95 protein-coding genes and 1 riboswitch (2 of these 96 cut by a window edge) are annotated in these 114,844 nt (G+C 67.4%); of the genes, 42 read left to right on the top strand and 53 right to left on the bottom strand.

Annotated features, from left to right (window positions below; all coding sequences use genetic code 11):
• Together AC1DYU_RS14710 and AC1DYU_RS14715 are read right to left on the bottom strand one after the other, a co-directional pair.
• Positions 1-182 carry the start of an ABC transporter substrate-binding protein gene (locus AC1DYU_RS14710; protein ID WP_476792272.1) on the bottom strand. 1,426 nt of this gene lie to the left of the window's left edge, so 182 of the gene's 1,608 nt are visible here — the first part of the coding sequence; its start codon is at positions 180-182; its stop codon lies beyond the left edge, outside the window.
• Positions 183-219: 37 nt separating this feature from the next.
• A complete protein-coding gene (locus AC1DYU_RS14715; RefSeq protein WP_158484432.1) occupies positions 220-774 on the bottom strand; it encodes a MarR family winged helix-turn-helix transcriptional regulator in 555 nt (184 codons plus the stop codon).
• Positions 775-974: 200 nt separating this feature from the next.
• Here AC1DYU_RS14715 and AC1DYU_RS14720 point away from each other — a divergent pair, with 200 nt between their 5' ends.
• The 5 genes from AC1DYU_RS14720 to AC1DYU_RS14740 all read left to right on the top strand — a co-directional run bounded on the left by AC1DYU_RS14720 (position 975) and on the right by AC1DYU_RS14740 (position 6,312).
• Positions 975-1,676: a creatininase family protein gene (locus AC1DYU_RS14720; protein ID WP_476792273.1), complete on the top strand. Its 702-nt coding sequence runs from the start codon at positions 975-977 to the stop codon at positions 1,674-1,676.
• Positions 1,677-1,824: 148 nt separating this feature from the next.
• Entirely contained in the window at positions 1,825-2,799 is a 975-nt protein-coding gene (locus tag AC1DYU_RS14725) for an ABC transporter permease (RefSeq protein ID WP_476792274.1), read from the top strand.
• Positions 2,800-2,804: 5 nt separating this feature from the next.
• Positions 2,805-3,692: an ABC transporter permease gene (locus AC1DYU_RS14730; RefSeq protein ID WP_476792275.1), complete on the top strand. Its 888-nt coding sequence runs from the start codon at positions 2,805-2,807 to the stop codon at positions 3,690-3,692.
• Positions 3,689-5,398: a dipeptide ABC transporter ATP-binding protein gene (locus AC1DYU_RS14735; RefSeq protein WP_476792276.1), complete on the top strand. Its 1,710-nt coding sequence runs from the start codon at positions 3,689-3,691 to the stop codon at positions 5,396-5,398. The genes AC1DYU_RS14730 and AC1DYU_RS14735 overlap by 4 nt, the downstream gene beginning before the upstream one ends.
• Positions 5,399-5,412: 14 nt before the next feature.
• Positions 5,413-6,312 (top strand): polysaccharide deacetylase family protein, encoded by a 900-nt coding sequence (locus AC1DYU_RS14740; protein ID WP_158484428.1) that lies wholly within the window; start codon positions 5,413-5,415, stop codon positions 6,310-6,312.
• A gap of 153 nt (positions 6,313-6,465) precedes the next feature.
• Here AC1DYU_RS14740 and AC1DYU_RS14745 read toward each other — a convergent pair whose 3' ends face one another.
• The gene (locus AC1DYU_RS14745) at positions 6,466-7,806 is read right to left on the bottom strand and encodes a tetratricopeptide repeat protein (RefSeq protein WP_476792277.1); all 1,341 of its coding nucleotides are present in this window, start codon (positions 7,804-7,806) and stop codon (positions 6,466-6,468) included.
• A gap of 49 nt (positions 7,807-7,855) precedes the next feature.
• Positions 7,856-8,140, bottom strand: coding sequence for a DUF1127 domain-containing protein (locus AC1DYU_RS14750; protein WP_476792278.1), 285 nt, complete (start codon positions 8,138-8,140; stop codon positions 7,856-7,858).
• 1,267 nt (positions 8,141-9,407) lie between these two features.
• Here AC1DYU_RS14750 and AC1DYU_RS14755 point away from each other — a divergent pair.
• The 7 genes from AC1DYU_RS14755 (at position 9,408) to AC1DYU_RS14785 (ending at position 16,156) form a co-directional block, all read left to right on the top strand.
• Positions 9,408-10,493 (top strand): OmpA family protein, encoded by a 1,086-nt coding sequence (locus AC1DYU_RS14755; protein WP_476792279.1) that lies wholly within the window; start codon positions 9,408-9,410, stop codon positions 10,491-10,493.
• Between the two features lie 147 nt (positions 10,494-10,640).
• Complete coding sequence (locus AC1DYU_RS14760; protein WP_476792280.1) at positions 10,641-10,937, top strand: hypothetical protein; 297 nt, start codon at positions 10,641-10,643, stop codon at positions 10,935-10,937.
• An 88-nt stretch (positions 10,938-11,025) separates the two neighbouring features.
• On the top strand, positions 11,026-11,223 hold the full coding sequence (locus AC1DYU_RS14765) for a hypothetical protein (RefSeq protein WP_476792281.1): 198 nt from the start codon (positions 11,026-11,028) through the stop codon (positions 11,221-11,223).
• A 37-nt stretch (positions 11,224-11,260) separates the two neighbouring features.
• A riboswitch (TPP riboswitch) is annotated at positions 11,261-11,364 on the top strand.
• Between the two features lie 77 nt (positions 11,365-11,441).
• A complete protein-coding gene (thiC, locus tag AC1DYU_RS14770) occupies positions 11,442-13,334 on the top strand; it encodes a phosphomethylpyrimidine synthase ThiC (protein WP_476792282.1) in 1,893 nt (630 codons plus the stop codon).
• The gene (locus tag AC1DYU_RS14775) at positions 13,331-14,077 is read left to right on the top strand and encodes a hydroxyethylthiazole kinase (protein WP_476792283.1); all 747 of its coding nucleotides are present in this window, start codon (positions 13,331-13,333) and stop codon (positions 14,075-14,077) included. Before thiC ends, AC1DYU_RS14775 begins: the two co-directional genes overlap by 4 nt.
• A gap of 65 nt (positions 14,078-14,142) precedes the next feature.
• Positions 14,143-14,883, top strand: coding sequence for a M48 family metallopeptidase (locus AC1DYU_RS14780; RefSeq protein WP_476792284.1), 741 nt, complete (start codon positions 14,143-14,145; stop codon positions 14,881-14,883).
• A gap of 76 nt (positions 14,884-14,959) precedes the next feature.
• Positions 14,960-16,156: a multidrug effflux MFS transporter gene (locus tag AC1DYU_RS14785; RefSeq protein ID WP_476792285.1), complete on the top strand. Its 1,197-nt coding sequence runs from the start codon at positions 14,960-14,962 to the stop codon at positions 16,154-16,156.
• Between the two features lie 4 nt (positions 16,157-16,160).
• On the opposite strand, the gene AC1DYU_RS14790 is transcribed toward AC1DYU_RS14785, so the two are convergent.
• Positions 16,161-18,308, bottom strand: a complete 2,148-nt coding sequence (locus tag AC1DYU_RS14790) for a transglycosylase domain-containing protein (protein ID WP_476792286.1) — start codon at positions 18,306-18,308, stop codon at positions 16,161-16,163.
• A gap of 308 nt (positions 18,309-18,616) precedes the next feature.
• Between AC1DYU_RS14790 and AC1DYU_RS14795 the strand changes: the two genes are divergently transcribed.
• The gene (locus tag AC1DYU_RS14795) at positions 18,617-19,015 is read left to right on the top strand and encodes a DoxX family protein (RefSeq protein ID WP_158484417.1); all 399 of its coding nucleotides are present in this window, start codon (positions 18,617-18,619) and stop codon (positions 19,013-19,015) included.
• A 139-nt stretch (positions 19,016-19,154) separates the two neighbouring features.
• Here AC1DYU_RS14795 and trxA read toward each other — a convergent pair whose 3' ends face one another.
• The 13 genes from trxA to AC1DYU_RS14860 form a co-directional block, all read right to left on the bottom strand.
• Entirely contained in the window at positions 19,155-19,475 is a 321-nt protein-coding gene (gene trxA / locus AC1DYU_RS14800; protein ID WP_158484416.1) for a thioredoxin, read from the bottom strand.
• A 130-nt stretch (positions 19,476-19,605) separates the two neighbouring features.
• Positions 19,606-20,268: a DUF1345 domain-containing protein gene (locus AC1DYU_RS14805; protein WP_476792287.1), complete on the bottom strand. Its 663-nt coding sequence runs from the start codon at positions 20,266-20,268 to the stop codon at positions 19,606-19,608.
• Positions 20,268-23,756 (bottom strand): double-strand break repair helicase AddA, encoded by a 3,489-nt coding sequence (addA, locus tag AC1DYU_RS14810; RefSeq protein WP_476792288.1) that lies wholly within the window; start codon positions 23,754-23,756, stop codon positions 20,268-20,270. Before addA ends, AC1DYU_RS14805 begins: the two co-directional genes overlap by 1 nt.
• Entirely contained in the window at positions 23,753-26,860 is a 3,108-nt protein-coding gene (gene addB, locus AC1DYU_RS14815; protein ID WP_476792289.1) for a double-strand break repair protein AddB, read from the bottom strand. The genes addA and addB overlap by 4 nt, the downstream gene beginning before the upstream one ends.
• Positions 26,853-27,575 (bottom strand): nucleotidyltransferase family protein, encoded by a 723-nt coding sequence (locus tag AC1DYU_RS14820; RefSeq protein WP_476792409.1) that lies wholly within the window; start codon positions 27,573-27,575, stop codon positions 26,853-26,855. Before AC1DYU_RS14820 ends, addB begins: the two co-directional genes overlap by 8 nt.
• Positions 27,576-27,804: 229 nt before the next feature.
• Entirely contained in the window at positions 27,805-29,349 is a 1,545-nt protein-coding gene (gene tsaE, locus AC1DYU_RS14825; RefSeq protein WP_476792290.1) for a tRNA (adenosine(37)-N6)-threonylcarbamoyltransferase complex ATPase subunit type 1 TsaE, read from the bottom strand.
• Positions 29,346-31,736 carry a sensor histidine kinase gene (locus AC1DYU_RS14830; RefSeq protein WP_476792291.1) on the bottom strand — a complete coding sequence of 797 codons (2,391 nt, stop codon included), beginning with the start codon at positions 31,734-31,736 and terminating at the stop codon, positions 29,346-29,348. Before AC1DYU_RS14830 ends, tsaE begins: the two co-directional genes overlap by 4 nt.
• Before the next feature lie 536 nt (positions 31,737-32,272).
• Positions 32,273-33,673 carry an adenosylhomocysteinase gene (gene ahcY, locus AC1DYU_RS14835; RefSeq protein WP_476792292.1) on the bottom strand — a complete coding sequence of 467 codons (1,401 nt, stop codon included), beginning with the start codon at positions 33,671-33,673 and terminating at the stop codon, positions 32,273-32,275.
• A 258-nt stretch (positions 33,674-33,931) separates the two neighbouring features.
• Positions 33,932-34,288: an HPr family phosphocarrier protein gene (locus AC1DYU_RS14840; protein ID WP_476792293.1), complete on the bottom strand. Its 357-nt coding sequence runs from the start codon at positions 34,286-34,288 to the stop codon at positions 33,932-33,934.
• On the bottom strand, positions 34,285-34,686 hold the full coding sequence (locus tag AC1DYU_RS14845) for a PTS sugar transporter subunit IIA (protein WP_158484410.1): 402 nt from the start codon (positions 34,684-34,686) through the stop codon (positions 34,285-34,287). The genes AC1DYU_RS14840 and AC1DYU_RS14845 overlap by 4 nt, the downstream gene beginning before the upstream one ends.
• 111 nt (positions 34,687-34,797) lie before the next feature.
• Positions 34,798-35,280, bottom strand: a complete 483-nt coding sequence (locus AC1DYU_RS14850) for an HPr kinase/phosphorylase (protein WP_476792294.1) — start codon at positions 35,278-35,280, stop codon at positions 34,798-34,800.
• Positions 35,281-35,284: 4 nt separating this feature from the next.
• Positions 35,285-37,084, bottom strand: a complete 1,800-nt coding sequence (locus AC1DYU_RS14855) for a sensor histidine kinase (protein ID WP_158484408.1) — start codon at positions 37,082-37,084, stop codon at positions 35,285-35,287.
• A 113-nt stretch (positions 37,085-37,197) separates the two neighbouring features.
• Positions 37,198-37,899: a response regulator transcription factor gene (locus AC1DYU_RS14860; protein ID WP_158484407.1), complete on the bottom strand. Its 702-nt coding sequence runs from the start codon at positions 37,897-37,899 to the stop codon at positions 37,198-37,200.
• 142 nt (positions 37,900-38,041) lie between these two features.
• Here AC1DYU_RS14860 and AC1DYU_RS14865 point away from each other — a divergent pair, with 142 nt between their 5' ends.
• From AC1DYU_RS14865 to AC1DYU_RS14875, 3 genes are all read left to right on the top strand, one after another.
• Positions 38,042-38,818, top strand: coding sequence for a HugZ family pyridoxamine 5'-phosphate oxidase (locus AC1DYU_RS14865; protein ID WP_476792295.1), 777 nt, complete (start codon positions 38,042-38,044; stop codon positions 38,816-38,818).
• Positions 38,819-39,026: 208 nt separating this feature from the next.
• Entirely contained in the window at positions 39,027-40,637 is a 1,611-nt protein-coding gene (locus AC1DYU_RS14870; protein WP_476792296.1) for a phosphoenolpyruvate carboxykinase, read from the top strand.
• 88 nt (positions 40,638-40,725) lie between these two features.
• On the top strand, positions 40,726-41,733 hold the full coding sequence (locus AC1DYU_RS14875; protein ID WP_476792297.1) for an Lnb N-terminal periplasmic domain-containing protein: 1,008 nt from the start codon (positions 40,726-40,728) through the stop codon (positions 41,731-41,733).
• Between the two features lie 9 nt (positions 41,734-41,742).
• On the opposite strand, the gene AC1DYU_RS14880 is transcribed toward AC1DYU_RS14875, so the two are convergent.
• The 3 genes from AC1DYU_RS14880 to AC1DYU_RS14890 all read right to left on the bottom strand — a co-directional run bounded on the left by AC1DYU_RS14880 (position 41,743) and on the right by AC1DYU_RS14890 (position 44,484).
• Complete coding sequence (locus AC1DYU_RS14880) at positions 41,743-42,522, bottom strand: ABC transporter ATP-binding protein (RefSeq protein ID WP_476792298.1); 780 nt, start codon at positions 42,520-42,522, stop codon at positions 41,743-41,745.
• Entirely contained in the window at positions 42,510-43,262 is a 753-nt protein-coding gene (locus AC1DYU_RS14885; protein ID WP_476792410.1) for an ABC transporter permease, read from the bottom strand. The genes AC1DYU_RS14880 and AC1DYU_RS14885 overlap by 13 nt, the downstream gene beginning before the upstream one ends.
• Positions 43,263-43,458: 196 nt before the next feature.
• On the bottom strand, positions 43,459-44,484 hold the full coding sequence (locus tag AC1DYU_RS14890; protein WP_476792299.1) for an ABC transporter substrate-binding protein: 1,026 nt from the start codon (positions 44,482-44,484) through the stop codon (positions 43,459-43,461).
• 161 nt (positions 44,485-44,645) lie between these two features.
• Between AC1DYU_RS14890 and AC1DYU_RS14895 the strand changes: the two genes are divergently transcribed.
• Positions 44,646-45,113 (top strand): Lrp/AsnC family transcriptional regulator, encoded by a 468-nt coding sequence (locus AC1DYU_RS14895; protein WP_158484401.1) that lies wholly within the window; start codon positions 44,646-44,648, stop codon positions 45,111-45,113.
• Between the two features lie 47 nt (positions 45,114-45,160).
• Here the strand turns inward: AC1DYU_RS14895 and AC1DYU_RS14900 are convergent, their stop codons facing one another.
• The 9 genes from AC1DYU_RS14900 to AC1DYU_RS14940 all read right to left on the bottom strand — a co-directional run bounded on the left by AC1DYU_RS14900 (position 45,161) and on the right by AC1DYU_RS14940 (position 57,182).
• Positions 45,161-47,011, bottom strand: a complete 1,851-nt coding sequence (locus AC1DYU_RS14900) for an ABC transporter ATP-binding protein (protein ID WP_158484400.1) — start codon at positions 47,009-47,011, stop codon at positions 45,161-45,163.
• A gap of 42 nt (positions 47,012-47,053) precedes the next feature.
• Positions 47,054-47,995, bottom strand: coding sequence for an ABC transporter permease (locus AC1DYU_RS14905; RefSeq protein ID WP_476792300.1), 942 nt, complete (start codon positions 47,993-47,995; stop codon positions 47,054-47,056).
• Positions 47,961-48,920 (bottom strand): ABC transporter permease, encoded by a 960-nt coding sequence (locus AC1DYU_RS14910; protein ID WP_476792301.1) that lies wholly within the window; start codon positions 48,918-48,920, stop codon positions 47,961-47,963. Before AC1DYU_RS14910 ends, AC1DYU_RS14905 begins: the two co-directional genes overlap by 35 nt.
• Positions 48,921-49,077: 157 nt before the next feature.
• A complete protein-coding gene (locus tag AC1DYU_RS14915) occupies positions 49,078-50,865 on the bottom strand; it encodes a peptide ABC transporter substrate-binding protein (protein WP_476792302.1) in 1,788 nt (595 codons plus the stop codon).
• A 213-nt stretch (positions 50,866-51,078) separates the two neighbouring features.
• Positions 51,079-51,942, bottom strand: a complete 864-nt coding sequence (purU, locus tag AC1DYU_RS14920; RefSeq protein ID WP_158484396.1) for a formyltetrahydrofolate deformylase — start codon at positions 51,940-51,942, stop codon at positions 51,079-51,081.
• A gap of 88 nt (positions 51,943-52,030) precedes the next feature.
• Positions 52,031-52,672 (bottom strand): sarcosine oxidase subunit gamma, encoded by a 642-nt coding sequence (locus AC1DYU_RS14925; RefSeq protein ID WP_476792303.1) that lies wholly within the window; start codon positions 52,670-52,672, stop codon positions 52,031-52,033.
• Positions 52,665-55,646 (bottom strand): sarcosine oxidase subunit alpha family protein, encoded by a 2,982-nt coding sequence (locus AC1DYU_RS14930; protein WP_476792304.1) that lies wholly within the window; start codon positions 55,644-55,646, stop codon positions 52,665-52,667. The genes AC1DYU_RS14925 and AC1DYU_RS14930 overlap by 8 nt, the downstream gene beginning before the upstream one ends.
• Positions 55,643-55,918 (bottom strand): sarcosine oxidase subunit delta, encoded by a 276-nt coding sequence (locus AC1DYU_RS14935; RefSeq protein ID WP_476792305.1) that lies wholly within the window; start codon positions 55,916-55,918, stop codon positions 55,643-55,645. The genes AC1DYU_RS14930 and AC1DYU_RS14935 overlap by 4 nt, the downstream gene beginning before the upstream one ends.
• Positions 55,919-55,931: 13 nt before the next feature.
• Positions 55,932-57,182: a sarcosine oxidase subunit beta family protein gene (locus AC1DYU_RS14940; RefSeq protein ID WP_476792306.1), complete on the bottom strand. Its 1,251-nt coding sequence runs from the start codon at positions 57,180-57,182 to the stop codon at positions 55,932-55,934.
• Between the two features lie 120 nt (positions 57,183-57,302).
• Between AC1DYU_RS14940 and AC1DYU_RS14945 the strand changes: the two genes are divergently transcribed.
• The 8 genes from AC1DYU_RS14945 (at position 57,303) to AC1DYU_RS14980 (ending at position 67,414) form a co-directional block, all read left to right on the top strand.
• Entirely contained in the window at positions 57,303-58,313 is a 1,011-nt protein-coding gene (locus AC1DYU_RS14945; protein WP_476792307.1) for a GlxA family transcriptional regulator, read from the top strand.
• A 121-nt stretch (positions 58,314-58,434) separates the two neighbouring features.
• The gene (locus AC1DYU_RS14950; protein ID WP_476792308.1) at positions 58,435-59,235 is read left to right on the top strand and encodes an SDR family oxidoreductase; all 801 of its coding nucleotides are present in this window, start codon (positions 58,435-58,437) and stop codon (positions 59,233-59,235) included.
• A 43-nt stretch (positions 59,236-59,278) separates the two neighbouring features.
• Positions 59,279-60,298: an inositol 2-dehydrogenase gene (gene iolG, locus AC1DYU_RS14955; protein ID WP_476792309.1), complete on the top strand. Its 1,020-nt coding sequence runs from the start codon at positions 59,279-59,281 to the stop codon at positions 60,296-60,298.
• Between the two features lie 2 nt (positions 60,299-60,300).
• Entirely contained in the window at positions 60,301-61,098 is a 798-nt protein-coding gene (locus tag AC1DYU_RS14960) for an inositol monophosphatase family protein (protein ID WP_476792310.1), read from the top strand.
• 91 nt (positions 61,099-61,189) lie between these two features.
• The gene (locus AC1DYU_RS14965) at positions 61,190-62,233 is read left to right on the top strand and encodes an ABC transporter substrate-binding protein (protein WP_476792311.1); all 1,044 of its coding nucleotides are present in this window, start codon (positions 61,190-61,192) and stop codon (positions 62,231-62,233) included.
• A gap of 28 nt (positions 62,234-62,261) precedes the next feature.
• Positions 62,262-64,478: an ABC transporter permease gene (locus tag AC1DYU_RS14970; RefSeq protein WP_476792312.1), complete on the top strand. Its 2,217-nt coding sequence runs from the start codon at positions 62,262-62,264 to the stop codon at positions 64,476-64,478.
• Entirely contained in the window at positions 64,475-65,542 is a 1,068-nt protein-coding gene (locus AC1DYU_RS14975; RefSeq protein ID WP_476792313.1) for an ABC transporter ATP-binding protein, read from the top strand. Before AC1DYU_RS14970 ends, AC1DYU_RS14975 begins: the two co-directional genes overlap by 4 nt.
• A 147-nt stretch (positions 65,543-65,689) precedes the next feature.
• A complete protein-coding gene (locus AC1DYU_RS14980) occupies positions 65,690-67,414 on the top strand; it encodes a Na/Pi cotransporter family protein (protein WP_476792314.1) in 1,725 nt (574 codons plus the stop codon).
• Between the two features lie 36 nt (positions 67,415-67,450).
• Here AC1DYU_RS14980 and AC1DYU_RS14985 read toward each other — a convergent pair whose 3' ends face one another.
• The 8 genes from AC1DYU_RS14985 to AC1DYU_RS15020 all read right to left on the bottom strand — a co-directional run bounded on the left by AC1DYU_RS14985 (position 67,451) and on the right by AC1DYU_RS15020 (position 76,519).
• Complete coding sequence (locus tag AC1DYU_RS14985; RefSeq protein ID WP_476792315.1) at positions 67,451-67,885, bottom strand: NUDIX hydrolase; 435 nt, start codon at positions 67,883-67,885, stop codon at positions 67,451-67,453.
• 197 nt (positions 67,886-68,082) lie between these two features.
• Positions 68,083-69,372, bottom strand: coding sequence for an ArgE/DapE family deacylase (locus AC1DYU_RS14990; protein WP_476792316.1), 1,290 nt, complete (start codon positions 69,370-69,372; stop codon positions 68,083-68,085).
• Between the two features lie 129 nt (positions 69,373-69,501).
• A complete protein-coding gene (locus AC1DYU_RS14995) occupies positions 69,502-71,142 on the bottom strand; it encodes an ABC transporter ATP-binding protein (protein ID WP_476792317.1) in 1,641 nt (546 codons plus the stop codon).
• Positions 71,139-71,975, bottom strand: coding sequence for an ABC transporter permease (locus AC1DYU_RS15000; RefSeq protein ID WP_476792318.1), 837 nt, complete (start codon positions 71,973-71,975; stop codon positions 71,139-71,141). The genes AC1DYU_RS14995 and AC1DYU_RS15000 overlap by 4 nt, the downstream gene beginning before the upstream one ends.
• Before the next feature lie 121 nt (positions 71,976-72,096).
• Positions 72,097-73,074: an ABC transporter permease gene (locus AC1DYU_RS15005; RefSeq protein WP_476792319.1), complete on the bottom strand. Its 978-nt coding sequence runs from the start codon at positions 73,072-73,074 to the stop codon at positions 72,097-72,099.
• A gap of 206 nt (positions 73,075-73,280) precedes the next feature.
• The gene (locus AC1DYU_RS15010) at positions 73,281-74,867 is read right to left on the bottom strand and encodes an ABC transporter substrate-binding protein (protein ID WP_476792320.1); all 1,587 of its coding nucleotides are present in this window, start codon (positions 74,865-74,867) and stop codon (positions 73,281-73,283) included.
• 307 nt (positions 74,868-75,174) lie between these two features.
• Positions 75,175-75,573 (bottom strand): c-type cytochrome, encoded by a 399-nt coding sequence (locus tag AC1DYU_RS15015; protein ID WP_476792321.1) that lies wholly within the window; start codon positions 75,571-75,573, stop codon positions 75,175-75,177.
• 115 nt (positions 75,574-75,688) lie between these two features.
• A complete protein-coding gene (locus AC1DYU_RS15020; protein ID WP_476792322.1) occupies positions 75,689-76,519 on the bottom strand; it encodes an alpha/beta fold hydrolase in 831 nt (276 codons plus the stop codon).
• Positions 76,520-76,774: 255 nt separating this feature from the next.
• Here AC1DYU_RS15020 and AC1DYU_RS15025 point away from each other — a divergent pair, with 255 nt between their 5' ends.
• From AC1DYU_RS15025 to AC1DYU_RS15045, 5 genes are all read left to right on the top strand, one after another.
• Positions 76,775-77,464 carry a FecR family protein gene (locus tag AC1DYU_RS15025; RefSeq protein WP_476792323.1) on the top strand — a complete coding sequence of 230 codons (690 nt, stop codon included), beginning with the start codon at positions 76,775-76,777 and terminating at the stop codon, positions 77,462-77,464.
• A gap of 3 nt (positions 77,465-77,467) precedes the next feature.
• Positions 77,468-78,166 (top strand): Crp/Fnr family transcriptional regulator, encoded by a 699-nt coding sequence (locus AC1DYU_RS15030; RefSeq protein ID WP_158487069.1) that lies wholly within the window; start codon positions 77,468-77,470, stop codon positions 78,164-78,166.
• The gene (locus tag AC1DYU_RS15035) at positions 78,159-80,093 is read left to right on the top strand and encodes a CHASE2 domain-containing protein (RefSeq protein ID WP_476792324.1); all 1,935 of its coding nucleotides are present in this window, start codon (positions 78,159-78,161) and stop codon (positions 80,091-80,093) included. The genes AC1DYU_RS15030 and AC1DYU_RS15035 overlap by 8 nt, the downstream gene beginning before the upstream one ends.
• A 204-nt stretch (positions 80,094-80,297) precedes the next feature.
• Complete coding sequence (locus AC1DYU_RS15040) at positions 80,298-81,506, top strand: OmpA family protein (RefSeq protein WP_476792325.1); 1,209 nt, start codon at positions 80,298-80,300, stop codon at positions 81,504-81,506.
• Positions 81,503-82,693 (top strand): formylglycine-generating enzyme family protein, encoded by a 1,191-nt coding sequence (locus AC1DYU_RS15045; RefSeq protein WP_476792326.1) that lies wholly within the window; start codon positions 81,503-81,505, stop codon positions 82,691-82,693. The genes AC1DYU_RS15040 and AC1DYU_RS15045 overlap by 4 nt, the downstream gene beginning before the upstream one ends.
• Positions 82,694-82,711: 18 nt before the next feature.
• Here AC1DYU_RS15045 and AC1DYU_RS15050 read toward each other — a convergent pair whose 3' ends face one another.
• Entirely contained in the window at positions 82,712-84,628 is a 1,917-nt protein-coding gene (locus tag AC1DYU_RS15050; protein ID WP_476792327.1) for a TRAP transporter permease, read from the bottom strand.
• A gap of 46 nt (positions 84,629-84,674) precedes the next feature.
• Positions 84,675-85,658, bottom strand: a complete 984-nt coding sequence (locus AC1DYU_RS15055) for a TAXI family TRAP transporter solute-binding subunit (RefSeq protein ID WP_476792328.1) — start codon at positions 85,656-85,658, stop codon at positions 84,675-84,677.
• Between the two features lie 478 nt (positions 85,659-86,136).
• Between AC1DYU_RS15055 and nadC the strand changes: the two genes are divergently transcribed.
• Together nadC and phnN are read left to right on the top strand one after the other, a co-directional pair.
• Entirely contained in the window at positions 86,137-86,970 is an 834-nt protein-coding gene (nadC, locus tag AC1DYU_RS15060; protein ID WP_476792329.1) for a carboxylating nicotinate-nucleotide diphosphorylase, read from the top strand.
• Positions 86,971-86,985: 15 nt separating this feature from the next.
• A complete protein-coding gene (gene phnN / locus AC1DYU_RS15065; protein ID WP_476792330.1) occupies positions 86,986-89,067 on the top strand; it encodes a phosphonate metabolism protein/1,5-bisphosphokinase (PRPP-forming) PhnN in 2,082 nt (693 codons plus the stop codon).
• A 164-nt stretch (positions 89,068-89,231) separates the two neighbouring features.
• On the opposite strand, the gene AC1DYU_RS15070 is transcribed toward phnN, so the two are convergent.
• A complete protein-coding gene (locus AC1DYU_RS15070) occupies positions 89,232-89,732 on the bottom strand; it encodes an Lrp/AsnC family transcriptional regulator (RefSeq protein WP_476792331.1) in 501 nt (166 codons plus the stop codon).
• A 247-nt stretch (positions 89,733-89,979) separates the two neighbouring features.
• On the opposite strand from AC1DYU_RS15070, the gene AC1DYU_RS15075 reads away from it, so the two are divergent.
• From AC1DYU_RS15075 to AC1DYU_RS15095, 5 genes are all read left to right on the top strand, one after another.
• Positions 89,980-91,242, top strand: coding sequence for a thiamine pyrophosphate-dependent enzyme (locus AC1DYU_RS15075; protein WP_476792332.1), 1,263 nt, complete (start codon positions 89,980-89,982; stop codon positions 91,240-91,242).
• Between the two features lie 4 nt (positions 91,243-91,246).
• Positions 91,247-92,263, top strand: a complete 1,017-nt coding sequence (locus tag AC1DYU_RS15080; RefSeq protein ID WP_476792333.1) for an alpha-ketoacid dehydrogenase subunit beta — start codon at positions 91,247-91,249, stop codon at positions 92,261-92,263.
• Positions 92,263-93,573, top strand: coding sequence for a dihydrolipoamide acetyltransferase family protein (locus AC1DYU_RS15085; RefSeq protein WP_476792334.1), 1,311 nt, complete (start codon positions 92,263-92,265; stop codon positions 93,571-93,573). The genes AC1DYU_RS15080 and AC1DYU_RS15085 overlap by 1 nt, the downstream gene beginning before the upstream one ends.
• 15 nt (positions 93,574-93,588) lie before the next feature.
• The gene (gene lpdA / locus AC1DYU_RS15090; RefSeq protein WP_476792335.1) at positions 93,589-94,986 is read left to right on the top strand and encodes a dihydrolipoyl dehydrogenase; all 1,398 of its coding nucleotides are present in this window, start codon (positions 93,589-93,591) and stop codon (positions 94,984-94,986) included.
• A gap of 137 nt (positions 94,987-95,123) precedes the next feature.
• Positions 95,124-95,525, top strand: a complete 402-nt coding sequence (locus AC1DYU_RS15095; protein ID WP_158487050.1) for a DUF983 domain-containing protein — start codon at positions 95,124-95,126, stop codon at positions 95,523-95,525.
• Between the two features lie 7 nt (positions 95,526-95,532).
• Here the strand turns inward: AC1DYU_RS15095 and AC1DYU_RS15100 are convergent, their stop codons facing one another.
• From AC1DYU_RS15100 to AC1DYU_RS15115, 4 genes are all read right to left on the bottom strand, one after another.
• Positions 95,533-96,912 carry an aminotransferase-like domain-containing protein gene (locus AC1DYU_RS15100; RefSeq protein ID WP_476792336.1) on the bottom strand — a complete coding sequence of 460 codons (1,380 nt, stop codon included), beginning with the start codon at positions 96,910-96,912 and terminating at the stop codon, positions 95,533-95,535.
• Between the two features lie 83 nt (positions 96,913-96,995).
• Complete coding sequence (locus AC1DYU_RS15105; protein ID WP_476792337.1) at positions 96,996-98,657, bottom strand: hydantoinase B/oxoprolinase family protein; 1,662 nt, start codon at positions 98,655-98,657, stop codon at positions 96,996-96,998.
• Entirely contained in the window at positions 98,654-100,783 is a 2,130-nt protein-coding gene (locus AC1DYU_RS15110) for a hydantoinase/oxoprolinase family protein (RefSeq protein WP_476792338.1), read from the bottom strand. Before AC1DYU_RS15110 ends, AC1DYU_RS15105 begins: the two co-directional genes overlap by 4 nt.
• Before the next feature lie 207 nt (positions 100,784-100,990).
• Positions 100,991-101,896 (bottom strand): LysR family transcriptional regulator, encoded by a 906-nt coding sequence (locus AC1DYU_RS15115; RefSeq protein ID WP_476792339.1) that lies wholly within the window; start codon positions 101,894-101,896, stop codon positions 100,991-100,993.
• A gap of 132 nt (positions 101,897-102,028) precedes the next feature.
• Here AC1DYU_RS15115 and AC1DYU_RS15120 point away from each other — a divergent pair, with 132 nt between their 5' ends.
• Together AC1DYU_RS15120 and AC1DYU_RS15125 are read left to right on the top strand one after the other, a co-directional pair.
• The gene (locus AC1DYU_RS15120; RefSeq protein WP_476792340.1) at positions 102,029-102,994 is read left to right on the top strand and encodes a tripartite tricarboxylate transporter substrate-binding protein; all 966 of its coding nucleotides are present in this window, start codon (positions 102,029-102,031) and stop codon (positions 102,992-102,994) included.
• A 45-nt stretch (positions 102,995-103,039) separates the two neighbouring features.
• The gene (locus AC1DYU_RS15125) at positions 103,040-104,203 is read left to right on the top strand and encodes a mandelate racemase/muconate lactonizing enzyme family protein (RefSeq protein ID WP_476792341.1); all 1,164 of its coding nucleotides are present in this window, start codon (positions 103,040-103,042) and stop codon (positions 104,201-104,203) included.
• A gap of 10 nt (positions 104,204-104,213) precedes the next feature.
• Here AC1DYU_RS15125 and AC1DYU_RS15130 read toward each other — a convergent pair whose 3' ends face one another.
• Genes AC1DYU_RS15130 through AC1DYU_RS15140 form a run of 3 tightly spaced genes read right to left on the bottom strand, consistent with a single transcriptional unit; the run spans position 104,214 to position 107,213 of the window.
• Positions 104,214-104,990 carry an ABC transporter ATP-binding protein gene (locus AC1DYU_RS15130; RefSeq protein WP_476792342.1) on the bottom strand — a complete coding sequence of 259 codons (777 nt, stop codon included), beginning with the start codon at positions 104,988-104,990 and terminating at the stop codon, positions 104,214-104,216.
• A complete protein-coding gene (locus AC1DYU_RS15135; RefSeq protein ID WP_476792343.1) occupies positions 104,984-106,048 on the bottom strand; it encodes a FecCD family ABC transporter permease in 1,065 nt (354 codons plus the stop codon). The genes AC1DYU_RS15130 and AC1DYU_RS15135 overlap by 7 nt, the downstream gene beginning before the upstream one ends.
• Before the next feature lie 25 nt (positions 106,049-106,073).
• Entirely contained in the window at positions 106,074-107,213 is a 1,140-nt protein-coding gene (locus AC1DYU_RS15140) for an ABC transporter substrate-binding protein (protein ID WP_476792344.1), read from the bottom strand.
• A 200-nt stretch (positions 107,214-107,413) separates the two neighbouring features.
• Between AC1DYU_RS15140 and AC1DYU_RS15145 the strand changes: the two genes are divergently transcribed.
• On the top strand, positions 107,414-108,202 hold the full coding sequence (locus tag AC1DYU_RS15145) for a class I SAM-dependent methyltransferase (protein ID WP_476792345.1): 789 nt from the start codon (positions 107,414-107,416) through the stop codon (positions 108,200-108,202).
• Between the two features lie 53 nt (positions 108,203-108,255).
• Here AC1DYU_RS15145 and AC1DYU_RS15150 read toward each other — a convergent pair whose 3' ends face one another.
• From AC1DYU_RS15150 to AC1DYU_RS15170, 5 genes are all read right to left on the bottom strand, one after another.
• Positions 108,256-108,957 (bottom strand): SDR family oxidoreductase, encoded by a 702-nt coding sequence (locus AC1DYU_RS15150; protein ID WP_158487028.1) that lies wholly within the window; start codon positions 108,955-108,957, stop codon positions 108,256-108,258.
• Between the two features lie 75 nt (positions 108,958-109,032).
• Complete coding sequence (locus tag AC1DYU_RS15155) at positions 109,033-109,857, bottom strand: NAD-dependent epimerase/dehydratase family protein (RefSeq protein WP_476792346.1); 825 nt, start codon at positions 109,855-109,857, stop codon at positions 109,033-109,035.
• Between the two features lie 146 nt (positions 109,858-110,003).
• Complete coding sequence (locus AC1DYU_RS15160) at positions 110,004-110,681, bottom strand: alpha/beta hydrolase (RefSeq protein ID WP_476792411.1); 678 nt, start codon at positions 110,679-110,681, stop codon at positions 110,004-110,006.
• A gap of 203 nt (positions 110,682-110,884) precedes the next feature.
• On the bottom strand, positions 110,885-112,135 hold the full coding sequence (gene frc / locus AC1DYU_RS15165) for a formyl-CoA transferase (protein ID WP_158487024.1): 1,251 nt from the start codon (positions 112,133-112,135) through the stop codon (positions 110,885-110,887).
• Positions 112,136-112,198: 63 nt separating this feature from the next.
• Positions 112,199-112,678, bottom strand: coding sequence for a PAS domain-containing protein (locus AC1DYU_RS15170; RefSeq protein WP_476792347.1), 480 nt, complete (start codon positions 112,676-112,678; stop codon positions 112,199-112,201).
• Positions 112,679-112,966: 288 nt separating this feature from the next.
• Here AC1DYU_RS15170 and sucC point away from each other — a divergent pair, with 288 nt between their 5' ends.
• Both sucC and sucD read left to right on the top strand, forming a co-directional pair.
• Entirely contained in the window at positions 112,967-114,139 is a 1,173-nt protein-coding gene (gene sucC / locus AC1DYU_RS15175; RefSeq protein WP_476792348.1) for an ADP-forming succinate--CoA ligase subunit beta, read from the top strand.
• A gap of 3 nt (positions 114,140-114,142) precedes the next feature.
• Positions 114,143-114,844: the 5' portion of a succinate--CoA ligase subunit alpha gene (sucD, locus tag AC1DYU_RS15180; protein ID WP_476792349.1), read on the top strand. The gene runs 180 nt beyond the window's last position; only the first 702 of its 882 coding nucleotides appear in the window; its start codon is at positions 114,143-114,145; the stop codon falls past the right edge of the window.

A 114,844-nucleotide genomic window follows, 5' to 3' on the forward strand; every position in this document is an offset into this window, starting at 1 on the left:
TGCTTCAGCGCTTCGGCATGGGTGCCGGTCGCGGTGAAGTGCGGGTCGATCGAGTCCGGACCGGCGCGCACGCCGATGGTCAGGTTCTGGGCGAGCGCAATCGTGGGGATCGAGGCGCCGAGCAGGAGCGCGAGAGCGAGCGGGCGGCAAGCGGGCATACGGAAAGAGGAGGTGAGGTTCATCGGCGGGGTTCCTTCGTGTCTCGGGTGTCGATCAGGTTCAGGCTTTATCGGAGGGCTGGCCGTCGAGATCGGTCGGCCAGGCCGGGGAGGCGATGACGAGCTTGTCCATCAGTTCGCAGAGCTGGCGCTGCTCGGCCTCGCTGAGGGCCGACAGCATGGCCGTCTGCTGCTGGAGCATCAGCGGCATGGTTTCGTCGAAGATCGCCCGGCCGGGCGCGGTCAGGTACAAGACGAAGCTGCGCAGATCGTCGCGGTCGGTCTCGCGCCGGAGCAGCCGGCGCTGCAGCAGCCTCTGGATCGAGCGGCTGAGCGTGTTCTTCGGCAGGCCCGACGAGGCGACGATGTTCTTGGCGGCGACGCCGTCACGCAGGCCGACTGCATAGAGCGCGACGAATTCGGGCCGCACAAGGCCGTAGCGTGTCTCGATCCAGCGATAGACCGGGTCGTTGAAGCGGAAGGCGATGAAGTTCAGCCGGAATGACAGCCAGCAGGGATTGTCCCAGAGCTTGGTGACGGTCAGCGGGTCGAGGTCGCGCAGCGCCTGCTCGCGCTCCGGACTGACACGCGAAAGGGCTGTCGGAGCGCGCCGCATGCCCAGGCTCTCCCTGTTGCCGATTTAGTTCCAAATGGAACTTGACGCTGTCAAAGGCCAGAGTCAAGGATGCTGGGATTGAGGATGATGGAGCATTGGCGGTCCCGCAAACCGTTTCTCTGCCAATGGCCCTGCGATCGTCGCAAATCGTCCGAAATGTCGAAACTGTTTCAAGCCAAGTTGCTAGCAAGGATCAGGCCGTGCGTGTCGCGCAGATGAACTGGATGCAGATCGAGGCGCAGGCGAAGCGCGACGATCGCTGCGTCCTGCCGTTGGGTTGCGTCGAGCAGCATGCCTATCTCAGCCTCGCGACCGATGCGATCCTGGCCGAGAAGGTGGCGAATGACGCCGCCGAGCCACTCGGCCTGCCGGTGTTCCCGGTCCTCGCCTATGGCATGACGCCGAGCTTTGCCGCCTATCCCGGCACGATCTCGCTGCGCATGAGCACCTACGTCGCCGTCATGGAGGACCTCCTTGAGGCCTTCTATCGCTCCGGCTTCCGCCGCATCGTGCTGGTCAACGGCCATGGCGGAAATTCGCCGATCATGACGCTGGCGACCGAATGGCTGGGCCGCCGCGCCGATGCCAGCGTCCGGCTGCACAACTGGTGGGCCGGTCCGCGCTTTCAGGCGGCGGTGCAGGCGGTCGATCCGGCGGCGTCCCATGCCTCCTGGATGGAGAACTTTCCCTGGACCCGGCTGGAGGGCGTCGTCATGCCGGACGGGTTCAAGCCGCCCTTCAATGCGCCACTCTATCAGGCCTCGCCCCCGGCCAAGCGCCGTGAAATCCTCGGCGACGGCAATTTCCATGGCCGTTACGAGCGCTCCGACAACGAGATGCTCAGCCTCTGGCAGGTCGGCGTCGAGGAGACGCAGGCCGCGATGACGGAGAACTGGCCGTGACAGGCCTTCCTTCCACCAGCCCTCATCCTGAGGAGCCGCGTCAGCGGCGTCTCGAAGGATGCTCCAGTGGACTCTGGACCATCGTTCGAGACGCGCCTGTGGCGCTCCTCAGGATGAGGGCTGTGGGATCTGGCCTGCGGGCAGTACCATGCTAGGCCACATCCTCGGCCGGCTGGGGCAGGCGCTCGTCGTCATGCTGGTCATGTCGGCGCTGGTCTTCGTCGGCGTTTATGCCATCGGCAACCCGATCGACGTGCTGATCGGCCCCGATGTCAGCCAGGACATCCGGCTCGACACGATCGCGCGCTACGGGCTCGACCAGCCGCTCTACCGCCAGTACTTCACCTTTCTCGGGCGCATCCTGCACGGCGATTTCGGCCGTTCTTTCGTCTTCGGCATGCCGGTTCTGGAGCTGATCCTGTCGCGGTTGCCGGCGACGCTGGAGCTGACGCTGGCGGCGGTCTTCGGCGCGGCGATCATCGGCATCCCTGCCGGCATCTATGCCGGCTACCGGCCAGACGGCCTTGCGGCCAAGGCGATCATGACGATCTCGATCCTCGGCTTTTCCGTGCCGACCTTCTGGATCGGTCTCGTGCTGATCATCGCCTTCGCGGTCGAACTGCAATGGCTGCCGGCCGGCGGGCGCGGCGACACCTTTGCCATCTTTGGCGTCGGATGGAGCTTCCTGACCGCCAACGGCCTCACCCATCTCCTGCTGCCGGCGGCGAACCTCGCCTTCTTCAAGCTCGCCTTGATGACGCGGCTGGCGCGCGCCGGCACCCGCGAGGCGATGCTGTCGGACACCGTCAAATTCGCCCGCGCGGCGGGCCTGTCGGAATGGACCGTGCTGCGCCGGCATGTGCTGCGGCTGATCGCGATCCCGCTCGTCACCGTGTTCGGCCTCGAATTCGCCTCGACGCTGGCCTTCGCTGTCGTCACCGAGACGATCTTCTCCTGGCCCGGCATCGGCAAGCTGATCATCGATTCCATCACCTCGCTCGATCGTCCGGTGATGGTCGCCTATCTGATGCTGGTCTCCTTCGTTTTCATCATGATCAATTTCCTCGTCGATCTCGCCTATGTCGGGCTCGATCCGCGCCTGCGCCGGGCGGGCTCGCGATGAGCCAGATGTCGACTGTCAGGGAAGTGTCGCCTGCCGCCCGCTTCTGGGCCGAATTCCGCGAGAGCAAGGTCGCGGTCGCGGCGCTCGTCGTGGTCGTTCTGATGCTCGGCGTCGCGATCTTCGCGCCGCTGGTCGCGCCGCAGAACCCTTATGATCTCGCCAATCTCGTCCTGATGGATGCCCGCCGCCCGCCGGGCTATGTCGGCACGGCCGGCTACACCCATATCCTCGGCACGGACGCGCAGGGGCGCGACCTGTTCTCCGCCATCCTCTACGGCCTGCGGATTTCACTGCAGATGGGGCTGATCGCCGGCTCGCTCGCCTTTGCCGTCGGCGTCACGCTGGGTATCGGCGCGGCCTATGTCGGCGGCCGCTGGGAAGCTTTCATCATGCGGGTGATCGATCTCCAGCTCGCCTTCCCGGCGATCCTGCTGGCGCTCGTGCTCTCGGCGTTGCTCGGCCAGGGCAAGGTCCAGCTCATCGCCGCGCTGGCGGCGGCGCAATATGCCTATTTCGCCCGCACCGCCCATGGCGCGGCCTCGGCCGAGCGCGGCAAGGACTATGTCGAGGCCGTGCTCTCGACGCCGCTGCCGGCCTGGCGCGTGGTGGTGAAGCACATCTTCCCCAACTGCCTGCCGCCGCTGATCGTGGTCGCGACGGTGCAGGTCGCGAGCGCCATCGCGCTGGAGGCAACCTTGTCCTTCCTCGGCGTCGGCCTGCCGGTCACCGAGCCCTCGCTCGGCATGCTGATCTCGAACGGCTTCCAGTACATGCTCTCGGGCCGCTACTGGATCTCGATCTATCCCGGCATCGCGCTGATCGTGCTGATCGTCGCGATCAACCTCGTCGGCGACCGCATCCGCGACCAGGTCAATCCGAGGCTGAAGCGATGAGCGGCTCGACCCAACCGCTGCTGGAGGTCAGCGACCTCGCCACATACTTCCACGCCCGCGCCGGCGTGGTGAAGGCCGTCGACGGCGTCTCCTTCAGCCTGAAGCGCGGCGAGGTCATGGGCCTTGTCGGCGAGTCCGGCTCGGGCAAGAGCATCACCGGCTTCTCGATCATCGGGCTGATCGACCAGCCCGGCCACATCGAGCATGGCTCGATCAAGCTGGAGGGTCGCGAACTCGTCGGCCTGCCGCCGGCGGAGCTGCGCGCCATTCGCGGCAAGGCGATCTCGATGGTCTTCCAGGACCCGATGATGACGCTGAACCCGATGCTGACCATCGGCGCGCAGATCGGCCTGGCCTTGGAGGCCCATGAGAACGTCTCGGGCGCGGAACGCCGGCAGCGTTCGATCGCGGCGCTGGCCCAGGTCCGCATCCCCGATCCCGAGACCAAGATCGACTTCTATCCGCACCAGTTCTCCGGCGGCATGCGCCAGCGCGTCGCGATCGCGATCGCGCTTTTGCACCGGCCGAGGCTGATCATCTGCGACGAGCCGACCACCGCGCTCGACGTCTCGATCCAGGCCGAGATCCTCGCCGAAATGAAGGAGCTTGTGGCCGAACTCGGCACCGCCCTGATCTGGATCAGCCACGACCTCGCCACCGTCGCCTCGATCGCCGACCATGTCTGCGTCATGCGCTACGGCAAGATCGTCGAGGCCGGCCCTGTGCTTGATGTGCTGACCAGGCCGCAGCACCCCTACACGCAGGGGCTGCTCGACTCGCTGCCCTCGCGGGCCAAGCCCGGCGCCTTGCTGGCGCGCGGCGCCGGCACGGATGCGGCCCCGCCGCCACGCTTGCCGCGTCAGGCGGAATCGGGCAAGCGCAGCGCCGATCTGCCCTATGTCGTCATCGAGAATGTTGGCAAGCGTTTCCAGCGCAAATCCGGCGTGCTGCGCCTGCTCGGGCAGAAGCTTGGAGTCGCCGGCCCGCTGCCGCTGGTGCAGGCGGTCGATGCGGTCAGCCTGTCGATCGCGCGCGGCGAGGCGCTGGGGCTGGTCGGCGAATCCGGCAGCGGCAAGTCGACGCTCGGCCGCATGGTCGCCGGCATCTACGCGCCCGACAGCGGCCATGTCCTGCTCGACGGCGAGCATGTGATGAGCGAGGGGGATCGGCCCCACAAGATCACGACGCGCATCCAGACGATCTTCCAGGACCCTTTCGCCTCGCTCAACCCGCGCATGCGCATCGGCGACAGCATCAGTGAAGGCCCGCTCGCCCATGGACTCGTCAGCCGCGCGGAAGCCGGAACCTATGTCGCGCAATGGCTCGCCGCCGTCGGGCTCGATCCCGCCTTCGCCGGGCGCTACCCGCACCAGTTCTCCGGCGGCCAGCGCCAGCGCGTCGCGATCGCGCGCGCGCTCGCCATGCAGCCCGATGTCGTGGTCTGCGACGAGCCCGTGGCCTCGCTCGACGTCTCCATCCAGGCGCAGATCATCAACCTGCTGATCCGCCTGCGCCAGGAGCTCGGCCTGACGCTGCTCTTCATCTCCCACGACCTCTCGGTGGTGCGCCATCTTTGCGATCGCGTTGCGATCATGCACCGTGGCCGCATCGTCGAGAGCGGCCCGGCCGGCGAGGTCTACGACAACCCGCGCGACGCCTACACGAAGCGCCTGCTGGCGGCGGTGCCGGTGCTGCCGGTCGCCTGACAAGGAGAGCCATGATGTCCGAACCCGAACTCCTGCCCTGGCAGTGGCCCGAAGAGACCTGGCGCGCCAAGGTCGACCGCGTCCGCGCCGGCCGCAATCTCAAGCCGGCCAAGTGGAAGAATGGCGCGCGCTGCGCGGTGGCGCTCTCCTTCGACGTCGACCATGAGACCAACGAATTGCGCGATGGCGGAAAGTCGGTCGGGCGGCTGTCCTGGGGCCAGTACGGCAACCGCGTCGGCATGCCCCGCATCCTCGACCTGATGAAGAAGGAGGACATCCAGGCGACCTTCTTCGTGCCGGCCGTCACCGCCTTGCTCTATCCCGACGAACAGCGCCGCGTCATCGCCGAGGGCCACGAGATCGGCCTGCATGGCTGGATCCACGAGGTCAACACTGCAGTTCCTCCCGATGCCGAGCGCGAATTGCATCTGCGCTCCGCCGACACGCTGGAGAAGATCACCGGCGTCCGCCCGGTCGGCATGCGCACGCCATCCTGGGATTTCTCGGAGGTGACCCTGGCGATCGAGCGCGAACTCGGCCTGCTCTACGATTCATCGCTGTTTGCCGACGACGATCCCTACGAGATCGTCGAGAAGGGCGAGCCGACCGGCATGGTCGAATTGCCGGTCGAATGGATTCGCGACGACGCGGTCTATTTCAACATGAACCGCTTCCAGGCGCTGCGGCCCTACACGGCGCCTGAGGTCGTGTTCGACATCTTCCGCCGCGAGTTCGACCGCGCCTATGAGGAGGGCGGGCTGTTCCTTCTGACCATGCACCCGCATGTCATCACCTATCGCTCGCGCATCTGGATCCTCGAGAAGCTGATCGCGCATATCAAGGAAATGCCGGATGTCTGGTTCGCCAGCCACGCCGAGATCGCTGCCTTCGTGAAGGCGGAATCCGGCATTTAGAATTGTTGCGCCGGCTCTGAGATGCGCTGTCATCCCGGACAAGCGGCGAAGCCGCGCCGATCCGGGATCCATTCCTAAACGGTTCAGGCATGGATCCCGGATCTCCGCTTCGCTGCGTCCGGGATGACGGCGCGTGTGGGTCGCTGGGGAAGGCTACGCCACCAGCGGCGCCTCCGCGATGGTCAGCCCGGCGCGCTTGGCGAAGAGCCGCGCCAGCGGGCTTTCATGCTTGGCAGCCAGCCGCTCTCCGGCCAGCGCGCGGGCCAGCGGCTCGTCGCGCGCCCGTAGCGCGGCCTCGATCAGCGTCAGCTCGATCACGTCGCGCTGGGCGTTGCTGCCGCCGAAGCGCGCCGCGATATGGCGCACCGGCCGGATCAGCCGAACCGCCTCGGCATAGCGCCTCTCGCCGAAGGCCGTGAAGGCCCGCATCAGCGGATAGCCGACATCGCCGCTGAAGCCGGCATTGTCGCTAGCCGAGAGCGCCGCGACAGGCTGCTGCGCCAGCACCGCCTCGACGAGGTCGCGCCGACCGGCGCCGATGAAGGCCATCAGCGCATGCAGATCGTTGAAGGCGTAGAGCCCCGCCGACCAGCGCGCCTGATACTGCTCCGCGAGCCGGGTCCAGCGCTCGCCGACATCGATCCCGCGCAGATGCAGCCGCCACAGCATCGCAGAGGCGTCGATCAGCTCCAGCATCTGCACCGGCATGCCGCCGAAGATCGGCCCATCGACCAGAGCCAGGACCTCGTCGATCTGGCCGAGTTCGAGGTGATACAGCGCCAGATGCCACCAGTTGTGGACCGCGAGGAAGCTTCCTTGCGTCCAGGTCGCGATGTCGTCGCGCATGAAGGCGATGCCCTCGTCGTGACGCCCCTGCATCTCCAGCACATGCGCCACCGCATGACGGGCCCAGCCATCGGCCGGCGCGGCGGCGAGCGCAGCGCGGCCCTGCTTCTCGGCGAGAGCGTATTCGCCGTTCTCCTCGAGTCCGAAGGCGTGCATGCCGAGCATGGCGTGATGCGAGGCCATGTCCGGCGACCAGGCCGGCAGGGCCCGCGCGATGCGGTTCTTCAACAGCCGGGCATTGCCGGTGAAGAAGTCGAGCTGGTGGCCTGCGATCAAGGCAAGCAGGTCGCGCGGGTTCTCGATCGCGACATCCTCGATGACGCGCGAGGCCTCGTGCCAGCGCCCCTCGCTGAGATGGGCGAGCGCTGCGAGATGGCCGCGCTCGCGTGTCGTCGCCGGCAGCTTCAGCGCCCGCTCGATCGTCAGTTGCGCGACCGGAATGGCGGCCGGCTCAGTGCCGAGCAGATAGAGCCAGGCATGGAGCGCATGCGCCATGACGCAGTCGGGCTCGTCCTGGATGATCGCTTCGCCAGCGCCGACGGGGTCGCCAGAGAAGATCGCGAACTGGGAGACCGCCTGTGAAAAGGCGTCGGCTGCGGCGTGGCTCGCGCCCGAAAGCGCGTTGCCGTGATGGTCTTGGGAAAACATCGGTCTGATACCTTGGATGGGTTGGGGATATGCGGGTGTGCGGGCCGCGTCAGCGCCCGCCCCGCCGCGTGCGGGCGATCGCCGCGTCGATATCGAACCGGCTGAGGCCGATATCCCGGAGCGTGCGGTCGTCGAGCACAGACAATTCGCGGGCGATCTGGCGATTGCGCCGCCGCTCCGCAGCTTTGTGGCGGAAAGCGGCGAGGCCGGCGCGGAGGCGCGAGACCCAGTTGGAACGCCTCGGTTCGGCGTTGTCGCCGTCGAAAGGTCCGTTGACCTCGAAGCGGAGCTGGTCGCCGAGCAGGGCCGAGGTCAGGGCCGAGGTGCGGGCCAAGCCGGTTGAGAGGGCGGGAGCAAGAGGCCGGATGCTGGGCCGGACTTTGCACGCCTGCCGCGCCGGCCCGGCGCAGCCCATGCAATCGTCGTCGTGTCTGGAAGCATACATGATGGTGGGTCCTTCGAACGTCGCACGCCCCGGAATGGAGCGTTGCTGTCGGAGGAGGATTTACGGGGCGAGGCGGCGCTTGCCTGTTCCGCGCGGTACAGCCGGAAAGGCGTCCGCCCCCGCCCGGGCGCGATCCCCCCAGGTCTGGCGTGACGCTGGCAAATCAGCAGCAGGGGGGAACCAAGCCCGATTTCCGCCGTTTTTGGTTCAGGACGGGTTCAGCGCATCCGGTGCGTTCTTGCTCGCAGTTGAACAGGAAATGGACATCATGACGCGCAGCAAGAACTGGCTTCTGGTCGGGACCATCCTCCCCGCGGTCGTCCTGTCGCAAGGCGGCTTTGCGGCTCCCGCGACAATACTCCCCCCATCCTTCGAGCTCGCCCAGGCGCCTCCGCCGGCCGATGATCAGCCTGGCCAACCGCGCCGTGAGCGTGCGCCTGGCGGTCCGCGTGCTCCCGGCGCTCCCGCGGCGCCCGGTGCGCCGGCTCCGCGCGCGCCGTCTCCGGCCGGTCCGCCTCCCGCGGTGCAGCGCCCGGCTGCGCCTCCAGCCCCGTCTGCGGCTCCGCCCGCGGCCCCGCGTCCTCCGGTGCCGGCACAGGCTGCGCCACCGCCATCCGCGCCACCCAGCGCCGCGCCAGAGCCCCGGCGCGACCCGCCGATGCCGCGCGCCGCGCCGCCGATCACCGCGCCAGTTGCTCCCGCTCCGGGCCAGCCCGCCGCCCGGCCGATACCCGTGCCGCCCGCGACTGGCGAACCTACTGTCCGTCCGACGCCGCCGCGTCCGCCGGGTGCCGATCCCGCACGCCCGGTTCCCCCGGCCGCGGCTCCCGCCCAGCGCGCACCGCAGCCCGCCCCCGCTCCTTCTGTGCCGGCGGCGCCGCGGAGCACAGCCCCGCAACCCGCGCCGGCTCGGCCCGGCGCCCCGGCCGCGCCGCGCACGGCGCCGGCCCCGGCGCCCCAGACCCAGTCAGCACCCGTGCCGCCGGCCCCGGCGCAGGCCGCTCCTCCGCCAGCAGCGCCGACACAGCCCTCGGCCGCTCCTGCTCCAGCGCCGCAGACCGCACCAGCCGTCCCGCCAGCGGGCAGGGTACCCGGTGCTCCGCCCCCGCCGCGTGACGGCCAGCCTCGCCCTGGCCAGACGCAGGCCGCCCCTCCGGTGGCTCCTGGCACGGCTCCCGGCCAGCCTTCTGCTCCCGCTCCCGCGCTGGCCCCCGGCCAGCCTTCCGCCCCCGGCCAGCCGCCGGCCGCGGACCCGCGTCAGGGCCGCCGCGGCGGTATCGGGCTCGGTGGCGCCGCTGCCATCGGGATCGGTGCCGGCGTGATCGGCGGCATCATGGCGACGCAAGGCGCCAATCGGCTCGAGGATGTGCGCGGCCGCCGCGAGGAGCGGCGCGAAGGCGACGTCACCATCATCCGCGAGCCCGGCCGCACCATCATCCGCGACGACGACCGGACGATCATCCGCCGCGACGAGTCGCAGCGCTTCCGCGATCTCGGCCTGGAAGGCCGCACCGAGCGGCGCGGCGACGAGAACCGCACCGTCTTCGAGCGCGCCGACGGCAGCCGCATCGTCACCGTGACCGACGCCGACGGACGCCTGATCCGGCGCACCCGGCTCGACCGCGAAGGGCGCGAGGTCATCATCATCGACAACACCCGGCGCGACCGGCCAAGCGATCGTTTCTCGGACGAGATCGTCGTGCTCGAACGGCCCGCGCTGCGCATCCCGCGCGAGCGCTACATCGTCGATGCCGAACAGGCCGACCAGGAGCTGATCTACGAGACCATGGTCTCGCCGCCGGTCGCGCCGATCCCGCGACGCTACACGCTCGACGAAGTCCGCTATTCGCCGGATTTGCGCGCCCGGATGCGTAGCGTCGACATCGACACCGTGACCTTCGAGTCGGGCTCCTGGGCTGTCCCGGCCGGTCAGGCGCAGCGCCTGTCGGTCATCGCGGAATCGATCCGCCGGGCGCTGCAGCGCTCTCCGAACGAGGTCTTCCTGGTCGAGGGCCATACCGACGCCGTCGGCCCCGACGTCGACAACCTGTCGCTCTCGGATAGTCGGGCCCAGTCCGTCGCCGAAATCCTGACGAAGGATTTCGGCGTGCCACCTGAGAACCTGACGACGCAGGGCTATGGCGAGCAATATCTCAAGGTCCCGACGCAGGAGGCCGAACGCCAGAACCGTCGCGTCACGCTCCGGCGCATCACGCCGCTGCTGGCCGGCCAGGGCGGCTGATCGGGCAAATCCAGACGACAAGGAAAAGGCCGCCGCGAGGCGGCCTTTTTGATGCCGCACCTGTGGAACCACCAAGGCGCTCGCGTCGTTTCATCCAAAACAAGGCCATTTCGGGCCATGGGGTGAGGATGACAAAGGAGTAAGCCGATGCATGTTCACAGCAACCTGTTGGCCGGTGCCCTGTTGACCGGCATGGTCGCCATCCCGGCCATCGCCACGGCGCAAACCATGGTGGTGGCTCCGTTGCCACCGATGTCTCGCCCGCACATCCCCGCAGCGACGGTCGCCCCCGCGCCTGTAAGGATCGATCCCGATGCAGTCCTTGTCGAAAGCGCCATGGCCCGTGGCCGGATCGAGCGTCGCCAGCAGGCGCACATCGCGCAGCCCCGGCCGGAGCGCGAGGTGCCAATGCCCCGTCCTGTCCAGTCGATCATCGCGCCCTGAGGGCATTGGGCAGAAAGAACGCCTTCGTCGGTCCTGATTTACGATCGCTCAATGTCCTCAGCCTATGCCAGCGGCAGGAGGCGTGTTCATGAGTGATTCCCTAGCCATCGCGCAGAGCTTCGCCGTGGCGCAAGCCACTTCGACGCAGCAGGCTCTGCAGACCGAAATGCTGCGTCAGCAGGCGGCGTCCGACCAGGCAGTCGTCGCTTTGCTGCAGGAAAGTGTCGAACAGGCCCAGGCGAGCTTGCCGGCTGGCCAGGGACAGGCCGTCGACATCACCGCCTGAGGCGGTTGCGTATCGTCATTGACCCGCCTAATCTTCGGATCGTTCCGAGGGGTGCTCGCAAGAGCTGAGATGGCCGTCAGGCCGAACCCATCGAACCTGATCCGGGTCATACCGGCGGAGGGACTGGAACGCGGCGCCGTCATATCTGCGTCCGCATCACAGCGCTTGAACCGCTTCGACGCCGGATCTCCTGACCCTTGAACCAAGGCGGAGATCCCATGAACACCCACACCAAACCTCCAAAAGACAATGCCCGCGCCGCCCGCACTTTCGGCGCGCCGACCGGCGTCACCACCGGGCCGATCATCGGCTCGCGCAAGATCTACGTGCCGACGCCGGAAGACGCCTCGATCCGGGTGCCGTTCCGCGAGGTCGTGCTGACGACCGATTCCGAGCCGGCGGTCCGAATCTATGATCCCTCGGGTCCCTTCACCGAGATCGACGTGACGATCGACCTGAATGCCGGTCTGCCGCAGGTCAGGCGCGGCTGGTTGGCGGCGCGTGGCTTCGACACGGTGCCGGGGCGGGCGGTGACGGCCGCCGACAACGGCAACATCTCGCCCGAGCAGACGGTCCCGGCCTGTCCGGCGGAGCGCCCGGTGCTGACGGCGCGTGCCGGCCAGATGGCGACGCAATACGAATTCGCCCGCGCCGGCATCATCACGCCCGAGATGATCTATGTCGCGCATCGCGAAAATCTCGGCCGCGCCGCGATGCTGGAGGGCGCGCGCGAGCGCCATGCCGATGGCGAGAGCTTCGGCGCCTCGGTGCCGGAGTTCGTCACGCCCGAATTCGTCCGCAGCGAGATCGCGCGCGGACGCGCCATCATCCCGGCCAACATCAACCATCCCGAACTCGAGCCGATGGCGATCGGCCGCAACTTCCTGGTCAAGATCAACGCCAATATCGGCAATTCGGCGGTGACCTCAGGCGCGGCCGAGGAGGTCGAGAAGCTGGTCTGGGCGATCCGCTGGGGCGCCGATACGGTCATGGATTTGTCCACCGGCCGCAACATCCACAACATCCGCTCCTGGATCATGCGCAACTCGCCGGTCCCGATCGGAACGGTGCCGATCTACCAGGCGCTGGAGAAGGTCGGCGGCGATCCGATCAAGCTCGACTGGGAGGTCTTCAAGGACACGCTGATCGAGCAGGCCGAGCAGGGCGTCGACTACTTCACCATCCACGCTGGCGTGCGGCTGCCTTATGTCCCGCTGACGGCCAGCCGCGTCACCGGCATCGTCTCGCGCGGCGGCTCCATCATGGCGCGCTGGTGCCTGGCGCATCACAAGGAGAGCTTCCTCTACGAGCGCTTCGACGAGATCTGCGACATCATGCGCAAATACGATGTCTCGTTCTCGCTCGGCGACGGCCTGCGGCCGGGCTCGATCGCCGACGCCAATGACCGCGCCCAGTTCGCCGAGCTGGAGACGCTGGGCGAACTCACGCAGGTCGCCTGGAAGAAGGGCTGCCAGGTCATGATCGAGGGCCCCGGCCATGTGCCGATGCACAAGATCAAGGAAAACATGGACAAGCAGCTCCGCGAATGCGGCGAGGCGCCCTTCTACACGCTGGGACCGCTGACCACCGACATCGCGCCGGGCTATGACCACATCACCTCGGGCATCGGCGCGGCGATGATCGGCTGGTATGGCTGCGCCATGCTCTGCTACGTCACGCCCAAGGAGCATCTCGGCTTGCCCAACCGCGACGACGTCAAGACCGGCGTCATCACCTACCGGATCGCAGCCCACGCCGCCGATCTCGCCAAGGGGCATCCGGCGGCCAAGATCAGGGACGACGCGGTCAGCCGCGCCCGCTTCGATTTCCGCTGGGAGGACCAGTTCAATCTGGCGCTCGACCCCGATACGGCGCGCAGCTACCACGACGAGACCTTGCCGAAGGACGCTCACAAGGTCGCGCATTTCTGCTCGATGTGCGGGCCGAAATTCTGCTCGATGAAGATCACCCAGGATCTGCGCGCCGAGGTGCTGGCGATGAGCGACAATGAGCGCGCCAATCTCGAAGCTATGGCGAGCGAGGGTATGGCGGTGAAGTCTCAGGAATTCCTCGACAAGGCCGGCAAGTTGTATCTGCCCGCTGCCGAATGAGCCTGACCGCCGGCAGCCTCGGCCTCGATACGAAAACCGTCGCGCGCGTGCTGTCGCGCGTGACGGAGCAGCGGCCGCGCGTGCATTGCCTGACCAACACGGTGGCGCAAAACGTCACCGCCAACATGCTGCTCGCCTTCGGGGCCATCCCCTCGATGGCTGTTCATCCCGACGAGGTCGCGGCGGTGGCGGCGGGCGCCGGCGCGATCCTGATCAATCTCGGCACGATCAGCTCTGAGGGCGAACGCGCCATCCCGAAGCTGCTGGAGGTGGCGCAGGAATACGGCAAGCCGCTGGTCCTCGACCCGGTCTTCGTCGAACTGTCGCCGCTGCGGATGCGGCTGGCCGCGGACATACTGCGCCTGCCCGGCGCCGTCGTACGCGGCAACGCGGCCGAGATGGCGGCGCTCGCGCCGCTGCTCGCCACGACGCCAGGCACGACCCGCATCACCACGGGCGCGATCGACCGGATCGAGGCGCCGTCCGGCCGGTTCGAGATCGCTCACGGCCATCCCTGGATGACGAAGGTCACCGGGCTCGGCTGTGCATCGAGTGCGCTGGTCGCGGCCTGCTGCGCCGTGGAGCCTGATCTAGGACTGGCGGCCGGCGCGGCGCTGACGGCCTTCGGCATTGCCGGCGAGATCGCAGCGCAGCGCAGCGCCGGGCCCGGCAGCTTCGCGATGCATCTCGTCGATGCGCTGGCAACCCTCGACGAAGCGACGCTTGCCGCCCGCATGGGCTGAGCGCGACGCTGCGATCTCGACAAGCCTCTTCCGCATTGGCGACGAATCCCGCACAATCGCGGCCGATGCGGCTCTCTTTGTTCAAGCGCAAGCCCGATCCGGAGCGGATCGAGGTGCCCCATGGCGGCATGCTCTATCCCGTGGCGGTCAAGCGCCGGGCAAGCGCGCGCCGGATGACGCTGCGCGTCTCGCAGGCCACCGGCGAGATCACCCTGACGCTGCCCGAACGCGCCGATTTCGCCACGGGGCGGCTTTTCGCCGAGAATCATGGCGGCTGGATCGCGGCGCGGGTGGCCAAGCGCCCGCTCGGCGTACCCTTCGAGCCCGGCCAGATCGTGCCGTTCCGCGGCAAGCCGCACCGCATCGTGCATTGGTCGAAGGCGCGCGGCGTCACCCATGCGACGGTCGACCAGGACGATCAGCCGATCCTCGCCGTTGCCGGCGAGAGCGCCCATGTCCCGCGCCGGATCAAGGATTTCCTGCGCCGCGCCGCGCTGGAGGATCTGGAGGAGGCGGTGCGCCGGCATACCGCGGCGCTCGGCATCCCCGCCCGCAAGATCACGATCCGCGACACCACCAGCCGCTGGGGCTCATGCTCCTCGCAAGGGCATCTGAACTTCTCCTGGCGGCTGATCCTGGCCCCGCCGCTGGTGCTGGACTATCTCGCCGCCCATGAGGTCGCCCATCTCAAGGAAATGAACCATTCGCACCGGTTCTGGGCCCTGACGCACAAGCTCTGCCCGCGCACGGAAGAAGCCGAGGCCTGGCTCAAGCGCCACGGCGCCGGGCTGCACGCCTTCGGGTAGGCGGCGGCCAAACCTCGACAGTCTGACGGGCTGGGCCTAGACAGCTGCCTGCCGTTCACGCAAGGCCGCCCATCCCATGAAACTCCGCCCCGACACGCTGGCGATGACCGCCGTCCTCGCCATGCTGACGGCGCTCGGCCCGCTCTCGACCGATTTCTACCTGCCCTCCCTGCCAGACATCGTCAGGGTGATGGCAACCGATGTTGCCGGCGCGCAGGCGACGCTCTCCGCCTTCCTGTTCGGCTTCGCCGGCGGCCAGATTCTCTGGGGACCGCTCTCCGACCGACTCGGCCGCAAACCGGTGCTGCTGACGGGGCTCGGCATCTTCATGGCGGCGACGCTAGCCTGCGCCTTTGCGCCCTCGATCGAGGCCCTGACCATCGCCCGCGCGGTTCAGGCCCTTGGCGCGTCGGGCCCGATCGTGCTTGGCCGCGCCATGGTGCGCGATCTCTATGAGGGGGCGCGTGCTGGCCGCGAACTGGCGCGCATGGGCATGATCATGGGGCTGGTGCCGGCGATTGCGCCGGTGCTCGGCGGGGTGCTGCAGCAGGCCTTCGGCTGGCGCTCGACCTTCGTCGCCTCGCTTGGCTTTGCCGCGCTGCTCGCTGCGGTGGTAGGCGTCTTCCTGCCCGAGACCGTCCGGAGCCGCTCGCGCGAGCCGCTCTCCCTCATGGCGATCTTCCGCGGCTTCGGCACATTGCTGGAAAACCGCGCCTTCCGCGTCTATGTCGGGCTGACCGCGCTGGCCTATGGCGGGCTGTTCGCCTTCATCTCCGGCTCGTCCTTCGTGCTGATCGACATCCATGGCCTGACGCCGGTGCAGTACGGGCTGTCCTTCGGCTTCGCCGTGCTCGGCTTTATTCTCGGCACGATCATCGCCCAGCGTCTGGTCGGCAGGCGCGGCATGGACGGCGTCATCGCGCTCGGCGTGCGTTGCCTCGCCGGGGGCGGGCTGACCATGCTGATCTGCGTCGCCAGCGGCTTTGGCGGGCCACTGGGAGTCGTGGTTCCGATGGCGCTTTATGCCTGCGGCGTTGGACTCACCATGCCCCAAGCCCAGGCCTCGGCGATGATGCCGTTCCCGGATCGCGCCGGCGCAGCCTCGTCCTTCACCGGCCTCTGCCAGATGCTGTTCTCGGCCTGTATCGGTCTTCTTGTCGGTCACGCGCTGAAAAGCGGCGCGCTGCCCCTGCCGCTGGTGATGTCGGCGATCGGGGTCGCCGCGCTCGTGCTGTTTAGGGCGAGCGCTACCGTGCGGGCGGCGAAGGGCTGACGGATCAGCCGCCGAACAGCCGTTCCAGGAAGTTCTTCTCCTGCGGCGCCGGCGGGATCCAGGCGCGGTCGCTGTCGGCCGTCTGGGTGTTGGCGGGCGGCCTTCCGCCGGCGACGGGTGCGCCGTTGTCGAAGATCGACTTCGGCGCGCCATGCCAGAGCCCGCCCGGCAGCGGCGCCGGCTGCATTCCGGCATGGGCGGCGCGCATGTATCTGGCCCAGATATCGGCGGGCAGGCCGCTGCCGAAGACGCGCTTCATCGTGCTGTTGTCGTCATTACCGAGCCACACCGAGGTCACCAGCCGTGCCGTGAAGCCGACGAACCAGGCGTCGCGGAAATCCTGCGTCGTGCCGGATTTGCCGCCGACCTCCCAGCCCGCGATGTTGGCCTTGCTGCCGGTGCCGCTGACCATGACCTCATGGAACATGGAATTCATCATCGCCAGTGTCTGCGGCTGCACCACGGCGCCGAAGCCCGTGCCCTTGCGCGCATAGATCACCTTGCCCGAGAGCGACTTCACCTCGCGGATGACATAGGGCAGCACCGCCTGCCCGCCATTGGCGAAGGTGGCATAGGCGGTGGTGAGCTCGACCGGCGTCACTTCGGAGGTGCCCAGCGCCAGCGAGGGGTTGGCCTGCAGCGCCGAGGAGATGCCGAGCCGCTGCGCCGTACGCACCGCCTCGCGGGGCGTCACTTCCTGGTTCAGCTTGACCGCGATCGTGTTGAGCGAATGCGCGAACGCCGTCTGCAGCGTCACCGGGCCGCGATAGGTCCGGCTGTTGTTCTCCGGCGTCCAGCCTTTGATCGTCACCGGCGAATCGTCGCGGATCGTGTCCGGCGTCAGGCCCTGTTCCAGCGCGGTCAGGTAGACGAAGGGCTTGAAGGACGAGCCCGGCTGGCGCTTGGCCGCCGTGGCGCGGTTGAACTGGCTCTTGGTGTAGTCGCGCCCGCCGATCAGCGCGCGGATCGCGCCGTCGGGCGTCATCGAGACCACGGCGCCCTGTCCGACACCCTGCTTGGCGCCTTGCGCATTCAGCGCCTCGACCAGGATCGTCTCGGCGGAGGCCTGCAGCTTCGGGTCGATCGTCGTCAGCACCGTGACGTCGCCCTCGACCGCGCCGATGAAATCGTCGAGCACGTCCATGACGTAGTCGGCGGCATAGTTGACCGAGCCGGCACCAACCCGCTCGGAGGCTTCGGCGGGAGCGACCAGCGCCGTCTTGGCCGAGGCCTGCGAGATCAGCCCCTGATCCGCCATCGCCGCGATCACGAGTTGGGCCCGCTTCTCGGCGGCTTCCGGATTGCGGTTGGGCGCCAGACGCGAGGGGGCCTGCACGAGGCCGGCCAGCATCGCGGCTTCGGCGATCGTGACCGAGCGCGCCGATTTGTTGAAGTAGCGCTGCGCCGCCGCCTCGACGCCATAGGCGCCGGAGCCGAAATAGACCCGGTTGAGATAGAGTTCGAGGATCTGGTCCTTGGAATAGGTCCGCTCCAGCCAGAGCGCCAGGATCGCCTCCTGGATCTTGCGTGCGGCGGTGCGCTCCTGCGTCAGGAACAGGTTCTTGGCGAGCTGCTGGGTCAGCGTCGAGCCGCCCTGGACGCCGCCGCTGCGGCGCAGATTGTTGACCATGGCGCGCGCCAGGCCGACCGGGTCGATGCCGAAGTGATCGTAGAAACGCTTGTCCTCGATCGCCACGAAGGCCTTGGGCAGATAGGGGGGCACCTCGCCGATGGTGATGGTGCGCCCGCCCGTCTCGCCGCGATTGGCGAGCAGCGAGCCATCGGCGGCCAGGATCGCGATGTTGGGCGGCCGCTTCGGCACCGTGAGCTGGTTGATCGGCGGCAACTGCGCGGCGTGATAGGCGACGAGCCCACCAAGCCCGATGGCGCACCACAGGCCGAGCACCATCGTCCAGTAGAACAGGCCGCCGAGGAGGGAGCGGCCCCTGCGTCCACGCCGCCGGCCGCCGCCTCCGCCACCGCGCTTGTCGCGTCGCGGCTGGTTGCGGGATTCCTGGCGCGGTGGAGCGCGATGGCCACGTGCGGGACGGTCGTCATCTGAGAGGCGCATGTCGAAGTCGTCGCGGCTTTCGCCTCGTCCTTGTGCGAAGGAGGGCTCGCGCCGCTCAGCCCGTCTCGTCCGGTCGTTCATCCTGCCCCGTCACGCCGATCGCCGCGTTGATCCTGAACAACACGCGGCAAGGCTCCAGACAGGAGTGAAACATGGCGCTTTTAAGGGGTAGTTAAGCCTCGTGCGCCGCTTCCTGCGAAATCTGGTCGCGGCAACGTGAAGATGTTGCAATCCTGCAAGCTGTGCTCTGCCGCGTCCGCGTATTGCGTCACCTGCGACAATCCGTCATCAGGCTGAAAGAGCTGAAAAACCAAGGAAACGTCCGGACGTTCGGCCATTGGCCCGATCGATCTCCCGATCCGCAATCCGCACCGCAGAAAGAGACCTCAATGTCGGCCTTCAACTCCCTCGCTCGCTACTCTCCCTATGCGCTGGGTGCTCTGCGCATCGTGACGGCGCTGATCTTCATCGCCCATGGCACGCAGAAGCTGTTCGGCTTCCCCGCGCCCCCGGCCTCAGGCCTGCCGGCGATGTTCACCCTGTTCTGGTTCGGCGCGATCCTCGAGGCTTTTGGTGGCCTTGCGATCCTGCTCGGCGTCTTCACCCGCCCGGTCGCCTTCGTCCTGGCCGGCGAGATGGCCTACGCCTACTGGATGTTCCATGCGCCGCGCAGCATGTATCCGCTGCTGAACGGTGGTGATGCGGCGATCCTGTACTGCTTTATTTTCCTCTATCTCGTCTGCGCCGGCGCCGGTGCCTTCAGCATCGACAACCGCAAGAGCTCTTGAGCTTTAAGAGCGCCTGAGCTTTCGATCTCAAGCGGCAACTCTGAATGTGAAAGGCCCGCCATCCTGTCCGGATGGCGGGCCCTTTTTTGTTCGCCGGGACCTTCGCCTCAGCGAAGCTTGCTCTCAGCAGACCTTGGCCTCAGACGGCAGCGGCGATCCAGCGCGACAGGTCGCTCTTGGGCGCGGCGCCGACCTTCTGCGAGGCCAGCTTGCCGTCCTTGAACAGCATCAGGGTCGGGATCGAGCGGATGCCGAACTGGGCGGGGATCGCCTGATTCTCGTCGACATTCATCTTCACGATTTTGACCTTGCCGTTCATCTCGCCGGCGATCTCCTCGAGCGCCGGTCCGATCATGCGGCAGGGACCGCACCACTCGGCCCAGAAATCCACCACGACCGGTTCGCTCGAATTGAGGACATCCGCCTCGAAGCTTGCATCGGTCACCTTGGTCGTCGCCATGGCTTGTCGCCTTTCACAGATGTTTGGCGGCAGCGCCGCCTTCATCCGGCAAGCTATGAATGCCCGGGGCCAGGGTCAAGGCGCTGCCGCCGCAGGGTCCGGTCTGTCCCCCGCACATGCTCAAGCCTGCTCACGACCCGCCGCCCGAGACCAGGCTGGCGCCGACATTGATGCCGAGCGCAAGAATGCTGGTGTTGAAGATGAACGCCAGGATCGAGTGGATGAGCACCAGGCCCCGCCCGCCGCGCGTCGTCACGGCGACATCCGAGGTCTGCGAGGTGCAGCCGATCGTGTAGGCGAAATACAGGAAATCGACATAGTCCGGGTCGCGCTTACCGGGAAAATCGAGACAGGGCTCGCTCTCGTCCTTGGCGTAATAGGCCCCCGCATAGTGCAGCGTGAAGAAAGCGTGCAGCACCGTCCAGGAGCACAGGATCGTGAAGCCTCCCAACGCGAGATGCAGCCCGCGCTGGCCGGCCGGAATAGCGCCCAACCCCGACAACTGCAGCCCGATCGCGGCGATGCTTGCGCTGGCCGCCAGGCAGGCGATCACCAGGATCGCCACCGCGCCCTCGTCTTGCCGCTCGGCGCGGGCCCTGATCTGCTCGACGGTCTCGCTCAGCATCGTCGCCGAGAGCAAGGCAAGATAGAGCACCGCTCCGGCATCCCAGGCGATCATCAATCGCGTCGTCCAGCGCCAGTCGCCCGGCAGCAGCAGCGCCAGCGCGACGATGGCGCCGAGGGCGATCAGGAGGCGCGGACGCACCAGCAGGGAACGCGGAAGGAGTCTCATCAGGTCGGCTCCATCACTTCAGGCGCCAGGGGCTGGCCGAGGCGAGCCAGCACGGCGTCGAGACGCGCAGGGGCGGGCTCCAGCCGCGTCAGCGTCGCCGTATAGACCAGCAGCGCCCGCACCTGCCGGCCCGGATAGATCTGCCCGACCAGCCTGCGATAGACCGCAAGCTGCGCCAGCGTGGTCTCGGGGATTGCGGCTTGATCACGCGGCGGGCGCGCCGTCGTCTTGAAGTCGGCGATGATGACCTCCGTGGCCGAGATCGCCAGGCGGTCGATCTGTCCCGAGACCGGGCGCTTCTCGCCGGTGGTCAGTTCGATCAGGCCCGAGATCGGCACCTCCGCCAGCGAATCCGGTCCGAACAGCGCCGCCAGCGCCGGGTCGGCGAGCAGCGCCAGCGCATCCGCGATGATGCTCGCGCGCCTCTCCAGGGTGACGTTGCCGGCGCGCGCCAGTCCCAGCGCCTGCGCCACGGCCGCGCGCTGGTCGGGCGCGACCTCGGGCAGCATCTGCAGCAGCAGATGCGCGAAGCGCCCGGCTGCGGCAGCTGAGGCCAGGAAGGGGCCGTCCACCGGCCGATCCGGCGCGTCGGCGGCGGCGAGCGCGCTGGAGGGCTTCAGCGGCGGGGCGGGCTCGTCCTCGCGGGGCGGGGGCGTCCGCAGCCAGGCCGGCATGGCCTCAGGCGGCGGTGTCGGCTCGCTCTCAGCAACCTCCTGCGGGCGCGGCGCCGAGGTCATGAAGCGCAGGATCGTATCCTCGCCCTCGGTGATCTCGGCCAGCCCAGCATCGGAGGCCGCGAGGCCCGACGCGATCATCGCATACCAGCTTCCCTGCAATGCCTCGCCCTTGGCCTGCGCCCCGCAGACGATCAGCCGGTCCTCCGCCCGCGTCATCGCGACATAGAGCAGGCGGTGATGCTCCTCGACCATCTGCGCCACGACGCGCGCCTTTGCGCTCGCGGTCGCCGCGGCATCCTCGGCGCTGGCTGGCGGCCAGATCGGCACGGCCTGCCGGCGCGGCGGTTCGATTGCCAGGATCTTCGGCAGGCGCTTGGCACCCGGCTCCGGCGCGAGATCGGCGAGGATGACGATCTTCGCCTCCAGCCCCTTGGCGCCATGCACGGTCATGACGCGTACCTCGCCGGCACTCGACGATAGGTCGCGTTTCACATCGGTCGCGGCACCCGCGATATGGGCGAGGAAACCGGCAAGCGACGGCCCGTAGCGGCGCTCATGGCCGAGCGCGGCGGAAAGGAAGGCGTCGAGCGCATCGCCGGCCTCTGCGCCAAGCCGCGCCAGCGCCAGGTTGCGCCCGCCCCCGGGGCCGAGCAGCCCGGCGAAGAAGCGGAACGGCCCGCAGCGCGCGGCCTCCGTCGCGTACTCGCTCAGTTGCCGCTCCACGGCGTCATAGCGTGGCTCGGTTTCGCCGGCCTGCCGCAACGCCGCGCGCAGCGACCCCGTCCGGCCAGGCGCCAGCCGCATCAGATCGTCATCGTCGAGCCCGATCAGCGGCGTCTTCAGCGCGGTCGCCAGCGTCAGGTCGTCCTCGGGGAGGAGCAGCGTCTGGCCGAGCACGACGAGGTCCTCGACCGCCGGATGCTCTGCCAGCGTCAGCCGGTCGCGGCCGGTCACGGGCACGTCCGCATCCTTCAGTGCCTTGACGATGTTCTCGAACAGGGCCCCGCGCTGGCGCAGCAGGATCATCACATCGCCCGGCGCGAACGGATTGCCGAGATCGTCCACGCCCCGGCGCCTCCAGCCGGCGAGCGTGGTCGCGATCCTTTGCGCCAGCTTCGCGGTGCCGCTGCGCCGCTCGGGCGCATCGACGGGCGTCGTCCAGGCATCGGGCGGCTCGGCTGTGTCATTGGCGCAGAGCGGCCAGAGATCGACGCAGCCGGCGACATTGCGGCGAACGGTGTCGTGGATCTCAGGCCGGTCCGAGCCGTCGAAGACCAGCCCGCGCGCATGCTCCGGCACGGCGAAGACCGCATCGACCGCCTGCATGATGTCCGGCGCCGAGCGGAAGGAGGTGTTCAGGCTGATCGGCTCGAAGCGCTGCTCGGCCTCGGTGATACGCTGCCCGAGTTCCCGCCGCTGCTGGTTGAAGGCGGCCGGAGCGGCGCCCTGGAAGCCGTAGATCGACTGCTTCTCGTCGCCGACGACGAAGACCGTGCGCGGCTTCCCGATTTCCTCGCGTCCGCCGGCCCCTGCGCTGAATTCCTCGGCGAGCTTGCGCAGGATCGCCCATTGCGCCTCGCTGGTGTCCTGCGCCTCGTCGAGCAGGATGTGGTCGATGCCGGCGTCCAGCTTGTAGAGCACCCAGGCCGCCTCGACCCGCGTCAGCAGCGAGCGCGTCTTGGCGATCTGGTCGTCATAGTCGAGCAGCGAGCGCTCGCTTTTCTGGCGCTGGTAGGAGGCGAGCATCCGCGTCACCAGCAGCGCCAGCGCATGGCTGCGGTCGCGGATGGCGATGGCGTTGAGCTGGTCGATCGCCTGGCAAAGCGTCGCTGCCAGCGCATCGAGCGTATCCTGCAGCGCGCCCTCGAAGGCCGATTTGCCCTTGCCGCTGATATTGCTGTTGACCGTGCCGGCCTCGGTCAGGAAGCCGCGCCGGCAGAACGCCACCGGGTCGCCGTCGTCGGCGCGAGCCAGCGACGTGCGCAAGGTCGCGGCGAAGTTCTGCCGCGTCTGGCTGCCGGCCGCCAGCGCCTCGACAAGCGCGCCGAGCCCGTCGACCCCCGCGAGATCGTCGCGGAAGCGCGCCTTCACGCTGTCGCCGTCGAGATCGGCCGCGATGCCCAACACCGCCGCGATGCCCTGCCGCATTTCTTCGGGATCGCGGGCGCGGCCATCGGCGTCGCTGAACAGGGCGCGCTGGCGCAGCGCCTCCTGCATCATCGCCTCGAAAGTATCCTGCGCCGCCTGCCGGGCGAGCAGCTCGAGCGCCCGCGCCTCGGCGCCATCGGGCGCGGCAGCGACGGCGGTTAGCAGCTCCCGCCGCGCCTCGCGCAGCATCTCGGCCTGGGCGAGGTCGTCGGCAACCTCGAAGCGCGGCGGCACATTGGCCTCGAACGGCGCCGATTGCAGCACACGCGTGCAGAAGGCGTGGATCGTCTCGATCCTCAAGCCCCCCGGCGTCTCCAGCGCCTGCGCGAACAGCCGCCGCGCATCCGCCCGCTGCATCAGCGACGGCGCCGCGTCGGTCAGCGTCGTCAGAGCGGCGACGAGATCGTCCTCGGTCATCGTCGCCCAGGCACTCAGCGCCGCGAACACCCGGTTCGCCATATTGGCGGCGGCGGCCTTGGTATAGGTGATGCAGAGCAGCCGGCCGGGCGGGACGCCGTCGAGCAGCAGCCGCAAAACGCGGTTGACCAGCACATGCGTCTTGCCCGAGCCGGCATTGGCCGAGACCCAGGCGCTGAGGCGCGGATTCGCCGCCAGCGACTGGCGCTGGTTCGTCAGGGCCGGGACGATCCAGCCGTCTTTCATGGCTCGCCCCCCTCATCGCTCTCGGAGGCGGCCGACCATTCCTTGACCCGCGCCAGGTGGTCGTAAGGGGAGGCATAGCGGATATAGTCCGGCGCGCGCCGCGAAACATAAGCCTCGCGCCCGCTCCTCAGCGCATCGAGATGCTCCAGCAGGCGGTCGAGATGGCGCGCCGCGACATCCGCCAGCGTCTCGCCATCGAACTCCAGCGGCTTGTCCTTCGCCCAGCCCTTCGGGTCGTGATGAAGCTTGAGATAAAGCAGCGCCTCGACCGGCGTCGGCCCGGCCAGCGGCGGAAAGCCCGCCCGCGCCGCGAGCTCAGCCTCCAGCGTCAATTGCGGCGCGAACCCCTTCTCGACCTGCGCCTTGCTCGGCGGCGCCCCGGTCTTGAAGTCGATGATGCGCAAGACGCCCGCGCGGGTCAGTTCAACCCGGTCGGCCCGGCCGCTCAGGCGGAACCGGGAACCGTCGGCCAGCGTGAATTCGGTTCCTGTCGCGAGTTCGACGCCGATCCGGGCAATGTCGGCACGCCGCCGCTGTTCCCAGGCGATGAAATGCCCGGCGGTGATCAGGAAGCGCGGCCACCAGAAGGCCCGCACCTCCGGCGTATCCGCGAATGCCTGGAACTTCAGCTCGCCGATCGAGACCAACTGCCCCAGCGCGTCAGTCGGCAATTGCTCGGGATAGGTTCTGGCGAAGGTCTCGACGATGTCGTGCAACAGGCTGCCGCGATCCTGTGCCGTGGGGTCCTCGATCAGCGCCTGCAGCGCGTCGAGCTTCAGGATCCTGCGGGCATGGATCTGGTAGGGGTCGCGATAGAGCGTCTCGACATCGGTGACGCTGAGCGCCTGCGGTTGCAGCGCCCGCGGCGGACGCGGCGCCGGCCGTGCCACCGGGCGGGTCGCGGCGGGGGCAGAGAGCTCGGCGGCCATCTGCGTCAGCCGCGCCCCGCGACCAAGCGCCTCCGTCCAGACTGGCGCCGGCGTCACGGCCTTGAGCCGCTGCCAGAAGCGCGAGGCGATCGTCTCGGCCTCGCCCGCCTTGCGAGCGCGGGTCAGCGTCACGCAGCGAGCGCCCAGCGCCATGACGAAGTCATGCGCGGTCTGGCCGATGCGCCGTTCCGGCGGCGACAGGCCCAACTCCGTCCGCATCGGCCGGTTGATGAAGGAATCCGTCTTCGTCTCCGGCGGCCAAACCGTCTCGTTCAGCCCGCCGAGCACGACATGGTCGGCTTCGAGCAGGCGGGCTTCGAGCAGGCCCCAGATCTTGACGCGCGGATGGCCGCCGCCGCTGCGACGCACGACGCGCTCGGCCAGAAGCCCGTCGAGGATCGCAACGAAATCCTGCGGGCGGCCGCCCGCCGGCATGTCGGGCTGGGCGGCAGCGAGATCGTCGAACAGGCCGGCCAGCGCCTCGCCGTCAGGACCGGCAAAGGCGCAGGCGTTGCCGTCCTCGTCGGTGCTCACCGCCTCGACTGCGCTCTTTGCGGCTTGCGTTACGCGATCGAGGTCGGGTTCGTGCAGGAAAAGCGCTTCCAGCAAGGGCGCCAACGCCCCGCCGAGCCCGTTCAGCACATTAGTGGCGGCGGCCTCGTCGCTGTCATCGAGCCGCCGGCGCGGGCGCGGTGCATGGGTCGCGCCTTTCAGTTCCGCCCATTGCGCCAGCCCTTCATGCAACCCGGCCAGGCCCTTGCCGACGGCGACGCCGCGCCACAGCCCGATCTCCAGCGCCGAGGCCCCGCGCTCGACCTGTTCACGCGACAGCCCGAGGCGGCAGAGCGGATGCGCCAGCAGTGGCACCAGCGTAGCCGGCGTCATCTGCGCCAGCGCCGCCTCGAGGATCAGCCGCAGCAGCGAGCCCGCCGGCCAGCGCGCCAGCGGCAAGCCGGCGGAATCGTCGACCTCGACGCCCCAGCGCTTCAGCTCGACGGTGACGCGCTCGGCCAGTCCGCGATCGGGGGTGATCAGCGCCGCCTGCCGGCCGGGCTCCTCCAGCGTCTCGCGCAACGCGAGCGCGACCGAAAGCGCCTCCTGCCGCTCATCGGCGGTCTCAACGAGGCGCACGCCCTCGAACCCGAGCCCGGCCTCGTCATCGTCGAGACGTTCGCGCAGATCGGCCCAGCTTTCTGTGACCGATGCCGGCAGCAGCGCTTCGCGCAACAGCCGCGACCGCGCGGCGCGTGGTGCGTCCGCCTCAGCCAGAACCCGCACATCGGCGCGGGTCGCCTGCAGCGTGTCGAGCAGATGGTGCAGCGCCGCCTGCGGGTGCGAGGGGGCCGGTTCTGCCGCAATCGCGTCCCAGGCCGGATCGGGCAGATCGAGATCCAGGGCGGGCAGCACCACCGCCCCGTTCGGCAAGCGCGCGATCGCCGCCAGCAGCCTTGCGGTCGCGGGCACCGTGCCGGTCGAGCCGGCGGCGATGACCGGTCCGCTTGCCCCACCAGCCAGCAACCTTTCGCGCTCTGCCGCCAGCATCCGGTTGCGGAAATCGGCCGGATCGCAGGCACTGCGCTCGGTCAGAATGCCCGGCCAGGCTTCGCCGAGAATGGCGAGGAAGCTCGCATTGAGCTGCCAGATCCGGTCGAAGCGCGCAGCGTCGAGCGTGCCCAGCCGCGCAACCGCGACGCCTTCGGTCTGCATCTGGTCGAGCAGGGCCACGAGATCGCCGGCCAGCCCATAGGCCTCCGCCAGCGTCGCCGGCACCAGCGAGGGCTCGGACGGGTCGAGCCGGAGATGGCTGCGATTGGCGGTGCGTCCCCAGGCATCGACCAGGCGGGTCAGGATCATGCGCCGCGCCAGCGCGTCGATCGGCGCGGTCCGTTCCTGCGCGAAGGCGCCGGCGCCGATCAGCGCGGTCTCAGCCTCGTCGACATCGCCGAGCGGCATGATCCGCGGCAGCAGCAGCGGCCGGCCGCCGAGCCTGTCGGACAGGCAGGCGGCGAAGGCGCGCGCCGCCCGTCGCGTCGGCAGATAAAGCGTCGTCCGCGCCATCGCGGCGGGATCGTTGGGGTCATGGATCGTGCCGAAGCGGCCCTCGACCATCGCCTGCGCCAGCGCCGCCAGGAACGGGGCGCCGGCCGGAATGGTGAAGAGGTTGAGCTCAGGCATGGGCCTCTGTCGCTGCCGCCAAAGCGGCTTCGGTGAAGGCGGCTTCGGCGGGGGCGATCGCCTCGGGCGTGCCGACATGCAGCCATTGGCCTTCGAGCACGAGGCCGTGCAGCCGCCGCGCCGCAATCGCCCGGTCGAACAGCAGGTTGAGCGAGAACGGCCCCTCGGGCGTGACCGCAAACAGCTCGGGCTTCATGATGGCGACGCCGGCATAGACGTAAGGTGCGCTCTCCGCGCTGCCGCGACGCGTCAGCAGCCCGTCATCGGCGCGGAAGAAATCGCCGCGTCCATCGAAGCCGACACTGCCCTCGCGGCGCGCGAGCAGCAGCAGCATGTCCATGGCGCCGCCATCCCACACGTCCACCATCGCGCTCATGTTGGAGCGCCCCGTCTCGCTCCAGAGCGAATCCGAATTGACGTGGAAGAACGGCTCGCGGCCGAGCAAGGGCAGCGCCTTCCTCACGCCGCCGCCGGTCTCCAGAAGCAGCGCCCGCTCGTCGGAGATCGTCACGCGTGGGTTGGTCCGGGAGGCGACATGCGCCTCGATCTGCCCGGCGAGGTGATGGACGTTGACCACCGCCTCGGTGACGCCGGCCTCCGCGAGCCGGTCGAGCGCATGGTCGAGCATCGGCTTGCCGCCGATGGCCACCAGCGGCTTGGGCAGCGTGTCGGTGATCGGGCGCATGCGCTGTCCGAGACCGGCTGCCAGCACCATGGCCCGGCGGATCGGTGTCGATCCCGATGCAGTCACGCGAATCTCCCTCTGGTCGTCGGGCGACGCTATCAGAAGTGCGGCCGGCCAACACCCTCAGCCCTCATCCTGAGGAGCGGGCAAAGCCCGCGTCTCGAAGGACGTTTCAGGAGGTTTTGGAAACATCTGGAGCATCCTTCGAGACGCGCTCTGCGAGCGCTCCTCAGGATGAGGGCCGTGAGGGGACGCTGCCTCACTCCACCGCAAACAGCGACGGCAGATGCGCCTGGTACCAGCCCTTGAGCTCTTCGAGCGCCGGGTGCTCCAGATTGCGGCGCAGATAGGCCTCGATGCGGGGCAGGTGCTTGAGATAGGCCGGCTTGCCGTCGCGCTTGTCGAGGCGCGCGAAGATGCCGGCGATCTTGGTGTTGCGCTGCGTGCCGAGGATCGCATAGGCGCGGGCAAAGCCGGCGAGGTCGAAACCGGGATCGTCGCTCCGCCTCGCTTTGCCATAGGCGGCGAGCAGCCGCAGTTCGAGCCCGGCGGGCACATCGATGCGCGCATCCTGTCCGAGCGAGGCGAGGTCATAGGCGGGATGGCCGATCACCGCGTCCTGGAAGTCGATCAGCCCGACCTTGCCATGGCCTTCCCGCTGGGGCAGCCAGATCAGGTTGGGCGAGTGGAAATCGCGCAACGTCCAGGTGCCGGGCGCTTCCAGGATCTCGTCGAAGAGCCGGTTCCAGATCCGCGTGAACTCGGCTTGCGTTACGGCCGGCAGGGTCACGCCGACGATATGCGGCGCATACCATTCCAGGATCAGCTCGGTCTCGATCGCCAGCGCGCCGCGGTCGTAATCGGGCACGACATGGTCGCGGCCTTCGGTGACGGGCAGGATCGTCGGCAGCGTATGGCGGTGCAGATCAGCGAGCAGCCGTGCAGCCGCCTCGTAGCGTTCGGCGATCGGCTCGCCACCATCGACCACGCCTTCGCTGCCGAGGTCCTCGATCAGCAGCAGCCCGGTCGAGAGGTCCTGCGCGTAGATTTCGGGCGCGGAATAGCCCAGCGAATGCAGGCCGCGATCCATCGCCACGAAGGCATCGACGGTCTCGGCCAGATGCGCGATGGCGCTGTAGGGCTTGCCGAGGCGGATCGCCGGCCCGTCCGGGCGCTGCGGCGAGATCATCAGCACGGCGCTGGTGCCGTCGGCCTGGGTCAATCGCTCATAGGCCCGGCTCGACGCGTCGCCCTGCATGTAGTCGCGCCGGGCCGCGCCCCAGCCGGCCTCGTCGATCAGCCGGCGCGTCGCGATCGCGATGGACAGCCGCTGGCGCCAGAGTACGCCGCCGGAGAGATCGGCGATGCGGCCGGTCTCGGGGTTTTCCGGGTCGACATCGAGCACGATGTCCAGCCTGCGTCCGCCCGGCAGGCGCGTGCCGGCGCGGTCCGGCCATTCCACCAGCGTGATCAGCAGGTCGAGATCCTCGACCAGGCCGATATCGTCGAGTTCGTCGGGCGAGCGGACGCGGTAGAGATCGGCATGGAGCACGCTGCCGCGCGGCGTCTCATAGCTCTGGACCAGGGTGAAGGTCGGGCTCGGCGCCTCCAGCGTCGGGTCGTCGGCGAGTTCGCGCAGGATCGCGCGCGCCAGCAGCGATTTGCCGGCGCCGAGATGGCCCGACAGCGCGACGATATCGCCAGGCCTCAGGATCGCGGCGAGATCGGCGGCAAGGCGCAGCGTCGCCGCCTCGTCGGCGAGGACGAGCCGATGCGTTCCGGACCGTCGGGCCTCGTCGCTCATTCGGCCGCGTCCGACATCCGCGTACCTTCGGACGGGAATACCGCCGTGACTCGCGTGCCGCGTCCCGGCGCCGAGTCGAGCTCGACATGCCCGCCATGCAGCTCGACGATCGAGCGCACGATAGAGAGTCCCAGCCCCACGCCGCGATGGCTCGAGCCCAGCGAATGGCTCTCGAAGCGATCGAACACCTTCTCCTTGACCTCGGCGGGGATGCCGCGGCCCTGGTCGGCGACAGTGATACTGACGTCATGGCCGCTACGCGCGGCGCTGACCGTGATGGTCTGACCCGGCGACGAGAAGCCGATCGCATTCGAGATCAGATTGAACAGAACCTGCCGCAGCCGCTTGCCGTCGGCGCGCAGGGGGCCGGTCTGCGGGGCGATCTCGACCTTGAGCTCAAGCTTGCTGTCGGTCAGCCGGTCATGCAGCCCCGCCGCCGCCTGGGCGATGGTCGCGGCGACATCGACCTCCTCGATCTCCAGCGTCAGCGCGTCGTTGTCGATCGTGGCGAGGTCGAGGATGTCGTTGATGATCGCGAGCAGGGCGCCCGACGAGCGCACGATATGCGAGGCGTAATCGCGCTGCTTCTCGTTCAGCGCGCCGATCGCCTCCGTGCCGAGCAACTGGGCGAAGCCGATGATGTTGGTCAGCGGCGAGCGCAATTCGTAGGAGACGTGGTGGACGAAATCCTCGCGCAGCCGCGAGACCTTCTCCAGCGCGTCGTTCTTCTCGGTCAGGGCGCGCTCGACATTCACGCTCGCCGTCACGTCGGCAAACGAGATCAGCGTCGCGCCGTCCGGCAGCGGGGCAGCCGCGCAGTCGAGCACGGTGCCGTCGCGACGCTCCATTCGGCAGCCATAATCCTCGCGCGCATCGCGCACGCCGGTGATGACGCTGTGCAGCTCGCTCCAGATCTCGTCCTGAGGGAAGAGCGGCCGGCACAGCCGCACCACCTCGTCGATATGCGGAGCCGCGCCGGCGAGATCGGCCTGGATCTTCCAGGATTGTGCGAAGGCGGGGTTTGAGAGCTTGAGCCGCCCGTCCGAGCCGAACACGGCGACACCTTCGCGCAGCGAGTCGAGGGTCTCGCGCTGGGTGCGGGAGAGGGCGTTGAAGCGCGATTCCAGCGTGAAGCGCTCGGTCACGTCGTCGAGCAGATAGGTCACGCCGCCCTGCGGATTGGGGCTCGCCACGACATGGATGGTGCGCCCGTCGGGCAGATACCACCAGTCCTCATTGGCGCGCGTCGAGGTATAGGCGGCCTGGACGCCGGCCTTCCAGCTCCGGTAGTCGCCGAACTCCGGCAGGCGCCGCTCGGAGCGCAGCCGGTCGAGGATTTCGCCATCGCGCGGGTTGCCGTCGAGGAAACCGGGATCGAGCGACCACAGCGTCTCGAAGCCGGGATTGCGATAGACCAGGCGCTGCGAGGCGTCGAATACCGCGACCGCCGTCTTCAGCCGGTCAAGCGTGCGCACCTGAGCGTCCATCTGGCGCTGCAGATCGGCCCGCACCGCCTCCAGCTCGCTCATATCGGTGGCGATGCCGGCAAAGCCGGTCGGCGTCGGCAGTTCGAGGATGTCGAGCGTGCGGCGCTGGCCGGCGACGACGGCAGGCGCCCGCGCCGAGAAGACCTGGCCTTCACGACGTGCCCTGGCCGCACCTTCGCGCTCGCTGCGGTCGAGCAGTTCGAGACCGTTCCTGACCGCCTCGGCACCATCGGCCGCCTCGACTGCCCGGGCATAAGCGGCGTTGCACCAGCTCAGGCGCCCCTCCGGGTTGCGCGTCCAGGCCGGCTGCGGCAGGCCGGCGAGCAGCCCCGCCAGCGCCTTGTGGTCGCCGCTGACCCGCTCCAGTTCGGCGCGCAGCGCCAGAACCTGGGCGCGTTCGCCGCTGACCTCGCGCAAGCGGATGACGGCACGGCCTGAGACGGGTCGCCCCTCGACATCGATGAACGGCCCCGCCTTGCTGCGCAGCGTGAAGCCAAAGGATTCGCCCCGCTCCTTCAGCGCGTCGGTCGCCAGTTCGAGCTTCTTGGCGTCCACCGGCGGCGCCCAGGCGCCATAGGCGAGGGCGAGCGTCGCGCCGGGCGCGCCGAGAAAGCCGCTGTCGCCCTCGAAGACCGGCTCGGCATTGCGGCCGTTCCAGCTGACGACCACCTGCGCATCGGCTGCGAGCAGCGCCGAAAGCCGGTCCTGCTGCCCGCGCGAGGCCTCGAGTTCGCGCGCCAGCGCAGCCTCGCGGCGGTACCAGCGGGCCCGCTCGCGGACATAGACCAGCGACGTCGTCGCGGCGAAGACGGCGAGGCCTGCCAGGACCAGCGACAGCGCGCCGGTGCTCAACAGCTCGGGATGCATTTTGGCAAGCAGTTCGCTCTGGGCCAAAGCCACGGATGGCGTCTGGCTGGCTGCAAGACCTGGCAGAAGCGCGTGCCGGTGCCAGCCAGCGCTGCCCTGTTCCTGTCGGCTCGACCGTCCCATCCTGCGTCCGTGTTCCCCAAGGGCGGCGCAGGGCCGCCAAATATGCCAATACAAAAAAATAGGCCGGTATAAAAAAGCGCGTCCGTTGCACAAGAGGCCCGGCATCGAACGGCACCACGCCGCCCAGGAAGGCCGCCTTGAGGGCACCCGACGCACGCCTGCCACGCCACCGATCACCATGTATCGATCCGGTTCCCGCGGAGACGCTGAGGCCGAATCAGTTCCACTCTACTCATCCGCCGAGTCCGGCAGGAAGTGCTTAATCGACGGTAAATCCGGCGAATTTCGGGGGCAACCGGCCCTGCGCCGATGACGATCAAGCCATAGCGGTCACTATGGCCGCAGGGTCTATTAGTAGCGTCGGGTGCCGAAAAGACTCGTAGCCTGACTAAAGAAAAAGGCCCGGCGCGAACGCCGGGCCTTCTCCATTCCGGCGATGCCGGATGTCAGTAGCGGTAGAGCTCGGGCTTGAACGGCCCGGTCGGGGCCAGGCCGAGATACTTGGCCTGTGCGTCGTTGAGCACGGTCAGCTTGGCGCCGACCTTGGCCAGATGCAGCGCCGCGACCTTCTCGTCGAGATGCTTGGGCAGGGTGTAGACCTTGTTCTCGTATTTGGCGTGGTGGTTCCAGAGCTCGATCTGGGCCAGCGTCTGGTTCGAGAACGAGCAGGACATCACGAAGGACGGGTGGCCCGTGGCGTTGCCGAGGTTCACCAGGCGGCCTTCCGAGAGCAGGATGATGCGCTTGCCGTCGGGGAACTCGACCTCGTCGACCTGCGGCTTGACGTTGTCCCACTTGAAGTTCTTCAGGCCGGCGACCTGGATCTCCGAGTCGAAGTGGCCGATGTTGCAGACGATGGCGCGGTGCTTCATCGCGCGCATATGGTCGACGGTGATGACGTCGAGATTGCCGGTGGCGGTCACGAAGATGTCGGCGCGGGTCGCCGCCTCTTCCATGGTGACGACCTCATAGCCCTCCATCGCCGCCTGCAGCGCGCAGATCGGGTCGATTTCGGTGACCATGACGCGGCAACCGGCCTGGCGCAGCGAGGCGGCCGAGCCCTTGCCGACATCGCCATAGCCGGCGACGCAGGCAACCTTGCCCGACATCATCACGTCGGTGCCGCGGCGGATGGCGTCGACCAGCGACTCGCGACAGCCATAGAGGTTATCGAACTTCGACTTGGTGACGGAGTCGTTGACGTTGATCGCCGGGAAGGGCATGCGGCCGGCCTTGGCCAGCTCATAGAGGCGGTGCACGCCCGTGGTGGTCTCTTCCGAGACGCCCTTGATCGCTGCGCGGGTCTTGGTGAACCAGCCCGGATTGGCCTTCAGCTCGCGCTTGATCAGCTTGAAGAAGATGGTCTCTTCCTCATTGCCCGGCTTGTCCAGGAACTCGGCCTTGCCGGCCTCGGCCTCGGCGCCGAGGATGATCAGCATGGTCAGGTCGCCGCCATCGTCGAGGATCATGTTGGGCGTGCCGCCGTCGCCCCAGGTCGCGGTCTTGAGCACGTATTCCCAGTAGTCTTCCAGCGTCTCGCCCTTGATGGCGAAGACCGGCACGCCGCTGGCGGCGATCGCGGCGGCGGCATGGTCCTGGGTCGAGAAGATGTTGCAGGACGACCAGCGCACATCGGCGCCGAGTTCCGTCAGGGTCTCGATCAGCACGGCGGTCTGGATGGTCATGTGCAGGCAGCCGGCGACGCGGGCGCCCTTGAGCGGGAACTTGCCCTTGTGCTCGGCACGGATGGCCATCAGGCCCGGCATCTCGTCCTGGGCCATGTTGATCTCCTTGCGGCCGTATTCCGCGAGGCTGATGTCCTTGACGATGTAATCGGTCTTCGACACGGGGCGTGCTCCACTGCTGGGTCTTGAAAAGGGCGATCTCGAATGACGGGCGGGTCTTTAGCAGCGCCCGCACCGAAGCGCAATCAAAGATATAAAGATGTCTTTATATCTCTCCGTCGCCGGTCTTTCCGCCACGAGGAGCTTCGTGCGCACAACAAGGGTAGCCACAACCGGACGAGACCCGGAGATTGCGGACTTCATGCAAGCGACGCGGGTGCTGGCGAATGTGCTGTGTACGGTGGCGTCGGCGGAATAGGGCTACTCGCCCTCGCCGAACCTGTCCGCCACCAGCGTCTGCAGCGCCGTCAGCGCCTCTTTCGCCTCGCGGCCCTTCGCCACGACGGTGATGGTCGAGCCGATGCCGGCGCCCAGCGTCAGGATGCCCATGATCGAGGTCGCGCCGACCGTCTCGCCGCAGCGCGTGACCGTGACATCGGCGTCGAAGCCCGAGGCGCATTGCACGAATTTCGCTGTGGCGCGGGCGTGCAGGCCCTTTTTGTTGACGATCTGGAATTCGCCATAGAGCGCGCCAGCCGGAATCTCGACCTCGGGGCAGTCGCAGTCGTCCTCGCCGTCGTCCATCTGGAAGCCCGTCGCCTTGCCCTCGACCATCATTTGCCCGCCAGCACGCGGCTGGCGACGGTGATGTATTTGCGGCCGGCATCCTGCGCGCTGGTCACGGCCTCGTCGAGGGTCTTCTCCTCGCGCACGCTGGCGAGCTTGATCAGCATCGGCAGGTTGATGCCGGCGACGACGTCGATCCGGCCCGGCTCCATTACCGAGATCGCGAGATTGGAGGGCGTACCTCCAAACATGTCGGTCAGGACGATGACGCCCCGGCCGGTCTCGACCTCTTCGACAGCCGCGATGATGTCGCGGCGACGGCCTTCCATGTCGTCATCGGGAGCGATGGCGATGGTGGCGAGGTTTGCCTGAGGGCCGACGACATGTTCGAGCGCGGCACGGAACTCCGTGGCCAGATGCCCATGCGTCACGAGGACGAGTCCGATCATTCACTATGGCACCGGAGAGCGCTTGCGGGCGCCCGGACAAGGTCGCGGTTTATGCGGCAGGTGCGAAGGATAGGCAAGCCGGCTGCGCAGAAACTTGTCGAATTTCCGACATCAGCCCTCATCCATGAACAGCCGCAGCGCTGCCAGCACCGTTCGCTCGTCCCCCGCGCGACCCAGCACGGTCAGGCGGGGCAGGTCGATGCCCGCCAGTCTCTCGACCAGATCCTCGGGCTGCGGCATGCGCGCCGGCTCCGTTCCGCTGAGATCGACGACGAGGCGCACGACCACGCTTGCCAAATGCAGCTCCGGCGTCAGCCCGAGCCCGCGCCGTTCGATCAGCCCTTCCAGCGGCGGGACGGGCCGTGCCAGCAGTCGCCCGCCATGAGCAGCGAGCGACGTCCGGTCGTCGGCGACGAGGCGCCCGAACAGGCCAGCCTGCCGCGCCTGGTCGATCAATGCCAGCGCCAGGACGGATTTTCCGGCTCCCGATGGGCCACGGATCAGCACGCCGGCCTCGCCGATCGCGACGGTCGTCGCATGAATCCGGCCGGCGTTGCCGTTGTCGTCCGGACTGGTCGGGGACGCGTTCACCATCGGCTCAGGCCGCCTGCGGGATGGCCGGCAGGCAGACGATGAAGCGCGCACCGAGCCGCGCCGGCTCGCCATCGGGGTCCGGCGGTCCGAGGCGATTCTCCGCCCGGATCGAGCCGCGATGCGCCTCGATGATCTGCCGCGAGATCGAAAGGCCCAGCCCCGAATTCTGGCCGAAGCCCTCATTCGGCCGGTCGGTGTAGAAGCGTTCGAAGACGCGCTCCAGCGCATGCGGCTCGATGCCCGGTCCGTCATCCTCGACCGTAATCAGCACCTCGTCGGCCACGCGTGACAGCATGACGCGGACCGGCTTGTCGGCCGGGGAGAAGGAGCGGGCATTGTCGATCAGGTTGACGAGGACCTGGCCGAGCCTGGAATCATGGCCCAGCACCAGGAAGCCGTCTCGCCCGCTCGGCCGCTGGCCGCGCCGCTCTGTGATCAGCTCGATCAGCGGCTGGTTCTCGCGCCGCGTCTCGTTCTGCACCGAGACCACCGCCTCCAGGACCTGCGCCAGGTCGACCGGGCCGGAATCGTTGCGCGCGAGCTCGGCGTCGAGGCGGGATGCGTCCGAAATGTCGGAGATCAGCCGGTCGAGCCGCCGCACATCATGCTGGATCACGGCCAGCAGGCGGCTCCGGGAATCGTCGGATTTCGCCCGCGGCAGCGTCTCGACGGCGCTGCGCAGCGAGGTCAGCGGGTTCTTGAGCTCATGGGCGACATCCGCCGCGAAGCTCTCGATCGCCTCGATCCGGCTGTAGAGCGCCTTGGTCATCTCGCGCAACGAGCCGGAGAGATGCCCGATCTCGTCATGCCGGCTGGCGAAATCGGGGATCTGCTCGCGCGATTTCACGCCCCTGCGCACGCGTTGGGCCGCATCGGCGAGTTTGCGGATCGGCTCGGCGATGGTGCCGGCGAGCAGCACCGAGAGCACGATCATCACGGCCGCCGAGATCGCGAAGACCCGGAAGATCGCATAGCGCTCTGAAACGATGACGGTGTCGATGTCGCCGCCCTGCGTCGAGAGCAAGAGCGCGCCCTTGACCGCGCGGAAGCGCTGCACCGGCACGGCAACCGAGACGATGGTCTGGCCGCGCGTGTTGACCCGCACGACGCTGGCCGGCGTTCCGTTCAGCGCGCGTGCGACCTCGTTGTAGGATTTGCCATTGGCGTTCTCGAAATCGTCGTAGATCGGCATGTCGGCGCGGCCGAGCCGGTTGCGCAGCAGGTTCCAGGTGCGCTCCAGCAGTGGCGCCTCGTCGGGCTCGCCGACACGCGGCAGGTCGAGCCGCAGCACGTCCCCGCGCGAATACAGGCTGCGCGAATCCAGGGTCAGCAGCCCGTCGCGGTCATAGATGCGCGCCCTGGTCTTGGTCGGCGTGACCAGGCGGCGCAGCAGTGGCGCGACCTTCTCCGGATTGATCGAGAAATCGAGCGGGTCCTCGGCGATGCCGGCACTCTCGCCCGCCTGGAGCTGGAGCAGCTTGTCGGGATCGATGGTGATCGCGTCGGTCTCGACCGTGGCCGAGGCCGCGATCGCCCCGGCGATGATCTCGCCCTGCGTCAGCAGGCTCTGCACCCGCGCCTCGATCAGGCCTTCGCGGAACTGGTTGAGGTAGAGGAAACCAACGAGCAGCGCGACGAGGCCGCCAAGGTTCAGGACGACGATGCGCCGCGTCAGGCTGGACGCCGCCCGCGACGAGATCGCGCGGAGCGACCGCCGGCCGATGGCGCCGAGGCGTCGGCTCAGCGTGGGCCCGGCTTTACCCGTGCGGACATTCGCCGCGCGTTCGTCGTCGATCGTCGCCATCGCGTCCGTCGTGTTCCGTTTCCGTCACTGCGAGGCGCGCAGCGACGAAACAATCCAAGGGGTGGCAACGCTCCGCCGGATTGCTTCGCTTCGCTCGCAAGGACGGCGGGACGTCAGCCTTCCTTGAACCGGTAGCCGACGCCGTACAAGGTCTCGATCATGTCGAAATCGACATCGACCTGGTTGAACTTCTTGCGCAGCCGCTTGATGTGGCTGTCGATGGTGCGGTCATCGACATAGACCTCGTCGTCGTAAGCCGCGTCCATCAGGGCGTTGCGGCTCTTCACCACGCCGGGCCGCTGGGCCAGCGATTGCAGGATCAGGAACTCGGTGACGGTCAGCGTCACCGGCTCGCCCTTCCAGGTGCAGGTATGGCGCTCGGGGTCCATGCGCAGGAGACCGCGCTCCAGCGCCTTGGCGTCCTCGCTGCGCGGGGCGGCGGTGGGGTCCTTGGCGCCGGCGCGGCGCAGGATCGCCTTGACCCGCTCGACCAGCAGGCGCTGCGAGAACGGCTTCCGGATGAAGTCGTCGGCACCCATCTTCAGGCCAAAGAGTTCGTCGATCTCCTCGTCCTTCGAGGTCAGGAAGATCACCGGCAGGTCCGACTTCTGGCGCAGGCGGCGCAGCAGCTCCATCCCGTCCATGCGCGGCATCTTGATGTCGAAGATCGCGAGGTCCGGCGGGTTCTGCTTCAGCCCGTCCAGCGCCGAGGCGCCGTCGGTATAGGTCATGATACGGTAGCCCTCGGCTTCGAGCGCAATGGAAACCGAGGTCAGGATGTTGCGGTCGTCGTCGACCAGCGCAATGGTTGGCATAAGCTCTTTGTCTCTTGGCCGCGTTGCAATAACTGGGTCAACTCTCGCGAGAGAGCGGCTAAACCGTGGCCGCAATCTAGCGGCGTCATGGCAGTTTGCCTATGTCCCCGTTACAGAAAGACCCGGAAGGCCGAGAAGTTCCATGGCAGAGTCCCAAATCCCCGCGCCTGAACGCAAGGATCCGATCCGCCCCACCGACGACGCGGCGCGATCTCTGGGGAAGGAACTGCTGCGCAGCGCCCGCTCCGGCTCGCTTGCCACGCTGGGGCGAGACGGCCATCCCGCGGCGAGCCTCGTCAGCCTTGCGACCGATATCGACGGTACGCCGCTGATCCTGGTGTCGGCACTCTCCGCCCATACCGGCAATCTGGAGGCCGATCCCCGCTGCTCGCTGCTGCTGTCGCCGGGCGGCAAGGGCGATCCGCTCGCCCATGCCCGCATCACGCTGAAACTGCGCGCCAGCAAGGTCGATCGCGGCACGCCCGATGGGGCCCGCATCCGCCGCCGCTTCCTGTCGCGTCAGCCGAAAGCCGCGCTTTATGCCGATTTTGGCGATTTTTCGTTCTTTTCGCTGACCATCGATGGTGCGAGCCTGAATGGCGGGTTTGGCCGCGCCTATGAGTTGGCGCCGGCGGATCTGCTCAGCGACGCCTTCGCCGCGCAAGCCATTGCGGAGATGGAAGAGGGGGCTGTCGCCCATATGAACGAGGATCACGCCGAGGCGGTGAGACATTACGCCAAGGGCCTGCTCGGCGCCGATGACGGCGACTGGCGCATGACCGGTCTGGACCCCGACGGTGCCGACCTCGCCCGCGGCGACAAGGTGCTGCGGCTGGCCTTCCCTGTGCCTGTGACATCGGCCGGCGAGGTCAGGAGGGTGCTCGTCGAACTCGCGGCAGCGGCCCGCAACGCCGCCTAGCGCCATGATTTACCACGTTGATTTTATTCAAACGATTTAAGCGCGATTGTTCGCCCCGGCGGCAGGCCGATGCCTTGAGCCGGCGCGATCATAGCCTTAAGGATCGGTTATCAACGCGGCACTCCGCTCATCCGCGCGGGCTCTTGGCGCCGGCGCATCCTTGCAGATCAGGCGGCCGCGCCCCGCGCGTCCGCTTCGGGAGGTTCCTGTGAAAACCATCGGTCAGTTCAACGCCGCCCATGGAGCGGAGACGTTCGGCTTCCGCAATCTGAAGACAGTCTACTGGAACCTCCAGGCTGCGGGCCTCTACGAGGAATCGCTGCGGCGCGGCGAATCTGAACTGTCCCGGGATGGCGCGCTCTGCGCCGACACCGGCGTCCATACCGGCCGTTCGCCCAAGGACAAGTTCACCGTCCGCGACGCGCTGACCGACAAGACGGTCTGGTGGGAGAACAACGCCGCGATGTCGCCGGAGCACTTCGATGTGCTGCTGGCGGATTTCATCGCCCATGCCGACGGCAAGGATCTCTTCGCGCAGGATCTCTATGGCGGTGCCGATCCGGCCCATCGCGTCAAGGCACGCGTCTTCACCGAACTCGCCTGGCATTCGCTGTTCATCCGCAACCTGCTGATCCGCCCGGCCACCGAGGAGATCGCGGATTACGTGCCGCAGATGACGATCGTCGATCTGCCGAGCTTCAAGGCCGACCCAGTGCGCCATGGCTGCCGAAGCGAGACCGTGATCGCGATCGACTTCACCCGCAAGATCGTGCTGATCGGCGGCTCTTCCTATGCCGGCGAGATGAAGAAGTCGGTGTTCACCTATCTCAACTTCGTCCTGCCGACGAAGGGCGTCGTGCCGATGCATTGCTCGGCCAATGTCGGCTCGAAGGACGATTCCGCGATCTTCTTCGGCCTCTCGGGCACCGGCAAGACCACGCTTTCGGCCGATCCCGACCGCACCCTGCTCGGCGACGACGAGCATGGCTGGTCGAAGGACGGCATCTTCAATTTCGAAGGTGGTTGCTACGCCAAGACGATCAAGCTCTCGGCCGAGGCCGAGCCGCAGATCTATGCGGCTTCGCAGCGCTTCGGCACGGTGCTCGAGAACATCGTGATGGATCCGATCACGCGCGAGGTCGATTTCGATGACGGCAGCAAGACCGAGAACACCCGCTCGGCCTATCCGCTCGACTTCATCCCCAACGCCTCGCGCACCGGCCGCGCCGGCGTCCCGAAGAACATCGTCATGCTCACCGCCGATGCCTTCGGCGTGATGCCGCCGATCGCCAAGCTGACGCCGGCCGAGGCGATGTACCACTTCCTCTCCGGCTACACCGCCAAGGTCGCGGGCACCGAGCGTGGCCTGACCGGCGTCGAGCCCGAATTCTCGACCTGCTTCGGTTCGCCCTTCCTGCCGCGCCACCCGTCCGAATACGCCAATCTGCTGCGCGACTTCATCGCCAAGCACCATGTCGATTGCTGGCTGGTCAACACCGGCTGGACCGGCGGCCAGTACGGCACCGGCCGGCGCATGCCGATCCGCGTCACCCGCCGCCTGCTGACGGCGGCGCTGGACGGCTCGCTCAACCGCGCCGATTTCCGCCGCGACCCCTATTTCGGCTTCGCGGTGCCGACCTCGGTGCCCGGTGTCGAGCCGCACATCCTGTATCCGGTGAAAACCTGGCAGGACAAGGCGGCCTTCGCCGAGACGGCCAAGAACCTCGTCGCCATGTTCGCCAAGAACTTCAAGCGCTTCGAGGACCATGTCGACGATGCCGTGAAGGCGGCGGCGCCGGTGAATTCGCTGGCGGCTTGAGGGTGTTCGTCATTCCCGGGCGAAGCGCAGCGCAGACCCGGGAATCTCCTGCCGGAGATGCTCGGGTCGAGCCCGAGCATGACGTGAAATGACCATCCTCATCATCGCCCTTCGCCTGCTGGCCACCCTCGTCGTCCTTGCGGCGACTGCCTGGGGCTCCGGCCTGCTGCTGTTTCGCCTGAGCGGAACGATGGCCACGGTTGCGGCTGTCGGCTTCGGCGTTGCGGGGCTGGCCGGCGCGATCGGCATCTGGAGCGGTGCGGCGCGGTTGCCGCTCTCCTTCGCCGTGCTCTTCGTCGGGCTGCTCGGCTGGTGGAATGGCTTTACGCCTTCGCACAACCGCGACTGGATTCCCGAGCTCGCCCGCCTGCCGTTGATCAGCCGCGAGGGCGAGAGCGTGACCATCTCGAATCTGCGCAATTTCAACTGGCGCACCGAGAGCGATTACGACGAGCGCTGGGAGACCCGCCGCTACGACCTGAGCAAGGTCGAGGGCATCGACCTGTTCCTGTCCTACTGGTCGGGCGAGGCGATCGCGCATCTGCTCGTCAGCTTCCCCTTCGCCGACCAGCCGCCGCTGACGTTTTCGATCGAGGTCCGGCGCGAAAAGGGCGAGGAATGGTCGGCGCTCGCGGGCTTCTTCCGCAGCTATGAGATGGCCTATGTCGCCGCCCCCGAGCGCGACCTCGTCGGCCTGCGCAGTCATGCCCGCAAGGAGGACGTGCGTCTGTTCCGCATCGCCGCCACGCCGGCGCAGGCGCGCGATGTGCTGCTCGCCTATGTCGACGACGTCGACCGGCTGGCGGCACAGCCGCGCTGGTACAACACGCTCATGACCAACTGCACCACCGTGGTCTACACGCTAGTCGGCTCCGTCGCTCCGGCCTGGAAATTCTCGCTGCCGCTTGATCCGCGCGTGCTGCTCTCGGGCTATCTGCCGGGCTATCTGCACCGCATCGGCGCGGTCAGGAGCGACATCCCGCTCGAGGAACTGGTCCGGCAGGCGCGCATCGGCGAGAAGGCGAGGGCGATCTCGCTCGATGATCCGGAGTTCTCGACGAAGATTCGCGAAGGCGTGCCGTTGGGGCGGCGATAGGCTATCGTCTCAGATCGCCGCGCCGTCGCTCACCGTATCTGCGCCCAGCCCCAGCCTGATGGCACGCACGATGTCGGCTTCCGCCGCACCGCCGCGCTTGCGCGGATGCGTCGCTGTAATGCGGTGCTCGGCGATGATCTGGCCCGGCGCGCCCGACAGGATCACGACCCGGTCGGCGAGATAGGCGGCCTCGTCGATGTCGTGGGTGACGAAAAGCACGGTCTTGCCCGTGCGCTGCCAGACCCGGATCAGTTCGTCCTGCAGGCTTTCGCGGGTCAGCGCGTCGAGCGCCGAGAAGGGCTCGTCCATCAGCAGGATCTCGGGGTCGACCGCGAGTGCACGGGCTAGCGAGACGCGCTGGCGCTGCCCGCCCGACAGCTGGTGTGGCCAGCGCTGAGCGAGCGGGCCCAACCCGACCAGCTCGAGCGTTTCCTGCGCCTTGGCCAGCCGCGCTACGCGCGGAAGCTGGCCTTCCAGGCCGAAGCCGACATTGGCGACGACCTTGCGCCAGGGCAGCAGCCGCGAATCCTGAAAGACCAGCGCGACCGGCCGGCGGCTGTCGTCGCGCGCCTTGATCGCGACCTCGCCGGCACTCGGTTTCGCCAGCCCCGCAATGACGCGCAGCAGCGTCGACTTGCCGACGCCCGATGGACCGACGATGGCGAGGAACTCGCCGCGCGCCACTGACAAATCGAGCCGGCGCAGCACTTCGGTCTGTTCGCCGTCGCGGGTGAAGGTCAGGGACAGGCCCCGGATCTCGATCACAGTCTTGTCGGTCACGCTTTCCATCGCAGCACCCATTTCTGGAAGGCGACGAACAGGGTGTCGAGGAACCCGTAAAGTCCGGCCATGGTGAGCATGTAGACCACGACGATGTCGGTCGCGAGCAGGCTGGAGGCCTGCATCATGCGCTGGCCGACGCCGGCCACGCCGAATATCTCGGCCGCGACAACCGCCATCCAGGCCTGCCCCAGAGCCGTCCTGACGCCGACCAGGATGCCGGGCATCGCGGCGGGCAGCAGAATCTTGGTCAGGCGTTGCCAGGGCGAGCGGAAGCCAAAGGCGTCCGCCACCTCGATCAGGTCGCGATCGACGTGGCGGATCGCGCCCTGTGCCGCGAAGAAGACGATCCAAAACACGCCGATGGCGATGATGAAGACGGCCGCCGACGGATTCACGCCGAACCAGATGATCGCGAAGGGCACCCAGGCGAGGCCGGGGATCGGCCGCAGCACGCGCACCACCCAGGCGGTCGCCTCCTCGGCGGTGCGCGACATGCCGACAAGCACGCCGAGCGCGGCGCCGAGCACCGAGCCGGTGAGAAGCCCGGTGAAGTAGTGGCCCAGCGAGCCGAGGATCGCGGCAAGCCAGGCGCCCGATGTCACCTCGCGCCAGAACGCCTTCGGCAACGCGCTCGGTCCCGGCAGGAAGGCCGGGTTGACAATGCCGAAGAAAGGGATCGCCTCCCACAGCAGCAGGAAGGCGACGAGGCCAAGAAAGGCGAGGGCCGGAGCCCGGAGGGAATTCAAAGTCACGTCACTCCGGCATCAAAACCAAATGCGCCGTCATCCCGGGCGGAGCGCAGCGCAGACCCGGGATCCATGCCTGAATCTTGCCGGCCGGCGTTCGGGAATGGATTCCGGGTCTCCCTTCGGTCGCCCGGAATGACACGCGTTTGCGGGGTCAGGTTACGCAATGCAAGGACTTCGAGCCAATCAAGCCCGCTCAGCCTGCGGCCTTTACTGCCTTCTCGTAATACTGCGTCTCGAACAGCCCGTCGAACGGGAGTTCCTTCTCAAGCGAACCGAGCTTGACCTGATAGGCCTGCATGACGCGCGACGGCTCGATGATCTTGCGCGGGTCGATCTCGAAGGTCGAAGCCGGCGAGACCAACGCCTTGCGGATCAGGTCGGGATCGACGATGCCCTTGCCAAGCGCGGCCCCGATATGGGGCGCCGCCTTGTCGGGGTTCTTCGCGATCAGCTCGGCGGCGCGCACGAGGCTGTTGACCAGCTTCTGCACCGCCTCGGGGTTCTTGGTGATGAAGGCGCCCGAGCCGGCGACCACCGTGCCGGGTTGGCCCGGGAAGAGCTCCTGCCCGCCCGCGATCAGCTTGATCCCGGGGTTCCGGGTCTGGACGATGGTCAGCGCCGGTTCGCGCACGATGCCGCCCTCGACGGCTCCGGCGAGCACCGCCTGCTGCGTCGCGTCGATCCCCATCGGCACGATCTCGACATCGCCCTTGTCGGCCTTGGCGACCTCCCAGAGCCAGTATTGCAGCACGGTGTTGGGCACCGAGCCGGCGGGCTGAGTCGCGAGCCGTGCCGCCTTGCCGGTGGCGGCCTTGTGCGCCTTGAAGGCGGCGGCCGGTGTCGTGCCCGGCGTGAAGAACTTGGCCAGCGCCGGAGCCGCGACGAAGACGTTCTCGGCAATCGCGGTCGCGGCGATGACGCGAACATCGACGCCGCGCGAGCGCGCCACTGCCAGCGGCGCGATGCCGGCGACGTAGAAGTCGATCGTGCCCGAGGCGAAGGCCTGGATCATGTTCGGGCCGGATTCGAAGACGGTGAAGCTCGGATTGAGCCCGGCCTCCTTCAGCCAGCCCTCGCCATGGGCGACGAAGATCGGGGCCGTGCCGATGACCGGAATATAGCCGATACGGGCGGCGACGGGCGCCTGCGCCCGAGCCCCGGCGAACGGCGCGGCAGCGAGAAGCGAAGAGCCGGCGAGCAGGAACTGGCGGCGATCCATCGATCAAATCCTTCGTGACGACGACGCCAAATACCGCGCCCTTGACAGATGGAGAAAAGGATTTTCTACCTGAAAACAAGTAGGGCAGGTCAAAAAGATGAAAATTCTTCCAATGCCCGCATTAGAGATATCAATCTTCTCATTTTGACGGATTCTGTGGAATGGATGCGATCGACCGAAAAATCCTGACGGTGCTTCAGGCTGACTCCAACATCTCGATCGCGGAATTGGCCGATCGCGTCGGCCTGTCGCAGACGCCGTGCTGGAAGCGGATCCAGAAGCTGGAGCACTCTGGCGTCATCCTCAAGCGCGTCGCGCTGGTGGCGCCGGAGAAGATCGGGCTGGGGCTGACGGTCTTCGTCCAGATCGAGACCGCCGACCATTCCGGGCCCTGGCTCGAGAAATTCGCGCAGATGGTCGCCTCGATGCCGGAGGTGATGGAGTTCTACCGCATGGCCGGCGATGTCGACTACATGCTGCGCGTCGTCGTCGCCGACATGTCGGCCTATGACGGCTTCTACAAGAAGCTGATCGAGACGATTCCCTTGAAGAACGTGACCTCGCGCTTCGCCATGGAGCGGATCAAGTCGACGACGGCCTACCGCGTGCCGGATCTGCCGAAGGCGTGAGGCTCCGGCCGCGGCGACGGAGCGCCGCGGCCGGTGTCTATGTGACCTCAGGCCGCGACGGCCTCGACGGTCTTCTTCTCCCATTCCTCGCCCCAGATCATCACGGCATGACCGGGCGAGACCTCGCGGAACTGCCGGATCGGCGGGACGAAGTCCGGAGCGCGCATCGGGCTCTTGATCTCGTCGTTCGAGGGCGGGGTCTTCTCGTGGCGGCGCGTCGGATCGGCGATCGGCACGGCGGCCAGCAGGCGTTTGGTGTAGGGGTGCTGCGGGTTGCCGAAGATCGCCTCGCGCGGGCCGATCTCGACGATCTCGCCGAGATACATCACCGCGACGCGGTGGCTGACGCGCTCGACCACCGCCATGTCGTGGGAGATGAAGAGATAGGCCAGCCCCATGCGCGCCTGCAGCTCCAGCATCAGGTTGACGACCTGCGCCTTGACCGAGACGTCGAGCGCCGAGACGGCCTCGTCCGCCACGATCAGCCGGGGTTCGACCGCGAGCGCGCGTGCGATGCAGATGCGCTGGCGCTGGCCGCCCGAGAACTCGTGCGGGAAGCGGCTCGCCATGTCGGGCTGCAGGCCGACGCGGCGCAAAAGCTCGGCGATCTGGTCGCGGGCTTCCGAGCGGGTCGCGAGCTTGTTGATCAGCAGTGGCTCGGCGATGGCCGCGCCGACATTCATGCGCGGGTTCAGGGACGCGAAGGGGTCCTGGAAGATCATCTGCATGCGCTTGCGCTGCTCGCGCAAATCATTCTGGTTGAGCTTGAGCACATCGACGCCGTCGAGCAGCACCGAGCCCGACAGCGGCTCGATCAGGCGCATCACCGAGCGGCCGGTCGTCGACTTGCCGCAGCCGGATTCTCCGACCAGCGCCAGCGTTTCGCCGGCCTGGACGCTGAACGAGACGTTCTCGACCGCATGGACCCGGCCCTTGACCGAGCCGAGCAGGCCGGAACGGATTTCGAAACGCGTGGTCAGGTCGGAGACCTCGAGCACCGGCCGCTCGGCCGCCTTGACGGTGTCGGGCGTCTCGGTGGGCACGTCGGACTCGCCGGTGGCGCGATCGACGACCGGGAAGCGCATCGGCCGCTTGCGGCCTTCCATCGAGCCGAGCTTCGGCACAGCCGAGAGCAGCGAGCGCGTATAGGGGTGCTGGGCGCGCGCGAAGATGTCCTCCGTCGCGCCGGTCTCGACGGCCTGACCGTTATACATCACGACCGTGCGATCGGCGATCTCGGCGACGACGCCCATGTCGTGGGTGATGAAGAGGACCGACATGCCCTCCTCCTCCTGCAGCAGCTTGATCAGCTGCAGGATCTGCGCCTGGATGGTCACGTCGAGCGCGGTGGTCGGCTCGTCGGCGATCAGGAGCTTGGGCTTGCAGGCGAGCGCCATCGCGATCATCACGCGCTGGCGCATGCCGCCGGAGAAGCGGTGCGGATATTCGTGGAAGCGCGACTTGGCTGCCGGGATACGGACCTTCTCCAGCAGGCGGACAGTCTCGGCTTCGGCCTCCGAGCGCGACATGTTGCGATGCAGGATCAACGCCTCGGCGATCTGGAAGCCGATCGTCAGCACCGGGTTGAGCGAGGTCATTGGCTCCTGGAAGATCATTGCGACGTCATTGCCGCGAATCCGGCGCATCTGCGGCTCGGGGAGCGTCAGCAGTTCCTGGCCGGCGAGCTTGACCGAGCCCTCGATCTTGCTGTTGCCAGACGGCGTCAGCCGCATGATCGACAGCGCCGTCACGCTCTTGCCCGAACCGGACTCGCCGACAACCGCCAGGGTCTCCTTCGGCGCGATGTCGAACGAGACGCTGCGGACGACCGGCTTCCACAGGCCCTCGACCCGGAAGGACGTGGTCAGGTTGCTGACGGACAGGATGGGCGTTGTCATGCGGATGCCTTCCGAAGGTTCAAGGTCAGATGCCTTGTTGCGTTAGATGACCCGGCGTGGATCGAGCGCGTCGCGCAGGCCGTCGCCGATGAAGTTGATCGAGAGCACGGTCAGAAAGATCGCCGCACCCGGAAACAGCGCCCAGTGCGGCGCGGAATCGAGATGGTCCTTGGCGTCGAACAGCAGGCGTCCCCAGGTCGGAATGTCGGGCGGGAAGCCCAGCCCGAGGAAGGACAGTGTCGATTCGGCGATGATCGCCGAGGAGACCTCGATCGTCGCCGCGACGATCACGGGACCGATCGCGTTCGGCAGGATGTGATGGACCATCTGGCGGAACTTGCTCGCACCATGGGCCCTGGCGGCCTCGACGAACTCCTTCTCGCGCAGCGACATGAACTGCGCACGCACAAGCCGTGCCACCGGCATCCATTTCAAACCGCCGATGACGACGACGATCAGCACGAACACGCCGCCCTCGACACCAAAGGCCGCCTTGAGCTGTTCGCGGAAGAAATAGATCACCAGCAGCAGCAGCGGCAGCTGAGGCAGGGACAGGAACAGGTCCGTCACCCACATCAGGAAGTTGTCGACATAGCCGCGCGACATCCCGGCGATCGCGCCGATGACGATTCCGAAGAAGGTCGCGACGAACATCGCCGCCAGCCCGACGGCAAGCGATATCCGGCCGCCATAGATCATCCGTGCCAGCAGATCCTGACCGAGATCGTCCGTGCCGAAAGGATGGCTCCAGGATGGGGTCTGGAGCTGGGCCGAGAAATCGATCTCGTTGATCGCCACCGGCCAGAGCCACGGGCCGATCACGACGCCGAGGATCAGCGTGGCGAGCACGAGGCTGCTCGCCATCGCCAGCTTGTGACGGCGGAAACGCTTCCAGGTCTCGCGCCCTGGCGAGGTGGCAGCGCTCGTCTGAGCCGGGCCCGACACGGGCTCAGCTGAAGGAGATGCGAGGGTCGAGCCAGCCATAAAGGATATCCGCGATGAGATTGAACAGGACGACGAGGCAGGCGAAGACGAAGGTCACGGCCATGATGACCGGGGTGTCGTTGGCCAGGATCGCGTCGATCAGGAGCGAGCCGATCCCCGGAATCCGGAAGATCTGCTCGGTGACGATGGCGCCGCCGAACACGGCCGGCATCTGCAGGGCGACGAGCGTGACGACCGGGATGAGCGCGTTGCGCGTGATGTGGCGCAACGTCACGGTCTTCTCGCCAAGGCCCTTGGCGCGGGCCGTGGTGACGTAGTCCAGCCGGATCACGTCGAGCACGGCCGAGCGGACATAGCGGGTGTAGGAAGCCGCCTGGAACAGGCCGAGCACCGTGATCGGCATGATCGCCTGGCGGAACATCTCCCAGTACCAGCGCCAGCCCGTCGCGGCGAGGTCGGAGCGGTAGACGAAGGGAAACCAGTCGAGCCAGACCGAGAAGATCAGGATCAGCAGCAGGCCGGTGAAGAAGGTCGGCAAGGAGAAGCCGACGAAGGCCAGGGTGTTGGCGACCTGGTCGAACACCGAATAAGGCCGCGTCGCCGCATAGATGCCGACCGGAAGAGCGATGCAGAGCGCCAGGATCTGCGAAGAGCCGACGACGAACAGCGTCGTCGGAACGCGCTGCAGGATCAGCTTGTCGACATTGATGCGACTGGCAAAGGAGAAGCCCCAATCACCCTGGACCATGTTCGAGAGCCAGCGCAGATAACGCACCATGATCGGATCATTGAGGCCGAAGCTGGCACGCAACGCCTCGCGGACTTCCGGCGGAACGTTGGGGTTGGTCGCCATTTCCGAAAACGGATCGCCCGGCGCCATGGCGAGCACGGTGAACAGGATCAGGCTGATACCGAGCAGGCTCGGAAGAGCGATCAGCAGTCGCCTCAGCAGGTAAGCGCCCATCAAACAGAACTCTTTTCGAACGCGGTCTTACGCCGCCACAAGCAGCGGACCGCCGGTCCCGAGGACACCAGCAGCTTCCGCTTCGTCAAAAATGAAGAGGGAGCGGAGCCTCCCGGCGCGGCGAGTGGCCGCGCGGGGCTGCCCGCTCCCTTCGGTCTTAGCTGCGATACCAGGCAGCAAGGTTCCAGGTATCGACGTCCCAGCCGCTGTGATCATGCGACAGGTTGTTCAGGGACGCCGCGACGCGCGTGCGCGACAGCAGCGGCAGGATCACGTTGGCCTCGCAGAAGATCTCGTTGACCTTGATCAGCAGCGCAGCCCGCTTGGCGACATCGAGCTCCTTCTGGGCGGCCTTATAGGCTTCGTCGGCGGCCGGGTCGGAGTAGCGCGAGACGTTGCGGCCGAGCCACTTGTTCTCCTTGTTGGCGACCTCCCAGGACGTGAACTGGTTCAGGAAGCGTTCCGGATCGGGCTGCGGCTGCGTGGTCGTGTACATCTCCATGTCGACATAGAGCTTGGTGTAGGTGTCGGGGTTCGCCACGTCCGAGGAGAAGAACACCGAGGCCGTGACCGACTTGAGCTCGAGGTCGATGCCAGCGCGCTGGCAGGCCTGCTTGATGATCGCCTGCGTCTTCTGGCGCGGGGCGTTGATCGAGGTCTGGTAGACGTATTTGAGCTTCTTGCCGTCCTTCTCGCGGATGCCGTCGGCACCCTTCTTGTAGCCGGCGTCGTCGAGGATCTTGTTCGCCTTGTCGACGTTGAACTCGTATTTCAGCTTGTTCGACTTGAACATCGCCGGCTGGTTCACGAAGCTCGCGGTGGCGATGCCGCCGCGGCCATAGATGAACTTCTGGATCGAGTCGCGGTCGATCAGCAGGTTGATCGCCTGGCGTACGGCCGGGTCGGACAGCGTCGGATGCTTGGTCTTGACGCTGGAGCGCTCGCCATCGACCTCGGTCCACGGGTCCGTGGTGTTGAGGATGATGAACTCGATGTCGCCCGACACCACGGCGCTGATCTTGCCGCGGCCGCCGGTCTCCATGCGCTTGAGGACCTCGTCCTCGACCTGGAGGTTCCAGGCATAATCGTATTCGCCGGTCTGCAGCACGGCACGCGCCGCCGAGACCGCATCACCGCCACCCTTGACCTCGATCGTGTCGAAGTGCGGCTGGTTGGCGACGTGATACTCGGTGTTGCGCTCGCCGGTCAGGATGTCGCCCGGCTTGAAATCGACGAACTTGTACGGACCGGTTCCGACCGGCTTCAGGTTGGCCGGAGCCTCGCGGGACTTGGCGCCCTTGTATTCGCCGAAATGATGCTTCGGCAGGATCTGGCCGGTGACGCCGACGAAGGCGTCGGCCCAGAACGGCGTCGGCTCCTTGAAGATGACCTTGACGGTGAGTTCGTTGACCTTCTCGACCTTGATGCCGGTATAGGCGCCGGTCGTGTAGGCGGCGGTGGCCGGGTCGGCGGCGTATTCCCAAGTGAAGACGACGTCGTCGGCGGTGAGCGGCTTGCCGTCATGCCATTTCACGCCGGGCTTGATCTTCCAGATCACTTCCTTGCCGTCGGCGGAGAGGCCGCCATTCGCCTTGGTCGGGATTTCGGCGGCAAGCTGCGGGATCAGGTTGCCTTCCTTGTCCCAGCCGGCGAGCGGCTCGAAGAAGATGCGCGAGGCGATCTGGTCCTTGGTGCCGCTGGCGAAATGCGGGTTCAGCAGCGTCGGTGCCTGCCAGAGCAGCATTTTGAGCGGGCCGCCGCCGCCGGCCTTCGTCGGCTTGTAGGGCAGGGTGGCGTTCGCCATTGCGACGCCGTTGAAGGCCAGCAACTGGTTGGCGAAGGGCGCGGCGAGACCGACAGCGGCTGCCTTCTTGATGAAGGAGCGCCGCGACAGGGCGCCTTCCTTCACGCGGGCGATCAAATGGCCCAGTTCCTGGTCTTTCATAGGGATGTCTCCACTCATAAGCTCAATGCCGGTTGTCCGGCGCTTATTGCGCCGTTTTCCCTCTCGGTCGCCCTCAGCAAGCCATGTGCCAACGAAAGCGTCAACTGTGCAGCGCAGAGCAAATGTGCGCCCATCGCAGGGCGGAGGGCCCGCTGACTGGAGCAAACGAATGATTTTGTCTTCGATGCTCGGTCGCTCGCAATTTTATGCGCATCAATCCGGAAAGACGACCGTTTTCTTTCCGTTGAGAACAACGCGATCCTCAAGATGGTGCAGCACAGCACGCGCCAGCACCCGCCGCTCGATGTCGCGGCCCTTGCGAACGAGGTCATCGGGCATGTCGCGATGCGAGATGCGCTCGACGTCCTGCTCGATGATGGGGCCCTCGTCGAGATCGGGCGTGACATAGTGCGCGGTCGCCCCGATCAGCTTCACGCCGCGCTCATGCGCCTGGTGATAGGGCTTGGCGCCCTTGAAGCCGGGCAGGAACGAGTGATGAATATTGATGCAGCGGCCGAGCAGTTTGGCTGAGAATCCGTCCGACAGGATCTGCATGTAGCGCGCCAGCACGACGAGATCGGTCTTCGTCTCCTGCACCAGCCGCCAGATCTCCGCCTCCTGTTCCATCTTGGACTGGCGCGTCACTGGCATGTGATGGAACGGCAGGTCGCCGAGATCGGTCGACGACAGGTGCTCGCGGCCATGGTTGGAGACCACAGCCGAAATCTCCATCGGCAACTCGCCGATGCGCCAGCGATAGAGCAGGTCGGTCAGGCAGTGGTCGAATTTCGAGACCAGCAGCATGACGCGCTTCCTCGCCGTGCGTTCGCGCAGCGTGAAATTCATGCCGAAGCGTTGGGCAAGTTCGCCGACGGAAGCCGCGATGGCATCATGCGAGCGGCTCTCGTCGAGCCGGTCGAAGACGACGCGCATGAAGAAGCGCCCGGTCTCAATGTCGTCGAACTGCTGCGCGTCGAGGATGTTGCAGCCGGCCTCGAACAACAGCGTCGAGACGGCGGCGACGATGCCCGGCCGGTCGGGGCAGGACAAAGTGAGGATGGCGGTACGGTCGGACATGGCTGACGCCGCCTGATCGGGCGACCCCTCGCTGAATGGGGCGGAAGACGGACGAAGAGTGAAGCGGAATGCGCGCGACGCGCTGCGCTCAACCTCGCTCGGTCGGCGCTCCATTCGTGACGACCTCGCAGCCGAACTCCGCCACCGAGGCGGACAGCCAGGACCAGAAGCTGCCGGCGAAGCTGCGTGCCACCATAATCTCGAAGACCGCTCCCTCCGGGCCATCCTCGGTCCGCCAGAGATGCACGCCGATATGGGCGATGCTTGTCAAGGCGGTCATGCCGATGGGGAAGGCGGTTGGGTGCAGGTCGAGCATGCAGCCTTTGGCGAGTGCGTCGCGAACCCGAGAGCCTGACAGCCTGAGCACGGCCCGCCCGGAACTCTGCTCTGCGACGGCTCCCAGTCTCGCGAGCGCTTGCAGCGCATCGCCGAACCCACTGCGGGTCTCAGCAAGTAGCAGCCATTGACCAGGGCCGGCCCAGACCGCCGCATGCGCCCCGGCGCGAACGACGGCGGGTGTCGTCGGCAGGTCGAACCCGAACGAGGCTTTCACAGTCTCGGCCAGCGCGGCCTCGTCTGCGGCTGGCGCGATCAGGCTGGCAATGCCGAGCCCGTCGCGCGCCGTGATGGTGACGCCGGTCGTCCCGATCAGGCCGATATGCCCGTCCTGAAGAATGCCGGCCCAGGCGCCGCGCGGCGCCCAGATCGCTGTCGTCGCGGCGTCAGCCATGGAGGCGGGCTCCTTCCGGATCGAGGAAGACCGGGTTGCAGATCTCGACCTCGATATCGCCATTGCGGACGGGATCGACGGCGCGGACGCGCTCGCCGATGCGGACCTGCCCGTTCTTCAGCAGGCCGAGCCCCATCCAGTGCTTGAGATGCGGCGAATAGGCGACCGACGTCATGTAACCCTCGTCGTTCTCCATCGTCGCTGTCTTGCCGATCCCGATGAAATGCGCGCCGGCACGCAGCCGCTCGCTGCGGTTCACCGGGCGGAAGCCGACGAAGATCGGCCGCTCCGCCTCGACCAGCGCCGCGCGCTTGGCCATCAGCCGGCCGACATAATCCTTCTTGGACGACGCCATCTTGCTTAAGCCCAGATCGCGCGCCGTCGTCTGGCCGCTGAGCTCGTTGCCGGCGACATGGCCCTTCTCGATGCGCATCACGCCGAGCGCCTCGGCGCCGTAGGGCGTGATGTCATGCGGCTCGCCCGCCGCCATCAGCGCCCGCATCATCGCATCGCCCTGATCGGCGGGGACGCTGAGCTCATAGGCAAGCTCGCCCGAAAACGAGATCCGGAACAGCCTTGCCGGAAGCCCACCACCGACCGTGACCGCGCGCGCCGCGAGATAGGGAAAAGCCTCGTTCGAGAGATCGTGCTGCGGATCGACCACGCCCCGCAGCACCGCGCGCGCCTTGGGGCCGGCGATCGACGCCTGCGCCCATTGCTCGGAGACCGAGACCATCGCCACGTCGAGATCGGGCCAGAGCACCTGATGGCAGAATTCGAGATGCTGCATCACCTTGCCGGCGTTCGCCGTCGTCGTGGTCATCAGGAAGTGCGTGTCGGCCAGACGCGAGGTCGTGCCGTCATCCATGACGAAGCCGTCCTCGCGCAGCATCAGGCCGTAGCGGGCCTTGCCGACCGGCAGCGCCTTCCAGCCATTGATGTAGACGCGTTCGAGGAACTCGGCGGCGTCCGCGCCCTGGATGTCGATCTTGCCGAGCGTCGAGACATCGCAGATGCCGACCCCGCTGCGCACCGCCAGAACCTCGCGGTTGACGGTCGTCAGCCAGTCGGGCTCGCCGGGCTTGGGATAATACTGCGCGCGCAGCCATTGCCCGCTCTCGACGAAGACGGCGCCCTGCTGCTTCGACCAATCATGCGTGGGCGAAAGCCGCGTCGGCCGGAAATCCCTGGCGCGATGATGGCCCGCCAGCGCGCCGATCGCGACCGGCGTATAGGGTGGCCGGAAGATCGTCGTGCCGGTTTCGGGAATCGTCTTGCCGGTCTGCTCGGCCATGATGGCGAGGCCGGCGATGTTTGAAGTCTTGCCCTGGTCGGTCGCCATGCCCAGCGTGGTGTAGCGCTTGAGATGCTCGACCGGCCTGAAACCCTCGCGCGCCGCCAGTTCGATATCGGTGTCGGTGACATCGTTCTGGAAATCGACGAAGGCTTTGCCCTTCCCACCCTTGACCCGCCAGACGGGGCTGAGCGCGACGCCCTCGGGATCGGTCTTCGGCGGCTGCATCTCGGTCCTGGGCGAGAAGCCGCAGTCGGTGGCGGCCTCGGCACCGAGCCGCGCGCCGTCTTCCAGCGCCTGCGCCAGCGAGAAGCGCCCCGAAGCGCTGCCGGCGACGGCGAGACCGGCGGGCAAGGCGCCTGGGACGAAGGCGTGGATGCCCTCGTCCCAGACCGGCCGCGTGTTCTGGTGCGAGGTCAGGTGCAGCGTTGGGTTCCAGCCGTTCGAGACGGCGAGCAGGTCGCAAGCGATGCTGTGCTCGCGGCCCGAGGCCTCCCGCACCATGACCGATGAGAGCGCCCGGCCGCCCGAGGCACTGGCGACGACGCCGGTGATCGCCCGCGCACCGATCTTGCCCGCGAGCAGGGTGAGCGCCGGATCGATCTCGCTGCGCGGATCGACGATGGCCGAAACGGTCGCGCCGGCCGCCGCGAGGTCGCGTGCGGTCGCCCAGCCATCGTCGCCGGTCGCGAAGACGACGGCCTGGCGCCCCGGCAGCACGCCGTAGCGGTTGAGATAAGCCCGCACGGAACCCGCCAGCATCACGCCGGGCGTATCGTTGCCCGCGAAGACGATCGGCCGCTCGATCGCGCCCGCCGCCAGGATCGCGCGCTTGGTATTGATCCGCCAGGCGCGCTGGCGCGGCTGATGCGCGGGCGGCACCGGCAGATGGTCGGCGACGCGCTCGACCACGCCATAGATGCCATGGTCGTAGACGCCATAGACCGTGCTGCGCGGCATGATGGTTACATCCGGCATGCCGGCGAGCTCCGCCAGCGCGTCCGCAATCCATCCACTCGCCGCGCGCGCATCGATCTCGCGGTTCTCGCTCAGCAGCCGCCCGCCGAAGCGGAAATCCTCGTCGCAGAGGATGACGCGGGCCCCGGCGCGTCCGGCCGCCAGCGCCGCCGACAGGCCGGCCGGGCCACCGCCGATCACCAAGAGGTCGCAGAAGGCGAAGGCCTTCTCGTAATGGTCGGGGTCCTCGTGCCCGGCGGCGCGGCCGAGACCGGCGGCCCGGCGGATCAGCGGCTCGTAGAGCTTCTCCCAGAAGGAGGCCGGCCACATGAAGGTCTTGTAGTAGAAGCCCGCGACCAGCGCCGGCGAGACCAGCCCGTTGACCGAAAGCAGGTCGAAAGCGAGCGAGGGCCAGCGGTTCTGGCTGCGCGCTTCGAGTCCATGGTAAAGCTCAGCCACCGTGGCGCGGGTGTTGGGCTCGCGCCTTGCGCCGGCCCGCAATTCGACCAGCGCGTTCGGCTCCTCCGGCCCGGCCGAGAGGATGCCGCGCGGGCGGTGATATTTGAACGAGCGCCCGACCAGCCTGATACCATTGGCGAGCAGTGCCGAGGCCAGCGTGTCGCCGGCATGACCCTCATAGCGCTGGCCGTCGAAGCGGAAGGATTGTGTCTGCGCCCGGTCGATCAGGCCGCCGGAGGCAGTGCGGAAAGGTTGCGTGCTCATGCCGCGGCTCCCGTCCTGGCCTTCTTGGCGATCTCGACAGCCTCGATCGCGTGGGTCCGGGTGTCGCGCGTCACCACCAGCCAGGCATGGCAACCGGCACCGTGATACCAGAGTTCGCGATGCCGCCCCGCCGGATTGTCGCGCAGATGGACATAGTCGTGCATGGCCGCTTCCGTCGCGTCCATCCCGTCGGGACGCTTCGGATTGGCGTCGCCGAGATAGCTGAATTCCTGGGCGTCGCGGGCGCCGCAATGGGGGCAGGTGATGCGCATGGCGTTGTCCTGATCAGTGCAGGTTCGGCTGGGCGCCGGCGCCCTTTTCGTCGATGACGCGGCCGGTCGCGAAGCGGTCCAGCCGGTAGGCTGCGGCGACCGGATGCGGCTCATCCCTGGCGATCAGATGCGCGAAGCAGAAGCCCGAGGCCGGCGTCGCCTTGAAGCCGCCATAGCACCAGCCGGCATTGAGATAGAGGCCCTGGACCGGCGTGTGGTCGATGATCGGCGAGCCGTCCATCGACATGTCCATGATGCCGCCCCAGTGCCTGAGCATCCGGATGCGGCCGATGCCCGGCCACAGCGCCATCGCCGATTCCATCACGTCCTCGATGACAGGCAGGTTGCCGCGCTGGGCGTAGGAGTTGTAGCCGTCGATGTCGCCGCCGAAGACGAGCCCGCCCTTGTCGGACTGGCTGACGTAGAAATGCCCGGCGCCATAGGTCACGACCGTATCGATCAGCGGCTTCACGCCCTCCGAGACGAAAGCCTGCAGCACATGGCTCTCGATCGGCAGCCTCAGGCCCGCCATGGCTGTGACCCGCGACGAATTGCCGGCGACCGCGAGCGCGACCTTCTTCGCCCGGATCGGCCCGCGCGTGGTCTCGACGCCGACAGCCCGCCCGTTCTCCATCGAAATCGCCGTGACCTCGCAGTTCTGGACGATGTCGACGCCGTTGCGGTCTCCCGCATGGGCATAGCCCCAGGCGACGGCATCATGCCGGGCGCTGCCGCCGCGCTTCTGCAGGAGCCCGCCCTGGATCGGGAATCGTCCGTTCTCATAGTCGAGGAAGGGCACCATCGCGCGCACCTGCTCGCGGTCGAGCAGTTCGGCATCGACACCGGCGAGCCGCATCGCATTGCCGCGCCGCGCATAGGCGTCGCGCTGCGCATCGGAATGATAGAGGTTTAAAACGCCGCGCTGGCTCACCATCGCGTTGTAGTTCAGGTCCTGCTCCAGCCCTTCCCAGAGCTTCATCGAGAACTCGTAGAACGGCGTATTGCCCGGCAGCAGGTAGTTGGAGCGGATGATCGTGGTGTTCCGCCCGACATTGCCCGAGCCGATATAGCCCTTCTCGACGACCGCGACGTTGCGGATTCCGTGCCGGCTCGCGAGGTAATAGGCGGTCGCCAGCCCATGCCCGCCGCCGCCGATCACCAGCACGTCGTATTCGGGCTTGGGCGCGGCATCGCGCCAGGTCGGCTGCCAGCCCTTGTGCCCCTTGAGCGTCTGGGCGAGCAGCGAGAAGACGGAGTAGCGCATCGGCGATCCGGTCCGGGAAGGGATTTGATGTTCGTCCATCCTCAGGATGAGGGCTGAACATGAACCTCAAATGGGCAACAGCCTTGTCACCCGGAGATTGGCCGACATAGGCTGCCGGACATGACTCCGGACGACACGAACTTATCCGCTGGCGACAAGGATGACGAGCGCAGGCCGGCCCATGTCGGCTTCCTGCTGATTCCGGACTTCGCGCTGCTGGCCTATGCCTCCGCGGTCGAGCCGCTGCGCGCCGCTAACCGCCTGTCGGGTCGCGATCTCTATCGCTGGAGCCATGTCTCGCTCGACGGCGAGCCGGCCACCGCCTCGAACGGCGTCAGCATCCGCGCCGACCATGCGGTGGGCGCGCAGATGCGCTTCGACTATGTCATCGTCTGCGCCGGCGGCAATCCGGCCGTCTTCCACCATCCGCAGACCTTCGCCTGGCTGAGGAATCTGGCGCGGCACAGGGTCAGGCTCGGCGGCGTTTCGGGCGGGCCCTATGTCCTCGCCCGCGCCAATGTCCTGGACGGCTACCGCTTCACCATCCACTGGGAGCACGCGCCGGCCTTCCTGGAGGACTATCCCGGTCTCGACCTGCGCCGCTCGCTCTACGAGATCGACCGCGACCGGCTGACCTCCAGTGGCGGCACCGCCCCGCTCGACATGATGCACGCCGTCATCGCCCGAGAACATGGCAGCGAACTCGCGCTCGCGGTCAGCGAATGGTTCCTGCAGACTCATGTCCGCGAGGGCGCGGGACCGCAGCGTATGCCGCTGCGCGAGCGGCTCGGCATCAGCCATGCGCCTCTGCTGCGCGTCGTCGGCCGCATGGAGCAGAGCCTCGAGAACCCGCTGTCGCGCGAGGAACTGGCGCGCACGGCCAATGTCTCGCTGCGCCAGCTGGAGCGCCTGTTTCGTCACCATCTCGGCCGCTCGCTCGGCGAGCATTATCTGGCCCTGCGCCTCGATCGCGCCCGCGACCTGCTGCGCCAGACCTCGCTTTCGGTGCTGGAGATCGCGCTCGCCTGCGGTTTCGTCAGCGCCAGCCATTTCTCGCGCGGCTATCGCCGGCGCTTCGGCCATCCGCCGCGCACCGAACGGGAGCCGCTGGCGGGCAAGGCGCCGCGTTGAGAAACGCTGTCAGTGTGTGATCCGACCGCCTTGACTTGCCGGCTCGAAAAATGGAATGATTATTCCATAAGAAGCACAAATCAAAGAATTGTGCCGTTTGTGTTCCGGGAGAAGCGCCTCAGTGCCTGAATCGCCATCGGACAGCCGGTCTCTCGCCGGTCGGTTTGCCATCGTCACTGGCGCCAGCCAGGGGCTGGGCGAGGCCGTGGCCCGCGAATTCGCAGCGCGTGGGGCATCCGGCCTGCTGCTGACTGGACGCAGCAGTGAGCGCGGCGAAGCCGTCGCGGCGAGCTTGCGGGCCGAGGGCTGTGATGCCCGCTTCCATGCCGTCGACCTGTCCGATCTCGCTGCCGTCAGGACGATCGTGCCGGCTGCCGAAAAGGCCTTCGGCCGGCTCGACATCCTCGTCAACGCGGCCGGCGACACTGATCGCGGCACGGTCTTCGATACCACGCCGGAGCTCTATGAGCGCATCATGGCGGTCAATCTGCGGGCGCCCTTCTTCCTGATCCAGGATGCGGCCGAGTTGATGCGCCGCAAAGCGATCGCCGGTGCCATCGTCAACATCCAGTCGATGTCGGCCCATGGCGGCCAGCCCTTCCTCTCGGCCTACAGCGTCTCGAAGGGCGCGCTGGCGACGCTGACGAAGAACGCCGCCTATGGCCTGCTGGAGCACAAAATTCGCGTCAACGGCCTCAATATCGGCTGGATGGCGACGCCCGGCGAGGATGCGATCATGCGGCGGCGCCATGGCGCGCAGGATGGCTGGCTCGACGCGGCCGCGGCCACCCGGCCGTTCGGCCGCCTGCTCGACCCGCGCGAGGTCGCGCGTGCGGTGGCCTATCTGGCGTCGGGCGAATCCGGGCTTATGACAGGCTCCAACATCGATTTCGACCAGACGATTCTGGGCGCGCACGACTGACACAAGGCTGCGCGACATTGAGACTTTAGGGACGGCACACGAGATGACGACGGGACAGGCGACGATGCGGGTGGGATTGCTGGGTGCGGGACGGATCGGCCGCATCCATGGGCTGAACGTCGTGGCGCGCCCGGATGCGCAACTCGTCGCCGTCACGGACGCGATGCCCGAGGCTGCCGCCTCGCTTGCCGCAGCCAGCGGCGCGAGGGTCGCGACCGCCGAGGCCATCCTGTCGGATGCCGCGATCGATGCCGTGCTGATCTGCACCCCGACCGACACCCATGCCGGCCTGATCGAGGCCGCTGTCCTCGCCGGCAAGGCGGTGTTCTGCGAGAAGCCGGTCGATCTCGATTCAGCCCGCATCCGCCGCTGCCTCGCCACGGTTGAAAAGTCCGGCAGGCCGCTGATGATCGGCTTCAACCGCCGCTTCGATCCGAATTTCGCCGCGCTCGAAAGCCGTTTGCGGGCGGGCGAGGCCGGCGCCATCGAGATCGTCACGGTGATCTCGCGCGATCCCTCGCCGCCGCCGGTCGATTACGTCAAGCGCTCGGGCGGGCTCTTCCGCGACATGATGATCCATGATTTCGACATGGCGCGCTTCCTTCTGGCCGAGGAGCCGGTCGAGGTCTTCGCGCTGGGTTCGGCTTTGGTCGATCCCGCGATCGGGCAGGCCGGCGATGTCGACACGGCCGCCGTGCTGATGAAGACGGCCTCCGGCAAGATCGCGCAGATCTCGAACTCCCGCCGCGCGACCTATGGCTACGACCAGCGCATCGAGGTTCACGGCTCCAAGGGCATGCTGCGTGCCGGCAACATCCACGAGACCACGGTGGAAAGCGCGACGGGGCAGGGCTTCCGCGCCGATCCTGTGCAGAACTTCTTCCTCGAGCGGTACGCCGCCGCCTATCGCGCCGAGCTCGATGCCTTTGTCAGCGCCTGCAAGGGCGGCAAGGCGCCGACCCCGTCGGGCCTCGACGGCCTCAAGGCGCAGATCCTCGCCGATGCCGCGACGAAATCGGCCAAGACCGGCAAGCCGGTCGCCGTCTCGCTGGCGGAAGCCTGAGCATGACCCAGGCCGCGATGAATTCTGCAGAACTGGAACTGCGCCATTACGCCGTGCTCGGCCTCGTCAGCGAGGCCAGCCGCATGGCGCTTGGCTATTTCAACAAGAGCGACAGCCTCGGCATCACCATGAAGGGCGCGCAGGACTGGTTGACCGTCGCCGACGGCGCCGTCGAGGATTTCCTGCGCCAGCGCCTCGGCGTGATGTTTCCCTCCGATGCGATCATCGGCGAGGAGGGCGGGGGCGAGGCTTCCGACGCGGTCTGGATCATCGATCCGATCGACGGCACCTCGAACTTCGCCCGCGGCGACCGCAACTGGTGCATCTCGATCGGCTTCCTGCTGAACGGCGTGCCCGAGATCGGCATCATCGCCGCGCCGGCGATGGAAGAGGTCTACTGCGCCAGGCGGGGGCAAGGCGCCACCATGAACGGCCAGCCGATCAAGGTCTCGGGCGCCACCGACATCACCCGTGCCTATGTCGAGCTGGGTTGGTCGACCCGCGTGCCGGCCGAACACTATCTCGCGGTGATCGAGCGCGGCTACAAGGCTGGCGCCTCGATGAAGCGCTCGGGTTCGGGTGCGCTCGGCATCTGTCATGTCGCCATCGGTCGCAGCGAGGCCTATGCCGAACTCCACATCAATACCTGGGACGTGGCGGCGGGCCTCGTCATCGCCAGCGAGGCGGGCGCAGCGGTCAATGATTTCTTTGCCGGCCAAGGTATCGTGAGGGGCAACCCGGTGCTGTGCTGCACGCCAGCGCTGAAAAGCGAGCTGGAGGCGATCACCGGCATTCGTTAGCCAGCGCGATATGCGTTGATCTTTCGGGGAAAGTCGTCTCAGTTTCATATCAATCACAGAAGAACGAATGTTCTCATTCAGGGAGGTTACGATGCACACCAGTTCCAGGCTCAGGACGAGCCTCTTCGCGCTCGCAGCCACCGCTGCCACAGCCTTTTCCGCCGTTCCGGCCAGCGCTCAAAGTTCGCTGGTGATGTATTGCGGCGTCCAGGAGGAATGGTGCCGCGCCATGTCGAACGCCTTCGAGAAGGACACCGGCATCAAGGTCGCGATGACCCGCAAGTCGGCGGGCGAGATCTATGCCCAGCTCAAGGCGGAATCCTCCAACCCGCGCGGCGACATCTGGTGGGGAGGTACGGGCGATCCGCATCTCCAGGCGGCCGAGGAAGGGCTGACCCAGGAATACACCTCCCCCGTCAACAAGGACCTGCACGACTGGTCGCTGAACCAGTGGAAGGCCGCCAAGCAGCGCTCGATCGGCATTTATGCCGGCGCGCTCGGGTTCGGCTTCAACACCGACCAGATCAAGCAGAAGGGCATTCCCGAGCCGAAATGCTGGGCCGACCTGCTCAACGCCAAGCTGAAGGACGACGTCCAGGTCGCTGATCCCAACTCCTCGGGCACCGCCTACAACCTGCTCGCCACCGTCATCCAGCTGATGGGTGAGGACAAGGGCTTCGAGTACCTGAAAGCGCTCCACAAGAACGTCAGCCAGTACACCAAATCGGGCGCGGCGCCCGCCAAGGCTGCGAGCCTCGGCGAGACCGCCGTCGGCATCGTCTTCATCCATGATGCCGTCGTCTTCGCCGTGCAGGGCGACCCGATCAAGCCGGTCGCGCCCTGCGAGGGTACCGGCTACGAGATCGGTTCCATGTCGATCGTCAAGGGTGCGCGCAATCTCGACAACGCCAGGAAGTTCTACGATTGGGCGTTGACGCCGGCAGCCCAGGCCCTCGCCGGTCCGGCCAAGTCCTATCAGCTGCCATCGAACAAGAATTCTACGGTGCCGGCGCAGTCGCCGAAGATGAGCGAGATGAAGCTCATCAACTACGACTTCGTGAAATACGGGTCCTCGGCCGAGCGCACCCGCCTGCTCGCCAAATGGGACAAGGAAGTGAAGGCGCTGCCGAAGTAACGGTCACGGACGGCTGGGAGCCGCATCGATGCGTTCCGCCACGAAGCTTGTGCTGCTGTTCGGCTGGCTCGGCTATGCCCTGCTGCCCTGGTACTTCGTCGAGGGCATGAGCCTGACGCGCCTGGACTGGGCTGCCAGCTATCCGCTGGGCAAGGCTGGCAGCGCGCTTGCGCTCGGCCTCTCCGGCCAGGCGCCCTGGCTCCTGCCCATCGGCGCGGCGCTCGCAGCTGCCACCGCCTTCGTCGGCAGCCGCGACGCGGCTCGGACCGCGACCGTGCTGATCTGGGCCGGCGCGCTCGGGCTGGCGCTGCTCTTCGCGCAAGGCTTTGCTATTGCGCTCGAAAACCAGGGCATTCCCTGGCTCGCCGCATTGCTCGGCAGCACTGGCGCGACCCAGCGCGGCATGGGCGGCGGCGCCTTCGTCTCGGTCGTCGCGCTCTTGCTGTTGCTCTGCCACGGCCTGGCCTATCGCGGAATCTGCCGGGGCGACCTGTTCACGACGTCCTCGATCGGCATCGTCATCCTGCTGATTGGGCTGTTCATCTTCTTCCCGGTATCGACCATCCTGCGCAGCGCTCTGATCGGCCAGAGCGGCGCCTTCGCGCCATCGGCCTTCTTTGCCCGCTTCTTCGATTCCTCGATCTGGGGCCTCGGCTGCCTCAGCGCCAACGTCAATTGCGGCGTGGCCTGGAACACCCTGGTGCTCGCCGTCCTCTGCGGCGTCATCACCACGCTGCTCGGCCTTGCCTGCGCGCTTTTGATCCTGCGCACCGGCATGCCCGGCAAGCGCGTGATGCGGGCGCTGACCGTGCTGCCGATCATCACGCCGCCCTTCGTCATCGGTCTCGCGCTGATCCTGCTCTTCGGCCGCGCCGGCGTGATCTCGACCTTCCTCTATGAATGGTTCGACGTGCCGCGCTCGCGCTGGCTCTACGGCCTGCCCGGCATCTTGCTGGCCCAGGTGCTCGCCTTCGCCCCGATCGCCTTCCTCGTCCTGATCGGCGTCGTGCAGGGCATCAGCCCGAGCCTCGAGGAGGCCTCGCAGACGCTCGGAGCCAAGCGCTGGCAGACGTTCTCGACCGTCACCTGGCCGCTGCTCAAGCCGGGCATCGCCAACGCCTTCCTGCTCGGCTTCGTCGAGAGCATGGCCGATTTTGGCAATCCGCTGGTGCTCGGCGGCAATTACGAAGTGCTCTCGACCAAGATCTTCTTCGCCGTGGTGGGAGCGGCTTACAATCAGGGCCAGGCGGCGGTGCTCGCCATCATCCTGCTCGCCTTCACGCTCGGCGCCTTCTGGGTGCAGCAGCGCTGGCTCGGCGGTAAATCTTACACGACCGTCACCGGCAAAGGCGATTCCGGCCTGCCGACGCCGCTGCCGCGCCGCATCACCTGGCTGGCCACGGCCGCGATCGTGCCCTGGGTCGCGCTGACCTTTGTGATCTACCTCGTCATCCTGGTCGGCGGCTTCGTCAAATCGATGGGCCGTAACCACACCCCGACGCTGGAGCACTACGCCACCGGCTTCGCGATCGACTTCAGCAACGGCATCTATTTCCAGGGCTCGGCCTGGAATTCGTTCTTCACGACGATCAAGGTCGCGGCGATCTCGGCGCCGCTGACGGCGGTGATCGGGCTGCTGACCGCCTATCTGCTGACGCGCCAGAAGTTCGCCGGGCGCGGCATGCTCGAATTCGCGACGATGCTGTCCTTCGCCATTCCCGGCACGGTGCTCGGCGTCGCCTATATCCTCGCCTTCAACGTGCCGCCGATCGAGATCACCGGCACAGGGCTGATCCTGATCATCGCCTTCGTCTTCCGTAATATGCCTGTCGGCGTCCGCTCCGGCATCGCCGGGCTCTCTCAGATCGACAAGAGCCTGGACGAGGCCTCGACGACGCTGCGGGCGCGCAGCTTCACCACGCTGTGGCGGGTCGTGCTGCCGCTGCTGCGGCCGGCGCTGGTCTCGGCGCTGGTCTATTCCTTCGTGCGCTCGATGACGGCGGTCAGCGCGGTGATCTTCCTGGTCTCGGCCGAGTACAACCTCGCCACCGCCTATATCGTCGGGCGCGTCGAGGCCGGCGAATTCGGCCTCGCCATCGCCTATTCCTCCGTGCTCATCGTCTTCATGGCGTTCGGCATCGCGCTCATTCAGCTTGGTGTCGGCGAGCGCAGGCTCGGCCGGCGCAAGGTCGTGGCGCTCTCCAGTTCGGTTTCCGACCCCATCAGCCAGGGAGCTGCAAGTTGACCAAGGCCGGACCCGCATCCGTCGAATTCCGCAACGTCTCCATGCGCTACGGCGCGGTGACGGCGGTCGACAATGTCAGCTTCACCGTCGAGGCCGGCAAGCTGGTCACACTGCTTGGCCCCTCCGGCTGCGGTAAGACCACGACTTTGCGCATGATCGCAGGCTTGGAGATCGCCAGCGCCGGCCAGATTCTGATCGGCGGGCAGGATGTGACGAAGCTCTCGGCAGCCGATCGCGACGTCAGCATGGTCTTCCAGTCCTATGCGCTGTTTCCCCATATGAGCGTGCTGGAGAACGCCGCCTATGGTCCGACCGTGAAGGGTCTCGGCAAGGAGAAATCCCGCGAGATGGCGCTGGACAAGCTCGCTCTGGTCGGACTGAAGGGCTTCGAGAACCGCTACCCGTCCGAGCTCTCCGGCGGACAGCAGCAGCGCGTCGCCGTGGCGCGCGCGCTCGTGCTGGAGCCGCAGGTCCTGCTCTTCGACGAGCCGCTCTCCAACCTCGACGCCAAGCTGCGCCGCCGCGTCCGCGAGGAGATCCGCGAATTGCAGCAGAACCTCAACCTGACCGTCGCCTATGTCACCCATGATCAGGAGGAGGCGCTGGCCGTTTCCGACAAGATCATCGTCATGTCGAACGCGAAAATCGCCCAGCAGGGCGCGCCGCGCGCGCTCTATGAGGAGCCCGCCAACGCCTTCGTCGCCGACTTCATCGGCGACGCCAACCTCATCGACGTCACCGTGACGGCCGTCGTCGACGGCCGCGCCAACGTGGCGATCGGTCCGGCAACCGTCTCCCTGCCGGCACGCGGGCTCGCCCTCGGCCCCGCCAAGGTGGCGATCCGCCCGGAAAGCCTGTTGCTGTCGGGGGATGCGGGGCAGGCCTCGCTGCCCGGGACGATCAGCAAATGCGCCTATCTCGGCAACCATCTCGACATCATGGTCGAGACGCCGGTCGGCGAACTCTTCGTCATCCAGTATGGCCACCATGCGATGCTGGAGCCCGGCACACCGGTCAGCCTCTCCTTCGCCGGCTCGGGTGTGACGCTGATTCCGCCGGCCTGAATCGGCTCAAACGCCTCATCTGCGTAAAAACCGACCGCCTTGCCGCAAAATCAGCACGTTTTGCCCGCATGAACGATAAGTTGGCTAATGAAAAAGCGACGATTCAGAGGTAACTTGGCGCGCTGAGCGGAGAAAGATCCTGCGGTGATGACCACGAGCGATAGCGCGACGACGATCCTGATTCACCTCGCGGGCGGCGTCGCGCTGCTGATCTGGTCGGTCAGGCTGGTCCGCACCGGTGCGATGCGTGCCTTCGGCTCATCGCTGCGCCAGGCGCTCCAGACCTTCACCAAGAATCGGTTTGCCGCCTTCGGCAGCGGCGCCGCGGTGACGATCGTGCTGCAGAGTTCGACCGCGACGACGCTGCTGGTGTCCTCCTTCGCCGGCCGCAATCTGATCGCCCCCGCCATGGCGCTGGCCATCCTGCTCGGCGCCAATCTCGGCACGTCGCTGGCCGCCTTCGTCATCTCGATGGATCTGGGCTGGCTCTGGGGAGTGCTGCTGGCGCTTGGCGTCTCGCTCTATCTCAGCCATGAGGCGATGGACCGTGCCCGCAATGTCGGCCGCGTCCTGGTCGGCATCGGCCTCATCCTGCTGTCGCTGATCGAGCTCAACGCTGCCGCGGCCCCGCTCGCCCAGTCGCCGACGTTCCGGACCCTGCTCGGCGCCCTCGGCAACGAGCCGCTGCTGGCCGCGCTCGTCGCCGTCGCCGCGACCTGGCTGACTCATTCCAGCATCGCGGTCATCCTGCTGATCGCGACCTTTGCCGCGTCGGGCCTGTTCCCGCCGGCGACGGCGCTGACGCTGGTGATCGGCGCCAATCTCGGCAATGCCCTGATCCCGGTGCTCGACCAGCTTGGCGCACCGGCGGCACAGCGCCGCGCCGCCGTCGGCAATTTGGTGACGAGGCTCGTCCTGGCCCTGCTGGTGCTGCCCTTCGTCGTGCCGCTATCGGGCTGGATGATGACGCTGCCATCGCCCGACAGCCGCCTCGCCATCGAGTTTCATGTCGCGCTGAACCTGGTCGGTGCGCTGCTCTTCCTGCCCTTCATCACCCCCATCGCCGCGCTGGTCGACCGCTTCATGCCCGCGAAGGACACGGCAGAGACGTCGGTAGCGCCGCGTTATCTCGATCCCAACATGCTCGACTCACCCACCGAGGCGCTCGCCTGCGCCATGCGCGAGGCCCTGCATCTCGGCGATCGCGTCGAGCTGATGCTGCGGGACACGATGACGCTGCTGGAGAAGGACGAACTCAAGCTGTCCCGCGCCATCGCGCAGGCCGATGACGGCGTCGATTCGATCCATGAGGCGATCAAGCTCTATCTCGTCCGCGTCTCGCGCAACGAACTGACGGACGAGGAGGGCCGGCGGCTGCTCGAGATCATCACGCTGATCACCAATCTCGAGCATATCGGCGATATCATCGACAAGAACCTGCGCGAGTTGGCCGAGAAGAAGATCCGCAAGCGCTATGCCTTCTCGCCGGAGGGGCTGGCTGAAATCCGCGAGTTCCACCAGCGCGTCTCGTCGGGACTCGTGCTCGCGCTCAACGTCTTTGCGACGCGAGACCTCGCTTTGGCGCGCCAGCTCTTCGCCGAGAAGGCGATGATGCGCGATGCCGAAAGGCGCGCCACCGAAAGCCATTTCCAGCGGCTGCGCAGCGGCCGGCCGGAATCGATCGAGACCAGCGCGATCCATCTCGACATCATCCGCGATCTCAAGCGCATCCACGGCCATATCGCCTCGATCGGCTACCCGATCCTGGAAAGCGCCAATGCGCTGCGCGAGAGCCGGCTGATGGAGACCAAGGAGGCGCGGGCGCGCCAGGAGCGCGACATGTTGGTGCCGTCGCCGCAGACCGGCCACTGAGCAGACATCAGGCCGTTGAATTGAGCCCCGCAGAGCTCAGCTGACGAGCACGCCCATCAGCTTGCGGATGGCGGTTGCGAGTTCGGGCTCGTCGACGAGATCGGCCGCATCGTCGAGCTTGAACCACTGGCTGCGACGCTGGCCCTGCTCCGCCCAGCTGTCGAGCTGGCGCTCGACTTCCAGCAGATAGAGGGTCACCTCGCACAAGGCGAAATGGTCCGACATCCGCTTCCAGTAGATGTAGCTGCCGGCCGGCTCCGGCACGATCCGGCCGACGACGCCGGCCTCCTCGAAGGCTTCGCGCGCCGCGGCTTCAGGCGCCGTCAGCCCTTTGATCGGCCAGCCCTTTGGAACGATCCAGCGATGTGTCGTCCGCGACGTCACGAGCAGGATCTCCATCGCGCCGTCCGCCAGGCGCCGGATCGGCATGGCCGCGATCTGCACCCGGATTTCGCCGGGGACGCGCTTCATCTTCTTCATCGATCGGTGATGCCCCTGCCTCCAATGGCCACCGCCGCGGCCGATTCGCATGGCCCGTCAGCGATTCAAATATTGCGCCGATACACCCATATGGAAAGAGCATTCCACATAATAACGTGTCGCAATTAAGGGCTGATGCTGATGCTGATGCTGATGAAACAAGGAGCGCGCCGACTCGTGTCGGCTTCTTAGCCGGACAGGCTTTCAACGCCGCACCACTCCGCGACGAAAAGTGCCATGGAGCCCGTGATCCGCTTCAGCGAGGCCAGGCTGACGCGTTCGTCGAAGGCATGGATGTTTTCGCCCATCGGCCCGTAGCAGAGCGCCGGAATCTTGTCGTAGAGCGCATGCACGCGGGCATCGAGATAGGCGGCCGTCATGAAGCTCTTCAGCGGCTTGCCGAGAGCCGCCTGATGCGCGCGGCCGAGCACGGCTTCTGCCTCGCTGCCGGGTTCCAGCACATAGCCCTCGGCCCAGAAGCCGTTGAACGTCACCTTGGGCGGGTTGTTGGCGAGGAAGGCGTCGGCGCGGGAGGCCACCCGGATGCAGTCCTCGATCCGCCGTGCGGTCTCCTGCGCGCTGATGCCGGGATATAAGCCCACACGGCAATCGACCTTGCACCAGCACGGCACCGAGGAGGCCCAGTCACCGCCCTCGATTTTGCCGATATTGAGATTGATCGGGTGTTCCTGGTCCTCGAAATGCACGCGGCCGGCCTTCTCGGCGTTGAACTCCTCCTCGAGCTTGCGCAGCGCCGCGATCACGCGATAGGCCGCGTCGATCGCATTGGCGCCAGCGCCCATCTCGCGGACATGCACGGGCACGCCGCGCACCTCGAACTGGAACCAGATCACGCCGGCATTGGCGCGGCACAGCATTTCGTATTCCGGCTCCGGAATCAGCGCCGCGTCGGCGCGATAGCCGCGAAGATGCGTCATCAGCGCGCCATTGCCGGTCGATTCCTCCTCGACCACCGATTCCAGATAGAGCGTCGCGGCCGGCTGCAGGCCGATGCGCCTGAGTGCGTCGAGACAGGCGAAGTTCGCGCCCGCGCCCGCCTTCATGTCGGCGCCGCCGCGCCCATAGAGCCAGTCGCCCTCGATCACGGGGTCGAAGGGCGCATGCGTCCATTGGTCGACAGGGCCGGTGGGCACCACGTCGACATGCGCCTGCAGGATCAGAGAGCGACCTTTTTCTTCACGCGGATGATGGATGCCGACCACGATCGGCGCGTCGGAGTGAAATTCGGAGAAGGGTGCGCCGCCGGGATGGGCCTTGATCGCGGCCTCGTCCATCTTGAAGCGATCGATCGTGAATCCGCGATCCCTCAGCGCCCGGAACACAAAATCCTGGCAGGCATGCTCCTCGCCGCGCAGCGAGGGAAACCGGATCAACTCCTGCGTGAAGGCGATCTGCTCGGCGAAGCCTTCCTCGACCGAGGCGAGGATCTTGTCGCGAAGGGCAGGGTCGAGAGGCATGGGCCTAGTCTCCTGGGATGTTGGCGTCATGGTCGGGCTTGACCCGACCATCTCGGAAACAGCGTCATCTCGGCATGAGATTCTCGCGTCTGCGCTGCGCTCCGCCCGAGAATGACGTGGCGCCCCTCATCAATGCCCGAACCGCCCGCCACCCGGAACCGCCGCCAGCAATGCCTGCGTATACGCGTGCTGCGGGGCGGCGAACATCGCCGCCGTCGGGCCGGTCTCGACGATGCGGCCGCGCTGCATCACCGCGATCCGGTCGCAGATCTGGGCGGCGACGCGCAGGTCATGCGTCACGAACAGGATGGCCAGCCCCAGCCGCTGCTGGATGTCCTGGATCAGCGTCAGGATCTGCGCCTGGACGGAGACGTCGAGCGCCGAGACCGCCTCGTCCGCGACGAGGACGTCGGGTTCGAGCGCCAATGCCCGGGCGATGCCGATGCGCTGGCGCTGCCCGCCCGAGAACTCATGCGGGTAGCGGTCGATCGCATTGACCGACAGCCCGACCAGTTCGAGCAGTTCGGCTGCCTTGGCCAGCGCCACCTTGCGCGAGACGCCATGCGCCACCGGCCCGTCCGAGATGATCCGGCCGACGGTCTGGCGCGGGTTCAGCGAGGCGAACGGGTCCTGGAACACCATCTGGATGCGCTTGCGCTGCACCCGCAGTGCGGCCGGCTTGAGATCGCTGAGCACGAGGTCGCCGGCAGCCGGACTGCTCAGGACGATCCGCCCGGTATCGGGCTCGATCAGCCGCAGGCAGCAGCGCCCGACCGTCGATTTGCCCGAGCCGGATTCGCCGACGAGGCCAAGGGTCTCGCCCCGCACCAGCGAAAACGAGATCTCGTCCGCCGCCTTGACCTCGCGGGCCGTGCCGAAGAAGGAGCGCTTGCGATAGGTCTTGCCGAGCATCTCGACGCTGAGCACGGGCGCGGTCGCCGGCAGCGGCGGGCGCTGCGGCGGGATCAGCGAGGGCACGGCGGCGAGCAGCTTCTGCGTATAGGCATGGCGGGGTGCACCCAGCACCTGGTCGGCCGTGCCTTCCTCGACCAGCACGCCTTTCTCCAGCACGGCGATCCGGTCGGCGATCTCGGCGACGACGCCCATGTCATGCGTGATGAACAGCACGGCCGTGCCGTGCTTGTGCCGGAGATTGTCGATCAGCTTGAGAATCTGCGCCTGCGTCGTCACGTCGAGCGCGGTGGTCGGCTCGTCGGCGATCAGCAGCTTGGGCTCGAGCGCCAGCGCCATCGCGATCATGACGCGCTGGCGCTGGCCGCCCGACAATTCGTGCGGATAGGCCTTGGCCAAGCGCAGCGGATCGGGCAGGCCGACTTCGGTCAGCAGATCGACCGCGCGCCTGTAGCGCTCCGACCTGCCAAACAGCCCATGTGCCTCGAAGGTCTCGACGATCTGCTCGGCGACCCGCATCACGGGATTAAGCGAGGTCATCGGCTCCTGGAAGATCATGCCGACCTCGCGGCCGCGCAGATCCTGCATCGCCGCCTCGTCGAGGACGAGCAGATCGCGCCCCGCCAGCCTGATCGCGCCGCCGGCCGGCTTCACCGCCTTGGGCAGAAGCCCCATCACGGCATGGGCGATCATGGACTTGCCCGAGCCGGACTCGCCGACGACGCAGAGCGTCTCGCCGGGTGCGATCGTCAGCGAGATATTTTCGACCGCATGCGACCGATCCGCCAGCGCCGGCAGGGACAGCGTCAGGTTCTCGATCGAGAGGGCCGGCAGAGGAGCAGGCAATAGCGCGCTCATTCGCGGCCCCTTGCAAGGCGCGGATTCAGCGCGTCGTTCAGGCCCTCGCCGGCCAGATTGAGGGCGAGAACGGTCAGGAAAATCGCGAATCCCGGAAAGAAGCTGATCCACCAGGCGTCGAGCAGGCGCGTGCGCCCGGCCCCGACCATATAGCCCCAGCTCATCAGGTTGGGATCTCCGAGGCCGAGGAAGGACAGCGCCGATTCGAGCAGGATTGCCGAGCCGATCATGAGCGAGCCCATCACGATGATCGGCGCGATGGTGTTGGGCAGCACCTGGCTGAAGATGATGCGCGGCGTCGACTGGCCGATGGTGACGGCAGCCTGGACATATTCGCGCGTTTTCAAGGACAGCACCTCGCCGCGCACCAGCCGCGCCACCGGCGGCCACGACACCACCCCGATGGCGAGCACGATCGAACCGAGCTGCGGCTGGAGGATCGCGACCAGCACGATCGCCAGCGCAAACGAAGGGATCGTCTGGAAGAATTCGGTGAAGCGCATCAGCGCGTCATCGACGAAGCCGCCCGCATAGCCGGCCGCAGCGCCGAGCGGCACGCCGATCAGCAGCGCCACCAGCGTCGAGACGACGCCGATCATCAGCGAGACGCGCGCACCATGGACGAGGCCGGAGGCGATGTTGCGGCCCAGCGTATCGGTGCCGAGCGGGAAGCGCTCGATCGTGAACGGCGCCAGGAACGGCCGCCCGACCGGCCGCCAGGGCGACTGCGGATAGAGCGTCGGAGCCAGGAGCGCGAAGGCGACGACCGCGAGCAGGATGACCAGCCCGAGCACGGCGCCGCGATTGCGGCAGAAGCGTTTGAGGAAGTTCATGGGCAGCCCTCGCCGTCATGCTCGCCCTTGTGGCGAGCATCCACGTCTTGAACACTGGCCTCGACGAGCGAAGACGTGGATGGTCGGGACAAGCCCGACCATGACGGAGAGGCGAGGACAATCACGACGTCGCCTCGATGCGCGGATCGGCGATCCGGTAGACCAGATCCGTGATGATGTTGAAGCCGACCACCATCGCCGATGACATGAAGAAGACGCCGAGCAGCACGGAATAATCGCGCTGCACCAGCGCATCGAACATCAGCCGCCCGATGCCTGGCCAGGCGAAGACCGTCTCGGTCAGGACCGCGCCGCCGACGAGCTGCCCCGCCTGCAGGCCGGCCAGCGTCACCACGGGCAGGATCGCATTGCGCGCGACATGCCGGCGCCAGACGCGAGCCTGCGAGACGCCCTTGGCGCGGGCCGTCTTGACGAAATCGGCCCCGGCGACCTCCAGCATCGAGGCGCGCATCATCCGGGCATAGAGCGCCGTGAAGAACAGCCCGAGCGTCATCGCCGGCAGGATCAGATGGTGGCCGATGTCCAGCGCCCGCGCGAGGCCGGTATAGTTCGCGCCGATGGTCTCGTAGCCGACATTGGGCACAAGCCCGAATTTCAGCGCGAAGACGATCTGGCTCATCAGCGCGATCCAGAACAGCGGTGTCGCGTAGAACACGAGCGAGAGCCCGGTGATCAGGCTGTCCGACCAGCGCCCGGCGCGTCGCGCCGCAAGCGCACCCATCATCACGCCGAGCGCCAGCGAGATCACGAAGGCAGCACCGGTCAGCAGCAGCGTCGCCGGAAGCCGGTCGAGCACCAGCGTCAGCACCGGCTGCTGCTGCCGGTAGCTGAAGCCGAGATCGAAGGTCATGTAGCCCTTGATGTAGATCCAGAGCTGGGTGGTGATCGGTTCGTTCAGCCCGAAGCGCTCGCGCAACTGTTCGAGCAGTTGTGCGTCGGCAGCGCCGGCCTCGCCGGCCAGCACCTGCGCCGGATCGCCGGGCGCGGCCCGGATCAGGAAGAAGTTCAGCACGGCGATGGCGAAGAGCACGAGAATGCCCTTCACCAGCCGGCCGGAGAGGAATTGCAGGAGGTTCATGGAAGAGGGTCTCGGCGATCGAACATACCCGCACCGTCATCCCGGACGCAGCGAAGCGGAGCTCCGGGATCCATCATAGGGAACGGCGCTCTACGATGGATCCCGGAGCGGCGCCGCTTCGCGGCTTGTCCGGGATGACGGTTGAGGGTGATCAAGCGCTCCAGTTCAGTCGTTCAGGGGCGTGGGCGAGATCCTTGCGGATCGCGTCACTCCTTCCACGCATCCTTGAACCCGTCATTCACGCCGATCGCGGTCGAGACCAGGTTCTTGACGTTGCAGCGATAGATCGTCGGGAAGTCCATCTCGAGCTGCCAAAGCACCGGCACCTCCTCGGCGAGCAGCTTCTGCACCTTGGTGTACAGCTCCTGGCGCGCTGCGTCCGTCGGTGCGATCGCGGCGTCGGCGAAGAGCTTGTCGACCTCCGGGTTCACATAGGCGCCCTGATTGCCGAAGGGGTTGCCCTTGACGATGTTGGTCGAGATGTAGTTGCGCGCCACGCCGGTCGCTGGGTCGCCGAGCTGGTAGAGATAGTTGAAGGTCAGGTCGAAATCGCCATTGCTGGCCTTCTGCGTCCAGCCCGGCACGTCGGTCGTCTCGATCGAGACGTTGACGCCAGCATCGGTCAGGTTCTGCTTGATGGCTTCCGCCCAGCGGCTCCAGACCTCGCCATAGGGCAGTGCCAGGATCTTCAGCGGCTCGCCCTTGTATCCGGAGGCCTTGATCAGCTCCTTCGCCTTGGCGACGTCATAGGTATATTTCGGGACATCGGCCGAATAGAACTTCGTCTTCGACGAGATCGGCCCGGTCGGCAGCTTGCCGAGACCGCCCCAGACCACGTCCTTGCCGAATTCGCGGTCGATCGCGAACATCATGCCCTGGCGGAACTGCTTGTTGGCGAGCGGGCCACCCTTGGCGATGTTGGGGGTGACCCAGGCATGCGGGGCGAACATCTCCCAGCCCTTCGTGGTGACGCAGGTGTTGGGCAGCTTGGAGAGACGGGCGACGTCGTAGACATCGACCGAGCCGCCGGTCAGCACATCGACCTTGCCGGTCTCGTAGGCGACGGCGCGGGCCGCGGCGTCGGGGATGATCTGCCAGTAGATCTCGGCGAGGTTGGGCTTGCCCTTCTGCCAGTAGTCCTCGTTCTTGACGAGGTGGATATAGGAGCCCTTCTTCCACTCCTTCAGCTTGAACGGGCCGGTGCCGATCGGCGTGTTGTTGGCCGGATTGGCGCGGTAGTCGGTGCCGTCATAGATGTGCTTGGGGATCATCGGCGCGCCGGCGACCTCCTGCGACAGGATCAGCGGGCCGAAGGGCTGCTTCAGCGTGATCTTGACGGTGAGATCGTCGATCTTCTCGATTTTCTCGACCTGGCCATTGGCGATCGGGCGCCAGCGCGGATGCACCTCGCGCAGGAACTTGTCGAGCGAGAACACGACGTCGTCGGCGCTGAACGGCTTGCCGTCATGCCACTTGACGCCCTCCTGCAGCTTGAAGGTGTAGACCTTGGAATCCGACGAGATCTCCCAGCTCTTGGCGAGCGAGGGAACCGGGGTCAGCTTCTCGTCATAGCGCAGCAGCGATTCATAGATGTTGCCGGCGACCATGTTGGTCGGGCCGTTCTGGTTGAGGCCCTGCATCAGCATCGGCGGTTCAGGCTGGACGACGACATGCACCGTGCCGCCCGCCTTCGGCGTCTGAGACAGTGCCGGCAGTCCCGAAGCCGCAAGGCCGAGCAGGCCCAGCGCCGTGGCGGCGGCCAGCCGCCCGCGGATGGCTGATGAAATCGTCATTGGTCTCTCCCCTGTACCTTCACGCCGTCACGAGCGGCGGAGCCCCCTCAGACCCCGTCCGACGCCGACTAGAACACAGCATGCAGCCGCCGCACAGACCGCCTGCCCGCGAAGCGCCGGAGACGGCGTTCAAGTTTCGGGCCAAAGTGGAGAACTCCCCCGGCATTCGCAGGATGTTGCGTGTGACGGCCCGGAACGGGCGGAATCGAGGAAACGGAAAAGCCATCTTGCGCTAGGCGCATGGCTGCTCAGCGCAGGATGCGGGGGCGTGGCTGACGCGACGCCTGCGATCGGCCGCGCCGATCCATCAGAGCTTCTTCCCGTCCTTGTCGTACTGCTTGATGAAGGCGGTCAGGTCCTGGATTTCCTTCTCGTTCTTGATGCCGGCGAAGATCATCTTGGTGCCGGGAATCTTCGCCCTAGGGTCCTTGATGTACTCGGCGAAGACGGCCTCGTCCCAGGTCAGCCCTGAATTCTTGTTGGCGGCGGAATAGCTGTAGCCCTCGACCGATCCGGAATGGCGGCCGATCAGCCCGTTCAGTTGCGGGCCGACGAGGTTCTTGGCGCCTTCGCCGATCTGGTGGCAGGCGCGGCACTTGTTCCAGGAGCGTTCGCCGGCGGTGATGTCCTGGGCGAAGGCCGGCAAGGAAGCGATCGCTGGGGCGATCAGGGCGCTCAGGAGCGCGAGGCGGGCGATAATGTGCATGGCGGAATTCCTGGCTGCGACCTGGATCCGACGTACGGCTCCAGTGGTCGAACTGGAATAATGCAACGTCCTGCCGAGCCCATGAGCCAATTCGACGCGGGCGCCGCCCCAGCGCTCAGCCCAGCCTGCCGATCCAGTCGGCCACGGTCGCGGTGAAGGCGTCGGGCCGCGAGACCGGGAAGAGGTGGCCGCCGCTGTCGAGCACGGTCTTGGCGCAACCGGGCAAGGCCGCCGCGAGCTCATCCTGCAGGAAGGCCGGCACGACCATGTCGTCGCGCGCGCCCAGCACCAAGATCGGCATGGCCAGCGCGGCGGCCTCCGCCGAACCGTCAAAGGCAAGCAGCGCGTCGATACGCTCGCGCATCACCCCTTGCGCCTGCGCCGTCGTGGGCGCCGCGGCCAGCGCGGCCTCGAAGACATGCCAGTTCGCCTCGATCCAGGCCGGCGGATAGGCGCAGAGCACGGAACTCGCGGCATAGGCTTGAGGGTTCGTCGCCAGGATCGCGCGGCGCGCCCCGAAATAGCCCGCCATGTAGTGGCTCGGCTTCAGCCAGCTGGCGCTCAGGATCAGCCCGTCGATCCGGTGGGGGACCTGCCGCGCCAGCGATTGGGCGATACAGCCCCCGGTCGAAAGGCCCAGGACCACGGCGCGTTCGGCGCCGGCCCTGTCGAGCACGGCGATGCAGTCGCGCGCAAGTTCGTCGATGCTGCACGCGGCGCTGCCGCGCGTGCTGGCCCCGATGCCGCGCTGGTCGAAGCTGATGACGCGAAAGGAGCGCGCCAGCGTCGCTGCGATGCTCTGCCAGAAGGCGCCGGAGCCGCTGAGGCCGCTGACAAGCAGAAGGGTCTGGCCGCGGCCCTGCGTGAGTGCGTGCAAGGTGGCGCCATCGGCGGTGGAGACCTCGAAGCCGCCAGGACCGCTGAGATCGCTCGTGTTCCGGGTCATCGGCAACCCTCCCTGTCCGGCGCGTGCGGCGCCCTTCCTCCGCCCTTGGCCACGCGATGCATGCGTGGCCAAGGGCGGAGGATGGCGCAGGCGTCTCGCTCCCGCCATGGCTGCAATAGCGGGGGCGAGACGCAATCGGCGCAGGACGATGGCGCGCCTTGAGGCGGGTCGGAGGCAGATGCGGGCCCGCTGTTTCCCCTGTTACAGATCGCGGTGTCCGTGCATGCTAGCGTGGTCTTGCCCATGCGGTAGGTCATGGCGGGCGAGCTGCACAGACGCGGCAAGATGGAGGCGGAGACGTTGATGGGTTGCGATGACGGCTTTGCCATTGATCGGCGCCGCTTGCTCGGGGCGGCGTCGCTGTTGGGCGTGGTGGGTTTGCCGAACGCGGCTTTTGCACAGGCTGTGGCAGGGGCCCAGGCTGCGGCGGGCATGGTGACGGATGTCAGCGGCGACGCCATTGCCGAGCTTAAGGACGCGCGGCGCATGCTCTCCGCGGACGGACCCGTCTTCGTCGGTGACCGGGTCGAGACCGGCGATGGTGCGCGCGCCGGCTTCCGGCTCGGTCGCGCGACCGAGCTTCGCCTCGGCGAGAAGGCCCGTGTCACCATCGACCGCTTCATCGTCGATGCCGGCGGCACCATCACGCTGGGCGACGGCGCCCTGCTGATCGACCGCACGCCGGGCAGTGCAGCGGGTCGGATTCGGGTTCGCTCCTCCTATGGGCTGATCGCCGTGCGGGGTACGCGCTTCTTCGCCGGGCCGAGCAACGGCGTCTTCGGCGTCTTCGTCCTGCGCGGCGAGGTCGCGGTTCGGGCCGCCGGCCGCGAGGTCGTGCTGGCGGCAGGCGAGGGCACTGACATCGCACGGCGCGGCGCAAGGCCGACGCCGGCCCGTGTCTGGGGCGAGGCACGCATTCGCGCCGCGCTGGCACAGGTCGAATAAGGCATGGACCACGCCGCCATCGCCGCGATGCTGGGCGAGGCCGCTTTCTTCGCGCGGCTGTCGCCCGAGGCGCTGCTGGCCTGCGCCGCTGAATTTCGGGAGCAGCGCTTCGAGCAGGGCCAGATGCTGTTCTCGCGCGGAGACTCCGGCGACCAGCTCATTCTGGTGGGCGAGGGGCGCGTCCGGCTGGCGGTGACGACCGAGGATGGTCGCGAGCTGAGCGTCCGCCATGCCACGCGCGGCGAGCTTCTCGGCGAGATCGCCGTGCTCGATGGCGGCGAGCGCAGCGCCGACGCGGTCGCGCTGACGGCTGTCGTCGCCCATGGCCTGAGGCGTGCGCCGTTCGAACAGCTCGTCGCCCGATATCCCGAGCTGTCGGCCGGGATCATCGCCTTCCTGTGCCGGCGCCTGCGCCAGACCACGGACCAGCTCGAAGGCATCGCGCTCTATTCGATCGAGGTCAGGCTGGCGCGCTTCCTCCTCGTCGGGCTTGGCGGCAGGCGGCCTGCGCCGGGCAAACGCGTGCCGCTCGACATGGCCTTCTCGCAGGGCGAACTGGCGCAACTGCTCGGGGCGAGCAGGCCCAAGGTCAACGCCGCGCTTGGCTCGCTCGAACAGGCCGGCGCCATCCGCCGCACCGCCGACCGGATCTTCTGCGATCCCGATCTGCTGGCGAAATGCGCCGGCATCAGCGATGGCTGAACGGCAGCTGCGGCTCTCGCCGCCCGTTCTGGCCGGGGTTCTGGCCGGCCTCGGTGTACTGCTGCTGTCGCTCGGCGCCCCTCTGGCCTGGCGCGAGACGCTGCGCGAGCGTGTCTTCGACGCGATGCTGCGGAGTGTCGCCGGCTGGCGCGTCGATGCGTCCGGCACGAAGCTCGCCATTGTCGACATCGACACCGCCAGTCTGGAAGCCATCGGCCCATGGCCGTGGCGGCGTGAGGTCGTCGCGCGCCTGATCACGGCCATCAACGGCGCCAAACCGGCAGCCATCGCTGTCGATATCCTACTGGCCGGCGAGGATACGCGCTCGCCCGCCGCGCTCGCGCGGCAACTCGCAGTCGAGACCGGACGCACCGATCTGGGCGAACTGGCACAGACGCTGACCGACGGCGACAAGGCGCTGGCGGAGGCGCTCGGTGCCGGCCCGGTCACGCTCGGCTGGGTCCTCGATCCGCGTGGTCGCGACGAGGTCGCGGAGGTCCCGATCCTCACCCGCGACAGCGCCGCGCTCGGCCCGCTCTGGCGCGAGAATGGTGCGACGGGTCCGCCACCGGCCCTGGCCTCGGCGGCAGCGGGCGCCGGCACGCTTTCGCTGCCGGGCGATGAGGACGGCATGGTCCGGCGCGTGCCCCTGTTCGTAGCGGTTGGAGACGAGGTTCGTCCCGGCCTTGCCCTCGAGACCCTGCGTCTCGCCGCTGGCGCTTCAGGCTATCTGCTCTCGGGTGATCCCGTTCGTCTGGGCGTCGGCGCGATGACCCGTCCGCTGCCATCGGATGGCATGCTGCGGCTGGTGCCAGGCACGACTCCGGTCGCCACCTTGCGCGCCTCCGATCTCCTCCGTGGCAGTGCCGAGCTCTCGGGCCTGGCCGGGGCGATCGTCTTCGTCGGCGGCTCGGCCTCCGAACTCGGCGCGTCGCGCGCCAGCGCGCGCGATCCGCTGACGCCGTCATCGCTTCTGCAAGCCGATGCCGTCCGCCAGATCGCGGCGGGCGTGGTCCCGCAGCGACCGGCGCGGGCCAATGTCTGGGAACTCGCTGCGGCGCTGCTTGTCGTGATGGCTGCGATGGGTCTTGCGCGCCGGCTTCGGCCGGCGCTGGCGCTGCCGGCGGTCGCCATGCTGCTGCTTGCCGTGGTCCTCGGTGCTGCCGGCCTCGCCGCCGTCGACCTCTTGCTCGATCCCTTGCCGCCGGCGGCATCGGGCGTGGCCGCCTTCCTCGCGACCTCGCTCGCCGGCTTCTCGGAGACCCGCCTGCGCGAGGCCCGCCTGCGCCGCCGCTTCGAGCAGCATCTGGCACCGGGCGTCGTCGAGCGCATCATCGCCAACCCGACGAGCCTCAAGCTCTCTGGCGAGCGGCGCGAGATCACGGCGTTGTTCACCGATATCGAAGGCTTCACCCAGACGACGCGTGACATCGGCCCGGAGCAGCTCGTCAGCGTGCTCGACGGCTATTTCGACGGCGTCACCCGCATCGTCGGCGAGCATGGCGGCATGGTCGACAAGCTTGTCGGCGATGCCGTGCACGCGTTCTTCAACGCGCCGCTGGACCTCGCCGACCATCCCCGGCAGGCGCTCGCCTGCGCGGTCGCGATCCTGGCCTGGACGGAGGGCTACCGCGCCCAGGGGCTCGCCGCGACGATCCGGCTCGGCCGCACCCGGCAGGGCATCGAGACCGGCATCGCGATCGTCGGCGATGTCGGGGTCGGCGCGAAGCTCGACTACACCGCCCATGGCGACGCCGTGAACATGGCGGCGAGGCTGGAGGCCCTCAACAAGGAGCTCGGCTCGTCGATCTGCATCGGCCCGGAGGCGGCGCGGCTTTGCGGTTCCGCTCTGGTGCGGCCGCTCGCCGATGTCGAGCTGCGCGGGATCGGCCGTGTCGCGGTCTTCGCGCCGCTGGGGGCCGCGTGATGCGGCTGTTCCCTGCGGAACAGGCAACCGCGTCCGCTTCGCGCATGGTCATGACACGCGCTGCTCCGGCCCGGTCCGGCGGCGGATTGCTCAGAAAAGGGAGATGACATTATGGTCCAGCCTTCGATCCTCGTTCGTCCAGTCCTCGTTCGTGGGCGTCCGGTCGCAGAGCAGGGCGCCGATGGCCTCTGCCGGAGCCGCCCCATGAACTTCCGCTCGGGCATGACCCTCCGCTCGTTCAGTGCTGCCGTGATGCTGGCTCTGGCCGCAGTCGGCAGCGCGCCGGCTGCGATCGCCCAGCCGGTCACAGCTGCCAAGGCGCCTGCGCTCGTGCCGCTGGAGCAGGCCTTCATGAAGGCCGCGACCGACCTCTTCGCCAAGCTGCCCGCCAGCGCCGGCGAGACGACGATCGTCATCGATCCACTGATCGACGGCGTCACCGGCATCCAGTCGGCCGCGACGCGCGGTTTCGACAAGCGCATCGCCGCGCTGGTCGCCGAGCGCTACCCGCATGTGAAGGTCCTGGCCTTCACGCCAGAGAACGTCGCCAAGGCACGCTTCGTCTTCATCGGCACCTTCAACACGATCAACAATGCCGGCCAGCCCGGCGGCGAGAAGGACGCCTTCTGGATCTGCTTTGCTCTGGTCGAGCGCGAGGCCAAGACCGTCTACGCCCGCAGCGTCTCCCGTTCGGTCGTCAACAATGTCGACATCGCCCCGGCCGCCTCCTACTCCGACAGTCCGGTCTGGGGCATGGACGCCGCGACCCGCGCCTATATCGAGGCCTGCCAGAAGGGCCAGCCCGGCACGCCCGTCTCGCCTGCCTATATCGACCAGCTCGGCGCCGCCGCCCGCATCCGCGAGGCCGGGGCAGCCTATGAGGCCGGCGAGCACGCCAAGGCGCGCGATCTCTATCGCGAGGCCAAGGAACAGCCGGGCGGCGACCAGCTTCGCGTGCTGAACGGGCTCTATCTCTCCTACGCCGCGCTGGGCGACAACACGCAGGCCGACAGCACCTTCGGCCAGATGGTCGAGCGCGGCTTCTCGCTCGGCCAACTCGGGGTGAAGTTCCTGTTCGAGCCGAACTCGACGGCCTTCAACGCCGATCGCAAGCTTTCTGCGAGCTACCCGGCCTGGCTGCGCGAGATCGCGGCTCGCGCCACCCAGAGCGGCGTCTGCCTCGAGGTCGTCGGCCATGCCAGCCGCACCGGACCGGAAGGTCTGAACGACCGGCTCTCGCGCGACCGTGCGCAGCGCATCGCCTCGCTGATGGCCGGCCAGGCGCCGGGCATCTCGCAGCGCCTGCGCTCCTCTGGCGTCGGCTATCGCGAGGCTCTCGTCGGTTTGCCCCGCGACGATGCCAGCACGGCGGTCGACCGCCGCGTCGAATTCAAGACCGCGCCCTGCGCATGATCCCCTCCTGCGACGCGCCGGGCCTGCAGCCTCGCTGCCTGCCCGGCGCAAAGCCGTCGCCGCGGTCGCCCGGCGCCAGAAGCTCGCTGCCTGCCATCGCCGCCGTTCTCGGCCTGCTGACGGCGACATCGTCCGCACCGGCCCAGACCCGGCCACCCCAGCAAGGCGCGGCCAGCGCCGCCCCCACGCTCAAGCTCCTGCCGGTCGCACCGCCCAAGGACCCCGCCGTCGAGATGGCCGAGCGCGTTGCCGCCACCACGGACCGCGCGGCGCTGCTCGAATTGCTGGCAGCCGGCGTCGACAAGTCCCGGATCACGTCGCGGCTGACCGCGCTGGGCTATGTCGATCTCGCCGCCGGAAGCACCCGGCTCTGGATCAAGCCGGGATCGGGCGAGAGTTTCGGCGATTGCGCCGATTGCCCGGAGCTGGTGCTGGTGCCCGAGGGAGATGTCCGCATGCAGCTCTCGACCGGCGCCACGCCGCGCACCGTCGAGGTCAGCCTGCCGCAGCCCTTCGCGGTCGGCCGTTTCGAGGTGACGCGGGCGCAGTACCGCGCCTTCGTCGCCCAGTCCGGCCATGTCGTGGAACTCGGCTGCCATGTCCGGGCGCCGGTCTGGAAACTCGCCCCCACCTTGTCCTGGCAGGATCCCGGCTATCCGCAGACCGACAACGACCCCGTCGCCTGTGTCAGCCATGGCGATGCCAAGGCCTATATCGCCTGGCTCTCGAAGCGCAGCGGCCAGCGCTACCGTCTGCTCACCGATCCGGAATGGCACCATGTCGCGGCGGGCTCCGCCAGGGAGATGGCCGATCCGGCGCGGCTCTGCGCCATCGGCAACGGCGCCGACCAGACCGCGAAGGAAGCCAACCCGGCCTGGGCCGTGGCGCCCTGCCGTGACGGCCATCGCAACACCGCTCCTGTCGGTAGTTTCGCTGCCACCGCGTGGGGGCTGTCGGATCTCAGCGGCAATCTTTGGGAATGGGTGGATACCTGCCCGCCCGACCCGTCGGTGCCGGGCCAGCCCTTCCCGCCGCCGATCTGCCGCGAGGAGGAGGGCCGCATCCTGCGGGGTGGCTCCTGGGCCGATCCGCCGGCGGTGCGGACGCTGGATTCGCGCATCGTCAGCGAGCCCGGCATCCGCGATCAGGTCGCGGGCTTCCGCGTCGCCCGCGATCTCGGCAACTGAGAGGGCGGCGCGCCTGCTTTAAGCGATCCGGGGCGTCGCCTGCGCGCTGCGGCGGCCCATCCAGAGCCAGGCGGTCGTCGCCGCCAGCAGCAGCGCGCCTGCGATCTGCGCGCTGTGGAAGGGCACGAACAGGCCGATCCCGGCGGCAAACAGCAGGACCCGCTTCGTCAGGCCGAGCATCGCGATGTAGTAGCCCTCGATCGCCGCATTGAGCGCCAGCACGCCGAGCGCAACCGTGCCCGAGACGATCAGGATTTGCCAGATCGTCCCGACCAGCAGCAGCGCCGGCTGGTACATGAAGACGAAGGGCAGGATGAAGGCGACCATCGCGATCCGGCAGGCGACGACGGCGATCATCACCGGATTGGCCTTGGCGATCGAGGCCGCGGCAAACGCCGCGACCGCGACCGGCGGCGTGATCGCCGACATCGAGGCGATGTAGACGATGAAGAGATGCGCCGGCAGGACCTCGATCCCGAGCGTGATCAGGGCAGGCGCGGCCAGCACGGCCGAGAGCGCGTAGACCGCCGGCGTCGGCATGCCCATGCCGAGCACGATGATGACGAAGGCGGCCACGATGATCGTCAGGAACGGGCTGCCGCCGGCCATGTGGAACAGCCCGGAGCTGATCTTGCCGGTGAGGTCGGTCATCGAGAGCGTGCCGACCACGAGCCCGGCGATGGCGCAGGCGACGCCCACGCCGATCATGCCGCGCATGCCGTCGCTCAGGCCGAAGAACAGGGTCTTCATCAGGCGCTTCGGGCTGCGGTCGTGCCAGAGCGCGACCGGGACCAGCGAGGCGACCGCGATGGCGCCTGCGAAGGCCGGCCGGTTCAGGCTGAGCACGCCCCAGACCAGCAGCCCGATCGGCACGAGATAGGCCCAGTCGCGCCGCAGGATCGCCAGGATCGATGGCGTCTTGCCCTCCGACATCGGCTGCAACCCGTCGCGATGCGCCTTGAAATGCACCGCCAGGAAGACCGACTGGTAGAACAGCAGCGCCGGCAGCAGGGCGGCCAGCGCGATCGTCGCATAGGGAATGCCGGTGAAGTCCGTCATCAGGAAGGCGGCCGAGCCCATGATCGGTGGCAGGAGCCCGCCGCCGGCCGAGGCCGCCGATTCGATCGCGCCCGCATAGGTGCGGCTCATCCCGGTCTTGATCATCAGCGGGATGCTGAAGGAGCCGGTGGTGACGACGTCGGCCGTCGGCGAGCCCGAGATCGAGCCGTAGAGTCCCGTCGAGACCACCGCGACCTTGCTGGCGCCGCCGACCTGCTTGCCGACGAGGCTGTTGGCGACGTCATAAAAGAAATCGGCACCGCCGACGCGGTCGAGCAGCGAGCCGAAGATCACGAAGACGAAGACGAGGAAGGCCGCGACCTCGAGCGCCGGCCCGAACAACCCGTTGGTCGAGAAGACGAGGTGGTCGACTGTCTCCTGCGCACTGAAGCCGCGATGCGCGAAGGAGCCTGAGAGCTTGCTGCCGAAAACCGCATAGGCGAGGAAGGTCGTCACCAGCACGACCAGGATCATGCCGATGCAGCGCCGCGTCGCCTCCATCACCAGTGCGATCAGCACGATCGACGCGGCGATGTCGGCATTGGACAGCTCGTCGATCATCGGCAGCCGCATCTCATGGACCGGGTGCATCGCGATGAAGTAGCCGCAGGACCCGACCGACAGCGCAACCAGCCCCCAGGCCAGCCAGGACCGGCCGGTCTGGCGCAGCGGATTGGCCGTCGTCGTCAGGAAGGCGAGCGAGAGCACCGCGCCGAGGAACAGGAACAGCGCGATCTCGCGATTGACATACCAGCCGAAGGAGATCGCCAGCAGCAGCAGGCCGGTGGCGACGCCGACGAGATGGACGGTCCATTGCTCGGGGGCGTCAAGCTTGCGCGACTGCCCCGGCGCGAGGATCTTCAGGAGGAAGGGCATCGGGACACCTCGCGACGGCGGCAGCGTTAGAGCGGAATGGCGACCGTCACTTCAGGACGCCGGCCTTCCGGAAGGCCATCTCGGCGCCGGGGTGCAAAGCGAGTGGCGCGACCTCCGTCAGATTGATCGGCTCCAGCCGGGCCAGCGTGGCATGGGCCTGCTTGAGATAGCCGAAATGCTTCAGCATCCCGTCGACGATCAGCGCCGCATCCTCGTTCTTCATCTCGGCGGCTGCAAACAGCACGACGCTGCCGGTGACGGTCGGGATCGCCTGCGGTTGGAACGCGTAGGTGCCGGCGGGAACGGTGATCGCCGCCGTTCCGAGCAGCGTGCCGAGCTTGGCGCTCACTTCGGGGCTGATGCCCAGCATCCGGACCTTCATCTCGCGGGTCGCGCTGCTGATCTGGCCTGATGGGAAGGCGAGCATGTTGATGATGACGTCGATCTGGCCGTTCTTCATCATCTCCAGGCCGGCATTGTAGTCGACATGGTGGATGCGACCGCCCCAGCCCTCGATGTCCTTGGCAGTGATGCCATAGGCCCTGAAGACCTCCTCGCCGGTCACCGCCATCAGCGTGCCGCGCTGGTTCAGCGCGATACGCACCGGCATCTTCTTGGCGAGGATCGTCTCGAAGCTGTCGATGCCCGACTCGTCGCGAACCAGGATCTGCACCGCGGCCTGCGGGTCGATCAGCGCGATGGCGCGCAGATTGGCGATGGGCGTCTTGAACGGATCCTCGCCCGCCTGCGCCCGTTTGATCAGCTGCGCATGAGCGATGCCGAGTTCGACCTTGCCGGTCGAGACAAGCTGGATGTTGGCGGCCTCGCGGCCGGGCTCGTAGCCAAAGGAGGCGCCGGGCGATTCACGCCGGATCGTCTCGCCGATCGCATTGCCGATGGCGCTCCAGGCGCCGCCGACCGAGCCGCCGGTCAGGGTGATCTTCCTGGTGGGAGCCGTCTGCGCCAGGCTGAGCCCCGCGCCGAGTCCAAGCGCCGCCGCCACGATGCATGCGATAGCCAGTCTCTTCATGATTGCCCTCCCAGGCATGTATCGAGAGATGGCCCGCATGACGGGCCTCAAAACCCATGACCTCGCCGGTCGCGATGCGCACCCGGCAATCTGCCGTAGCTGTCTATCCCCGGCGGCTTCAAGCCGCTTCGTCGCGTGCATGTCTTGTTTGTCGGGCAAAGCCCTGCGCAGCTCGATGGGAAGTTTGTTGGTATACATATGGCTTGTCAATGCTGGTTCCCGCTCAATCGCGCAGCTTGCAGTGCAGCAATTGCTTGCGAAATAAGCGCTGCAACCATGGGTTCAGCCAGTATTCCGGCGCAGTTGTATCGTTCACCTGAGATCGGTGTCTCCCTGATCTATTCCTTGCTTGACAGCTCGGGGTGCTGTCCGCATCGTTGGTACACAAACGGCAATGAAAACGGGCCATCCATGCTATTCGCTCTCCATGGCGAAGCCCGCGCCAAGGCTGCGGGAGCGCGTGTCAGGGGCTCAAGGGATGTATGACCGTTTCCAGACCGAGCGGCTGATCGACCTCTGGCTGCAGGAGGATATCGGCTCCTGCGACCTGACCGTCCAGCTCATGATCGAGCCCAGCGAGACCGGCGCCTTCCGCATGAACGCCCGCGAGCCGATGACGCTGGCCGGCATGGAGGTCGCGGCCGCGATCTTCCACCGCTACGAGCCCCGGCTGTCGCTCAAGGTCGAGGCCGCCGATGGCGACCGGGTCGAGACGGGCGCGACGCTGATCATCGTCGAGGGCCCGGCGCAGGGCATCCTCACCGCCGAGCGCACCGCGCTCAACATCGTCCAGCGCCTCTCGGGCATCGCGACCGAAACGGCGCGCTATGTCGACATCATCAAGGGCACCTCGGCCCGGCTGATCGACACCCGCAAGACCACGCCCGGCCTCCGCATGCTCGAGAAGCACGCGGTCGCCTGCGGCGGCGGCCTCAACCATCGCCTCGGGCTCGATAACGGTGTGATGATCAAGGACAACCACATCGCGGTCTGCGGCGGCATCGCCCAGGCGGTCGAGCGCGCCCGCAGGAAGCTGCCCGTGCTGACCAAGATCGAGGTCGAATGCGACCGGATGGACCAGGTCCGCGATGCGGTCGCGGCCGGCGCCGACGTCATCATGCTCGACAACATGCCGGTGCCCGAGATGAAGGAGGCGGTCGCCTTCGTCGCCGGCCGGGCCAAGATCGAGGCCTCGGGCGGCATCCGCTACGAGACGATCCGCGCTATCGCCGAGACCGGCGTCGACTATATCTCGACCAGCAAGATCACCCAGTCGGCCCCCGCGGTCGATATCGGACTCGACGAGGCCTGAGGCGACACCAAGACCATGCGGCCAGGTATTCTTTTCGTCGTCGTCGGCCCCAGCGGCGCCGGCAAGGACACGCTCATGGACGGCGCAAGGGCTGCGCTGGCCGCGAGCGGCCGCTTCGGCTTCGCCCGCCGCCTGATCACCCGCCCGGCCGATGCCGGTGGGGAGGATCACGAGGCGATCGACGAGGCCGGCTTCGCCGCGCTCTCCGCCGCCGGCGGGCTTCTGGTCTCATGGAATGCACATGGCCTGCATTATGGCCTGCGCGCCTCGCTGCGCGACGAGCTCGCGCAGGGCCGGCACATCATCGCCAATGGCTCGCGCGCCGTGCTGGAGACGCTGGCGCGCGCGGTCCCGCGCCTGATCATCATCAAAGTCACCGCCTCGCCGGCCATCCTTGCCGCAAGGCTGGCCTCGCGCGGCCGCGAGACGGCGGACGACATCGCCGCCCGTCTCGCCCGCGCGGCGCCGCAATGGCCTGCCGGCATCGAGACGCTCGTCGTCGAGAACAACGGCACGGTCGAGGAAGGCGTCGAGCATGTCCTGGCCGCGATCGACGGCGCCACCCGCCGCCTCGTGCTGAAGCCCGTGCCGATCGACGCCTGGCGCGACACCATCGCCTATCTGCCCCGCGACAGCATGCTCGGCGTCGAGGATTTCGACGGGCCGGGCAAGGTCGATGTCGCCGGCCAGCCCGATACGGCGGGTGATCGCCGCAGCATCCGCGCCCGCGTCAACGTCGTCGAACCCGGCTGGCTGCTCGAGCCCGACGAGATCGGCCTGTCGCGCGAGGCTTTCGCCCAGCTCGGCCTGCCCGCCGGCAGCGAGATCACCCTGACGCGCACCCCGCCGCAGCACAGCCGCGACGCGCTGCGCGCCAAGATCCAGGGCGCCGAACTCGGCGCCGGCGAATACGCCATGCTGCTGCGCGACATCGTCGAAGGGCGCTATCCCGAAGGCGAGATCTCCGCCTTCCTCGTCGCCGCGACCCGTTCGCTCAGCGATGCGGAAGTCGGCGCGCTTGCCAGCGTCCGCGCCGGCTTCTCGACGCCCTTGCGCTGGGACGAGCCGATCGTGGTCGACAAGCATTCGATGGGCGGCATTCCCGGCAGCCGCATCACATTGATCGTGGCGCCGATCGCCGCCGCCCATGGGCTGGCCATGCCCAAGACCTCCTCGCGGGCGATCACCTCGGCGGCCGGCACAGCCGATGCGATGGAGGTGCTGGCCAAGGTCGATCTCACCCAGGACGAGGTCCGCCGCACGGTGGCGCAGGCCCGCGCCTGCATCGCCTGGAACGGGCGCCTCAACCACTCCGCCGTGGACGACGTGATGAACGCGATCACGCGCCCGCTCGGCATCGATTCCAACCGCTGGTCGGTCGCCTCGATCATCTCCAAGAAGCTGACCGCAGGCTCGACCCATGTCGTCGTCGACCTGCCCTATGGCCGGCGGGCGAAGCTGCGCAATCAGGCGGAAGCGCAGGAACTGGGCGCGCTGTTCGAGACGGTCGGCCGCGCCGTCGGCTTGCATGTCGAGGCCATCCCGACCTGCGGCGCCGGGCCGATCGGGCGCGGCATCGGCCCGGCGCTGGAAGTCCGCGACGTGCTCCGGGTGCTGGAGGGCCATGCCGATGCACCCTCCGATCTGCGCGAAAAGGCGCTCGCCTTCGCTGGGCGCATCCTGTCCTGGGACCCGGCGATCGCGACGCTGGCGAACGGCCGTGCGCGGGCGGCCGAACTGCTCGCCTCGGGCGCCGCCCGCCAGGCGCTGGATGCGATCGTCGCAGCCCAAGGCAAGCGCGATGTCGTGCCGAGGCCGGCCGCGCTGACCCATACGGTGCGGGCGGCGCGGGCGGGCCGGATCGGCGAGATCGACGGCTGGTGCATGTCCGGCATCGCACGCCGCGCTGGTGCGCCTTTCGACAAGAGTGCCGGCATCGACCTGCTGCGCCGCGTCGGCGACGATGTGACGGTGGGCGAGGGCCTCTTCACCATCCACGCCTCGGCCGGGCCGGATCTGGAGGCCGCCGTCGCCATGGCGGCCGGCGATGACGGCTTCGTGCTGGCAGATGAGGTCCGCCTGCCCTCAGGCGACTGATCCCATTCAGCCCTCATCCTGAGGAGCGGGCGAAGCCCGCGTCTCGAAGGATGCTCCAGATGTCTCCGGAGCTTGCTGGAACATCCTTCGAGACGCGCCTGCGGCGCTCCTCAGGATGAGGGCTCAGAAAGGGCAGCTGGGGTCTTGTATTCGTTGCTTGAGCCTCAAGGCTTCGGCATCTTCAGCGGATCGATCGAGATCGCCCGCTTCAGCGTCCGCAGCCCGAAAGTCGTGCGGGTCTGGCGGATGCCGGGAATGCGGTAGAGCGTCTCGCGCAGGAAGCGCTGGTAATGGTCGGTGCCGCTGACCACGACCTTGACGAGGTAGTCGTATTCGCCGGTGACCAGATAGGCCTCGACCACCTCGGGAATCCGGGTCAGCGCCTCGCCGAAATGGTCGAGGATCTTGTCGTCATGCTTGTCCAGCGTGATCTCGACGAAGACCACATTGGTGAAGCCGAGCACCTTCTGGTCGAGCACCGCGACGTATTTCTCGATCGTCCCGTTCTCCTCCAGCCGCTTGACCCGCGTCCAGCAGGGCGAGGGCGACAGCCCGACCTTCTCCGCCAGCGCATTCGTGGTCAGCCGGCCGTCCTCCTGCAAGGCGGAGAGAATCCGCAGATCGGTCTGATCGGGCTCGTCCGATCGCTTGCTGCGCGGTATCACGGGAAATCATCCTGCATAAATCCTGATTGGCGGATGTTATTTCTGCGGACGGTTCCGAACGCAACCATTTTCGATAGAATTCTTTTCGCGGACCGGGCTAGCCTGAGACCAAGAGGGAAAAGGTTTCTGCGCCGCTCGGCAGGCATGGAACCAAGGCCCCGGGACGACGATACGGCTTGCCGTCGCGACCGGACGGCGGAATGCTGGGGAGCAAGGCGATGCCTGTGGGAAGACTGGAGTGCGGCCCATGACCTCCAACAAGATGACCTCCAAAACCGTGACATCCGACACGCCGCTTCGTTTTCATGTGCCGGAGCCGGCAAGCCGGCCGGGCGGCCAGCCCGATTTCTCCAATGTCGAGATCCCCGAGGCGGGCTCGGTGCGCAGGCCGCCGGTCGATGTCGCGCCCGACGAGATCCGCGACCTCGCCTATTCGATCATCCGGGTGCTCGACGGGGAGGGCAAGGCGGTCGGCCCGTGGGCGCCCGATCTTGGCCAGGACGACCTGATCATCGGCTTGCGGAACATGATGACGCTGCGCTCCTTCGATGCGCGCATGCAGATGGCGCAGCGCCAGGGCAAGACATCGTTCTACATGCAGCACACCGGCGAGGAGGCGGTCAGCTCCGCCTTTCGTATCGCGCTGTCGCCCGGCGACATGAATTTCCCGACCTATCGGCAGGCCGGCTTGCTCATTGCCGGCGGCTACCCGCTCGTCGACATGATGTGCCAGATCTACTCCAACGAGCGCGACCCGCTGAAGGGCCGGCAGTTGCCGATCATGTACTCCTCCAAGGAGAACGGCTTCTTCACGATCTCCGGCAATTTGACGACGCAGTTCGTCCAGGCCGTCGGCTGGGCCATGGCTTCGGCGATCAAGGGCGACACGAAGATCGCGGCCGCCTGGGTCGGCGACGGTGCCACTGCGGAGCCCGATTTCCACGCAGCCCTGGTCTTCGCCTCGACCTACAAGGCGCCCGTCGTCCTCAACGTCGTCAACAACCAGTGGGCGATCTCGACCTTCCAGGGCATTGCGCGCGGCAACTCCGCCACCTTTGCGGCACGCGGGCTGGGCTTCGGCATCCCGGCCCTGCGCGTCGATGGCAATGACTACCTTGCCGTCTATGCCGTGGCGCAATGGGCGATCGAGCGGGCGCGGCGCAATCTTGGGCCCACGCTGGTCGAATACGTCACCTACCGCGCCGGCGCCCATTCCACCTCCGATGACCCTTCGGCCTACCGCCCAAAGGCGGAATCGGATGGCTGGCCGCTGGGCGATCCGCTGGTGCGGCTGAAGGACCATCTGATCGGCATCGGCGCCTGGTCGCAGGAGCGCCACACCCAGGCCGAAGCTGAGATCCTCGCCACCGTGATCGCGGCGCAGAAGGAGGCCGAGAGCTTCGGCACGCTGCATTCGGGCGGCAAGCCCTCGGCGCGCGACATCTTCGAGGGCGTCTATGCCGAGATGCCGCCGCATCTGCGCCGCCAGCGCCAGCAGATCGGAGTCTGACGCGATGGCCCGCATGACGATGATCGAGGCGATCCGCTCCGCCATGGATGTCTCGATGGGCCGCGACGAGAATGTCGTGGTCTATGGCGAGGATGTCGGCTTCTTCGGCGGCGTCTTCCGCTGCACCCATGGCCTGCAGCAGAAATACGGCGTCAACCGCTGCTTCGACGCGCCGATCAGCGAGCTCGGCATCGTCGGCACGGCGGTCGGCATGGCGGCCTATGGCCTGCGCCCCTGCGTCGAGATCCAGTTCGCCGACTATATGTATCCGGCCTATGACCAGATCGTCTCGGAAGCCGCGCGGCTGCGCTACCGTTCGAATGGCGATTTCACCTGCCCGATCGTGATCCGCATGCCCACCGGCGGCGGCATCTTCGGCGGTCAGACCCACAGCCAGAGCCCCGAAGCTCTCTTCACCCATGTCTCGGGCCTGAAGACGGTGGTGCCGTCGAACCCCTATGACGCCAAGGGGTTGCTGATCGCGGCGATCGAGGATCCCGACCCGGTGATCTTCCTCGAGCCGAAGCGGCTCTATAACGGCCCCTTCGACGGCCACCACGACCGACCCGTCACACCCTGGTCGAAGCATGATCTCGGCGAGGTGCCCGAAGAGCATTACGCGCTGCCGCTCGGCAAGGCCGCGATCCGCCGCGAGGGTTCAGCCTGCACGATCGTCACCTATGGCACCATGGTCCATGTCGCTGAAGCCGTGGCCGAGGAGACCGGCATCGACGCCGAGGTCATCGATCTCAGGACGCTGGTCCCGCTCGATCTCGAGACCATCGTCGCCTCGGTGTCCAAGACCGGGCGCTGCATGGTGCTGCACGAGGCGACGCTGACCTCGGGCTTCGGCGCCGAACTGGCCGCCCTGGTTCAGGAGCATTGCTTCTACCATCTGGAGGCGCCCGTCGCCCGCGTCGCCGGCTGGGACACGCCCTATCCGCATGCGCAGGAATGGGCCTATTTCCCCGGCCCCGATCGCGTCGGCCGGGCGCTCACCGAGCTGATGGAGAGCCGCTGATGGCCGAGCGCATCATCAAGCTGCCCGATGTCGGCGAGGGCATCGCCGAGGCCGAGCTGGTCGAATGGCACGTCAAGGTCGGCGACATCGTGCGCGAGGACGACCTGCTCGCCGCCGTGATGACCGACAAGGCCACCGTCGAGATACCCGCGCCGATCGACGGCGAAGTGCTCTGGATCGGCGCCGAGATCGGCGACACCGTCGCGATCGGCTCCGCCATCGTGCGCCTGAAGATCGCCGGCGATGCGCCTGCCGCTGAGGAGCCGGACGCCGAGCCGGAGCCGGCACCGAAACCCGCTCCCGCCAAGCCCGTTCCCGCGAAGCCAAAGGCGACCGAACCTGCAGTTGCTGCTGCCCCCGTCGCGATGCCGACCCCCGTCCCCAAGCGCACCGCCCCGCCACAGGCTGCCGCTGTCCCCGCACCAAGGCGCGCGCCGGGCGAAAAGCCGGTCGCCTCGCCGGCCGTGCGCCTGAAGGCGCGCGAGGCCGGCATCGATCTGCGCCAGATCGCCGGAACCGGCCCGGCCGGACGCATCCTGCATGAGGATCTCGACGCCTTCCTGCTGCGCGGCCCCGAGGCCGAGCGCAAACCCGGCCTGTCCGAGAAATCAGGCGTCACCGACGTCAAGATCGTCGGGCTGCGCCGTCGCGTTGCCGAGAAGATGGCGCTGTCGAAATCGCGCATCCCGCACATCACCATCGTCGAGGAGGTCAATGTCTCCCCGCTGGAAGATCTGCGCGCCACGCTCAACAAGAAGCCGACGGCGGAACGGCCGAAGCTGACGCTGCTGCCCTTCCTGATGCGCGCCATGGTCAAGGCGCTGGCCGAGCAGCCGAACCTGAACGCGCTCTTCGACGACGAGGCCGGTGTCGTCCACCAGCATGCCGGCATCCATCTCGGCATCGCCACGCAGACGACGGGCGGGCTGATGGTCCCGGTCGTGAAACATGCCGAGGCCCGCGACATCTTTGGCTGCGCGCTCGAACTCAACCGCATCGCCGAGCGCGCCCGCGACGGCACGGCCACCCGTGAGGAGCTCACCGGCTCGACGATTACCATCACCTCGCTCGGCGCGCTCGGCGGCATCGCCACCACGCCGGTGATCAACCATCCCGAGGTCGCCATCGTCGGCGTCAACAAGATGATGATCCGCCCGGTCTGGGACGGCACGACCTTCGTGCCGCGCAAGATGATGAACCTCTCGTCGAGCTTCGACCATCGCGTCGTCGATGGCTGGGACGCGGCGGTCTTCGTGCAGCGCCTCAAGGAGTTGCTGGAGAACCCGGCGCTGCTGTTCGTCGATGTCTGAGCCCGGAAACGCATCATGACCGAGATCATCTGCAAGCTGCTCGTCATCGGCGCCGGCCCCGGCGGCTATGTCTGTGCCATTCGCGCCGGCCAGCTCGGCATCGACACCGTCATCGTCGAGAGCGTGAAGCTCGGCGGCACCTGCCTCAATGTCGGCTGCATCCCCTCCAAGGCGATGATCCATGTCGCCGAGGAGTTCGAGAAGGCGGCCCATGCTGCGGCCGGCAAGACGCCTTTCGGCCTGACGGCAGGCGCGCCCGCGCTCGATTTCGGCAAGGCGGTGGCCTGGAAAGACGGCATCGTCGCGCGCCTCAACAACGGCGTCGCTGCCCTGCTGCGCAAGGCCAGGGTCAAGATCGTCCATGGCCGCGCCCGCTTCCGCGACGGCAAGACCGTCGTGGTCGAGACCGAGACCGGTCCCAAAGTCATACGAGCCGAGAGGATCGTCATCGCGACCGGCTCGGTCCCGGTCGAACTGCCCTTCCTGCCTTTCGGCGGCGCCGTGATCTCCTCGACGGAAGCGCTGTCGCTGGCCGAGGTGCCGAAGAAGCTCGCCGTTGTCGGCGGCGGCTATATCGGGCTCGAACTCGGCATTGCCTTCGCAAGGCTCGGCAGCAAGGTCACGGTTGTCGAAGCACAGGAGCGCATCCTGCCGCTCTATGATGCCGAACTGACTGCGCCGGTGGCCAAGCAGCTCACAGCGCTCGGCGTCGAAGTCCTGCTCGGCGCCAAGGCACGCGGCGCCACGCCCAACGGCGACGCCCTGCTGGTCGAGACAGCGGACGGGCAGGAACGCCGCATCGCCGCCGACAAGATCCTTGTGACCGTCGGTCGCGCACCGGCCACGGCCAGCCTCGGGCTGGAAGAGCTGGTGCTCGACATGGATGGCCGCTTCATCCGCATCAATGAGCGCTGCGAAACCGCGATGCGCGGCATCCACGCGATCGGCGACGTCACCGGCGAGCCGATGCTGGCCCACCGCGCCATGGCCCAGGGCGAGATGGTCGCCGAGATCGCAGCCGGTTTGCCGCGCGCCTGGGACAAGCGCTGCATCCCGGCGATCTGCTTCACCCATCCCGAGATCGTCTCGGCGGGGCTGTCCCCCGATGACGCCAAGCGCGCCGGGCTGGACGTCAAGATCGGGCAGTTCCCCTTCGCCGCCAATGGCCGGGCGATGACGCGTGATGGCGAGCAGGGCTTCGTCCGCATCGTCGCTCATCCCGAGACGCAGCTCGTGCTCGGCATCCAGGCGGTCGGCGCCGGTGTTTCCGAGCTCTCCACCGCCTTCGGCCTCGCCATCGAGATGGGCGCGACGCTGGAAGACGTGGCGGGCACGATCCACGCCCATCCGACGCTCGGCGAAGGCTTCCAGGAGGCTGCGCTCAAGGCGCTCGGCCACGCCATCCACATCTGACGGGTCGGACGTCGCTCGGCTATGGTTCCAGATGCGGCTGAAGCCTCCACATGTCATACATACAATATTGACATTGTCTTCATTCGCTCCCATGTGAAGCGGGCGCCGATGATGCGGCGCGCTTTCGGGAGACCGTCATGTCGGGCGAGCACTGGCCGCCACTCTCGCCGCTGCAGACCGGTCTGCGAGGCCGCTGCCCGCGCTGCGGCAAGGGCCATCTGTTTCAGGGCTTCCTGAAGCTGCGCCCGTCCTGCGAGGTCTGCGGGCTGGATTATTCCTTCGCCGATCCGGCCGATGGTCCGGCCTTCTTCGTCATGATGTTCGTTTGCGTGCCGGCGGCGGCTTTCCCGCTTTGGCTCGAGCTGAATTATAACCCGCCGACCTGGGTGCATCTCGTCACCACGCTGCCGTTGATCCTGCTGACCTGCATTCCGCCGCTGCAGCCGCTCAAGGGCTGGCTCGTCGCGGCGCAGTTCTTCCACAAGGCCGAGGAGGGGCGTCTCGCCCGGCCGAAGGAGCGCGACAAGCCGGAAGGCTGACCCAGCCTCAAACGACGGCGTGATCCGCCACGCGCTCATCGCCGATGATCGCGGCGAGCGTCTTCAGCGCCTCGCCGAGGCGGGCCCGATCCGGCACGCCACCAAGCGAAATCCGCACCGCATCCGGCGCCCGACCCTCGACGCTGAACGCATCCGACGGCGTCACCCCCAACCCGGCGCGGCGCGCCGCCTCGATCAGGCGGTGACGGTCCCAATGCGCCGGCAACGGCTGCCAGATATGCAAGCCATTGGGATGGCTGCGGCCTGACGGCGGCAGGATCGCGCGCGCCAGCGACTGCCGGGCCGTAGCTTCCCGGCGCACCCCGTCGAGCAGGTCGCCTGCCGCGCCGACCCTGATCCAGTGGGTCGCCAGCGCCGTCATCAGCGGCGCCGGCATCAGCGTGATCGCACGCAGCGCCTGGACCAGCGCGTCGGGGCTCGTGCCGCTGGGCACGACGATAAACGCCGTGCGCAAGCCGGGCGTCAGCGTCTTCGACAGCGTCGCGACATGATGGGTCCGCTCCGGCGCCAGCGCGGCGATGGCAGTTGGCGCATCCAAAGCGAGCAGGCTGTAGGGGTCGTCCTCAATGATGGAGAGCCCATGCGCCCTTGCGATCGCGACGATCTGCTGTCGGCGCTCCAATGGCATGGTGATGGCCGTCGGATTCTGGATCGTCGGGGTCAGGCAGAGCAGCTTCGCGCCCTGCGTGCGGATGGCGGCTTCGAGCGCATCGGGGCGCGGTCCGTCTTCGTCGCTGGCGACCGGCACGGGTCGCAAACCCCGCTGCCGGGCGGCGGCCAGCAACCCCGGATAGGTCAGCGGCTCGCACAGCACGGCCTCGCCGGGTTGCGCCAGCACCGTCAGCAGTGCGAGCAGCGCCGGCTGCGCGCCGGGTGCGACGATCAGCCGTTGCGGCTCGATGCGTCCCAGAACGGGTTCGAGCCAGGCGCAGCCGGCCGCCCGGTCGGACAGCGAGCCCGGACCGACATGATAGGTCATCAGCCGGTCGGCGCTTGCGCGCGCCAGCACCTCGGCGATGCCACGCTGCATCAGTTCGGCCAGTCGCACGCCCTTGGGCGCGGGCGGGATGTTCATGCTGAGATCGATGGGAGGACCCGAGGCTTCCGGCTGTGCCGCAATGAAGGAACCGCGCCCCGTCACGGCATCAAGCAGATTGCGCTGCCGCGCCTCGGCATAGGCCCGCGTCACCGTGGTCAGGTCGACATCGAGCAGATCCGCCAGCCGGCGCTGCGGCGGCAGCCGGTCGCCGGGCCGTAGCGTCCCGGCTGCGACGGCCTGCGTGATCCGGTCGGCGATCTGGAGATAGCGCGGTCCCCCGGCCGGATCGAGCCGGCCGATCCATGCGATGCTGTCGCCCTGCGCCATTCCAGAAAGCCCCGGCAATTGCCATACACGCGGCTATATTGTCCGGATTGGTCAGGCGGGCAAGCTGTCGGGAAGCCTGATGCCTATGCCTTGTCAGAGTCGATGCCGACGCCTTCAGCGCCATAGTCGCGCGCCACCCCTTCGCGCGTCGCAAAGCCGCGCCGGATGTCGTCCTCGATCAGCGCGCGTGGCCGTGCCGATGGCGGCCCGAAGCCCGCTCCACCCGCCTCCCGGAGCGTCAGCCGGTCGCCGGGCGCAAGTTCGTGACGGCCTTGCGCCGCGATCGCCTCGCCATTGACGAGATGCTCGCGCCGCGCGCCCGGGAGTCCGCCGGCGATGCCGAGCGCCGGAAACTGCGTCCGGTTCGCCATCGAGAACAGCGTCAGCGGATGGCCGCTGTCATTGCGCATCACGACATCCTGCCCTGGCCCGCCACGGAACTGGCCGGCGCCGCCGGAATCGGGCCGCAGCGCCTTGCGCTCGATCAGCAATCCGCTCAGCGGCTCGAAGATCTCGGTCGGCGTGCTGCCCATATTGGACGAGCCCGGCGTCGTCGGCCGGCCGTCGAGCCCGCTCAGCGCCCCGAACCCGCCGGCTGCGAAATAGCCGGTCGTCGCCGGCGTGCCGTCGGGCAGCCGGCCCTGGAACGTCATCATGTTGATCAAACCGCTGTCGGCCGTGACGCGCTCGGGCACGATCTCGGCCAGCGCGCCGAACAGCAGCGGCATGATGAAATGGCCGATCGTGTGCCGTCCGGCCGAGGGGGCGGGCGGCACGGCGTTCAGGATGCAATCGGCCGGCGCCGAAACCGTGATCGGTGCGGTCGCTCCGTCATTATTGGGCAGCTTCGGTGTCGCGACGCATTTCAGCGTGTAGAGCGCCATCGACTTCGTATAGGAGAACGGCACATTGATGCCGGCCCGCACGCAGGGGCCCGTCCCCGCGAAATCGATCGAAACCGTGTCGCCGCGCTTCTCGATCCGGCAGCAGAGCCGGCGCACCTCGTCCAGCGCCTCGACATCGAGTGCGTTGGCATAAATGCCGTCTGGAATGGCGGCGAGCGCCGCACGCACCGCCGCTTCCGTCTGCGAGAGGATCGCATCGGCGATCGGCGCGAGGCTGTCGAGCCCGGCCTCGCCCATGAAATCGAGGAGCTGCCGCCCGACGATCTCGATGCAACTGACATTGGCCATGATGTCGCCGAGCACCTGGTCGGGCACGCGCACATTCAGCGCGATCAGGTCGATCAGGTTCTCGTCGCGTCGGCCGGCGTCGAACAGCTTCCAGATCGGCAGCCGCAGGCCCTCATGGTAGATCTCCGTCGCCGCTGCCGAAAAGCCCATGCCGCCGATATCGGGCAGATGGGTGATGCTCATCGTATAGGCAATGATCGCATCGCCCCGGAAGATCGGCCGCATCACCGCGATGTCGAACATATGCCCGGTGCCGATCACCGGATCGTTCGAGACGACGACATCGCCGGGCCGGAGCGTCTGCGGCGGGTGCTTGGCCAGCATCGCCGCCATGGTCACCGGGGCGGTGCCGATGAAGACAGGAATGCATTTCGTGCTCTGCGCGATCATCCGGCCACGCGCGTCGAACAGCATTACCGACAGGTCGAGCCCCTCGCGCACCAGCGTCGAGAACGAAGTGCGGATCAGGGCGGCGGCGCCCTCGTCAACGATCGAGATCAGCCGATCCCAGCCGATGGCGATATCGACCGGATCGAGCGCGCGCGCCGTCATGATGCGGCTCCGATTTCGGCGACGAGGTTGTAGCGCTCATCGACCACCGCGACATCGCCGGCATCGAGCAGGCAGGTCGATTCCGGCTCCTCGATCAGCGCCGGTCCGGTGATCGTCATGCCCGGCGAGAGGGACAGGCGCTCATGCACCGGGCAGGTGACATAGCCGCCGAGGATCGGGAACCAGGCCGCCCGTTCGCGCTTGATCGAACTCCCGCTCGAACCGGCGGCATCCGGCGAGGTCATGAAACGCTCTGGAGCCGGCCCGCTGGCCTCGACCTTCCAGCCGACGATCTCGATCGGGCCAGGCAAATTGGCGTGGAAGATCTCGCGATAGCGCGCGGCGAAGAGGCCGGGCAGCAGATGCAGCAGCTCCGAAGGCGAGGCATAGGCTGGAAGCGGCACCTCGATATCATGGCCTTGGCCGAGATAGCGCATGTCGACCCGCCGCTCGCGGGCGATCTGCGATGGCAGCACGCCGCAGGCCAGCAGCGGCGCCGCGGCCTCGGCCTCGAGTTCGCCCAGCACCGTCGCGATCTCGTCCTGCGCCAGATGGTCGAGCCGGCGCGGGAAGGCCCGCATCGTCTCGAAGGACTGCGCACCCGACAGCATGCCGAAGGCCGACATCACGCCCGCGCCGGCCGGGAAGATCACGCGGGGTACTCTGAGCTTGCGGGCGATGCGCGCGGCATGGATCGGCCCGCCGCCGCCGAAAGCGACCATGCTGCAGTTCCGATAGTCGAAGCCGCGCTCGGTCGCGTGCATCCGGAAGGCCCGGGCGATGTCCTCATTGGCGATGTCGTGGATGCCCCAGGCGGCGCGCTCCAGCGAAAGCCCTAGCGCCGTGCCGACTCCGTCCGCGATCGCTCTCTTGGCAGCCTCGACATCGAGCGCCATCCGCCCGCCGAGGAAGGAGCCGCTGTCGAGATAGCCGAGCACGAGATTGGCGTCGGTCAGCGTCGGCTGGGTTCCGCTCCGGCCATAGCAGGCCGGCCCCGGATCGGCCCCGGCGCTGCGCGGGCCGACGCGCATGCGGCCGAGCGCATCGAGCGAGACGATGCTGCCGCCGCCGGCGCCGATCTCGGTCATGTCGATCACCGGGATCTGCAGCAGCAACCCGCTGCCGCTGCGGTATTCATAGGCGTGCGCTGCCTCGAAGGTGTAGCTGCGCAACGGCTTGCCCTGCCGCACCAGCGCGCCCTTGGCGGTGGTGCCGCCGAGATCGAAGGACAGGATGCTGTCGCGGCCGCTCTCGACGCCGAAGCGCGCCGACATCAGCACGCCGGCGGCAGGACCGGATTCGAGCAGGCGAACCGGATAGCGCCGCGCCGTCTGCGGCGTCATCAGCCCGCCGCTGGAGCCGATGACCCAGAGCCGCCCGCCAAAGCCCATCGCGGCGAGCCCATCCTCCAGCCGCGATAGATAGCTATCGACCAGCGGCTGCGCATGGGCATTGGCGCAGGTCGTGGTCCAGCGCTCGAATTCGCGCCGATAGGGAAAGACGTCGGCCGAATGCGAGATGTGGAGCTGAGGATAGAGCGCCTGCGCGATCTCGCGACTGCGCACCTCATGGGCGTCGTTGGCATAGGCGTGCAGGTAGCAGATCGCCAGCGCCTCGATGCCCTCCTGCTCGACCAGCCGGGTCACGGCCTCGCGCACGGCATCCTCGTCGAGCGGCGTCAGCACGCAGCCATCATGGCGCAGGCGCTCGGGCACCTCGGCGCGATGGGCGCGCTCAACCAGCGGCTCGGCAAACAGCAACCGCATGTCGAACAAATCGTAGCGCTGCTCCTTGCCGATATCGAAGAGGTCGCGGAACCCTTCCGTCACCAGCATGCCGGTACGGGCGCCGCGCCGCTCGATCAGCGCATTCGTCACCAGCGTCGTGCCGTGCACGATCTCGCTCAGCTCCGCGAGCGCGATCCCGGTCTCAGCCAGAATCCGCCGCGTGCCCTCCAGTACGGCAAAGGACGGGTCCTTCGGCGTGGTCAGCTGCTTGTGGACGCCAACGCGGCGACCGGCGCCATCGACCAGCGCGAAATCGGTGAAGGTGCCGCCGATATCGACGCCGAGCCGCAAGCGACCCGCGGCGTGCCCGGCGAGAGGGGAGGCTGGCGATCCGCTCATGCCCGGGCGCGCAAACCCACGATCACCCCGTCCGCGACCTGCATATCCAGCAATCCCCGCCAAGCCCGGCATGGTTGCCGACAGGGCCGAGCCTGCGCAGCTGACCCCCGACTGTCAATCCGGCGGGCGCTGTCGCTTTGGGCGATCGGCCGCAATTCTGCCCGGCGGTTGGGCAGCCGTGGCGTGAACGGCCATGGTGCTGCCGGCTCAGGACGTGAGGGCCTGCACAGCCGAGTCGCGCAGGCTCTGCACCAGCAGTTGCGCCGGCCGGCTCAACCCGTCCGGCCGCGTGGCGACGACGAAGCGGCGCTTCGCCCAGGCGTCGCTCAGCGGAATGACCGCGAGCCCGAGCGCCTGCTGGATCGGGCCGGCTTCCTCGCGCGGCACGATCGCAAGCGCGAGCTGGGCCGCGACGACGCGGTAGGCGGCATCGACCGTCGAGACCTGGATGCGGTAGCGCATCTGCTTGCCGACTGCTGCGGCCGCGTTGCGCTGCGTCGTCTTCATGATGCTACGGGCGACGATATCGACATGCTCGTAGTCGATCGTATCCTCGAAGGAGACCATCTCCCGTCCGGCCAGCGGATGGTCGGGATGCACGACGATGGCGAGATGGTCGCCATGATAGGGCAGGGTGCTGAGGCTCCCGAGATCGACCGCATCCCAGCAGACGCCGATATCAGCCCGCCCTTCCTCGACGCCGCGCACCACCTCCCAGATCTCGCGCTCCTCCAGGCTGACGCGGACATCGCGATAGCGCTTGGCGAAGAGGCCGATATCCCGTGGCAGGACCTGCGCCACGGCCGATTTGCTGCCGAAGACGCGGACATGGCCCTGGACGCCATCGGCAAAGGCGCCGAGCTCGGCCTTCATGCGGTCGAGCAGCAGCAGCGATTCGCGCGCATAGCGCCACAGCGTCTCGCCCGCCGGCGTCGGCGAAACACCGCGACGGCCACGCTCCAGCAACGCGACGCCCGCCTCAGCTTCCATCTGGCTGATGCGCTTGCTGACCGCCGAGGGCACGATCGCCTCCCGCCTCGCTGCGGTGGCGATATTGCGCTCCTCGCAGACCGCGATGAAGAGCCGCAGCGAGACCGGATCGAAGCTTCGCATGGGTCATTTCCAAGTCGACACAGGCATCTCAAATGGGAACGCCTCGCATGAAAAATGACCATTCCTGCGATGGCTGACAAGCTGCGCGGATTTCCTATGATCCGGCCAACGATAAATCGGGGAGGATATGGAATGCGCACAAGTCTCTTGGCGTCCGTCGTGGCTCTCTTCGCTTCTTTTCCTGCTCAGGCGCAGGATTTCCCCAAGCGGCCGATCACGATGATCGTTCCATTCGCGGCCGGCGGTCCGACCGACACGGTGGCGCGCGTCACGGCCGAAAACATGAGCCGCCTGCTTGGCCAGTCGATCATCGTTGAGAACATCGCGGGTGCCGGCGGGACGACAGGCAGCCTCCGCGCCGTCCGCGCGGACCCTGACGGTCACACGTTGCTGCTGCACCATCTTGGGCTTGCGACCGCCGTCACGCTCTATCGCAAGCTCGCCTTCGATCCGACGAGCGATCTGAAGCCTGTCGGCGTGGTCTCGGATGCCAACATGGCGATCATCGCACGGCCGGATTACGCCGCTGCCACGATGGCCGAGCTCGCGGCCGATATCCGCAAGCGCGGCGACCAGATCACCTTCGCTCATGCCGGGCTCGGCGCGGCCTCCCAGCTCTGCGGCATGCTGCTCATGTCGCAGCTCCAGAAGCAGATGACGGTGGTGCCCTTCCGGGGCGGCGGCCCCGTGCTCCAGGCGCTGACCGGCAAGCAGGTCGATCTCGGCTGCGAGCAAGCGACGACGGCGGCGCCCCAGGTCCAGTCCAACAGCGTCAAGGCCTATGCCGTAACCAGCGCCAGCCGCCTGCCCTCGATGCCGACGGTGCCGACGGCCGCCGAAGGCGGCGTGAACGGTCTTGAGATCAGTGTCTGGCACGGTCTCTACGTTCCGGCCAAGACGCCCGACGCGATCGTCCAGATTCTGTCCAAGGCACTGGGTGAGGCCCTTCGCGACCCGACACTGGTCAAGCGTTTCGCCGATATCGCCACGGATCCGACGCCGACCAAGGCCACGCCCGCCGCCCTCGCCGCGACGCTCAAGAGCGACATCGAGCGCTGGCGGCCGCTGATCAACGCAGCCGGCCAATACGCCGACTGACTTTCCCCACCTAGCGCGTCAATCAATCAAGGAACTAGCCTTCTCATGCGTATCGTCGACATCCGCGAGCGGACCGCTCCGATCGCCTCTCCCATCGCCAATGCCTTCATCGACTTCTCGAAGATGACGCTCAGCCTCGTTGCGGTCGTCACCGACGTCGTCCGCGACGGCAAACCGGTGATCGGCTACGGCTTCAACTCGAACGGGCGCTACGGCCAGGGCGGGCTGATCCGCGAGCGCTTCGCCCCCCGCATCCTCCAGGCGGCGCCCGACAGCCTGCTCGACGCCGATGGCGACAACCTCGATCCGGCCAAGGTCTGGGCCGCGATGTTCACCAATGAGAAGCCCGGCGGCCATGGCGAGCGCTCGGTCGCGATGGGCACGATCGACATGGCGGTCTGGGACGCCACCGCCAAGATCGCCGGCAAGCCGCTCTTCCGGATGTTGGCCGAGCGTGCGGGCGTCACCGCCGACCCCAGGGTCTTCGTCTACGCCGCCGGCGGCTACTACTACCCCGGCAAGGGGCTGGAAGGCTTGGCGGCCGAGATGCAGGGCTATCTCGACCGTGGCTATACGGTCGTGAAGATGAAGATCGGCGGCGCCCCGCTGACTGACGACTGCAAGCGCATCGAGACGGTGCTGAAAATGCTGCCGGCCGGTTGCAGGCTCGCAGTCGATGCCAATGGCCGCTTCGATCTGGACACGGCGATCGCGTATGCGAGGGCGCTGCGGCAATACGATCTGTTCTGGTACGAGGAAGCCGGCGATCCGCTCGACTACGAGCTTCAGGCAAAGCTGGCCGAGCATTATCCCGGCCCGATGGCAACCGGCGAGAACCTGTTCTCGATGCAGGATGCCCGCAACCTGATCCGCTATGGCGGCATGCGGCCGGACCGCGACTGGCTGCAGTTCGACTGCGCGCTCAGCTACGGCTTGGTCGAGTACCTGCGGACGCTGGAGATGCTGAGGCAGAACGGCTGGTCCTGGCGCCGCTGCATCCCCCATGGCGGCCATCAGATGTCGCTGAACATCGCCGCCGGTCTCGGCCTCGGCGGCAACGAATCCTATCCCGACCTGTTCCAGCCCTATGGCGGCTTCCCGGACGGCGTGCGCGTCGAGGCCGGCCATATCGTCATGCCCGACCTGCCGGGCATCGGCTTCGAGGGCAAATCGGACCTGATCAGCGAGATGCGCAGCCTCGCCGCCTGAGCGGCGCGGCTCAGATCACCTGCCGGCTCGACCCTTCGACGAGGACGTAAGGCTCCCCGCCCGCCAGCGTTTCGACGCGGGCGCGGACGCCATAGACCTCGTCGAGCAGGGCCGGCGTCACGATGATGCGGGGATCGCCCAGCGCCACGAGCCGCGCATGGGCCAGCACCATCACCCGGTCGGCGAAGCGCAGTGCCTGGTTGAGGTCGTGGATCGAGACCAGGATCAGCATGCCGCGCTCATGAGCCAGCCGGCGCACCAGGCTGAGCACCTCGAACTGGCGGTGCAGGTCGAGCGCGCTGGTCGGCTCGTCGAGCAGCAGGATGTCGGGCTCGCGCGCCAGCGTCTGGGCGATCGAGACGAGCTGGCGCTGCCCGCCCGAGAGTTCGCCGAGGCCCCGGAAGGCCAGATCGCTGATCTCGAACTCATGCAGAACGCGGTCGATGCGCTGGAGTTCGTCGTCGCTGACCGACCAGGAGCCGCCCTGCTTGAGCGCGAGCAGGATCGATTCATAGACGCTCAGCACGGCATTCACCGCCGTATCCTGCGGCAGGTAGCAGGTGCTCGGCTGGAGCCGGCCGGGGACGCGGCTCTCGCCAGAAATCGTCACCTCGCCTTCGCCGCCGGCGAGGCCGGCGATGCGGCGAAACAGGCTCGATTTGCCGGCCGCATTGGCACCGATGACGGCCACCACCTCGCCGCCCCGGAGTTCATGGGCGTCGACATCCTGCAGCACCCGCCGCCGCCCGTAGGAGACGCCGACGCCAGCCAAAGAGAGCCTCACCATGCGCGCTTCCGGCTCGTCATGATCAGGCTGAAGAAGAACGGCACGCCGATCAGCGCGGTGACGATGCTGATCGGGAAGATCAGCCCGGGGATCAGCGACTTCGAGACGACCGAGGAGGCCGAGAGGATCGCGGCGCCGGCCAGCGCCGAGGCCGGCACGAAGAAGCGCTGGTCCTCGCCGATGACCATGCGCGCGATATGCGGACCGACAAGCCCGATGAAGCCGATCGTCCCGACGAAGGAGACCGGAACGGCGGCGAGCAGGCTGACCAGCAGCATGATCTCGAGCCGCAGCCGCCTGACGTTGATGCCGAAGCTCGCGGCCTTATCGTCGCCGAGCCGCAGCGTCGTCAGTGCCCAGGCCCGGCGGATGAAGAACGGCAGGGTGAACACCAGCACCGCCGTGGTGATCGCGAGCTTCTGCCAGCTCGCCTTGGTCAGCGAGCCCATCGTCCAGAACACGACGGCGCCAAGCGCCTGTTCCGAGGCGAAGAACTGCAGCAGCGCCAGCAGGGCGTTGAAGGTGAAGACCAGCGCGATGCCGAGCAGGATCACGGTCTCGGTGGTGACGCCGCGCGACTGGCTCAGCACATGGATGAGCATGGCCGCGCCCATCGCCATGATGAACGCGTTGATCGGCACGATGTAGTCGGCCGCGACCGGCAGCAGGCCGACGCCGAAGACCAGCGCCAGCGCCGCTCCGAAGCTCGCTGCCGCCGAGATGCCGAGCGTGAACGGGCTGGCGAGCGGGTTGTTCAGGATGGTCTGCATCTGCGCGCCGGCGACGGCCAGCGAGGCACCGGTGACGACCGCCATCAGCGCGACCGGCAGCCTGATGTCCCAGATCACGACGCGCAGCGCCGCCGTCGCCTCAGCCGGGTTCAGCAGCGTCCGCAGCACCTGGCCTGCATCGTAGCGCGCCGGCCCCAGCATCAGGTCGACGATGAAGCTCGCCAGCAGCAGTCCGAACAGGCCGAGCAGGATCAGCCGCCGCCGCAGCGTCAGGGCGCGATAGGCCACACGGCCTTGGGGCGTCTCGCGGGCGACGGTGGCGCTCATCGCCGGCTTACTTTGGCTGGCTGGTTCACTTGCGCTCGAGGCTCACCCAGTAGCCCGGCTCATAGGGCAGCGGCAGGAAGCGCTCATGCAGCGTCTTCAGCGTGGCGTCGGCGTCGACGTCCTTGAACAGCTCCGGATGCAGCCATTTGGCGATCTCCTGGATCGCCACGAACTGGTAGGGGCTGTTGTAGAACTGGTGCCAGATCGCATGGACACGGCCGTTCTTCACGGCCTGCGTCTGGCTGAAGGCAGGGCGCATCGTCAGGCCGGAGAGCTTGCGGCGGGCCTCGACGGCATCGGTGCCGGGACCGAGCCCGACCCAGGCGCCGCCGGGCACATAGGCGCCCCAGTTGCCGCCGGTGATGATCACGACCTCTGGATTGGCGGCGACGACGGCTTCCGGATTGACCGTGCCGAAGGTGCCGGGGATCAGGTCGGAGGCGAAGTTCTTGCCGCCGGCGATCTCGACCATCTTGCCGAAATTCTCGCTGCCGAAGGACATGCAGCAATCGTCGGAATAGCCGCCGGCGCGCTCCATCATGACGAGGGGGCGCTTCAGCCCCGGCGTCTTGGCGAGCCGGTCGGTGACGCGAGCGATTTCGTTGGCGCGGAAGGCGATGAAATCCTCCGCGACCGTCTCCTTGCCGAAAAGCTTGCCGATCACCCGCATCGACGGCTCGGTGTTCTGGAAGGGCTTCTCGCGGAAATCGACATAGACGACGGGGATGCCGACGGCCGCGAGCTTGTCGACCAGGCTCGCCTCGTCGCTGGCGACCTTCGCCTCGACATTGAGGAAGAGCACGTCGGGCTTCAGCGCGATCGCCTGCTCGATGTCGAAGGCGCCTTCCTTCATCCCGCCGAAGCTCGGCAGCTTCGCGATATCCGGATAGCGCGCGAGATACTGCTTGTAGCTGTCGGGGTCGGCCTTGGGCAGATCGTCACGCCAGCCGACGACGCGCTTGAACGGGTCGTCCTTGTCCAGCGCGGCGACGAAATACATCTGCCGGCCTTCGCCGAGGATGACGCGCTGGACCGGAGCCTCGACCTCGACCTTGCGGCCGAGCACGTCGGTGACGGAGACTTTCGCGGCCCATGCGGAAGCGGGCGCCATGGAGAGCGACGCGGCGAGTGCGGCCGCGCCGAGAATTGCGCGCAGGAACAGCATGAGAAGACCTCCGGACGAAGTCGCTGGCTCCTAGGTCCGCCCCTCCGGAGGGTCAAGATTTATCTTCTGGAACTATTACAAACAAAAACAATGACTTCGGCGCCTTGAGAGCGGCTGCTCGGGAGATTGGACGGGTGGCTTGCCTTCGATGCCGCTTTCGTGGTTCTCGATACGCGTCCCAAGAACCGAAAAGCCCGGCCATGACCGCACTGCATCACAATCTCAGCCTCAAGGACGAAATCCGCGACTACTGGTCGATGCGGTCGGAGACGTTCGACAGCCAGCCAGGGCACGAGATTTTCTCGAGCGAAGAGCGGCAGGCCTGGCTCGCGCTGTTTTCGCGCCATCTTGGCCCCGCGCCGGCCGGAGGCGCCAAAGCGCTCGATCTCGCCAGTGGAACCGGGGTGATCTCGCTGCTGCTGGCCGAGCTCGGCTATGGCGTCACCGGGCTCGACCTTTCGGAGGCGATGCTCGCCCGCGCCCGCGCCAAGACCGCCGGCAAATCGATCAGGCTCTATGCCGGCGATGCCGAGGACACGCTGGAGACGGCCGACAGCTACGACGCCGTGGCGACGCGCCACCTGGTCTGGACGTTGCCCGATCCCCCGGCCGCGTTCCGGGAATGGCTTCGGGTGCTGAAGCCGGGCGGCCGGGTCGCCATCGTCGATGTCGACATGACCAATCCGCGTCCGGGCAATGGCCGGGCGCTGCGCGTCCTGGCGAAGCTCGTGAAGCGCTTGTCGAAGCCGAAGCCTCCGGCCGCCCATGCCGCGACGCATGACGACATCGTCTCGCGCGTCTATTTCTCGCAGGGCTGCCGGCCGGAGGAGATCGCGCGGCTGCTCGCCGAGGCAGGCTTCGCCGATATCGTGATCGACCGCGATCTCGCCGCCATCCACCGGGCGCAAGGTCGCTTCATGCCGCTCTACCAGCGGCTCGAGCGCGCGAGCCAGGACCGCTTCATCGTCTCGGCCCGCAAGCCGGGCTGAGCGGAGCGGCCAGCACTTCTGGCCGCTCGCGCAGGTCCGTCAGATAGGCTCCGTCAGATCGACTTTGTGACGCCGCCATCGACGCGGATGTTCTGGCCGGTGATGTAGCCGGCATCGGCCGAGAGCAGGAAGGCGATCGTGCCGGCGATCTCGTCGCTGGTGCCGTAGCGCTGCATCGGCACGCGCTGGCGGCGCTCGTCGGTTGCCGGCAGGCTGTCGATCCAGCCCGGCTGGACATTGTTCATGCGGATGTTGTCGGGCGCATATTTGTCGACGAAGATCTTGGTGAAGGCGGCGAGCCCTGCCCGCGCCATCGCCGAGGTCGGGAACATCGCATCGGGCTCGAAGGCCCAGGCCGTGGTGATGTTGACGATCGCGCCGGATTTCTGCGCCTGCATGATCGGCGTCACCAGTCGGATCGCCCTGACTGCGCTCAGGAAATAGACGTCGAGCCCGCGCTGCCAGTCCTCGTCGGTGATGTCGAGGATGGCGGCCCTCGGTCCGTGGCCGGCGCTGTTGACCAGCGCATCGACGCGGCCCCAGCGCTCGACCGTTAGGTCGACCAGGCGCTTGACGTCGTCCTGCGACAAATTCGAGCCGGTGACGCCGATCCCGCCGAGTTCCTTGGCTAGCGCCTCGCCCTTGCCCGAGGAGGACAGGATCGCGACCTGGTAGCCGTCCTTCGCGAGGCGCCGCGCCGTCGCCGCGCCCATGCCGCTGCCGCCGGCCGTGACGATCGCTACTTTCTTGGTCATGTCCGGTTCCTCGGATTGCTGGATTCGCAACCGTTCTAGAACCTCGTGGAGCGAAGCGGAACCGGCGCCACGCGCCTACCGGGTCGGCTCGTCGTCGGGATGGCTAAGCTCGCAGAACCAGCCGCCGAGATATTTGACCGCCGGCGCCTTGGGGTCGGGCACCGGCGTGCGGGCTTCCACCGCGGCGCGGAACGGCTCGGTGTTGTCCTGCGGCACGAAGCCGAGATGGCCGGCGCCGCTGTTGTCGACCGGCTTGGCGGGGTTGTCCGATATCCCGAACGCGATGCTGTGCCCGACGCGCGGCGCGGTCAGCGCTGCCGTGACCAGCCGGACGCAATCGTCGAAGGAGAGATAGGACCAGAGCATTCGCCGGTCGGCCGGCTCCGGGAAGGACGAGAAGATGCGCAGGCAGGCCGTCTCGATCCCGAACTTGTCCCAGTAGAGCCGGCTCAGGCTCTCGACGAAGGTCTTCGACACGCCATAGAGCCCGTCGGGCCGCACCGGCGCATCGACGCCGATATGGGCTTCGAGTTCGTGATAGCCGATCGCATGAACCGAGGAGGCGTAGACGACCCGGCGCACGCCATGTTTCCGGGCGCCCTCATAGACATGATAGGAACCGCGGATGCAGGAATCGAGGATCGTCTGCCAGCCGGTTTCCATCGGCGCGCCGCCGAAATGCACGATCGCGTCGCAATCCTTCGTCGCCGCGATCGTCGCCTCCATGTCGGCGAGGTCGAAGATCGCCGCTTCCTCGTTGTCGGCGAGATCACCCAGCGGCTCGCGATCCGCCAGGCGGATCGTCCTGGCGAGCGGGGCCAGGCCCTGGCGCAGGCGGGAGCCGAGCCGGCCGGCCGCACCGGTCAGCAGGATGCGGTCATAGCGGGGTGTCGAAGGCAAGGGGCTTCTCCAGGGGCTGGTCTGGCCGCGAAGTCATGCACCCCGGTCCCGCCGTTGCAAGCACCGGATTCGGCATGGGGGCTGCGCGTGGCAGGACTTGAACTGGAAGAGCCTGCAACTGGCCGGGCTGGCTCGGCAGCCGATCGTCAGGCGAGGAAGAAGTCCACCGCTTGCTCCACCACGGCCGGCTGATGCGCGTGCGGCCCGTCATACTCGATATAGGTCACGTCATAGCCCGCCGCCTTGAGCTTGGCGGAATGGAAGCGGCCGCTGCGGTCGATCGGGATCTGCTCGTCCCGTGTCCCGTGGGAGATGAAGACGCGGGGCGCGCCGCTCTGCAGATGCACCGACATGAACCCGGCCGACGAGGCCACGACATGGGTCACGAACTGCCCGTTGGTGAGGCCCAGCGAGAGCGCATAGCTGCCGCCATCGGAATGGCCGGCGAAGACGAGGCGGGCCGGGTCCAGCCGGAAGCGCGAGGCGACCTCGGCCAGCGCCGTGTCGAGCCGCTCGCGGTCGGGTCCGTTACCGCCGATCACGATGTCCCAGGTCGGAAACACCGACTGCGGCACGAGCAGCAGAAAACCCCGCGCCTCGGCATGCTGCTGCAGCATCGGCAGAATCCTCCCCGCGCTGCCGCCGCCGCCATGGAACAGCACGACCAGTGCCGTCGGGCTGCGCGGATCGATGCCATGCGGCACGTAGAGAGTCGCGTCGCGGGTCTCGAACAGGCCAAGCGGGTTCGGCCCGGCCGGCAGGGGCACCTTGCCCGGCAGCCGATGGACGAAATCGAGCCGGCCCATCAGATGGGGGTGGTTCATGAGATCGAGGAGGGTCATGCCGCCGCCTCTGGTCGTGGGCAGGGACGTCCATACCGCCTGGCGCGACAATGACCTGGATGGCCGGCGGCCATTCGGCAATGCGCTGTCTGCCACATTGGGCGATGGCGCGGTTATCCGGTCATGGAGAGGCGGCCCGCATGTCGGCGCGCCGCCTCTCCTGTGTCAGGTCAAAGTCGTCACGCTCAGACGGCGTTCGCCTGATGCAGTTCCTCGATCTGCTGCGCGGTGTAGCCCAGATCCTGCAGCACCTCGTCGGTGTGCTCGCCCAGCAGCGGGGACGCCTTCACATTGACGTCCATATCCGAGAACTTGATCGGGCTGCCGACCGTCAGATAGGTGCCGAGCTGCGGGTGCTGCACTTCGACGACCGTGCCGCTGGCCCGCAGCGACGGATCGACGGAGATCTCCTTCATGGAGAGCACCGGCGAGCACGGGATGTCGAACTTGCGCAGGATGTCGACGGCCTCGAACTTGGTCTTGTCGGCGAGCCACTCCTCGATCGTGCCGAAGATGGCCATGATCTTGTCCTGGCGCGCCCGGGCCGTCTTGTAGGCCGGATCGTCGATCCACTCTTCCTTGCCGATGGCCTTGCAGATCGGCGCCCAGGCGTGGCCCTGGATGGTGAAGTAGATATAGGCGTTCGGGTCGGTCTCCCAGCCCTTGCACTTCAGCACCCAGCCCGGCTGACCGCCGCCGCCGGCATTGCCGCCACGCGGCACGACGTCCGAGAACGTGCCATGCGGATACTGCGGATACTCCTCGAGGAAGCCCAGCGCATCGAGGCGCTGCTGGTCGCGCAGCTTGACGCGGCAGAGGTTCAGCACCGCATCCTGCATCGAGACCGCGACCTTCTGGCCCTTGCCGGTCTTGTTGCGCTGATGCAGCGCCGTCAGGATGCCGATGGCGAGATGCATGCCGGTGTTGGAGTCGCCAAGAGCAGCAGCGCTGACCGTCGGGGGACCGTCCCAGAAGCCGGTGGTCGAGGCGGCGCCGCCGGCGCACTGCGCGACGTTCTCATAGACCTTCAGGTCTTCATAATGGTGGCCGTCGCTGAAGCCCTTGACCGAAGCCACGATCATGCCGGGGTTGAGCTCGTTGATCCGCTTCCAGGAGAAGCCCATGCGGTCGAGCGCGCCAGGGCCGAAATTCTCGACCAGAACGTCGCTTTCCTTGATCAGCTTCTCCAGGACTTCCTTGCCCTGCGCCGTCTTGGTGTCGAGCGTCAGCGAACGCTTGTTGCTGTTCAGCATGGTGAAATAGAGCGCGTCGGCGCCCTCGACATGGCGAAGCTGCGACCGCGTGACGTCACCGGCGCCCGGACGTTCGACCTTGATGACGTCGGCGCCGAACCACGCCAGCAACTGCGTGCAGGCCGGACCCGCCTGGACGTGCGTGAAGTCGATGATCTTGATACCTTCGAGCGGCTGGCTCATAGCGTTTGGTTCCTCCGGACTGCTTCAGGTTAAGTCTCTGAATATTTTGGCGTTTGGTCTTCACTAGCTTGGAGTGGAAACACCCAGTTCCTTCGCCTTGTTCTGGGTGGCCTCGGCTTCAAGTTCTGCCAGGCGACGGCGCATCTGGCGGTCTTCGGTCCAGCGCTGGGTGTCGTCGCGAATGACGGCGGTGATGCCGGTGACCGTGTTGGCGGCGTCGAACATCAGGCCGACGGTGAAGGCGATCGACAGCGGGCGGCCTTCCTTGTGGATCGCAGGCACCCGCAGTACGTCGGCGCCGTAGCGCGTCTGCCCCGTGCGCATCGTCTTCTCGTAGCCGGCCCAGTGCCGCTCGCGCTGCCGCTCCGGCGTGATCAGATCCAGCGACTGACCCAGCGCTTCGGCTTCCGTGAAGCCGAAGATCCGCTCCGCCGCCAGGTTCCAGACCGTGATGATCCCCTGCGCATCCGACACGACGATTCCGTCGCCTGCGCGGGCCACCAACTGAGCAAAATCAACCGACTGCGACAAGGCGGTGTTCACGAATTCATTCTTCCTCGGCACGACGTCACCGGAGCGACCGGCAACTCCGGCAGGCCGAAGTGCAGTGCCATTTCTCTGGTATTTGGCATTCCCAATTATTGGTATGCCAGCGCCGATGAGGCGTCAAGGGGACTGGTGACGACGCCCGGCGCGCTTGGGCGAAGGCCTCTCCGGCCGCCTTGCTCGACTGAAGCCATTTGCGATGGCGCTTGACGGCATCCAATGTTGGCATAATGTATACCAACTATAAAAGATCCTGCGATGCGGGGCGTGAAGGAGGGGAAAGCGATGAAAATCCACGAGTTTCAGGCTAAAAAACTGCTCGCGCCCTATGGCCTTCGCGTGCCCGATGGGGGCGTCGCGATTACCTCCCGCGAGGCCGGCGAGATCGCCGGCCGCCTCGACGGGCGCGGCGTCATGGTCAAGGCCCAGATCCATGCCGGAGGACGCAAGCATGCCGGCGGCATCCAGCGTGTCGACGGCCCCGAAGCGGCAGAGGCCGCGGCTAATCAACTGCTTGGCCGGGTGCTGACGACGGCGCAGACCGGGCCGGAGGGGCTGACGGTCAGGCGCGTCCTGGTCGAGAGCGCCATCACGGCGGTCCGAGAACTGCATCTCGCCTTGTTGATCGACTCCTCCTCCGGAGAGCTGACGCTGATCGGCAGCGCCAAGGGCGGCGCCGATATCGAGGAACAGGCGGCGAGCGGTGCCGTGCGGGTCAATCAGCTCAGGCTCGGTGCCGGGCGCGAGGTGCGCCCCGATGCGGTGGCGCAGTTCGTCGCCGACCTCGCCCTCGACGGTGCGCTGCATGCGCAGGCCTGCGCGCTGATCGACGGGCTGCAGCAGGCCTTCGTCGAGCTCGATGCGAGCCTGATCGAGATCAATCCCCTGGCGGTCACGGAAGCCGGCACGCTGATGGCGCTCGACGTCAAGATGGTGCTCGACGACAACGCCCTGTTTCGGCATGCCAATCTCGCAGCTTTGCGCGACGAGGACGAGACCGATCTCGTCGATCTGCAGGCCCAGCGCCATCAGCTCAACTATGTCCAGCTCGATGGTGATATCGGCATGGTCGCCAACGGTGCCGGGCTCGGCCTGGCGACGCTCGACATGGTCGTGGCGGCCAAGGGACGGCCGGCCAATTTCATGGATATCCGCACGACGGCCAAGAGCCTCGACATTGCCCATGGCTTCCGCTTGCTGCTCGACAACCCGTCGACGCGCGCCATCCTGATCAACGTCCATGGCGGCGGCATGCAGCCCTGCGACACGATCGCGGAGGGGTTGGGCATCGCCATGCGGCGCACCGGCCGTTCGCTGCCGCTGGTGGTCAGGCTCGCCGGCAACAACGCAGATTTCGCCCGCTCGCGGCTGCGGAATTTCGGCTGCGCGGTGATCGATTGCCCGGACATGTGGACCGCCGCCGCGAAAGCGGTCGCGCTGGCCGGGAAGGGAGCCTGAGCCATGTCGGTTTTTCTGGATCGCGACACCCGCGTCCTCTGCCAGGGCATGACCGGCTGGGCCGGCACTCACCATGTCACCCGGATGATGGAATACGGCACCCATGTCGTCGGCGGCGTGACGCCCGGCAAGGGCGGCCGCTCGCATCTGAACCTGCCGGTCTATGACCGGGTCGCCGACGCCAGGCGCGAGACCGGCGCCAATGCCAGCATCGTCTTCGTGCCGCCGCCCCATGCCGCTGCCGCCATGATCGAGGCGATCGAGGCCGAGATGCCGCTGGTCGTCACCGTCACCGAGCGCGTGCCGACGCTCGACATGGTCCGGGTGCGCGATGCGCTGAAGGGCGGGCGCACCATCCTGGTCGGCGCCAATTCGCAAGGCATCCTGGTTCCCGGCGTCGGCAAGCTCGGCGTGATGGCGACCGGCAGCGAACGTCCGGGCGGCATCGGCATCATCTCGCGCTCGGCCTCGCTCACCAGCGAGGTCGTGGCGCAGATCAGCGCGGCGAAACTCGGCCAGTCGGCCACGGTCGGTGTCGGCGGCGATGCGATCCACGGTATCCGCATGCGCGAATGCCTGGAGCTTTTCCTGGACGATGCCGACACCGAGGGCGTGGTGCTGATCGGCGAGATCGGCGGCACCGAGGAGGAGGAGGTCGCGGAGTTCATCTCCGGCATCAGAACTTCCAAGCCCATCGTCGCGCTG

It is taken from the genome of Allobosea sp. P2_B12 (genome assembly GCF_056404835.1).

Bases quoted from the DNA above. Each gene is read 5' to 3' on its own strand.
- AC1DYU_RS14980 (WP_476792314.1), top strand. From the start codon at position 65,690: ATGACCACGAGCGATAGCGCGACGACGATCCTGATTCACCTCGCGGGC.
- AC1DYU_RS15010 (WP_476792320.1), bottom strand. From the start codon at position 74,867: ATGACGATTTCATCAGCCATCCGCGGGCGGCTGGCCGCCGCCACGGCG.
- AC1DYU_RS14960 (WP_476792310.1), top strand. From the start codon at position 60,301: ATGACCCAGGCCGCGATGAATTCTGCAGAACTGGAACTGCGCCATTAC.
- AC1DYU_RS15140 (WP_476792344.1), bottom strand. From the start codon at position 107,213: ATGCTGTTCCTGCGCGCAATTCTCGGCGCGGCCGCACTCGCCGCGTCG.
- AC1DYU_RS14840 (WP_476792293.1), bottom strand. From the start codon at position 34,288: ATGATGGTCGAGGGCAAGGCGACGGGCTTCCAGATGGACGACGGCGAG.
- AC1DYU_RS14905 (WP_476792300.1), bottom strand. From the start codon at position 47,995: ATGGCTGGCTCGACCCTCGCATCTCCTTCAGCTGAGCCCGTGTCGGGC.
- AC1DYU_RS15020 (WP_476792322.1), bottom strand. From the start codon at position 76,519: ATGACCCGGAACACGAGCGATCTCAGCGGTCCTGGCGGCTTCGAGGTC.
- AC1DYU_RS14940 (WP_476792306.1), bottom strand. From the start codon at position 57,182: ATGCGCTACTCCGTCTTCTCGCTGCTCGCCCAGACGCTCAAGGGGCAC.
- AC1DYU_RS14985 (WP_476792315.1), bottom strand. From the start codon at position 67,885: ATGAAGCGCGTCCCCGGCGAAATCCGGGTGCAGATCGCGGCCATGCCG.
- AC1DYU_RS15035 (WP_476792324.1), top strand. From the start codon at position 78,159: ATGGCTGAACGGCAGCTGCGGCTCTCGCCGCCCGTTCTGGCCGGGGTT.
- AC1DYU_RS15130 (WP_476792342.1), bottom strand. From the start codon at position 104,990: ATGGTGAGGCTCTCTTTGGCTGGCGTCGGCGTCTCCTACGGGCGGCGG.
- AC1DYU_RS15135 (WP_476792343.1), bottom strand. From the start codon at position 106,048: ATGAGCGCCACCGTCGCCCGCGAGACGCCCCAAGGCCGTGTGGCCTAT.
- AC1DYU_RS14745 (WP_476792277.1), bottom strand. From the start codon at position 7,806: ATGTTTTCCCAAGACCATCACGGCAACGCGCTTTCGGGCGCGAGCCAC.
- sucC (WP_476792348.1), top strand. From the start codon at position 112,967: ATGAAAATCCACGAGTTTCAGGCTAAAAAACTGCTCGCGCCCTATGGC.
- AC1DYU_RS14860 (WP_158484407.1), bottom strand. From the start codon at position 37,899: ATGCCAACCATTGCGCTGGTCGACGACGACCGCAACATCCTGACCTCG.
- AC1DYU_RS14995 (WP_476792317.1), bottom strand. From the start codon at position 71,142: ATGAGCGCGCTATTGCCTGCTCCTCTGCCGGCCCTCTCGATCGAGAAC.
- AC1DYU_RS14965 (WP_476792311.1), top strand. From the start codon at position 61,190: ATGCACACCAGTTCCAGGCTCAGGACGAGCCTCTTCGCGCTCGCAGCC.
- AC1DYU_RS15055 (WP_476792328.1), bottom strand. From the start codon at position 85,658: ATGAAGAGACTGGCTATCGCATGCATCGTGGCGGCGGCGCTTGGACTC.
- AC1DYU_RS14880 (WP_476792298.1), bottom strand. From the start codon at position 42,522: ATGGAAAGCGTGACCGACAAGACTGTGATCGAGATCCGGGGCCTGTCC.
- AC1DYU_RS15115 (WP_476792339.1), bottom strand. From the start codon at position 101,896: ATGCGAAGCTTCGATCCGGTCTCGCTGCGGCTCTTCATCGCGGTCTGC.
- AC1DYU_RS14715 (WP_158484432.1), bottom strand. From the start codon at position 774: ATGCGGCGCGCTCCGACAGCCCTTTCGCGTGTCAGTCCGGAGCGCGAG.
- AC1DYU_RS14915 (WP_476792302.1), bottom strand. From the start codon at position 50,865: ATGAAAGACCAGGAACTGGGCCATTTGATCGCCCGCGTGAAGGAAGGC.
- AC1DYU_RS15075 (WP_476792332.1), top strand. From the start codon at position 89,980: ATGACCTCCAACAAGATGACCTCCAAAACCGTGACATCCGACACGCCG.
- AC1DYU_RS15015 (WP_476792321.1), bottom strand. From the start codon at position 75,573: ATGCACATTATCGCCCGCCTCGCGCTCCTGAGCGCCCTGATCGCCCCA.
- AC1DYU_RS15100 (WP_476792336.1), bottom strand. From the start codon at position 96,912: ATGGCGCAGGGCGACAGCATCGCATGGATCGGCCGGCTCGATCCGGCC.
- AC1DYU_RS14780 (WP_476792284.1), top strand. From the start codon at position 14,143: ATGCGGCTCTCTTTGTTCAAGCGCAAGCCCGATCCGGAGCGGATCGAG.
- AC1DYU_RS14725 (WP_476792274.1), top strand. From the start codon at position 1,825: ATGCTAGGCCACATCCTCGGCCGGCTGGGGCAGGCGCTCGTCGTCATG.
- AC1DYU_RS15080 (WP_476792333.1), top strand. From the start codon at position 91,247: ATGGCCCGCATGACGATGATCGAGGCGATCCGCTCCGCCATGGATGTC.
- AC1DYU_RS14735 (WP_476792276.1), top strand. From the start codon at position 3,689: ATGAGCGGCTCGACCCAACCGCTGCTGGAGGTCAGCGACCTCGCCACA.
- tsaE (WP_476792290.1), bottom strand. From the start codon at position 29,349: ATGAGCGACGAGGCCCGACGGTCCGGAACGCATCGGCTCGTCCTCGCC.
- AC1DYU_RS14845 (WP_158484410.1), bottom strand. From the start codon at position 34,686: ATGATCGGACTCGTCCTCGTGACGCATGGGCATCTGGCCACGGAGTTC.
- AC1DYU_RS14865 (WP_476792295.1), top strand. From the start codon at position 38,042: ATGGCAGAGTCCCAAATCCCCGCGCCTGAACGCAAGGATCCGATCCGC.
- AC1DYU_RS14895 (WP_158484401.1), top strand. From the start codon at position 44,646: ATGGATGCGATCGACCGAAAAATCCTGACGGTGCTTCAGGCTGACTCC.
- AC1DYU_RS14935 (WP_476792305.1), bottom strand. From the start codon at position 55,918: ATGCGCATCACCTGCCCCCATTGCGGCGCCCGCGACGCCCAGGAATTC.
- thiC (WP_476792282.1), top strand. From the start codon at position 11,442: ATGAACACCCACACCAAACCTCCAAAAGACAATGCCCGCGCCGCCCGC.
- AC1DYU_RS15050 (WP_476792327.1), bottom strand. From the start codon at position 84,628: ATGCCCTTCCTCCTGAAGATCCTCGCGCCGGGGCAGTCGCGCAAGCTT.
- addB (WP_476792289.1), bottom strand. From the start codon at position 26,860: ATGCCTGAGCTCAACCTCTTCACCATTCCGGCCGGCGCCCCGTTCCTG.
- AC1DYU_RS15120 (WP_476792340.1), top strand. From the start codon at position 102,029: ATGCGCACAAGTCTCTTGGCGTCCGTCGTGGCTCTCTTCGCTTCTTTT.
- AC1DYU_RS14990 (WP_476792316.1), bottom strand. From the start codon at position 69,372: ATGCCTCTCGACCCTGCCCTTCGCGACAAGATCCTCGCCTCGGTCGAG.
- AC1DYU_RS14900 (WP_158484400.1), bottom strand. From the start codon at position 47,011: ATGACAACGCCCATCCTGTCCGTCAGCAACCTGACCACGTCCTTCCGG.
- AC1DYU_RS14855 (WP_158484408.1), bottom strand. From the start codon at position 37,084: ATGGCGACGATCGACGACGAACGCGCGGCGAATGTCCGCACGGGTAAA.
- AC1DYU_RS14925 (WP_476792303.1), bottom strand. From the start codon at position 52,672: ATGGCTGACGCCGCGACGACAGCGATCTGGGCGCCGCGCGGCGCCTGG.
- AC1DYU_RS14970 (WP_476792312.1), top strand. From the start codon at position 62,262: ATGCGTTCCGCCACGAAGCTTGTGCTGCTGTTCGGCTGGCTCGGCTAT.
- purU (WP_158484396.1), bottom strand. From the start codon at position 51,942: ATGTCCGACCGTACCGCCATCCTCACTTTGTCCTGCCCCGACCGGCCG.
- AC1DYU_RS14910 (WP_476792301.1), bottom strand. From the start codon at position 48,920: ATGGGCGCTTACCTGCTGAGGCGACTGCTGATCGCTCTTCCGAGCCTG.
- AC1DYU_RS14765 (WP_476792281.1), top strand. From the start codon at position 11,026: ATGAGTGATTCCCTAGCCATCGCGCAGAGCTTCGCCGTGGCGCAAGCC.
- lpdA (WP_476792335.1), top strand. From the start codon at position 93,589: ATGACCGAGATCATCTGCAAGCTGCTCGTCATCGGCGCCGGCCCCGGC.
- nadC (WP_476792329.1), top strand. From the start codon at position 86,137: ATGTATGACCGTTTCCAGACCGAGCGGCTGATCGACCTCTGGCTGCAG.
- iolG (WP_476792309.1), top strand. From the start codon at position 59,279: ATGACGACGGGACAGGCGACGATGCGGGTGGGATTGCTGGGTGCGGGA.
- AC1DYU_RS15085 (WP_476792334.1), top strand. From the start codon at position 92,263: ATGGCCGAGCGCATCATCAAGCTGCCCGATGTCGGCGAGGGCATCGCC.
- AC1DYU_RS15030 (WP_158487069.1), top strand. From the start codon at position 77,468: ATGGACCACGCCGCCATCGCCGCGATGCTGGGCGAGGCCGCTTTCTTC.
- AC1DYU_RS15125 (WP_476792341.1), top strand. From the start codon at position 103,040: ATGCGTATCGTCGACATCCGCGAGCGGACCGCTCCGATCGCCTCTCCC.
- AC1DYU_RS14805 (WP_476792287.1), bottom strand. From the start codon at position 20,268: ATGAGACTCCTTCCGCGTTCCCTGCTGGTGCGTCCGCGCCTCCTGATC.
- AC1DYU_RS14875 (WP_476792297.1), top strand. From the start codon at position 40,726: ATGACCATCCTCATCATCGCCCTTCGCCTGCTGGCCACCCTCGTCGTC.
- AC1DYU_RS14790 (WP_476792286.1), bottom strand. From the start codon at position 18,308: ATGAACGACCGGACGAGACGGGCTGAGCGGCGCGAGCCCTCCTTCGCA.
- AC1DYU_RS15150 (WP_158487028.1), bottom strand. From the start codon at position 108,957: ATGACCAAGAAAGTAGCGATCGTCACGGCCGGCGGCAGCGGCATGGGC.
- trxA (WP_158484416.1), bottom strand. From the start codon at position 19,475: ATGGCGACGACCAAGGTGACCGATGCAAGCTTCGAGGCGGATGTCCTC.
- AC1DYU_RS14945 (WP_476792307.1), top strand. From the start codon at position 57,303: ATGACTCCGGACGACACGAACTTATCCGCTGGCGACAAGGATGACGAG.
- AC1DYU_RS14785 (WP_476792285.1), top strand. From the start codon at position 14,960: ATGAAACTCCGCCCCGACACGCTGGCGATGACCGCCGTCCTCGCCATG.
- AC1DYU_RS14730 (WP_476792275.1), top strand. From the start codon at position 2,805: ATGTCGACTGTCAGGGAAGTGTCGCCTGCCGCCCGCTTCTGGGCCGAA.
- AC1DYU_RS15160 (WP_476792411.1), bottom strand. From the start codon at position 110,681: ATGAACCACCCCCATCTGATGGGCCGGCTCGATTTCGTCCATCGGCTG.
- AC1DYU_RS14740 (WP_158484428.1), top strand. From the start codon at position 5,413: ATGTCCGAACCCGAACTCCTGCCCTGGCAGTGGCCCGAAGAGACCTGG.
- AC1DYU_RS15040 (WP_476792325.1), top strand. From the start codon at position 80,298: ATGAACTTCCGCTCGGGCATGACCCTCCGCTCGTTCAGTGCTGCCGTG.
- AC1DYU_RS15045 (WP_476792326.1), top strand. From the start codon at position 81,503: ATGATCCCCTCCTGCGACGCGCCGGGCCTGCAGCCTCGCTGCCTGCCC.
- AC1DYU_RS14890 (WP_476792299.1), bottom strand. From the start codon at position 44,484: ATGGATCGCCGCCAGTTCCTGCTCGCCGGCTCTTCGCTTCTCGCTGCC.
- addA (WP_476792288.1), bottom strand. From the start codon at position 23,756: ATGAAAGACGGCTGGATCGTCCCGGCCCTGACGAACCAGCGCCAGTCG.
- AC1DYU_RS15105 (WP_476792337.1), bottom strand. From the start codon at position 98,657: ATGACGGCGCGCGCGCTCGATCCGGTCGATATCGCCATCGGCTGGGAT.
- AC1DYU_RS15095 (WP_158487050.1), top strand. From the start codon at position 95,124: ATGTCGGGCGAGCACTGGCCGCCACTCTCGCCGCTGCAGACCGGTCTG.
- AC1DYU_RS14850 (WP_476792294.1), bottom strand. From the start codon at position 35,280: ATGGTGAACGCGTCCCCGACCAGTCCGGACGACAACGGCAACGCCGGC.
- AC1DYU_RS14820 (WP_476792409.1), bottom strand. From the start codon at position 27,575: ATGGTGCTGGCAGCCGGTCTCGGACAGCGCATGCGCCCGATCACCGAC.
- AC1DYU_RS14775 (WP_476792283.1), top strand. From the start codon at position 13,331: ATGAGCCTGACCGCCGGCAGCCTCGGCCTCGATACGAAAACCGTCGCG.
- AC1DYU_RS15110 (WP_476792338.1), bottom strand. From the start codon at position 100,783: ATGAGCGGATCGCCAGCCTCCCCTCTCGCCGGGCACGCCGCGGGTCGC.
- frc (WP_158487024.1), bottom strand. From the start codon at position 112,135: ATGAGCCAGCCGCTCGAAGGTATCAAGATCATCGACTTCACGCACGTC.
- AC1DYU_RS15145 (WP_476792345.1), top strand. From the start codon at position 107,414: ATGACCGCACTGCATCACAATCTCAGCCTCAAGGACGAAATCCGCGAC.
- AC1DYU_RS14930 (WP_476792304.1), bottom strand. From the start codon at position 55,646: ATGAGCACGCAACCTTTCCGCACTGCCTCCGGCGGCCTGATCGACCGG.
- AC1DYU_RS14795 (WP_158484417.1), top strand. From the start codon at position 18,617: ATGTCGGCCTTCAACTCCCTCGCTCGCTACTCTCCCTATGCGCTGGGT.
- AC1DYU_RS14760 (WP_476792280.1), top strand. From the start codon at position 10,641: ATGCATGTTCACAGCAACCTGTTGGCCGGTGCCCTGTTGACCGGCATG.
- AC1DYU_RS15000 (WP_476792318.1), bottom strand. From the start codon at position 71,975: ATGAACTTCCTCAAACGCTTCTGCCGCAATCGCGGCGCCGTGCTCGGG.
- AC1DYU_RS15005 (WP_476792319.1), bottom strand. From the start codon at position 73,074: ATGAACCTCCTGCAATTCCTCTCCGGCCGGCTGGTGAAGGGCATTCTC.
- phnN (WP_476792330.1), top strand. From the start codon at position 86,986: ATGCGGCCAGGTATTCTTTTCGTCGTCGTCGGCCCCAGCGGCGCCGGC.
- AC1DYU_RS15025 (WP_476792323.1), top strand. From the start codon at position 76,775: ATGGCGGGCGAGCTGCACAGACGCGGCAAGATGGAGGCGGAGACGTTG.